The 115,343-nt window shown below is 56.1% G+C and carries 104 protein-coding genes and 2 pseudogenes (1 of these 106 running past the window's edge); 45 read left to right on the top strand and 61 right to left on the bottom strand.

Going from position 1 to position 115,343, the window contains the following annotated elements; genetic code table 11:
• Together hydN and ABLV17_RS09830 are read right to left on the bottom strand one after the other, a co-directional pair.
• Positions 1-125, bottom strand: partial view of an electron transport protein HydN gene (gene hydN, locus ABLV17_RS09835; RefSeq protein ID WP_015370036.1) — the beginning only. Its footprint begins 403 nt before the window's first position; 125 of the gene's 528 nt are visible here — the first part of the coding sequence; the start codon lies at positions 123-125; the stop codon falls past the left edge of the window.
• A 134-nt stretch (positions 126-259) separates the two neighbouring features.
• Positions 260-1,273 (bottom strand): LacI family DNA-binding transcriptional regulator, encoded by a 1,014-nt coding sequence (locus tag ABLV17_RS09830; protein ID WP_308958577.1) that lies wholly within the window; start codon positions 1,271-1,273, stop codon positions 260-262.
• Between the two features lie 267 nt (positions 1,274-1,540).
• On the opposite strand from ABLV17_RS09830, the gene ascF reads away from it, so the two are divergent.
• Entirely contained in the window at positions 1,541-2,977 is a 1,437-nt protein-coding gene (gene ascF / locus ABLV17_RS09825; RefSeq protein ID WP_308958578.1) for a PTS cellobiose/arbutin/salicin transporter subunit IIBC, read from the top strand.
• A gap of 25 nt (positions 2,978-3,002) precedes the next feature.
• Entirely contained in the window at positions 3,003-4,427 is a 1,425-nt protein-coding gene (locus ABLV17_RS09820) for a 6-phospho-beta-glucosidase (RefSeq protein ID WP_308958579.1), read from the top strand.
• A 104-nt stretch (positions 4,428-4,531) separates the two neighbouring features.
• Here the strand turns inward: ABLV17_RS09820 and hycI are convergent, their stop codons facing one another.
• From hycI to hycA, 9 genes are all read right to left on the bottom strand, one after another.
• Entirely contained in the window at positions 4,532-5,041 is a 510-nt protein-coding gene (gene hycI, locus ABLV17_RS09815; RefSeq protein ID WP_308958580.1) for a hydrogenase maturation peptidase HycI, read from the bottom strand.
• Positions 5,034-5,444 carry a formate hydrogenlyase maturation HycH family protein gene (locus tag ABLV17_RS09810; RefSeq protein WP_015370031.1) on the bottom strand — a complete coding sequence of 137 codons (411 nt, stop codon included), beginning with the start codon at positions 5,442-5,444 and terminating at the stop codon, positions 5,034-5,036. Before ABLV17_RS09810 ends, hycI begins: the two co-directional genes overlap by 8 nt.
• Positions 5,441-6,208: an NADH-quinone oxidoreductase subunit B family protein gene (locus ABLV17_RS09805; RefSeq protein ID WP_087858548.1), complete on the bottom strand. Its 768-nt coding sequence runs from the start codon at positions 6,206-6,208 to the stop codon at positions 5,441-5,443. The genes ABLV17_RS09810 and ABLV17_RS09805 overlap by 4 nt, the downstream gene beginning before the upstream one ends.
• On the bottom strand, positions 6,208-6,750 hold the full coding sequence (locus tag ABLV17_RS09800) for a formate hydrogenlyase complex iron-sulfur subunit (RefSeq protein ID WP_015370029.1): 543 nt from the start codon (positions 6,748-6,750) through the stop codon (positions 6,208-6,210). The genes ABLV17_RS09805 and ABLV17_RS09800 overlap by 1 nt, the downstream gene beginning before the upstream one ends.
• A gap of 9 nt (positions 6,751-6,759) precedes the next feature.
• Positions 6,760-8,469 (bottom strand): formate hydrogenlyase subunit HycE, encoded by a 1,710-nt coding sequence (gene hycE, locus ABLV17_RS09795; protein ID WP_015370028.1) that lies wholly within the window; start codon positions 8,467-8,469, stop codon positions 6,760-6,762.
• A 16-nt stretch (positions 8,470-8,485) separates the two neighbouring features.
• Positions 8,486-9,409: a respiratory chain complex I subunit 1 family protein gene (locus ABLV17_RS09790; protein WP_308958581.1), complete on the bottom strand. Its 924-nt coding sequence runs from the start codon at positions 9,407-9,409 to the stop codon at positions 8,486-8,488.
• A gap of 2 nt (positions 9,410-9,411) precedes the next feature.
• Positions 9,412-11,238, bottom strand: a complete 1,827-nt coding sequence (hycC, locus tag ABLV17_RS09785) for a formate hydrogenlyase subunit 3 (protein WP_308958582.1) — start codon at positions 11,236-11,238, stop codon at positions 9,412-9,414.
• Positions 11,235-11,843: a 4Fe-4S dicluster domain-containing protein gene (locus ABLV17_RS09780; protein WP_015370025.1), complete on the bottom strand. Its 609-nt coding sequence runs from the start codon at positions 11,841-11,843 to the stop codon at positions 11,235-11,237. The genes hycC and ABLV17_RS09780 overlap by 4 nt, the downstream gene beginning before the upstream one ends.
• An 82-nt stretch (positions 11,844-11,925) precedes the next feature.
• Positions 11,926-12,375, bottom strand: a complete 450-nt coding sequence (hycA, locus tag ABLV17_RS09775; RefSeq protein WP_015370024.1) for a formate hydrogenlyase regulator HycA — start codon at positions 12,373-12,375, stop codon at positions 11,926-11,928.
• A 212-nt stretch (positions 12,376-12,587) separates the two neighbouring features.
• On the opposite strand from hycA, the gene hypA reads away from it, so the two are divergent.
• The 10 genes from hypA to ABLV17_RS09725 all read left to right on the top strand — a co-directional run bounded on the left by hypA (position 12,588) and on the right by ABLV17_RS09725 (position 22,144).
• The gene (hypA, locus tag ABLV17_RS09770; RefSeq protein WP_015370023.1) at positions 12,588-12,932 is read left to right on the top strand and encodes a hydrogenase maturation nickel metallochaperone HypA; all 345 of its coding nucleotides are present in this window, start codon (positions 12,588-12,590) and stop codon (positions 12,930-12,932) included.
• 6 nt (positions 12,933-12,938) lie between these two features.
• Positions 12,939-13,811, top strand: a complete 873-nt coding sequence (hypB, locus tag ABLV17_RS09765) for a hydrogenase nickel incorporation protein HypB (protein ID WP_015370022.1) — start codon at positions 12,939-12,941, stop codon at positions 13,809-13,811.
• Entirely contained in the window at positions 13,802-14,074 is a 273-nt protein-coding gene (locus ABLV17_RS09760) for a HypC/HybG/HupF family hydrogenase formation chaperone (RefSeq protein WP_015703264.1), read from the top strand. The genes hypB and ABLV17_RS09760 overlap by 10 nt, the downstream gene beginning before the upstream one ends.
• Positions 14,074-15,195 carry a hydrogenase formation protein HypD gene (gene hypD, locus ABLV17_RS09755; RefSeq protein ID WP_230250362.1) on the top strand — a complete coding sequence of 374 codons (1,122 nt, stop codon included), beginning with the start codon at positions 14,074-14,076 and terminating at the stop codon, positions 15,193-15,195. The genes ABLV17_RS09760 and hypD overlap by 1 nt, the downstream gene beginning before the upstream one ends.
• The gene (gene hypE / locus ABLV17_RS09750) at positions 15,192-16,202 is read left to right on the top strand and encodes a hydrogenase expression/formation protein HypE (RefSeq protein ID WP_308958038.1); all 1,011 of its coding nucleotides are present in this window, start codon (positions 15,192-15,194) and stop codon (positions 16,200-16,202) included. The genes hypD and hypE overlap by 4 nt, the downstream gene beginning before the upstream one ends.
• Positions 16,203-16,340: 138 nt before the next feature.
• Positions 16,341-18,413: a formate hydrogenlyase transcriptional activator FlhA gene (gene flhA / locus ABLV17_RS09745; protein WP_087858555.1), complete on the top strand. Its 2,073-nt coding sequence runs from the start codon at positions 16,341-16,343 to the stop codon at positions 18,411-18,413.
• Between the two features lie 302 nt (positions 18,414-18,715).
• Positions 18,716-19,633, top strand: coding sequence for a metal ABC transporter substrate-binding protein (locus tag ABLV17_RS09740; protein ID WP_087858556.1), 918 nt, complete (start codon positions 18,716-18,718; stop codon positions 19,631-19,633).
• Complete coding sequence (locus ABLV17_RS09735; protein WP_047740375.1) at positions 19,630-20,451, top strand: manganese/iron ABC transporter ATP-binding protein; 822 nt, start codon at positions 19,630-19,632, stop codon at positions 20,449-20,451. Before ABLV17_RS09740 ends, ABLV17_RS09735 begins: the two co-directional genes overlap by 4 nt.
• On the top strand, positions 20,448-21,296 hold the full coding sequence (sitC, locus tag ABLV17_RS09730) for an iron/manganese ABC transporter permease subunit SitC (RefSeq protein WP_015370015.1): 849 nt from the start codon (positions 20,448-20,450) through the stop codon (positions 21,294-21,296). Before ABLV17_RS09735 ends, sitC begins: the two co-directional genes overlap by 4 nt.
• Positions 21,290-22,144: a metal ABC transporter permease gene (locus ABLV17_RS09725; RefSeq protein ID WP_308958037.1), complete on the top strand. Its 855-nt coding sequence runs from the start codon at positions 21,290-21,292 to the stop codon at positions 22,142-22,144. Before sitC ends, ABLV17_RS09725 begins: the two co-directional genes overlap by 7 nt.
• A 164-nt stretch (positions 22,145-22,308) precedes the next feature.
• On the opposite strand, the gene ABLV17_RS09720 is transcribed toward ABLV17_RS09725, so the two are convergent.
• The gene (locus ABLV17_RS09720; protein WP_015370013.1) at positions 22,309-22,650 is read right to left on the bottom strand and encodes a nitrous oxide-stimulated promoter family protein; all 342 of its coding nucleotides are present in this window, start codon (positions 22,648-22,650) and stop codon (positions 22,309-22,311) included.
• Between the two features lie 60 nt (positions 22,651-22,710).
• On the bottom strand, positions 22,711-23,598 hold the full coding sequence (locus ABLV17_RS09715) for a LysR family transcriptional regulator (RefSeq protein WP_015370012.1): 888 nt from the start codon (positions 23,596-23,598) through the stop codon (positions 22,711-22,713).
• Positions 23,599-23,780: 182 nt separating this feature from the next.
• Here ABLV17_RS09715 and ABLV17_RS09710 point away from each other — a divergent pair, with 182 nt between their 5' ends.
• Positions 23,781-24,722 (top strand): AEC family transporter, encoded by a 942-nt coding sequence (locus tag ABLV17_RS09710; RefSeq protein ID WP_308958036.1) that lies wholly within the window; start codon positions 23,781-23,783, stop codon positions 24,720-24,722.
• A gap of 35 nt (positions 24,723-24,757) precedes the next feature.
• The gene (locus ABLV17_RS09705; protein ID WP_308958035.1) at positions 24,758-26,467 is read left to right on the top strand and encodes a thiamine pyrophosphate-requiring protein; all 1,710 of its coding nucleotides are present in this window, start codon (positions 24,758-24,760) and stop codon (positions 26,465-26,467) included.
• Between the two features lie 15 nt (positions 26,468-26,482).
• Here ABLV17_RS09705 and ABLV17_RS09700 read toward each other — a convergent pair whose 3' ends face one another.
• Positions 26,483-26,776, bottom strand: coding sequence for a SelT/SelW/SelH family protein (locus tag ABLV17_RS09700; protein ID WP_308958034.1), 294 nt, complete (start codon positions 26,774-26,776; stop codon positions 26,483-26,485).
• A 323-nt stretch (positions 26,777-27,099) separates the two neighbouring features.
• Between ABLV17_RS09700 and ABLV17_RS09695 the strand changes: the two genes are divergently transcribed.
• The 10 genes and pseudogenes from ABLV17_RS09695 to mutS all read left to right on the top strand — a co-directional run bounded on the left by ABLV17_RS09695 (position 27,100) and on the right by mutS (position 37,724).
• The gene (locus tag ABLV17_RS09695; RefSeq protein WP_308958033.1) at positions 27,100-29,451 is read left to right on the top strand and encodes a TonB-dependent receptor; all 2,352 of its coding nucleotides are present in this window, start codon (positions 27,100-27,102) and stop codon (positions 29,449-29,451) included.
• 73 nt (positions 29,452-29,524) lie between these two features.
• Positions 29,525-30,556 (top strand): ChuX/HutX family heme-like substrate-binding protein, encoded by a 1,032-nt coding sequence (locus ABLV17_RS09690; protein WP_308958032.1) that lies wholly within the window; start codon positions 29,525-29,527, stop codon positions 30,554-30,556.
• Complete coding sequence (locus ABLV17_RS09685) at positions 30,553-31,371, top strand: hemin ABC transporter substrate-binding protein (RefSeq protein ID WP_308958031.1); 819 nt, start codon at positions 30,553-30,555, stop codon at positions 31,369-31,371. The genes ABLV17_RS09690 and ABLV17_RS09685 overlap by 4 nt, the downstream gene beginning before the upstream one ends.
• Positions 31,371-32,366 carry an iron ABC transporter permease gene (locus tag ABLV17_RS09680; RefSeq protein ID WP_308958030.1) on the top strand — a complete coding sequence of 332 codons (996 nt, stop codon included), beginning with the start codon at positions 31,371-31,373 and terminating at the stop codon, positions 32,364-32,366. Before ABLV17_RS09685 ends, ABLV17_RS09680 begins: the two co-directional genes overlap by 1 nt.
• Complete coding sequence (locus ABLV17_RS09675) at positions 32,359-33,138, top strand: heme ABC transporter ATP-binding protein (RefSeq protein WP_348854223.1); 780 nt, start codon at positions 32,359-32,361, stop codon at positions 33,136-33,138. Before ABLV17_RS09680 ends, ABLV17_RS09675 begins: the two co-directional genes overlap by 8 nt.
• 355 nt (positions 33,139-33,493) lie before the next feature.
• Complete coding sequence (locus ABLV17_RS09670) at positions 33,494-33,976, top strand: Hcp family type VI secretion system effector (RefSeq protein ID WP_047044296.1); 483 nt, start codon at positions 33,494-33,496, stop codon at positions 33,974-33,976.
• 11 nt (positions 33,977-33,987) lie between these two features.
• The gene (locus ABLV17_RS09665) at positions 33,988-34,437 is read left to right on the top strand and encodes an STM2901 family protein (RefSeq protein ID WP_113372921.1); all 450 of its coding nucleotides are present in this window, start codon (positions 33,988-33,990) and stop codon (positions 34,435-34,437) included.
• Positions 34,422-34,769: a DUF1493 family protein gene (locus ABLV17_RS09660; protein WP_088389772.1), complete on the top strand. Its 348-nt coding sequence runs from the start codon at positions 34,422-34,424 to the stop codon at positions 34,767-34,769. The genes ABLV17_RS09665 and ABLV17_RS09660 overlap by 16 nt, the downstream gene beginning before the upstream one ends.
• A gap of 105 nt (positions 34,770-34,874) precedes the next feature.
• Positions 34,875-34,982, top strand: a pseudogene (gene hmuV / locus ABLV17_RS09655) (hemin ABC transporter ATP-binding subunit); the annotation flags it as partial.
• Positions 34,983-35,162: 180 nt separating this feature from the next.
• Positions 35,163-37,724 carry a DNA mismatch repair protein MutS gene (gene mutS / locus ABLV17_RS09650; protein WP_308958028.1) on the top strand — a complete coding sequence of 854 codons (2,562 nt, stop codon included), beginning with the start codon at positions 35,163-35,165 and terminating at the stop codon, positions 37,722-37,724.
• A 56-nt stretch (positions 37,725-37,780) separates the two neighbouring features.
• Here the strand turns inward: mutS and ABLV17_RS09645 are convergent, their stop codons facing one another.
• The 9 genes from ABLV17_RS09645 to ABLV17_RS09605 form a co-directional block, all read right to left on the bottom strand.
• Positions 37,781-38,923 carry a type 1 fimbrial protein gene (locus ABLV17_RS09645; protein ID WP_213317181.1) on the bottom strand — a complete coding sequence of 381 codons (1,143 nt, stop codon included), beginning with the start codon at positions 38,921-38,923 and terminating at the stop codon, positions 37,781-37,783.
• Between the two features lie 21 nt (positions 38,924-38,944).
• Positions 38,945-39,496 (bottom strand): fimbrial protein, encoded by a 552-nt coding sequence (locus ABLV17_RS09640; protein ID WP_113372924.1) that lies wholly within the window; start codon positions 39,494-39,496, stop codon positions 38,945-38,947.
• 23 nt (positions 39,497-39,519) lie between these two features.
• Positions 39,520-40,071 (bottom strand): fimbrial protein, encoded by a 552-nt coding sequence (locus tag ABLV17_RS09635; protein WP_087858568.1) that lies wholly within the window; start codon positions 40,069-40,071, stop codon positions 39,520-39,522.
• Complete coding sequence (locus ABLV17_RS09630; protein WP_308958027.1) at positions 40,071-42,662, bottom strand: fimbria/pilus outer membrane usher protein; 2,592 nt, start codon at positions 42,660-42,662, stop codon at positions 40,071-40,073. The genes ABLV17_RS09635 and ABLV17_RS09630 overlap by 1 nt, the downstream gene beginning before the upstream one ends.
• Before the next feature lie 38 nt (positions 42,663-42,700).
• The gene (locus ABLV17_RS09625) at positions 42,701-43,387 is read right to left on the bottom strand and encodes a fimbria/pilus periplasmic chaperone (RefSeq protein ID WP_308958026.1); all 687 of its coding nucleotides are present in this window, start codon (positions 43,385-43,387) and stop codon (positions 42,701-42,703) included.
• Positions 43,388-43,431: 44 nt separating this feature from the next.
• Complete coding sequence (locus ABLV17_RS09620; RefSeq protein WP_015703287.1) at positions 43,432-43,968, bottom strand: hypothetical protein; 537 nt, start codon at positions 43,966-43,968, stop codon at positions 43,432-43,434.
• Positions 43,969-44,382: 414 nt separating this feature from the next.
• Positions 44,383-44,619, bottom strand: a complete 237-nt coding sequence (locus tag ABLV17_RS09615; protein ID WP_308958025.1) for a non-oxidative hydroxyarylic acid decarboxylases subunit D — start codon at positions 44,617-44,619, stop codon at positions 44,383-44,385.
• Between the two features lie 10 nt (positions 44,620-44,629).
• The gene (locus ABLV17_RS09610) at positions 44,630-46,057 is read right to left on the bottom strand and encodes a non-oxidative hydroxyarylic acid decarboxylases subunit C (protein WP_045361374.1); all 1,428 of its coding nucleotides are present in this window, start codon (positions 46,055-46,057) and stop codon (positions 44,630-44,632) included.
• Positions 46,058-46,059: 2 nt separating this feature from the next.
• Positions 46,060-46,650 (bottom strand): non-oxidative hydroxyarylic acid decarboxylases subunit B, encoded by a 591-nt coding sequence (locus ABLV17_RS09605; RefSeq protein ID WP_087858571.1) that lies wholly within the window; start codon positions 46,648-46,650, stop codon positions 46,060-46,062.
• Positions 46,651-46,823: 173 nt separating this feature from the next.
• Here ABLV17_RS09605 and ABLV17_RS09600 point away from each other — a divergent pair, with 173 nt between their 5' ends.
• Positions 46,824-47,243: a MarR family transcriptional regulator gene (locus ABLV17_RS09600; protein WP_087858572.1), complete on the top strand. Its 420-nt coding sequence runs from the start codon at positions 46,824-46,826 to the stop codon at positions 47,241-47,243.
• Here ABLV17_RS09600 and ABLV17_RS09595 read toward each other — a convergent pair.
• Positions 47,240-48,127, bottom strand: coding sequence for a LysR family transcriptional regulator (locus ABLV17_RS09595; protein WP_308958024.1), 888 nt, complete (start codon positions 48,125-48,127; stop codon positions 47,240-47,242). The two genes, ABLV17_RS09600 and ABLV17_RS09595, sit on opposite strands and share 4 nt — an antisense overlap.
• Before the next feature lie 122 nt (positions 48,128-48,249).
• On the opposite strand from ABLV17_RS09595, the gene ABLV17_RS09590 reads away from it, so the two are divergent.
• Positions 48,250-48,627: a DUF4440 domain-containing protein gene (locus tag ABLV17_RS09590; protein ID WP_308958023.1), complete on the top strand. Its 378-nt coding sequence runs from the start codon at positions 48,250-48,252 to the stop codon at positions 48,625-48,627.
• A 52-nt stretch (positions 48,628-48,679) separates the two neighbouring features.
• On the opposite strand, the gene rpoS is transcribed toward ABLV17_RS09590, so the two are convergent.
• From rpoS to cysG, 13 genes are all read right to left on the bottom strand, one after another.
• Positions 48,680-49,672, bottom strand: a complete 993-nt coding sequence (gene rpoS / locus ABLV17_RS09585; RefSeq protein ID WP_015703292.1) for an RNA polymerase sigma factor RpoS — start codon at positions 49,670-49,672, stop codon at positions 48,680-48,682.
• A gap of 157 nt (positions 49,673-49,829) precedes the next feature.
• Positions 49,830-50,972: a murein hydrolase activator NlpD gene (gene nlpD / locus ABLV17_RS09580; RefSeq protein WP_045361378.1), complete on the bottom strand. Its 1,143-nt coding sequence runs from the start codon at positions 50,970-50,972 to the stop codon at positions 49,830-49,832.
• Positions 50,973-51,096: 124 nt separating this feature from the next.
• On the bottom strand, positions 51,097-51,723 hold the full coding sequence (locus ABLV17_RS09575; RefSeq protein WP_087858575.1) for a protein-L-isoaspartate(D-aspartate) O-methyltransferase: 627 nt from the start codon (positions 51,721-51,723) through the stop codon (positions 51,097-51,099).
• On the bottom strand, positions 51,717-52,478 hold the full coding sequence (gene surE / locus ABLV17_RS09570) for a 5'/3'-nucleotidase SurE (protein ID WP_015369987.1): 762 nt from the start codon (positions 52,476-52,478) through the stop codon (positions 51,717-51,719). Before surE ends, ABLV17_RS09575 begins: the two co-directional genes overlap by 7 nt.
• Positions 52,459-53,508, bottom strand: coding sequence for a tRNA pseudouridine(13) synthase TruD (gene truD, locus ABLV17_RS09565; RefSeq protein ID WP_308958022.1), 1,050 nt, complete (start codon positions 53,506-53,508; stop codon positions 52,459-52,461). Before truD ends, surE begins: the two co-directional genes overlap by 20 nt.
• Positions 53,505-53,984 carry a 2-C-methyl-D-erythritol 2,4-cyclodiphosphate synthase gene (gene ispF, locus ABLV17_RS09560; RefSeq protein ID WP_308958021.1) on the bottom strand — a complete coding sequence of 160 codons (480 nt, stop codon included), beginning with the start codon at positions 53,982-53,984 and terminating at the stop codon, positions 53,505-53,507. Before ispF ends, truD begins: the two co-directional genes overlap by 4 nt.
• Complete coding sequence (gene ispD / locus ABLV17_RS09555) at positions 53,984-54,694, bottom strand: 2-C-methyl-D-erythritol 4-phosphate cytidylyltransferase (protein WP_047039060.1); 711 nt, start codon at positions 54,692-54,694, stop codon at positions 53,984-53,986. Before ispD ends, ispF begins: the two co-directional genes overlap by 1 nt.
• A 19-nt stretch (positions 54,695-54,713) precedes the next feature.
• Positions 54,714-55,025, bottom strand: coding sequence for a cell division protein FtsB (gene ftsB / locus ABLV17_RS09550; protein ID WP_015369983.1), 312 nt, complete (start codon positions 55,023-55,025; stop codon positions 54,714-54,716).
• A 138-nt stretch (positions 55,026-55,163) separates the two neighbouring features.
• Positions 55,164-55,490 carry a DUF3561 family protein gene (locus tag ABLV17_RS09545; protein ID WP_047044281.1) on the bottom strand — a complete coding sequence of 109 codons (327 nt, stop codon included), beginning with the start codon at positions 55,488-55,490 and terminating at the stop codon, positions 55,164-55,166.
• A 50-nt stretch (positions 55,491-55,540) separates the two neighbouring features.
• The gene (cysC, locus tag ABLV17_RS09540; protein ID WP_047044279.1) at positions 55,541-56,146 is read right to left on the bottom strand and encodes an adenylyl-sulfate kinase; all 606 of its coding nucleotides are present in this window, start codon (positions 56,144-56,146) and stop codon (positions 55,541-55,543) included.
• Entirely contained in the window at positions 56,146-57,573 is a 1,428-nt protein-coding gene (cysN, locus tag ABLV17_RS09535) for a sulfate adenylyltransferase subunit CysN (RefSeq protein ID WP_308958019.1), read from the bottom strand. The genes cysC and cysN overlap by 1 nt, the downstream gene beginning before the upstream one ends.
• 9 nt (positions 57,574-57,582) lie before the next feature.
• Entirely contained in the window at positions 57,583-58,491 is a 909-nt protein-coding gene (cysD, locus tag ABLV17_RS09530) for a sulfate adenylyltransferase subunit CysD (RefSeq protein ID WP_015369979.1), read from the bottom strand.
• A gap of 9 nt (positions 58,492-58,500) precedes the next feature.
• Entirely contained in the window at positions 58,501-59,907 is a 1,407-nt protein-coding gene (gene cysG, locus ABLV17_RS09525) for a siroheme synthase CysG (protein WP_162750123.1), read from the bottom strand.
• Between the two features lie 246 nt (positions 59,908-60,153).
• Between cysG and ABLV17_RS09520 the strand changes: the two genes are divergently transcribed.
• Both ABLV17_RS09520 and ABLV17_RS09515 read left to right on the top strand, forming a co-directional pair.
• Positions 60,154-61,209 (top strand): aminopeptidase, encoded by a 1,056-nt coding sequence (locus ABLV17_RS09520; RefSeq protein WP_308958018.1) that lies wholly within the window; start codon positions 60,154-60,156, stop codon positions 61,207-61,209.
• A gap of 133 nt (positions 61,210-61,342) precedes the next feature.
• Positions 61,343-63,385 (top strand): hypothetical protein, encoded by a 2,043-nt coding sequence (locus ABLV17_RS09515; RefSeq protein WP_308958017.1) that lies wholly within the window; start codon positions 61,343-61,345, stop codon positions 63,383-63,385.
• A 147-nt stretch (positions 63,386-63,532) separates the two neighbouring features.
• On the opposite strand, the pseudogene ABLV17_RS09510 reads toward ABLV17_RS09515, so the two are convergent.
• Positions 63,533-64,966 (bottom strand): annotated as a pseudogene (locus tag ABLV17_RS09510) (CRISPR-associated endonuclease Cas3''); the annotation flags it as partial.
• A 1,055-nt stretch (positions 64,967-66,021) separates the two neighbouring features.
• On the opposite strand from ABLV17_RS09510, the gene ABLV17_RS09505 reads away from it, so the two are divergent.
• From ABLV17_RS09505 to ABLV17_RS09475, 7 genes are read left to right on the top strand one after another with little or no spacing between them, the layout of a single operon-like run.
• On the top strand, positions 66,022-66,612 hold the full coding sequence (locus tag ABLV17_RS09505; RefSeq protein ID WP_047044252.1) for a common pilus major fimbrillin subunit EcpA: 591 nt from the start codon (positions 66,022-66,024) through the stop codon (positions 66,610-66,612).
• 58 nt (positions 66,613-66,670) lie between these two features.
• Positions 66,671-67,339, top strand: a complete 669-nt coding sequence (locus ABLV17_RS09500; protein WP_308958016.1) for a hypothetical protein — start codon at positions 66,671-66,673, stop codon at positions 67,337-67,339.
• 23 nt (positions 67,340-67,362) lie between these two features.
• Positions 67,363-69,900: a fimbrial biogenesis outer membrane usher protein gene (locus tag ABLV17_RS09495; RefSeq protein WP_113372941.1), complete on the top strand. Its 2,538-nt coding sequence runs from the start codon at positions 67,363-67,365 to the stop codon at positions 69,898-69,900.
• Positions 69,890-70,012, top strand: a complete 123-nt coding sequence (locus ABLV17_RS09490; protein WP_348854222.1) for a hypothetical protein — start codon at positions 69,890-69,892, stop codon at positions 70,010-70,012. The genes ABLV17_RS09495 and ABLV17_RS09490 overlap by 11 nt, the downstream gene beginning before the upstream one ends.
• The gene (locus ABLV17_RS09485; protein ID WP_271032873.1) at positions 69,981-70,685 is read left to right on the top strand and encodes a fimbria/pilus periplasmic chaperone; all 705 of its coding nucleotides are present in this window, start codon (positions 69,981-69,983) and stop codon (positions 70,683-70,685) included. The genes ABLV17_RS09490 and ABLV17_RS09485 overlap by 32 nt, the downstream gene beginning before the upstream one ends.
• 37 nt (positions 70,686-70,722) lie before the next feature.
• A complete protein-coding gene (locus tag ABLV17_RS09480) occupies positions 70,723-72,432 on the top strand; it encodes a hypothetical protein (protein WP_308958015.1) in 1,710 nt (569 codons plus the stop codon).
• A gap of 57 nt (positions 72,433-72,489) precedes the next feature.
• Positions 72,490-74,106 (top strand): hypothetical protein, encoded by a 1,617-nt coding sequence (locus tag ABLV17_RS09475; RefSeq protein ID WP_348854221.1) that lies wholly within the window; start codon positions 72,490-72,492, stop codon positions 74,104-74,106.
• 41 nt (positions 74,107-74,147) lie between these two features.
• On the opposite strand, the gene cysH is transcribed toward ABLV17_RS09475, so the two are convergent.
• The 3 genes from cysH to cysJ form a co-directional block, all read right to left on the bottom strand.
• Positions 74,148-74,882, bottom strand: coding sequence for a phosphoadenosine phosphosulfate reductase (gene cysH, locus ABLV17_RS09470; protein WP_087858589.1), 735 nt, complete (start codon positions 74,880-74,882; stop codon positions 74,148-74,150).
• 101 nt (positions 74,883-74,983) lie between these two features.
• Positions 74,984-76,696, bottom strand: coding sequence for an assimilatory sulfite reductase (NADPH) hemoprotein subunit (cysI, locus tag ABLV17_RS09465; RefSeq protein WP_087858591.1), 1,713 nt, complete (start codon positions 76,694-76,696; stop codon positions 74,984-74,986).
• A complete protein-coding gene (cysJ, locus tag ABLV17_RS09460) occupies positions 76,696-78,495 on the bottom strand; it encodes an NADPH-dependent assimilatory sulfite reductase flavoprotein subunit (protein WP_087858592.1) in 1,800 nt (599 codons plus the stop codon). Before cysJ ends, cysI begins: the two co-directional genes overlap by 1 nt.
• Positions 78,496-78,812: 317 nt before the next feature.
• On the opposite strand from cysJ, the gene queD reads away from it, so the two are divergent.
• A complete protein-coding gene (gene queD, locus ABLV17_RS09455; protein ID WP_015369973.1) occupies positions 78,813-79,178 on the top strand; it encodes a 6-carboxytetrahydropterin synthase QueD in 366 nt (121 codons plus the stop codon).
• 66 nt (positions 79,179-79,244) lie between these two features.
• Here queD and ABLV17_RS09450 read toward each other — a convergent pair whose 3' ends face one another.
• Both ABLV17_RS09450 and queE read right to left on the bottom strand, forming a co-directional pair.
• Entirely contained in the window at positions 79,245-80,033 is a 789-nt protein-coding gene (locus ABLV17_RS09450) for an SDR family oxidoreductase (protein WP_087858593.1), read from the bottom strand.
• Positions 80,034-80,223: 190 nt separating this feature from the next.
• On the bottom strand, positions 80,224-80,895 hold the full coding sequence (gene queE / locus ABLV17_RS09445; RefSeq protein WP_348854227.1) for a 7-carboxy-7-deazaguanine synthase QueE: 672 nt from the start codon (positions 80,893-80,895) through the stop codon (positions 80,224-80,226).
• A 514-nt stretch (positions 80,896-81,409) separates the two neighbouring features.
• Here queE and ABLV17_RS09440 point away from each other — a divergent pair.
• Positions 81,410-82,519, top strand: a complete 1,110-nt coding sequence (locus ABLV17_RS09440; RefSeq protein ID WP_087858594.1) for an SDR family oxidoreductase — start codon at positions 81,410-81,412, stop codon at positions 82,517-82,519.
• A gap of 67 nt (positions 82,520-82,586) precedes the next feature.
• Here the strand turns inward: ABLV17_RS09440 and eno are convergent, their stop codons facing one another.
• The 5 genes from eno to rlmD all read right to left on the bottom strand — a co-directional run bounded on the left by eno (position 82,587) and on the right by rlmD (position 90,449).
• Positions 82,587-83,885: a phosphopyruvate hydratase gene (gene eno, locus ABLV17_RS09435; protein ID WP_015369968.1), complete on the bottom strand. Its 1,299-nt coding sequence runs from the start codon at positions 83,883-83,885 to the stop codon at positions 82,587-82,589.
• An 80-nt stretch (positions 83,886-83,965) separates the two neighbouring features.
• On the bottom strand, positions 83,966-85,603 hold the full coding sequence (gene pyrG / locus ABLV17_RS09430; RefSeq protein WP_015703305.1) for a glutamine hydrolyzing CTP synthase: 1,638 nt from the start codon (positions 85,601-85,603) through the stop codon (positions 83,966-83,968).
• 279 nt (positions 85,604-85,882) lie between these two features.
• Positions 85,883-86,674, bottom strand: a complete 792-nt coding sequence (gene mazG / locus ABLV17_RS09425) for a nucleoside triphosphate pyrophosphohydrolase (RefSeq protein WP_348854220.1) — start codon at positions 86,672-86,674, stop codon at positions 85,883-85,885.
• 111 nt (positions 86,675-86,785) lie between these two features.
• Complete coding sequence (gene relA / locus ABLV17_RS09420) at positions 86,786-89,023, bottom strand: GTP diphosphokinase (protein ID WP_047078980.1); 2,238 nt, start codon at positions 89,021-89,023, stop codon at positions 86,786-86,788.
• A 121-nt stretch (positions 89,024-89,144) separates the two neighbouring features.
• Positions 89,145-90,449, bottom strand: a complete 1,305-nt coding sequence (gene rlmD / locus ABLV17_RS09415; RefSeq protein WP_087858595.1) for a 23S rRNA (uracil(1939)-C(5))-methyltransferase RlmD — start codon at positions 90,447-90,449, stop codon at positions 89,145-89,147.
• 110 nt (positions 90,450-90,559) lie between these two features.
• Here rlmD and barA point away from each other — a divergent pair, with 110 nt between their 5' ends.
• The gene (gene barA, locus ABLV17_RS09410; protein WP_213793481.1) at positions 90,560-93,310 is read left to right on the top strand and encodes a two-component sensor histidine kinase BarA; all 2,751 of its coding nucleotides are present in this window, start codon (positions 90,560-90,562) and stop codon (positions 93,308-93,310) included.
• A 138-nt stretch (positions 93,311-93,448) separates the two neighbouring features.
• Here barA and ABLV17_RS09405 read toward each other — a convergent pair whose 3' ends face one another.
• From ABLV17_RS09405 to syd, 8 genes are all read right to left on the bottom strand, one after another.
• Positions 93,449-94,588, bottom strand: coding sequence for a glycerate kinase (locus ABLV17_RS09405; RefSeq protein WP_087858597.1), 1,140 nt, complete (start codon positions 94,586-94,588; stop codon positions 93,449-93,451).
• A 66-nt stretch (positions 94,589-94,654) separates the two neighbouring features.
• A complete protein-coding gene (gene gudD, locus ABLV17_RS09400; RefSeq protein ID WP_308958012.1) occupies positions 94,655-95,995 on the bottom strand; it encodes a glucarate dehydratase in 1,341 nt (446 codons plus the stop codon).
• Between the two features lie 17 nt (positions 95,996-96,012).
• Complete coding sequence (locus ABLV17_RS09395) at positions 96,013-97,353, bottom strand: enolase C-terminal domain-like protein (protein WP_308958011.1); 1,341 nt, start codon at positions 97,351-97,353, stop codon at positions 96,013-96,015.
• Between the two features lie 2 nt (positions 97,354-97,355).
• Positions 97,356-98,708 carry an MFS transporter gene (locus tag ABLV17_RS09390; RefSeq protein ID WP_087858600.1) on the bottom strand — a complete coding sequence of 451 codons (1,353 nt, stop codon included), beginning with the start codon at positions 98,706-98,708 and terminating at the stop codon, positions 97,356-97,358.
• Positions 98,709-99,180: 472 nt separating this feature from the next.
• Positions 99,181-99,624, bottom strand: coding sequence for a flavodoxin (locus ABLV17_RS09385; protein ID WP_087858601.1), 444 nt, complete (start codon positions 99,622-99,624; stop codon positions 99,181-99,183).
• 5 nt (positions 99,625-99,629) lie between these two features.
• Positions 99,630-100,424 carry a tRNA pseudouridine(65) synthase TruC gene (gene truC / locus ABLV17_RS09380; protein ID WP_015703313.1) on the bottom strand — a complete coding sequence of 265 codons (795 nt, stop codon included), beginning with the start codon at positions 100,422-100,424 and terminating at the stop codon, positions 99,630-99,632.
• Positions 100,424-100,753 carry a YqcC family protein gene (locus ABLV17_RS09375; RefSeq protein ID WP_045388938.1) on the bottom strand — a complete coding sequence of 110 codons (330 nt, stop codon included), beginning with the start codon at positions 100,751-100,753 and terminating at the stop codon, positions 100,424-100,426. Before ABLV17_RS09375 ends, truC begins: the two co-directional genes overlap by 1 nt.
• A gap of 630 nt (positions 100,754-101,383) precedes the next feature.
• A complete protein-coding gene (gene syd / locus ABLV17_RS09370; RefSeq protein ID WP_032712431.1) occupies positions 101,384-101,929 on the bottom strand; it encodes a SecY-interacting protein in 546 nt (181 codons plus the stop codon).
• 68 nt (positions 101,930-101,997) lie between these two features.
• On the opposite strand from syd, the gene queF reads away from it, so the two are divergent.
• The 5 genes from queF (at position 101,998) to xni (ending at position 108,451) form a co-directional block, all read left to right on the top strand.
• Positions 101,998-102,843 carry an NADPH-dependent 7-cyano-7-deazaguanine reductase QueF gene (gene queF, locus ABLV17_RS09365; RefSeq protein WP_087858602.1) on the top strand — a complete coding sequence of 282 codons (846 nt, stop codon included), beginning with the start codon at positions 101,998-102,000 and terminating at the stop codon, positions 102,841-102,843.
• Positions 102,844-102,955: 112 nt separating this feature from the next.
• The gene (gene ppnN, locus ABLV17_RS09360) at positions 102,956-104,323 is read left to right on the top strand and encodes a nucleotide 5'-monophosphate nucleosidase PpnN (RefSeq protein WP_045397613.1); all 1,368 of its coding nucleotides are present in this window, start codon (positions 102,956-102,958) and stop codon (positions 104,321-104,323) included.
• A 493-nt stretch (positions 104,324-104,816) separates the two neighbouring features.
• A complete protein-coding gene (locus ABLV17_RS09355) occupies positions 104,817-106,106 on the top strand; it encodes an HAAAP family serine/threonine permease (protein ID WP_087858603.1) in 1,290 nt (429 codons plus the stop codon).
• Between the two features lie 66 nt (positions 106,107-106,172).
• Positions 106,173-107,540, top strand: a complete 1,368-nt coding sequence (locus ABLV17_RS09350) for an L-serine ammonia-lyase (RefSeq protein WP_213793485.1) — start codon at positions 106,173-106,175, stop codon at positions 107,538-107,540.
• 152 nt (positions 107,541-107,692) lie between these two features.
• On the top strand, positions 107,693-108,451 hold the full coding sequence (gene xni, locus ABLV17_RS09345; RefSeq protein ID WP_113372952.1) for a flap endonuclease Xni: 759 nt from the start codon (positions 107,693-107,695) through the stop codon (positions 108,449-108,451).
• Positions 108,452-108,494: 43 nt separating this feature from the next.
• Here the strand turns inward: xni and rlmM are convergent, their stop codons facing one another.
• The 3 genes from rlmM to gcvA are packed head-to-tail and all read right to left on the bottom strand — an operon-like array spanning position 108,495 to position 110,944.
• Positions 108,495-109,595, bottom strand: a complete 1,101-nt coding sequence (gene rlmM, locus ABLV17_RS09340) for a 23S rRNA (cytidine(2498)-2'-O)-methyltransferase RlmM (protein ID WP_015369947.1) — start codon at positions 109,593-109,595, stop codon at positions 108,495-108,497.
• Positions 109,588-109,983, bottom strand: a complete 396-nt coding sequence (locus ABLV17_RS09335) for a DUF423 domain-containing protein (protein ID WP_015369946.1) — start codon at positions 109,981-109,983, stop codon at positions 109,588-109,590. Before ABLV17_RS09335 ends, rlmM begins: the two co-directional genes overlap by 8 nt.
• A 43-nt stretch (positions 109,984-110,026) precedes the next feature.
• Positions 110,027-110,944 carry a glycine cleavage system transcriptional regulator GcvA gene (gcvA, locus tag ABLV17_RS09330; RefSeq protein ID WP_015369945.1) on the bottom strand — a complete coding sequence of 306 codons (918 nt, stop codon included), beginning with the start codon at positions 110,942-110,944 and terminating at the stop codon, positions 110,027-110,029.
• A 432-nt stretch (positions 110,945-111,376) separates the two neighbouring features.
• Between gcvA and csdA the strand changes: the two genes are divergently transcribed.
• Both csdA and csdE read left to right on the top strand, forming a co-directional pair.
• The gene (gene csdA / locus ABLV17_RS09325) at positions 111,377-112,582 is read left to right on the top strand and encodes a cysteine desulfurase CsdA (protein ID WP_308958938.1); all 1,206 of its coding nucleotides are present in this window, start codon (positions 111,377-111,379) and stop codon (positions 112,580-112,582) included.
• The gene (gene csdE / locus ABLV17_RS09320; RefSeq protein ID WP_087858607.1) at positions 112,582-113,013 is read left to right on the top strand and encodes a cysteine desulfurase sulfur acceptor subunit CsdE; all 432 of its coding nucleotides are present in this window, start codon (positions 112,582-112,584) and stop codon (positions 113,011-113,013) included. Before csdA ends, csdE begins: the two co-directional genes overlap by 1 nt.
• A gap of 77 nt (positions 113,014-113,090) precedes the next feature.
• On the opposite strand, the gene tcdA is transcribed toward csdE, so the two are convergent.
• Both tcdA and mltA read right to left on the bottom strand, forming a co-directional pair.
• Positions 113,091-113,900: a tRNA cyclic N6-threonylcarbamoyladenosine(37) synthase TcdA gene (gene tcdA / locus ABLV17_RS09315; RefSeq protein ID WP_348854219.1), complete on the bottom strand. Its 810-nt coding sequence runs from the start codon at positions 113,898-113,900 to the stop codon at positions 113,091-113,093.
• A 78-nt stretch (positions 113,901-113,978) separates the two neighbouring features.
• Entirely contained in the window at positions 113,979-115,076 is a 1,098-nt protein-coding gene (gene mltA, locus ABLV17_RS09310) for a murein transglycosylase A (protein WP_045377497.1), read from the bottom strand.
• Positions 115,077-115,343 lie beyond the last annotated feature (267 nt).

The following is a 115,343-nucleotide window of genomic DNA, read 5'->3' as shown; positions in this document are numbered from 1 at the left end:
GGCAGGAACGACTGCGGCGTCAGCGCGGCGCAATCCTGATTTTCCTGATGAGAGACCACGCAGGCCACTTCACAGGTGCGGCAGCCGATGCATTTGCTCGCATCGGCGATAATGAAACGGTTCATCCATTTCTCCAGCGGAAAGAAGTTAACGCGCCGGATTATGCATAATACGTTCCAACTTTTATTTCATTGAAATTTAAGGAAATTAAATTAACAGCAGCTGTCATCGTCACAACTGACGATGACAGCTGACGACATCAGACATGCGGGCCGCGCGCCAACGACTCGCGTTCAATCAGCTCGCCGGGGAAAGTTTGCTGATATTTAAATTCCCCGCCATCGAGCATAAAGATCAGCCTGTTGATGCTCTCTTTCATCATTTCGGTGACCGGAATTTTAACGCTGGAGAGCGAAGGGATCATATACGGCGCCAGCGCGATGTCATCGAAACCGATCACCGATACCTGCTGCGGCACCGCGATCCCCTGCTGGTACAGTTGCTTAATCGCGCCGATCGCCATGTCGTCATTACTGGCGACCAGCGCGCTGAAACTGACGCCGCGTTGGCAGAGCGCTTCGACAGCGGCAGCTCCGGTTTGTGGCGTCCAGCGCCCTTCGACGATCAGTTCTTGCCGCACGGGAAGCCCCAGGCCTGCCAGCGCGTCTTTATAACCAGAGAGACGCTCAACCCCGGTAGGCGAATCCAGCGAACCGGTGATAAACGCAATGTCACGATGCCCGCTGGCAATTAACTTTTCAACCGCCATCCGCGCCGAGGCTTTGTGATCGGACCATACGCAGTGGCTGGCGTGGCGGCGCAGGCGACGGTTCAGCACCACGATCGGCTGCTCATGATTGTCGATTATCTCATCCATCTCATCGACGCTAAGAAAGCGCGGATAGATGATGATCGCATCACAGCGCATATCGAGCAGATACTGAATCGCCTCACGCTCCTCTTGCGCGCTGTGTTTGCCATCGGCAAGGATCAGTTGCCGCCCCTGATCTTCCGTCAGCCGCGCCACGTGAAACAGCAGCTCGCTGAAATAAACGCCGTGATAAAGGGTGTTGGTTACCACCAGTCCGATAGTCTGGCTTTTTTTGGTCGCCAGATTACGCGCCAGCAGATTCGGCCGATAACCGCTTTCGGCAATTGCCTGAAACACCCGGTCTTTGGTTTCCTGGCTGACATAGCCGTTGCCCGACAGCACCCGCGACACGGTCGCCTTTGATACTCCCGCGCGCTTCGCAACCTCCAGCATCGTTGCCATGGGGTTCTTCCTGTAACTTAAGTTGCCTGCAGTGTACTGCACGTCTCGCCGTTTTTCAGCAGCCGACATCACCGGGATGCTTTCCAGCCGCTGCCTACAAAGCGATCAAAATCACAAATTTGCAAAGTGATTTTTTTAATTCTTGTATGACTCAATGAAACTCATCATGATTTTGTGGAACCGGTTTCCTATGCATATACCGCGCATAGCCGCCGTCAGGCGCTGGCGTGTAATCAGTACCCTATTGATAAAACAGGATAAAATCCGATGTCTAAAAATTATGCAGCCCTGGCGAACCAGATCCTGACGGCGCTCGGCGGCGCAGATAATGTCGTTGCCGTGACCCACTGCATGACCCGCCTGCGCTTCGTGGTGAAAGATAACCAACGCGTGGACGCCACGGCGCTGAAAGCGCTGCAAGGGGTACTTGGCGTCGTGCGTAGCGATAACCAATGTCAGGTGATCATCGGCAATACCGTCTCGCAGGCGTATCGCGAGGTGCTGAATCTGCTGCCCGGCGAGTTGCGCCCGGCGGAGCCGCAGGGGAAACCGCCGCTGACCTTAAAACGCGTCGGCGCCGGGATCCTTGATGCGCTGATCGGCACCATGTCGCCGCTGATCCCGGCGATTATCGGCGGATCGATGGTCAAACTGCTGGCGATGATCCTGGAGATGAGCGGCGCGTTGCCAAAAGGCTCTCCGACGCTGACCATTCTGACGCTTATCGGCGACGGCGCGTTCTTCTTCCTGCCGCTGATGGTTGCCGCTTCCGCGGCGGTAAAATTCAAAACCAATATGTCGCTGGCTATCGCTATCGCCGGGGTGCTGGTGCATCCGGGATTCATCGAATTAATGGCTAAAGCCGCGCAGGGAGAACACGTTGAGTTCGCCTTCATTCCGGTTACCGCGGTGAAATACACCTACACGGTGATCCCGGCGCTGGTGATGACCTGGTGCCTCTCTTATATCGAGCGCTGGGTCGATCGCATCACCCCGGCGGTGACGAAAAACTTCCTTAAACCGATGCTGATCGTGCTGATTGCCGCGCCGCTGGCGATCCTGCTGATTGGCCCGCTCGGCATCTGGATCGGCAGCGCGATCTCCGCGCTGGTGTACACGATCCATAGCTATCTCGGCTGGCTGTCGGTAGCGATCATGGGCGGACTCTGGCCGCTGCTGGTGATGACCGGGATGCACCGCGTCTTTACGCCAACCATCATTCAAACCATCGCCGAAACCGGCAAAGAGGGGATGGTGATGCCATCGGAAATCGGCGCCAACCTGTCGCTGGGCGGATCGTCGCTGGCGGTGGCGTGGAAAACCAAAAACCCGGAGCTGCGCCAGACCGCGCTAGCGGCGGCGGCATCGGCGATTCTGGCCGGGATTTCCGAACCGGCGCTGTACGGCGTGGCGGTACGTCTGAAACGCCCGCTGGTCGCCAGCTTAATCAGCGGCTTTATTTGCGGCGCGGTGGCGGGAATCGCCGGGCTGGCCAGCCATTCGATGGCGGCACCGGGGCTGTTCACCAGCGTCCAGTTTTTCGATCCGGCCAATCCGATGACTATCGTTTGGGTCTTTGGCGTGATGGCGCTGTCGGTGGTGCTCTCCTTTGTGCTGACGCTGCTGCTCGGTTTTGAAGATATCCCGGTAGAAAATGCCGCCGCCGACGCCAGACAGCGCCAGGGCGCGGCCACTCACGCCTGAACACTTTTTGAACGCGAGGTAACGCATGTCGAGTTTTCCACACGGATTTTTATGGGGCGGTGCTCTGGCCGCCAACCAGTCTGAAGGCGCTTATCTTGAGGGCGGCAAAGGGCTGACGACCGTTGATACTATTCCGCACGGCGCCCATCGCCTGGCGGTGAAGCTGGGCCAGGAGAAGCGCTTTACGCTTCGCGAAGATGAATTCTACCCAAGCCACGTGGCGATCGATTTTTACCATCGCTATAAAGAGGATATCGCCCTGATGGCGGAGATGGGGTTTAGCGTCTTCCGCACCTCTATCGCCTGGAGCCGACTGTTCCCGCGCGGCGATGAACAACAGCCAAACCCGGAAGGTATCGCCTTCTATCGTGCGATGTTTGAAGAGTGCAGAAAGTACGGGATCGAACCGCTGGTCACCCTGTGCCACTTTGATGTCCCGATGTATCTGGTGACGGAATATGGCTCATGGCGTAACCGGAAGATGGTCGATTTCTTCAGCCACTATGCGCGCACCTGTTTTGAAGCCTTTGACGGACTGGTGAAATACTGGCTCACCTTCAATGAAATCAACATTATGCTGCATAGTCCCTACTCCGGCGCCGGTCTGGTATTTGAGGAGGGAGAAAATCAGGAACAGGTGAAATACCAGGCCGCGCATCACGAGCTGGTGGCCAGCGCGCTGGCGACAAAAATAGCCCATCAGGTTAACCCGCAAAACCAGGTCGGCTGCATGCTGGCGGGCGGTAATTTCTACCCCTATTCCTGTAAGCCGGAAGATGTCTGGATGGCGCTGGAAAAAGATCGTGAAAACCTGTTCTTTATCGATGTGCAGGCACGCGGCGCGTATCCGGTGTGGGCCGCGCGGGTATTCCGCGAGAAAGGCGTCACTATTGCCAAACAGCCGGGCGACGACGAAATCCTCAAAAACACCGTTGATTTTGTCTCCTTTAGCTATTACGCCTCGCGCTGCGCGTCAGCGGAGATGAACGCCAGCAATACCAACGCCGCCAATATCGTCAAGTCGCTGAAGAATCCGTTCATTGCGGCCAGCGAATGGGGATGGGGCATCGATCCGCTCGGCCTGCGCATCACCATGAACATGATGTATGACCGCTATCAGAAACCGCTATTCCTCGTGGAAAACGGGCTCGGCGCGCGCGATGAAATTGACGCCAACGGCGAAATCAACGACGACTACCGCATTAGCTATCTGCGCGAGCATATCAAGGCGATGCGCGACGCCATCGATGACGGCATTCCGGTCATCGGCTATACCAGCTGGGGCTGTATCGATTTGGTCTCCGCCTCCACCGGCGAGATGAGCAAGCGCTACGGTTTCGTGTATGTCGATCGCGACGATGCCGGAAACGGCACGCTTGCGCGCAAGCGCAAGAAATCGTTCTGGTGGTATAAGAAGGTCATCGCCAGCAACGGGGCGGATCTGGAGTAGTCGGTATTGCCGGGTGGCGGCTTACGCCTTACCCGGCCTACGGTCCGTACGGCCTGCCGTTATTTTATTCACCACGCTGGCTGAAACTACCGGTATTGGTGTCCTCAAAATCGCTGAGACGTTCCCGGAAGGCCAGGGAACGCCTGCTCCTCGGCCGCTTCCAGCGCGGCAAAACCGCCCTGCCCCTGCCAGCCATCAAGCCGCGCGTATACCGTCGCGACGGCATCCTTAACAGGCTGAGTCATCGGGTAATAGAAACCGACTATATCGGGCTGAATGCCCACAAAAATCACCTCGCCAATATCCTCTTTTAACTGATCGATAAGATAGTTAAGCGGCATATTGTGGGTGGTCATCATAAACATGTCGGCGATATCGTCCGGGTCGACAATGCGAATTTCGCCAGGGTTGAGCCCCATATCGGTTGCATCGACGATCAGCAGCCGCGTCGGGCGCAGTTCGCGGATGGCGACGATATCGTTTTCCGGCGCGCTGCCGCCGTCAATCACCACCCAGCCGCCGACCGGATTGGCCGCGCACATTTCCGCCAGCAGCGGGCCTGCGCCGTCATCGCCCATCATGCTGTTGCCGACACACAGTAAAACGTCAGTCACGTAGTCTCCTCACCATCAGATAGATGGCGCTTTCCTGGTGAATATCGTGCAGCATGCTGAGCAGGGTTTTACTCCACGCCTGCTGCTGCGGGGTCTGCGCGGACTGCGCTTTATCAAAGGCATTAGCCAGCATCGCCACGTGATTACTGTCGATAACAATCTCGCCATACTTCGGCACGCCTTCCATTTTGCGCCGCGCGGCGCTGCCCGCCTCCAGCGTGCCAATCCACGCCAGATAGTCCTCCCACGGGCAGCTTAACGCCGCTTCCAGGCAGTCAATGACGCCGAGGTGGTGGCCAATCGCCAGGCTGTAATAGACCACCTGCTGCGCCTGATCCGGCGTCGCGTCGTTCTCATCAATAAATTTACGGCTCAGCTGACTGAACACCACCGTCTCGCTCATCGGATACGCGCCCCCTCGACCACCTGATTCAGGTGCGTGACGATCTCGGTCAGACGCGGATCTTTCTCCGCCTCCAGCCAGCGCAGTACCTGGTTATCGCCCTGCCCCAGTAGACGCATATAGTCGTCGGCAATCTGGCGACCATAGCGATAGCCGGCCAGACGGCGCGCTTCGCGATCGATACGCACCCGCAGCGGCTGCACCATGTTGGGATGCAGCAATTCGGTTGGCTGTTCGTCAAGCTCGCCCGGCAGGCGAGCGTGGATTTTTTGCTCCAGCAGACCAAGCGCCATCGCAAAACCGTACAGCGTGGCGGCAGGCGTCGGCGGACAACCCGGAATATAGACGTCGACCGGCACGATTTTGTCGGTGCCGCCCCATACGCAATACAGATCGTGGAAGATACCGCCGCTGTTGCCGCAGGCGCCGTAAGAGATGCAGATTTTCGGATCCGGCGCCGATTGCCAGGCGCGCAGCGCCGGCGAACGCATCGCGCGGGTCACCGCGCCGGTGAACAGCAGAATATCGGCATGGCGCGGCGACGGCACTACTTTAATTCCGAAGCGTTCGGCGTCGAAAAGCGGCGAAAGGGTGGCGAAAATCTCGATTTCACAGCCGTTACAGCCGCCGCAGTCGACGCGATAAACGTAGGCGGAACGTTTGATTTTTTTCAGCAGCGAGGCCTTCATGCTGGCGATGGATTCCTCCACCGTCATCGGCAGCGGAATGCCGTTTTCATCGCGCGGGCCTAATAAATTGCTCATCAGCTGGCCTCCCTCATGTGGCGAGTCAGTTCAATACGATCGGATGGCACCAGGCATTTCTGACGCTTGCATTCCGGGCAGGTCTCAAAGCTTTCACGGTGCAATTCGGCGCGGGTATCGCCGTTGTGCTTAAGCAGCGCGATAGCGTAGTCGATCTCTTTTTGTACCGCGAAAGGCCGTTCGCAGACCCGACAGTGGCAGATGGCAAAGCGCGATTGCTGGAGGAAATCCTCTTTTTTCCACACCGCCAGTTCATACTCCTGCGACAGCTTAATCGCCGCCGTCGGGCAAACTTCTTCACAGCGGCCGCAGAAAATGCAGCGCCCGAGGTTGAACTGCCACGCCAGCTGGTTAGTCGCCAGATCGGTCTCTACCGTCAGGGCGTTAGACGGACAAGCATTCACGCAGGCCGCGCAGCCGATGCACTGCTGCGGATTGTGTTCCGGTTTGCCGCGGAAGTTTTTATCCACCGGCATCGGCTCCAGCGGATAGGAGTGGGTCGCGGTGCCGGTCTTGATGACTTTTTTGATAAAGGTAAACATGGCGATTCCTTATTTCAGCGGCGAGTTTTTACGCTCGATGCTGTAGCGCTCCAGCTCTTTGTACGGCACCACTTTGCTCTTTTTCTTACGCACATCGACCACCGTCATGCGGTCGGTACAGGAGTAGCAAGGGTCGAGGCTGCCAATAATCAGCGGCGCGTCGGAGACGGTGTTGCCGCGCAGCATATAGCGCAGGGTCGGCCAGTTGGCGTAGGTCGCCGCACGGCAGCGCCAGCGGTACAGTTTTTGGTTGTCGCCGGTCATGCTCCAGTGGATATCGTCGCCGCGCGGCGCTTCCGAGAAGCCCAGCGCGAAGCGGTGCGGAATATAGGTGAAGCCATCCACCATCAGCGGGCCGCCGGGCAGATTGTCGAGACCGAAATCAATCATATTCAGCGCGGTATAAACTTCGTTGATACGCACCTTGAGGCGGGAAATCACGTCGCAGCCCTGCTCGCTGTGAACTTCCATCGGCAGCAGACCGTAACCAACGAACGGGTGATCGGCGCGAGTATCGCGGGCGTGGCCGCTGGCGCGGACCATCGGGCCGACGTTACTGAAGTCGCGGGCGATTTCTGGATCCAGACGGCCAATACCGACGGTGCGCTGTTCCATGTTCGGCGTGCTGAGCAACATATCCACCAGCTCCTGCACATCGCGGCGCATCTGCTGCGCCAGCTGGCGGGTCTGGATCATGTCCTCTTTCAGCAGATCGCGGCGAATCCCGCCGATCAGGTTCATACCGTAGGTTTTACGCGCGCCGGTGAGGATCTCCGCCATCTTCATTGAGGTTTCGCGCACGCGGAAGAACTGCATAAAGCCGGAGTCAAAGCCGGTGAAGTGGCATGCCAGACCAAGGTTCAGCAGGTGCGAGTGCAGGCGTTCCACTTCCAGCAGAATGGCGCGGATCATCTGCGCGCGCTCCGGCACCACGATGCCCATCGCGTTTTCCACCGAGGTGGTATAGGCGGTACTGTGGGCGAAGCCGCAGATGCCGCATACCCGGTCCGACAGGAACGTTACTTCGTTGTAGCCCATGCGGGTTTCCGCCAGCTTTTCCATGCCGCGATGGACATAGAACAGGCGGTAATCGGCGTCGATAATGTTCTCGCCGTCGACAAACAGACGGAAGTGTCCAGGCTCATCGGAGGTGACGTGCAGCGGGCCAATCGGCACCACGTTGTTTTTCTTACTGCCGAGCTCGTTAATGAACTCGTAGGTCTCCGCGTCGGTGGTCGGCGCCGGGCGCTGGCGGTAGTCCATGCTGTCTTTACGCAGCGGATAGAGTTCATCCGGCCAGTCGTCCGGCAGCACCAGGCGGCGCTCGTCCGGCAGGCCCACCGGCACCAGACCGTACATATCGCGTACTTCGCGCTCGCCCCATACCGCCGCCGGCACGCGCGGGGTCACCGACGGATATTCCGGTTTATTAGCATCGACTTCCACGCGCACGGTGATCCAGCACTTCGTGCCCTGCTCCATCGACAGCACATAGTAAACCGCATAGTGGCCGTTCAGCTTACGTTCGTCGTTGCCGAACAGTACCGACAGCCAGCCGCCCTGCTTGTAGTACAGGAACTCGACCACTTCCGGCAGGTAGTTAACCTTCACGGTGACGGTTAGCTGATCTTTGGTCTGCCAGGCTTCGTCCAGCACCACGCCAGGGAAGGCCTGGTGCAGCGCCGCAAGATAGTGTTGACCGATTTTTTCTTCAGACATGCTCAAATTCTCTTAATCACGCCACCAGCAAGGAGACGAAAGCTAAAAAGGCGAAACCAAACCCGGCCCAGGTGACGCGGGAAGTGGCACAGAAGCGCAGACGCGCCATGCTGTTTTCGAACAGCGCGATAATCAGCACTCCCACCACCAGCTTGACGATGGCGACCACCAGCGCCAGCAGCAGTCCCGGCGTGCTGAAGCTGGTCATCTGTCCCCACGGGATAAACACGCCGACGAACATCTGCAGTACCACTAGCTGTTTCAGGCTGATGCCCCACTTCAGCACCGCAAAACCGCTACCGCTATACTCGGAAAGCGGTCCTTCCTGCAGTTCCTGTTCGGCCTCGGCTAAATCGAACGGCAGTTTGCCCATTTCGATAAAGGTGGCGAAGGCGCAGGCGCACAGCGCCAGGATCAGCGGGATGCTGCGCGCGGCGGGCCAGTGGTAAATGGTGTCGGTAATCGCGCTAATATGGGTGGAACCGGCTACCTGCGCCGCGACCCACAGCCCAAGCAGCAGGATCGGTTCGACCAGCACGCCGAGCATCGCTTCACGGCTGCTGCCGATGGCGGTGAACGGACTGCCGGTATCCAGGCCGGAAATGGCGAAGAAGAAACGGGCGATGGCGAACAGGTAGATAAGCGTAATCAGGTCGCCCAGCCCCGGCAGCGGTGAATCTATGGTCACCACCGGCAGCGCGGCGGCGATGGTCAGCATCACGCCAACCATCACAAACGGCGTCAGGCGGAATACCCAGCCGGAAGCGTCCGGGCCCACGCTCTGGCGGCCCAGCAGTTTCAGGATATCCCGATACTCCTGCAGTACGCCCGGCCCGCGGCGGTTATGCAGGCGCGCGCGGGCAACGCGGGTCAGGCCGGACAGCAGCGGCGCGACGGCAAAAAGTACCAGCGCCTGTATTAATGCAACGAATAGGTTCACTCTCAGGCTCCTCGCGAAATCACAATCACCACCAGTACCGCCAGTTCGATCAGCGCCACGCCGCGCAGCAAGGCGGGCGCGGAGGCGTTCTGCCAGCCGGGCACCAGCCGTACCGGATTCAACCAGTGACGCAGCTTCAGCAGCGGCGCAAAGGCTTCTTTCACCGGCATGGCGAAGCCGTGGGCGGTGACCACCATTGCTTGTTCATGGTCGTAGCCGCAGACCCACGCCGCGCCGCGCGAGCGCGCCGGCAGGCGGTCGCCTTTGAAGAAGATCATCAGCAGGAACGGCAGCAGCGGACAGGCAATCAGCAGAATGGCGATCAGCGGCTGCGATACGACGCTAGTGGCCTGCGCTGGAACCGGAATGACGTGGCCGACCAGCGGCAACAGCCACGGCGCCGCCACGCCGCCGATGACGCAGGACGCGGCGGCCAGCACCACGCTTAAGGTCATCAGCCAGGGCGCGCAGGTGGCGTTTTCCGCCTCTTTACTGCGCGGCGCGCCGAGGAAGGTGACGCCGTAGACTTTGGCCATACACATCACCGCCAGCGCCCCGGTAATCGCCAGGCCAACCGCCAGCAGCGGCCCCAGCAGACGGCCGATAAACACCTCGCCGGTGCTCAGCTTGAAGAAGGATTGATAGATAACCCATTCGCCGGCAAAGCCGTTCAGCGGCGGCAGCGCGGCCATCGCCATCAGCCCCACCAGCATGGCGAGTGAAATCAGCGGCATTTTTTTACCGATGCCGCCCAGCTTCTCGATATCGCGATGGCCGGTACGGAACCACACCGCCCCCGCGCCAAGGAACAGCGTGGTTTTGAACAGGCTATGGTTGATCAGGTGGTACATGCCGCCGATAAAGCCCAGCACCATCAGCGCATTATTGCCGGTAGCAATACCGGTGACGAACGCGCCGAGGCCAAGCAGAATAATGCCGATGTTTTCCAGGGTGTGGTAAGCCAGCAGGCGCTGGATGTTATGTTCCATCAGCGCGTACAGCCCGCCGATAAAGGCGGTAATCATCCCCAACACCAGCAGCAGCACGCCCCACCACAGCGGTGGCACGCTACCGGCCAGCGACACGGTCAGGATACCGTACAGACCGACCTTCATCACCACCGTAGAAAACAGCGCGGCGGCCGGGGCACTGGCGCCCGCATGCGCCTGTGGCGCCCAGCCGTGCAGCGGGATTACCCCGGCGAGCAGGGCAAAACCGAGCAGACCCGGCAGCCACAGCGCCATGTTCTGCGGCGCGCCGGCGGCCAACTGGCTAATCGCCGCCAGATCGAGAGTGCCGTAGAACGACCACACCAGCCAGCAGGTCCACGCCAGCAGCAGGGTACCGAGACGCCCCAGCGCAAACCACAGTTTGCCGGACTGCGCGCAGCCGGTAAGGAACGCGGCGCACAGCGCCATGATTTCCGCCATCACCACCAGGCTGCCGAAGTTAGTCACCACCACCGCGCAGGTGGCGGCAGCCAGCAGCAGGTTAACCAGCAGGCCGTTGGATTTGACCTGCGGATGACGATGCCAGGAAATGTTAAACAGCGAAATCGGCAGCGCCGACAGGCCGATAGCCAACAGCCACAGAGCGTTAATCCCGCCCACCCGCATCGCCAGATGCAGATACTGCAGCATGCCGCCGTTGATCCGCTCCGGCGCGATCAGCGCCGAGAAGCCGGCGACGATTAACATCGCGCTGGCGACCGCGCCGCCGATCCCGGCAATCGCGCCGCTCAGCGGTTTACGCAAACTAAATAAAAACGCCAGCACCGCGCTGGCGGCATACCAGGCAACCGCCTGATTCACTAATGCAACCACGCTCATTTCACGCCCCCTTGTTGCGCCTGAAACAGCGACAAATCGCCGAGGTCGGTATTAAAGGTCAGTTCGCGCTTACGCTTGCTGGACTTAGCAATATCGCGAATATCCACTAGCACTAAGGCTTTGGTCGGACAGGTGCGCACGCAGGCCGGGCCCTGCTCATCAAAGTGGCAGAGGTCGCATTTCACGGCGATAGCGCGAACGCCCGGCACCCAGTCGAGCAGCGAGCTGACGCGAGCCGGAGCCGGCGGCGCGGCGGGCGCCATCGGCGTGTTAGCGTTGGCGGGAATATCCAACGGACGGCTGCCGGAGAATTCAATCGCGCCGAACGGGCAGGCGATGCCGCACAGTTTGCAGCTCACGCACAGGCTTTCATTCAGCTGTACCGCGCCGTCAACGCGAGTAATGGCGTTGACCGGGCACACCGCGGCGCAAGGCGCGTCTTCGCAGTGGTGGCACATCTGCGGCGCAGACTCTTTTTCATTACGCATGACCTGCAGGCGCGGCATACTTTGCAGGCCATACTGGCGGTGCGTCTCGGAACAGGCGGCTTCGCAGGTGCGGCAGCCAATACAGACGCTGGAATCAGCAATTACAAAACGGTTCACCGGGTCATCCTCGGGTGAAAGTCACTTTTGACGAAATCAGGCCGCGCAGGTGTCGGTTTCGACACTTGTCGACACTTCACAATTAATGGACCTGCGCCAGATGGCTTAAATCCACCGGCTGGTCGCGCTCCATGGCCTCATACAGACGGTCATAGACGGTGGCGATGATCGCCAGGTAGTGTTCCAGCACCGCTTCGCGGGAACGGTTACTGATGCGACCGTCAATCACCCCTTCCGCATCCAGCGTCGCTTGGGCGATCAGCCGTTTGTCATCGCCATTTTTGCTTTCTACGTAGTATTCGATGGTGTGGCTGTTAAAGCCTTCCGCCAGCGCGACATATACCTGAAAGTGGCCGAACAGCACGAAGCACAGCTCTTTGTCCGGCGCGCAGCTCATCGCGTGATGCAGACGCGCTTTCGACAGGGTGATGCCCTGAACCAGCGAGTTGCAGTAAGTGTGCCACTGCTCCTGATGCTGGCGGTGACGATCGGCGATGTAGTCCGCCTTTTCACTTAATTCCCAAATTGTCATCCCGGATCCTCCCGTTACATGAGATGCACCGGTTAAGCATTTTCCATGCCAAAATTTATTTATATGAATTTAAAGGAATTATTAAAAATACTGGCGCCATCGCGACATGTCGATGACAGCCATCCGTCGTCGTCATCGACAGTTCCCCCACCGTTTATGGTCTCCTGGCATCGTTATTGCATATAGCCGCCATAGTATTAACGGAGGCCAACATGCACGAAATCACGCTAAGCCAGCGGGCGCTGGAAATTATTGAGCAACAGGCGCGGCAAAACGGCGCGCGCCGGGTCACCGGCGTGTGGCTGAAGGTTGGCGCGTTTTCCTGCGTGGAGGCCAGCGCCCTCACCTTCTGTTTTGAACTGGTGTGCCGCGGCACGCTGGCGGAAGGCTGCGCGCTGCACATTGCCGAGCAACAGGCCGAATGCTGGTGTGAACGCTGTCAGCAGTATGTGCATCTTGTCTCTCAGCACGTCCGCCGCTGCCCGCACTGCGATAACGACCAGTTGCAGATCGTGGCGGATGATGGCTTACAGATTCAGCGTTTAGAATTGGAGTAAAAGATTATGTGTACGACATGCGGCTGCGGAGAAGGCAACCTTTATATCGAAGGCGATGAACATAACCCGCACTCGGCGTTTCGCAGCGCCCCCTTCGCCCCCGCCCCGCGCCAGACCATGACCATCACCGGCGTAAAAACCGATAACTTCTCCCCGACCCGCAGCGCGCAAGGCGATCTGCATTACGGCCACGGCGAAGCCGGTACCCACGCGCCGGGCCAGAGCCAGCGGCGGATGCTGGAAGTCGAAATCGACGTGCTGGATAAAAACAACCGCCTGGCGGCGCGCAACCGCGCGCGCTTCGCGGCGAATAACCAACTGGTGCTAAATCTGGTCTCCAGTCCCGGCTCCGGTAAAACCACCCTGCTCACCGAAACCCTGACCCGCCTGAAAGGCATCGTCGACTGCGCGGTCATTGAAGGCGATCAGCAGACGGTCAACGATGCCGCGCGCATCCGCGCCACCGGCACGCCGGCGATTCAGGTCAATACCGGCAAGGGCTGCCATCTCGATGCGCAAATGATTGCCGACGCCTCTGCGCGCCTGCCGGCTGGCGATAACGGCATTCTGTTTATCGAAAACGTCGGTAACCTGGTCTGCCCGGCCAGCTTCGACCTTGGCGAACGTCATAAAGTGGCGGTGCTGTCGGTTACCGAGGGAGAAGATAAACCGCTGAAGTATCCGCATATGTTTGCCGCCGCCAGCCTGATGCTGCTCAACAAAGTCGACCTGCTGCCGTACCTCAACTTTGACGTCGAGAAGTGCCTCGCCTGCGCGCGGGAAGTGAATCCGCATATCGAGATTATTTTGCTCTCCGCCACCAGCGGCGAAGGCATGGACCAGTGGCTTAACTGGCTGGAGACGCAGCGATGTGCATAGGCATTCCGGGGCAAATTCGCACGATTGACGGGGTGATGGCGAAGGTGGAAGTGTGCGGCATTCAGCGCGAAGTCGATCTGACGCTGGTCGGCGCCGTCGACGAGCAGGGCCAGCCGCGCATCGGTCAGTGGGTGCTGGTACACGTCGGGTTCGCCATGAGCGTGATTAACGAAGCCGAAGCGCGTGATACCCTCGAGGCGCTGCAAAACATGTTCGAGGTTGAACCGGACGTCGGCGCGCTGCTGTACGGCGAGGAGCGATAATGCGTTTTGTTGATGAATACCGCGCGCCGGAGCAGGTGCTGCAGCTGGTCGAACATCTGCAGCAGCGCGCCCGGCTGCTGGACTACAGTGAAGCCCGCCCGCTGCGGATGATGGAGGTCTGCGGCGGCCATACCCACGCCATCTTCAAATTCGGCCTCGACCAGCTATTACCGAACAATATTGAATTTATTCACGGCCCCGGCTGCCCGGTGTGCGTTCTGCCGATGGGCCGCATTGATGCGTGTATCGAGATAGCCAGCCGTCCGGGAGTTATTTTCTGCACCTTTGGCGATGCAATGCGCGTGCCGGGAAAAAACGGGTCGCTGCTGCAGGCGAAGAGTCGCGGCGCCGATGTGCGAATCGTTTACTCGCCGATGGACGCCCTGCGGCTGGCGCAGCAGAATCCGCAGCGCGAGGTGGTGTTTTTCGGTCTCGGTTTTGAAACCACCATGCCCGCCACCGCGCTGACGCTGCGTCAGGCCCGCGAGCGCAACGTCGGCAACTTCTACTTTTTCTGTCAGCACATCACCCTACTGCCAACGCTGCGCAGCCTGCTGGACCAGCCGGACAACGGTATCGATGCGTTTCTCGCCCCCGGCCACGTCAGTATGGTGATTGGCACCGACGCCTACGGTTTCATCACCAGCGACTATCATCGGCCATTAGTCGTTGCTGGATTTGAACCAGTTGATCTACTGCAAGGCGTGATCATGCTGGTTGAGCAGAAAATAGCGCAGCGCAGTCAGGTAGAGAATCAGTACCGTCGCGTGGTGCCGGATGCCGGTAACGCGCTGGCGCAGGCGGCAATCGCCGAGGTCTTTTGCCTGAGCGGCGATAGCGAATGGCGCGGCCTGGGGACGATCAACGATTCCGGCGTTTGCCTGACGCCAGATTATCAACGCTTTGACGCCGAGGCCCATTTCCGCCCGGCGCCTCAGCGCGTTTGCGACGACCCGCGCGCCCGCTGCGGTGAAGTGCTGACCGGGCGTTGTAAACCACACCAGTGCCCGCTGTTTGGCCGCGTCTGCAATCCACAGAGCGCCTTTGGCGCGCTGATGGTCTCCTCAGAGGGCGCCTGCGCCGCCTGGTATCAATATCGCAGTCAGGAAAATAAAGCATGAAAAGCATTCAGTTAGCTCACGGTAGCGGCGGTCAGGCGATGCAGCAACTCATTGGCGAGCTGTTTATGCAGGCCTTCGCCAACCCCTGGCTGGCCGAACAGGAAGATCAGGCGCGTTTAGATCTCGCCGGGCTTGCCGCCCAGGGCGATCGGCTGGCCTTCTCAACGGACAGCTACGTTATTGACCCACTGTTTTTCCCCGGCGGCGATATCGGCAAGCTGGCGGTCTGCGGCACCGCCAACGACGTGGCGGTCAGCGGCGCCGTGCCACGCTATCTCTCCTGCGGGTTTATCCTCGAAGAGGGGCTGGAGATGGCGACGCTGGAAGCGGTGGTGCGCAGCATGGCAACTACCGCTCAGCAGGCCGGGATTGCCATTGTGACCGGCGATACCAAAGTGGTGCCGCGCGGCGCAGCGGATAAATTATTCATCAATACCGCCGGTATTGGCGCCATCCCCGGCGATATTCACTGGGGAGCGCAGCAGATTAGCGCCGGCGATGTGCTGCTGGTCAGCGGCACGTTAGGCGATCACGGCGCCACCATTCTTAACCTGCGCGAACAGTTGGGGCTGGACGGCGCGTTATCCAGCGACTGCGCGGTGCTGACGCCGCTTATCCAGACCCTGCGCGAGATTCCGGGCATCAAAGCGCTACGCGACGCCACTCGCGGCGGCGTCAACGCGGTGGCGCACGAGTTCGCCGCTACCAGCGGCTGCGGTATCGAACTGCATGAAGCGAAGCTGCCGGTCAACGATACGGTACGAGGCGTCTGCGAACTGCTGGGCCTGGACGCGCTGAATTTCGCCAACGAAGGTAAACTGGTAATTGCCGTCGCCAGAGAAGCCGCGCCGCGCGTACTTGAGCATTTACGGTCTCACCCGCTCGGACAGAATGCCGCGATAATTGGCGACGTTGTCGAGCGCGCCGGCGTGAGCTCCGTAGGGTTATATGGCGTTAAACGGACTCTCGATCTTCCCCACGCCGAGCCGCTACCGAGAATTTGCTAACCACTGAACCGGCCCGGAGGGCGGAGGTCGCCTTATCAGGTCGACCTCAACGACGGCAACAATTGTTTTATTAACAGACTATTATTTGATTCATCTCTTTATTCTGCGCCGCGCTGCGGCGCTTTTTGGACTTAAGCAATGTCGTATACACCAATGGGCGATCTCGGGCAGCAGGGTCTGTTTGATATCACCCGTATTTTATTACAGCAGCCCGATCTGGCCGCGCTGAGCGAAACGCTAACCCGTCTGGTGCAGCAATCCTCGCTTGCCGACCGGGCGGCGATTATCTTGTGGAACCACGGCAACCATCGCGCCGCCAGGTACGCCTGCGACGACGCCGGACAGCCGGCAAGCTACGAAGATGAAACCGTACTGGCACATGGCCCGGTACGCCGCCTGCTGTCGCGCCCCGACGCGCTACATTGCGACAACGCGACCTTCGCCGAAACCTGGCCGCAGCTGGCCGCCAGCGGCATTTACCCGGAATTCGGCTACTACTGCCTGCTGCCGCTGGCGGCGGAAGGCCGCATCTTCGGCGGTTGTGAGTTCATCCGCGACGACAACCGGCCATGGAGCGAAAAAGAGTACCAGCGCCTGCATACTTTCGCGCAGATTGTCGCCGTCGTCACCGAGCAGATCCAAAACCGGGTCAGCAACAACGTCGATTACGACCTGCTGTGCCACGAGCGCGATAATTTCCGCATCCTGGTGGCCATTACCAACGCCGTCCTGTCGCGCCTCGATATTGACGAACTGGTCAGCGAGGTGGCGAAAGAGATCCACCGCTATTTCCGCATCGACGCCATCAGCGTGGTGCTGCGCAGCAACCGCAAAGGCAAGCTCAACATTTACTCCACCCACTATCTCGACGCCAGCCATCCGGTCCACGACCAAAGCGAAGTCGATGAAGCCGGCACGCTAACCGAGCGGGTGTTTAAGAGCAAAGAGATGCTGTTGCTCAATCTGCATGAGCACGACTCGTTGGCGCCGTATGAGAAAATGCTCTTCGAGATGTGGGATAACCAGATCCAGACCCTGTGCCTGTTACCGCTCATGTCCGGCAATACGCTGCTCGGGGTGCTGAAGCTGGCGCAGTGCGATGAGCAAGTGTTTACCACTACCAACCTTAAACTGCTGCGGCAAATCGCCGAACGCGTATCGATAGCTATCGATAACGCCCTCGCCTATCGCGAGATCCAGCGGCTGAAAGAACGGCTGGTAGATGAAAACCTGGCGCTCACCGAACAGCTCAATAATGTCGAAAGCGAGTTCGGCGAAATCATTGGTCGCAGCGAAGCGATGCACAGCGTGCTCAAGCAGGTGGAAATGGTAGCGCAGAGCGACAGTACGGTGCTGATCCTCGGTGAAACCGGCACCGGTAAGGAACTGATCGCTCGCGCTATTCATAACCTGAGTGGACGCAATGGCCGACGGATGGTGAAAATGAACTGCGCGGCGATGCCCGCTGGCCTGCTGGAAAGCGATCTGTTCGGCCACGAGCGCGGCGCTTTTACCGGCGCCAGCGCCCAGCGTATCGGCCGTTTCGAACTGGCGGACAAAAGCTCGCTGTTCCTCGATGAAGTCGGCGATATGCCGCTGGAGCTGCAGCCGAAGCTGCTGCGCGTTCTCCAGGAGCAGGAATTCGAACGCCTGGGCAGTAATAAACTGATTCAGACCGATGTACGGTTGATCGCCGCCACCAACCGCGATCTCAAACAGATGGTTATCGATCGTGAATTCCGCAGCGATCTTTACTATCGGCTCAATGTGTTCCCGATCCACCTGCCGCCGCTGCGCGAACGCCCGGATGATATTCCACTGCTGGTGAAAGCGTTCACCTTCAAAATCGCCCGCCGTCTGGGGCGCAACATCGACAGTATTCCGGCGGAGACACTGCGCACCCTTTCGCGCATGGATTGGCCGGGCAACGTGCGCGAGCTGGAAAACGTCGTCGAGCGCGCGGTGTTGTTAACCCGCGGTAACGTACTGCAACTGTCGCTGCCGGAAATGCATATTGAACAGGAGACGCTAGCGCCGGAAGTGCTGCCGGAGGAAGGCGAAGATGAATATCAGCTCATCGTCCGGGTATTGAAAGAGAGCAACGGCGTGGTGGCCGGGCCAAAAGGTGCCGCCCAGCGCCTGGGGCTCAAGCGCACGACGCTGCTGTCGCGCATGAAACGTTTAGGCATTAATAAGGATCGGTTAGTCTAGCCCGACGATATGTCTCTCATGGCGTAGGGATTTTCCCGGAGGCGGCGCATTGCGCCTTCTCCGGGCTACCAAATCGCACAGGATCGTAGGTCGGATAAGCGTAGCGCCATCCGACAAAATAACGCGGCGACTCATCGAATACCGGGCCGCCCCTGATTTAATCCCCTTCACAATCCTTCTCAACCTAATCATTACCTCAACATTTAAATAAGAATTATTTTCATTTATAAATAGCTTGTGCTATATAACATAGCAAAGGCTATAAACGATGATTAAATAATCGCAATACCGTGAGGGATCCTATGACGCATCTGCCGCCGTTCAAGCACCTGTTGTTCTCCGCCGCATTAGCGCTGCTTGCCATCGCCCCCGCTCAGGCGCAAGAAAAATTCAAAGTCATTACCACCTTCACCGTGATCGCCGATATGGCGCAGAACGTCGCCGGCGACGCCGCCGACGTCAGCTCAATCACCAAGCCGGGCGCGGAAATTCACGAATATCAGCCGACGCCGGGCGATATCAAACGCGCGCAGGGGGCGAAGCTTATTCTCGCCAACGGCCTCAACCTCGAACTGTGGTTCGCCCGTTTTTATCAGCACCTGAACGGCGTACCGGAAGTCGTGGTCAGTAACGGTATTCAGCCGATGGGCATCAGCGATGGCCCCTACAACGGCAAACCTAACCCGCACGCGTGGATGTCGGCGGATAATGCGCTGATCTACGTCGATAACATTCGCGATGCGCTGGTGAAATACGATCCCGTCAATGCCGACACCTATCGCCGCAACGCCGACGCCTACAAAGATAAAATCCGCCAGACCATGGCGCCGCTGAAGGCCGAACTGGCGAAACTGCCGGCGGACAAACGCTGGCTGGTTACCAGCGAAGGCGCATTCTCCTATCTGGCGCGCGATAACGGCCTGCAGGAGCGTTATCTGTGGCCGATTAACGCCGACCAGCAGGGCACGCCGCAGCAGGTGCGTAAAACCATCGACACCATGAAGAAGGAGCATATCCCGACCATCTTCAGTGAAAGCACCATCTCCGACAAACCGGCGCGACAGGTCGCCCGTGAAGCCGGCGCCCACTATGGCGGCGTGCTGTATGTTGACTCGCTAAGCGCCGCCGACGGCCCGGTGCCGACTTATCTTGACCTGCTGCGTGTCACCACCGAAACCATCGTCAAAGGGATCAACGATGGCCTGAGGAAACAGTCATGATTGCGCCGCAAGCGGGACTTATCGTCGACCAGGTCACGGTGACCTATCGCAACGGCCACACCGCCCTGCGCGATGCCTCGTTCAGCGTACCGCGCGGATCGATTGCCGCGCTGGTGGGGGTCAACGGCTCCGGTAAATCCACGTTGTTCAAAGCGCTGATGGGTTTCGTGCGCGTCGGCCACGGCGATATCGCCATTCTCGGCCAGCCGGTCAACCGCGCGCTACGGCAAAATCTTGTTGCCTACGTACCGCAATCGGAAGAGGTGGACTGGTCTTTTCCGGTGCTGGTGGAAGATGTAGTGATGATGGGCCGCTATGGTCATATGGGCTGGCTGCGGCGGGCGAAGCCCCGCGACCGGCAGATTGTCGATGCCGCGCTGGCCCGCGTAGGGATGAGCGAATACCGCAAAAGACAGATTGGCGAGCTCTCCGGCGGGCAGAAAAAGCGCGTGTTCCTCGCCCGCGCCATTGCTCAGGAAGGCAAAGTCATCCTGCTCGATGAGCCTTTTACCGGCGTCGATGTGCAGACCGAGGCGCGGATCATCACCCTGCTGCGAGAACTGCGCGACGAAGGCTGTACCATGCTGGTCTCTACCCATAACCTCGGTTCAGTCAGCGAATTTTGCGATTATACGGTGATGGTGAAAGGCACCGTGCTGGCCAGCGGCCCGACGGAAACCACCTTCACCGCCGAGAATCTGGAGCTGGCCTTCAGCGGCGTATTGCGTCACGTCACGCTCACCGGCGCGGAAGAGCGCATTATTACCGACGATGAGCGACCGTTTATCAGCCATCGCGCGGCGGGGGGGCAACGATGAGCTGGCTGCTGGAGCCGTTTGGCTATCAATACATGCTCAACGCGATGTGGGTCTCGGCATTAGTCGGCGGCGTCTGCGCCTTTCTCTCCTGCTACCTGATGCTCAAAGGCTGGTCGCTGATTGGCGACGCCCTCTCCCACTCGATCGTTCCCGGCGTCGCCGGCGCTTATATGCTCGGCCTGCCCTTTGCGCTCGGCGCGTTTCTCTCCGGCGGCCTGGCGGCAGGCAGCATGCTGTTTCTTAACCAGCGTTCGCGACTAAAAGAGGATGCCATCATCGGGCTGATTTTCTCCTCGTTTTTCGGCATCGGCCTGTTTATGGTGTCGCTGAATCCGACCTCGGTGAACATTCAGACCATTATTCTCGGCAATATCCTCGCCATCGCTCCGGAGGATATTATCCAACTGGCGGCGATTGGCTTTATTTCGATGGCGATCCTGTTGCTGAAGTGGAAAGACCTGATGGTCACCTTCTTCGACGAAAACCACGCCCGCTCGATTGGCCTTAACACCAGCGGCCTGAAGCTGCTGTTCTTCACTCTGTTGGCCGCCTGCACCGTGGCGGCGCTGCAAACCGTCGGCGCGTTTCTGGTCATCTGCCTGGTCGTGACGCCCGGCGCCACCGCCTGGCTGTTAACCGACCGCTTCCCGCGTCTGCTGGCCATTGCCGTCGCTATCGGCAGCCTGACCAGCTTCTTCGGCGCATGGCTGAGCTACTACCTTGATGGCGCCACCGGCGGCATCATCGTGGTGGCGCAGACGCTGCTGTTCTTAGCTACCTTTGTCTTCGCGCCGAAGCACGGCCTGCTGGCCAACCGCCGCCGCGCCAGGGAGGCCTCATGCTAACGATGCTCCTTGAACCATTACAGTTTCCGTTTATGGTCAACGCGATGCTAGTGGCGACGATCGTCGCCGTCCCCTGCGCGCTGCTGTCGGTATTTCTGGTGTTAAAAGGCTGGGCGCTGATGGGCGATGCCATGAGCCACGCGGTGTTTCCCGGCGTGGTGGTGGCCTACATTATTGGCATCCCCTTCGCCATCGGCGCGTTTATTGCCGGCTTATTTTGCGCCGTCGCCACCGGTTTTCTCGACGATAACAGCCGCATCAAGCGCGATACCATTATGGGGATCGTCTTTTCGGGGATGTTCGGCGCCGGGCTGGTGCTGTACGTGGCGATTCAATCCGAGGTCCATCTCGACCACATTCTGTTTGGCGATATGCTGGGGATATCCGCCAGCGATATCGGGCAAACGGCGGTGATTGCGCTGGCGATTGCGCTGATTATCGGGCTAAAGTGGCGCGATTTTTTACTGCACGCCTTTGATCCGAACCAGGCCAAAGCCAGCGGCCTGCGCTGCGGGCTGCTGCATTATGGTCTGCTGTGCATGATCGCGCTGACTATCGTCGCGACGTTAAAGTCGGTGGGGATTATTCTGTCGATTTCGCTGCTGATAGCGCCCGGCGCTATCGCTCTGCTGCTGACGCGGCGCTTTGTCAGCGCATTATTGCTGGCAACGGTAATCGCCGTGGGCTGTTCGCTGACGGGCGTCTGGCTGTCGTTTTATCTCGATAGCGCCCCGGCGCCAACCATCGTGGTGCTATTTACCGCGCTGTTCGTGCTGGCCTTTGTCGCCAGTACTATTCGTGACGCCCAAAAACAGAGGGCGTCAGCAACGATCTCCGATGGCGGTTAACGCCTTAGCGGGGCGACAAAAAACGCGAATGCCAGGAGCTGTAGCCCTGCTAAGCACAGCGCGAGCAGGGAGAATTGTCGGATGGCGCTACGCTTATCCGACCTACGATCCTTCAACCGCGATCCCGGTGGCGGCGAAGCGCAGCGCAAACCGTGGAAAGGCCGCTATTTTTTCGGCCGGTATTTTTCCGGCAGCTCCGGTACCGGCCGCCTGTCGTCAATCAGGTGACGAATGGTCAGAATCGGATGCCGCCAGAGCATCCGCGGCCCGGCCCAGCGCATGATCCGCTTCATCTCTTCCCGCTTCGCCGGCTGATAGCAGTGTACCGGACACTGTTTACAGGCCGGCTTCTCTTCGCCAAATACGCACTTATCCAGCCGCTTGTCGGCGTAAGCGTTAAGCGCCAGGTAATGTTCGCCATCGTTGCGCGCATCCGGGCAGCGGCGCTGATAAAGCCTGATCATATTGCCGATAGTCTTCTTTTCGCGATCGATGCGTTTGCCCATGTCACAGCCTCAAGCCAATAAGATGCATTTATTATACACTTTTGTATCTGTCAGGGCATCTCACTGCTTCAGATGCTGGATTAACTGCAGCGCGGCTCCGGATAACACGCCAAAATGGCTCCAGGCATAGAAATCTCTGACAAACACGCTGCCCTCCGCTTCCAGCGGTCGCAACAATCCAAGCTTCTCTTCCAGTCGATAGACGGGGGCAGGCATTGACGTTAAAAGATCGCTCTCAGCAATAAAGGATTTTATCGCCGCGGATGAAGCGCACTCGATAATGGGAACCGGACAGGGTAACTGATGCGAGCGAAAAATATCTTCAAGGATAAGCATCGGCGTGCTTAACGGCGGCGGCATGATCCACGGATAATCCAGCATCGCCGCCAGCGACAAACGTTTTTCTTTTTGCAGCGGATGGCCTGGCCTTGAAATGATACAAATACGGTCCTGCCAGTTAATTTTTCCACGCACTACGATTTTATCGTCGTGGGGTAAAGGCCCGCAGAGGGCGATGTCTATTTCATGCATCAGCAGCAACTTAAACAACTCTGAGTCAATGCGGTCGAATATTTTGATGTGTATCTGGGGATGGCGTTTATGAAAGGCGGCTAATTTATCAATAAAATGGCTGGTTAACAGACTGGATACGCAGCCGATTCTCAAAATCCCCTTGCCCGCCCCGCGAATCAGCGCCATTTCCTCTCTGGCTTTGTTCTCCGTGTTCAACATTGTCATGGCATAGGGTAAAAACGCGCTGCCGTACTCGCTTAACGCCATTCCATGCTTATGCCGTTCAAATAAGGTAGCATTCAGATCCTCCTCCAGGGTCAGCAACAATCGGCTTAGCCCGGATTGCGTAATCCCCATTTTCTCCGCTGCCAAAGTTAAATTCCCTTCGCTGGCGACGGTAAGAAAGGCTTGTATTTGTTTAATTTTCATAGCCATGACAATTACTCATTGAACGAATTATTTTTACATTTCCCTCACGCTTCTTTTTGCGTCAAGAATGCAGTAAGCAACGAAAAAAAGAATAGAGCAACAGCGGCGAATTTCCGGGGTGAACACTCTCAATATTTATAGTTCAACACCCTGCCCCTAACGATAATTTATAATGAGAATAAATCACTATGACACAGAACAACATCCTATTAATCCTCGGCGCTATTTTACCCGTTATCATTACCGTTCTCATTGGCTATATCAGCGGTAAACGCAAAGACTTTAACTGGCAGCAGGCTGGTGATATTAATAAAATTGTGATGCTGTATGCTTTACCGCTGAGCATTTTCAGTAATATGGTCATGACGCCGCGGCATATCGTGATGAGTATGGGCCCTGTCGCTATCGCTATTATCCTGGCGCTAATTCTGAGTTTCCTTATTCCCTTAGCTATCGCCCGTTATGTCTGTAAACGCTCCCTGGCGCTCAGTACGCTACAGGCTCTGGCCATCGGCTCGCCGGCCGTTCCCTTCATTGGCACCTCGGTACTGGCTTTTTTATTCGGCACCGTCAGCGCCTCATTAATTACTGTTTCCAGTATTACGCAAAATGTCTTCCAGCTCCCGCTGGTGATGATTCTGATGTCCATTGCAACGGGGGATAAAAGCCAGAATATCTCTTTTGCCACGCGGGTCATCAACGCCATCAAGCAGCCGGTGGTATGGTCGCCAGTTGTCGCGCTGATATTAGTATTAATGGATATTCATATTCCTGAAACCGTATCAATGTCGCTAGGTCTGTTGGGTAAGGCCTCCGGCGGACTGGCGCTCTTTGCCGCAGGCATCGTGCTCTATACTCGCAGCATTGTCATCACCTCCGCCACCATTATTACCGTTATCGCCCGTAATATTCTTGTGCCCGGTGCCTGCTACCTCATTTTGTTAAAAATGGGTTTCAGCATGGAGCAAATAAAACAAGTGGTATTAACGATGGCGATTCCTGTGGGCTCGATCGCCATTATTATTGCCATGCAATATAAGTCCGGCGAGCAAGAAATGGCCTCGACCATGGCGCTAAGTATTATTACTTCCATCATTACGATGGGCGCATTTATTTTCCTGACCTTTTAATCACGGCGATAACATCGCGTTAATCCGGAGAGAATATGACTTCTATCACTGTATCGGCCGCTGAATTATTACTGCACCGGCTTCAGGCCCTCGACGTGGCCTATATTTTTATTAATTCGGGTACCGATTATCCCCCGGTTATTGAAGCGTGGGCCAAAATGCGCGCCACGGGACAAAAGGTACCGGAGCTGGTGATATGTCCCCACGAAAACGCCGCCATCGGCATGGCCCACGGCTATTATCTCGGGAGCGGGAAAGTGCAGGCCGTCATGGTTCACACTAACGTAGGCCTGGCCAATGCCGCCTGCGGCGTCATCAATCTGGCCAACAGCAATATTCCGGTGCTGATTTTTGGCGGACGTACGCCGATTAGCGAGCATTCGCACTTTGGTTGTCGCAATACGCCGATTGGCTACGGCCAGGAGATGCGCGATCAGGCGGCGCTCATTCGCGAGTCGGTGAAATGGGACTTTGAATTACGCATTGCCGATCAGATCGGCGAGCATGTTGACAGAGCATGGGCGATAGCCCGTTCATTGCCAAAGGGGCCGGTGTATTTAAGCCTGCCGCGCGAGCCGCTATGCGAAACATTCACGATCGATGAACAAGCGCTTCATGCCGCACCAACTCAACAGCCGGTCCGCTATGCGCCAACGCGGGCGGATATTGCCAGCGCCGCCGATGCGATAGCCAATGCCAGACAGCCGGTCATCTTCGCCCAGCGCGGCGCGCGAACGTCCGGGGGCTTTGCGCGGCTCAATACCCTGGTTAAGGAGTGGGCCATTCCGGTGGTGGAATACTGGGGTACTGAAGTCACCCTTAGCAGCGACAATCCTATGCTGGCCGGCAGCGATCCCGAAGGCTGGCTTTCCGCCGCCGACGTCATCATCGTTATCGACTCACAGGCCCCGTGGATCATCGAAGAAAGCTGCTGCAACGACGGCTGTAAGCTTATCCAGATCGGCCCCGATCCGCTTTTTTCCCGCTACCCCGTCCGCGGTTATCGCGCCGATATCAATCTGGCCGGAGAAACCGACGAGGTATTCGAACTTTTACAAGAGGCGCTCCAGCCGCTTGTGGCAGCGAAGCAACAGCAGGTGGCTGAACGTGAAAAGCATGTGCTTAACCTGATTCAACACGCGAAGAGCCAACGGGAAGCCCTCCTCCACGCCGGTCAAAAAGGGGCGATTGGCAAACCCTGGCTGAGCTACTGTCTGGGTCAACTTGCCAATCAACATCAGGGGAAGATCGTCTCCGAACTGACAACAATGCCGCAGTTCGCCGGCCTGACTCAGGCGGACAGTTATTACCAGGAAGCGCTGGCGGGTGGTCTGGGTGAAGCGTTGCCCATCGCCTTAGGGCTGCAGCTCGCCCGGCGGGGCGAGCTAATCATCGCCGCCGTGGGCGACGGCTCCTATCTCTTTGCCAATCCGGCGGTATGTCATCACATCGCGGAAGTGATGAAGCTTCCCGTACTGGTGGTGGTTGGCAACAATGGCGGCTGGGGAGCGGTAGCGGGCGGCACCAAAGCGCTCTATCCCGACGGCTATGCCGCCAAAATGGAAGCTATTCCGGCCACCGCGTTTTCGTCGTCGCCAGATTTCGCCGCGCTCGCCGCCTCCAGCCGCGCGGCTGCGCTGACGGTTTCGCTGGCGGAAGATCTCCCCGGGGTACTGGAAGAGGCAGTCGCTATTATTCGCACTCGCCGACAAAGCGTACTGGTCAACGTTGAACTAGGACGTTAATCGCAACCAGCCGTTTTAGATCTGCTTCCCGGCATTATCCACGTGTCCCAACGCTTTTTCCGGGAAGCAGACGTCCCTCACCCGCCGTTTCAGTTCGGCCGCGTCCGGGAAACCGCCGTCCCGTTTGCGCTCCCAAATGAGCGCCTCATCGACGCTCACCGTAAAAATGCCGCCGGTACCGGGCACCAGCGTGACCGAAGCGATATCGGTACTAAAGGTATGCAGCAGCTCCTGGGCCATCCAGCTGGCGCGCAGCATCCAGTTGCATTGGGAACAATAGTGAATGGTAATCGCCGCTTTATGACTCATGTTGGCTTGCTCCCGTCCGAAGGAATGTAAACAAAATGCAGAATATACCCGTCATACTTCAAGTTGCATGTGCGTTGGCTTCCTCGCTCACCCCAGTCACTTACTTGAGTAAGCTCCTGGGGATTCTCTGCGTCGCCGCCTGCCTGCAACTCGAATTATTTAGGGTATAGGTAAATATTTTGTTGCAAACGATAATACCTATCATTACCATTCGCAATTACTAAATCAGGAATACCACTGTCCGCCAGGGAAAACACGGACCAACCTGCACTCTGGAAGTAACGCGTGAGCCGATACTAATAATTATCAAGGCGTGGCTACAAATGTACAAATCGACTCAATCAGCAGCATGGTGTAAGAAAAGCCTGCTGGCGACTTCTCTGCTCGCAGCAATCGCGCAGAATGCCGCTATCGCGGCCGTGACCCAGGATAACACGACGGATAGCGCGGAACAGATGGTGGTGACCGCCCCGGCCCCACAGCTGAAAGCCGGCAGCGAGCACTCGGTGAGCGCGCAGGAACTGCAGGACAAAGGCGCCAACGACTTCGGCTCAATCATGCGTTATGAACCCCTCATCAGCGCCACCGGCGCCAGCGGCGGTTCCGGCAATGGTAAAAGCGGTTTCGATCGCGGCGGCTATACCGGCTACAACATCCGCGGTCTTGAAAGCAACCGCGTCGGCATCGATGTTGACGGCATTGCCCAGCCGAACGCCACCGGCCGCGGCTACGTCGGCCGTTCCGGCCTCAACACCTTTGGCATTGGCCGCGATTATATCGATCCCTATATGTACGGCAGCGTGGATATTCAGTCCGGCGCCACCTCAACGGAGACCGCTAACAGCGCCATCGGCGGCAACGTCTCCTTCCGCCCGAAATCGGCGGATGACTATCTGCGCCCGGGCAAAACCAGCGCCTTTGGCTACCAGAGCGGCTACGACTCTTCCGACCGCAGTTGGCATAACGGCGTCACCGTCGCCGGCGGCGATGAAACGCTGCGCGGCATTTTCGTCTACAGCCGCCGCGATGGCCAGGAAACCGAGAACAACAGCGGCAGCGTCGACGCATACCCGGCAAACTGGCACTCTGACGCGTTTATGGCCTCCGGCATCTGGCAGCCGAACGATGAACATAAGTTCACCAGCACCTTCGACTACTATCACAAGACCAATCACAGCCACTTCGACTCATGGGACTCCAGCGGTAACAGCGTGATCGGTACCGCCAACCAAACCAACCAGACACGGCGCTGGGGGCTGAGTCTGAAAGATGACTGGACGCCGCTGAACGATTACATCGACAGCGTCTCGACCAAGGTGTATTACCAGCATACCGAGGCTCACGACTGGACCTGGATGCCGGATAGCGTCACCCGCAAAATGCAGACGGTCAATTCAGACTACGATACCGATACCTGGGGCCTGCAGACTATGCTCGCGAAAAGTATCGGCCGCCACGATCTGAGCGCCGGTTTTAACGCCAGCACGACCAAAACCCAGCGGCCATTTAGCCAGTCGCCGATCCCCAGCGTTTACAGCGAAATTATGCAGCCGGAAGCGGACAGCCGCAACTACACCCTCGGCGGCTACGTGCAGGATAAGATCAACTTCGATCTCGATAGCCACAACTTCGCGATTATTCCCGGCGTACGCGTGACGCATCAGTCCACTAAACCGGAAGATCTGTCCGATCTTAGCGCCAACAGCAGCGTGCTCACCGAATCGTCGGTGGCGAATCTGTATGGTAAAAACAGCGACACCCAGGTGCTGCCGTCACTGACGTTCCAGTACGACATTACGCCGCGGCTGATGACCTATCTGCAGTACCAGCGCGGCGCGCAGTTCCCGAATGCCAGCCAGCTGTATGGTTCGTGGAACCTGGGCTCCAGCTATGCCGGCAGCCAGCAGTACGCGCTAATCGGCAACAACGATCTGAAAACCGAGACCAGCGACAATATTGAATGGGGTATCAAGGGCGAAGTCACCGAAGGCATCACCGTGCGTACCGCGCTGTTCTACAACAGCTATAAGAACTTTATCGCCTATACGCGTTATTCGCGCGCCAACAATCCGGGCAAATTCACTAACGTCCCGTCGAATATTTACACCATTTATCAAGCGGAAAACCGCGATAAGGCCTATATCTACGGCGGCGAGATCAGCACTAAATTTAACTTCGGCACCTGGTTTGAGCAGGTGGATGGCCTGAGCGCCACCCTCGCCTGGGGCTATAGCGAAGGGAAATCGAAATCCAGCTACTACGGCGATAAATACGTCGACCTCGACAGCGTCGCGCCGATGAAAGCGATCGTCGGCGTGGCGTGGGACGATCCGGCTAAGCGCTACGGTACGGCGCTGACCGCCACCTTTGTTAAGGGCAAACAGGCCACTGCCACCAGCCGCGAGAGCTACAACAACACCGGCTCCGCCATCGCCGATTCCAGCACCGAATATATGCGCGTGCCGGGCTACGGCATGCTGGACTGGACCGCTTACTGGCAGGTGGCGAAGAACGTTCGCCTCAACGGCGGGGTTTACAACATTACCGACCGTAAATACTGGGACTACCTGAGCAGCCGCAACATCGAGACCAGTACCAATCAGGATGCCAACGATAAAGCGCTGGCTGTGATGCCCGGAAGGACCTGGCAACTGGGCGTGAATATCGATTTCTGATCGCCCGAATAATTACAAACCTGCCCCCCGGCCCGCGGGCCGGGGAAATTCATCGTAGAGAAGGATGTGAATTATGCAAAACGCACACGACGATCTGTGGCAGCGCTACCAGGCCACCAAAGCCCGCTCCACCGCCAAATATGCCCGCGACATCGCCGCAGAGATGGGAATTAGCGAAGCCGAATTAACCGCCGCGCGCGTCGGTCACGATGCCGTGCGTCTGCACGACGACGTACGGGCGATTATCGCCGCCCTGGAGAGCGTCGGCGAAACCAAATGCATCTGCCGCAACGAATACGCGGTGCACGAGCAGGTCGGCGAATTTACCCATCAGCACCTGAGCGGCCACGCCGGGCTGGTGCTCAACCCGCGGGCGCTCGACCTGCGCCTGTTCCTCAGCCAGTGGTCGAGCGTGTTCCACCTCAACGATAACGGCCGCCAGAGCATTCAGTTCTTCGACCCGCACGGCGACGCGCTGCTAAAGGTCTATGCCACCGGGAAAACCGATATGGCGGCATGGCAAACGCTGGTAGCCAAATTCAGCGAGACGGCGCCCGGCGCGCTGACGATTCGCCCGGCCGACCGCGTAAAGTACGCCGACTCCGCCGACGCCGCGGCGCTGGAAAACGAGTGGCGCGCGATGACCGATGTGCACCAGTTCTTCGGTCTGCTGCGTAAACACAATCTTTCCCGTCAGCAGGCCTTCCGCCTGGTGAGCGACGATCTGGCCTGCCGCATTGACAATAATGCGCTGCCGGGACTGCTGGAAACGGTGCGCCAGGACGGCAATGAAATCATGATCTTCGTCGGCAACCGCGGCTGCGTGCAGATCTTCACCGGCGCGCTGGAAAAGCTGGCGCCGATGCGCGGCTGGATCAACATCTTCAACAGCGCCTTTACCCTGCATCTGCGCGAAGACAGCGTGGATGAAATCTGGGTCACCCGTAAACCGACCTCCGATGGCCACGTCACCAGCGTCGAACTGTTTGCCAAAGACGGTACGCAAATCGCCCAGCTGTACGGCCAGCGCAGCGAAGGCCACCCGGAGCAAGAACAGTGGCGCGCGCAGGTGGCGCGTCTGTGCGCGGAAGGGCAGCCGGCATGAAACGTTGGTTAATACTGCTTGCCGCACTGCCGCTGTTCGCCAGCGCGGCCGCCGACAGGGTAATCTCCCTCGGCGGCGACGTCACCGAAATTGTCTATGCGCTGAACGCCGGGCAGCAGTTGGTGGCGAAGGACAGCACCAGCACCTGGCCTGCCGCCGCGCAGAAGCTGCCGGACATCGGCTATCTACGGCAGTTAAACGCCGAGGGGATCCTCTCCTTACGCCCGCAGCTGGTACTGGCCAGCGCGCAGGCGCAGCCGTCGCTGGTGCTGCAGAAAGTGCAGGACAGCAAGGTGACGGTCGTCAACGTGCCGGGCGGCGATAACCTTGCCGCCATCGATAACAAAATCGCCGTTATCGCCAAAGCATTAGGCAAAAAACCGGCGGGCGACGTACTGCGCCAGCAGGTCCAGCAGCAGATAGCCGCCCTTCCCACACAGCCTATCGCCAAACGGGTACTGTTTATCCTCAGCCACGGCGGGATGAATACCATGGTGGCCGGGCAGCACACCGCCGCCGATGGCGCGATCCGCGCCGCCGGGCTGCAAAACGCGATGCAGGGCTTTGACCACTATCGCGCGATGTCACAGGAAGGCGTGGCCGCAAGCCAGGCGGATCTGGTGGTGATTTCCGCCGATGGTCTCAAGGGGATGGGCGGCGAAAGCGGGTTATGGAAATTGCCCGGTCTGGCGCAAACGCCCGCTGGCCGCCATAAACAACTACTGGCGATCGACGATATGGCCCTGCTCGGCTTCGGCCCGCGTACGCCGCAGGCGCTCCTCGAACTGCGGAAAAAAGCGGAGCAGCTGCCCTGATGCGCCCTGCCCTCGTTCGCCATTTGCTGTTGATGGCGCTGCTGCTGGTCGTCTTGACGCTCTACGCCACCACCCTCGGCGCAATGCGATTGCCATTGATCAACCTGCTGCCCTCCGGCGATGAAATCCTGCGCCATATCTGGCTGACGATCCGTCTGCCGCGAGTGCTGCTGGCGCTGCTGGTCGGCGCCGCGCTGGCGCTGTCCGGCTGCGTGATGCAGGGGCTGTTTCGCAACCCGCTCGCCGACCCGGGGCTTCTGGGCATCAGCAGCGGCGCGGCGCTGGCGGTGGCCTGCTGGCTGGTGCTGCCGCTCAGCGTGCCGGCGCTGTTAGCCCTGTATATGCCGATGCTGGCGGCGTTTATCGGCAGCCTGGCGGTGATGGCAGTGATTTTTATCCTCAGCCGCGCAGGTGACGGTTCGCTGTCGCGGCTGCTGCTGGTGGGGATCGCCATCAACGCCTTATGCGGCGCGCTGGTCGGCGTGCTGGCCTGGCTAAGCAACGATGCTCAGCTACGTCAGCTGTCGCTGTGGGGGATGGGAAGCCTCGGCCAGGCCGAATGGCCGACGCTGCTGGTGGCGGCTAGCTTGATTATTCCGGCGTCAATAGCGGTGTGGTGGATGGCGTCACGCCTTAACCTGCTGCAACTCGGTGATGAAGAGGCGCACTACCTCGGCGTTAACGTGCGGGCGCTGCAACGGCTGCTGTTGTTATGTAGCGCGGTGCTGGTTGCCGCGGCGGTGGCGATAAGCGGCGTCATCGGTTTTATCGGCCTGGTGGTGCCGCATCTGATGCGACTGTGGCTGGGGGCGGACCACCGCGGTCTCATCCCCGGCTCGCTGCTGGCGGGCGCGATTCTGCTGCTGATTGCCGATACCCTGGCGCGCACCGTCGCCGCGCCGGCGGAGATGCCGGTAGGGCTGCTGACCAGCCTGTTGGGCGCGCCGTGGTTCCTGTGGTTGATATTTCGTCGGGAGAAACCAATCCATGGATAAAGACTATCGGGCGCAAGGGCTGTCGCTGCGGCTCGGCCAACGACAGGTGATTGACCAGGTTTCGCTGACGCTTCGCGGCGGCGAGATGACCGCGCTGATCGGCCCGAACGGCGCGGGAAAATCCACCCTGCTGCGGCTGCTAACCGGCTTCCTTACCCCGGACAGCGGCGAACGCATGATGGACGGCAAAGCGCTGGAGCGTTGGTCGCCGCAGGCGCTATCGCGCCGCCGGGCGGTGATGTTGCAGCGCACTCCACTCCAGGCCGACTGGACGGTGGAAACGGTTATCGCCATGGGGCGCTCGCCATGGGAAGCGACCGCCAGTCCGCAGACTCTGCGCGATATTATGGCGGAAACCGGCTGCGATCATTTGCGTGGCAGGCGCTATCCGTCGCTTTCCGGCGGCGAGCAGCAGCGGGTACAGCTGGCCCGCTGTCTCGCGCAGCTTTGGCAAAACGGCGCGCCGCAGGGCTGGCTGTTTCTGGACGAACCTACCTCGGCGCTGGACCTCTATTACCAGCAACATCTGTTACGCCTGCTCAAGCGTCTGACCGCTACCGGCCAGCTACATGTCTGCGTGGTGCTGCACGATCTCAACCTCGCCGCCCTGTGGGCCGACCAGATTCTGCTGCTACACCAGGGACAGGTGGTGGCGCAGGGCACGCCGCGTCAGGTTATCCAGCAGGATATCATTAGCCGCTGGTACGGCGCGGACGTGCGCCTCGGCCAGCATCCGGAAAAAGCGATTCCGCAGGTTTATCTGGCGCCCTGAACGTCACGCGCGGCCAGCTTAGCGATGGCCGCGCGTTCGAGAAGTGGAATCAGGATCGCTGCATCTACTTCGTCACTTTCCCTCAAATGCCTATCTCCGTTATCATGTCTTCCTCATGCGATAACGACGACAATAACAAAATCGCACTCCATTAAAAATCAGGGACCTGGATAACACCCTATGAGCACAATCGACAATTTAGACGCCCATACCCCGATGATGCAGCAGTACCATTTTTCAGTGATTAAATTGTTGAAACTGAGGAACAAAAAAACCACACATTGGTTATTTACTCACCTTCACTCAATAGATAAACTATTTACAGGGATTTATAAAAATATAAGGAAATAAGGACATGGCTATTCCCGGTAATATGTGGCTCTATGACGATGGCGGAGCACTAATCAAAGGTGGCTGTGATGTTGCAGACAGGGAGTTCAGTATAGAGTTTAAAGGGTTTCACCATAATCTCTCCATTCCCACTGATAATTCCACTGGCAAACCTACTGGCACTCGTCAGCATTCTCCAATGATCATCGTTAAAGAATTCGACTATTCCAGCCCATACCTATACAAAGCAGTTGCTACTGGTCAAAACCTGAAATCTGCCGAAATTAAATGGTACAAAATCAACGATTCTGGTCAGGAAGTGGAATACTTCAATATGCTACTTGAAGGAGTTCGAATCGTATCAATCTCCCCTACGATGGCTTCCCCAGAGGACAAGAACAACAACCATCTTGAATCTGTGGAGCTAAGATACGAGAAAATCACCTGGAAACATTGTGATGGAAACATAATTTTCACAGATGCCTGGAATGAACGACAAACAGCCTAACAGGTGATTGAATGGATACGACAGAAGAACTAAACGGAACCTACTTCTACCACGGACAATCGAACCTGTCAGCAGGTGAACTATTTGATGTGATTTTCCTTGAGCAATTTTGTGATGAACTTGAAATTGGCATTGAGTCAGGTGCTGCTATCCTCGCTGGGCAACCGTGGTTAAAAACCAGAACGAAACCGGGAGAGGCAATCAAAGGGACAAGTGTTATTTCCAGGTATGGGAGAATGCTTTTACGAAATGCACGAACTCCTTTTGGTATTAGAGTTCCAACACCAGTTGGTGTAAGAATGCGAAAAACAAATAATCTTGCCGCAGTCATAGCACGATATGTTCCGTGGTTAGGCTGGGTTGGTCTTGTGAATTCAATTTACCAAGTATCAAGGAAAACTCAGGCCAAATACAACCTCATAGCACGCCCTAAAGATCGTATACAATGGACATCCTTTTGATGGATACAATTCAACAAGAGGTATTAGCACTTTTCCGTGAAGAGATCCCCGGATATTTAGACAGCAATTGGAAAGAAATCCCTTTAGAACTTGATTCTGATTTATTTGAAGCTCCCGGTGATGACCTGCATGAAGCTTTGAATAAATTTGAAAAAAAATTTAATATAGATTTATCAGAAATTAAATGGTCGTATTATTTCCCTTGGGAAAATACTCCACTACTAACACGGTGGTTTAAATTAAAACGGGAAGATGTAGAACGAAATCGCAAACCTTTAACAATCAGAATGTTTTCGGAATCAGCGAAAGCTGGAAAGTGGCTTTATGACTGATATAAATATAACATATTAATCAGAGGTGGATATGTAAGCATCCCAGCTTCAGTTCCATGCACTTTTTGAGTGTTCCGGTTTTTCAGCCATCAGCCGGTACTCTTCCCGCATCAGGTTATCCAGCAGGAAATCATTAGCCGCTGGTACGGCGCGGACGTGCGCCTCGGCCAGCACCCGGAAAAAGCGATTCCACAGGTTTATCTGGCGCCCTGAACGTCACGCGCGGCCAGCTTAGGGAGGGCCGCACGTCTGAGAAGTGGAATCAGGATCGCTGCGTCCACTTCGTCACTTTCCCTCAAATGCCTATCTCCGTTATCATGTCTTCCTCATGCGATAACGACGACAATAACAAAATCGCACTCCATTAAAAATCAGGGACCTGGATAACACCCTATGAGCACAATCGACAATTTAGACGCCCATACCCCGATGATGCAGCAGTACCTGAAGCTGAAGGCTCAGCATCCGGAGATCCTGCTGTTTTACCGGATGGGCGACTTTTACGAGCTGTTTTATGACGACGCTAAACGCGCCTCGCAGCTGCTCGATATCTCGCTGACCAAACGCGGCGCTTCCGCGGGCGAACCGATTCCCATGGCCGGCATCCCCCACCACGCGGTGGAAAACTATCTGGCTAAACTGGTGAATCAGGGCGAGTCGGTCGCGATTTGCGAACAGATTGGCGATCCGGCTACCACCAAAGGGCCGGTAGAACGCAAAGTGGTACGCATCGTCACGCCGGGCACCATCAGCGATGAAGCGCTGCTGCAGGAGCGTCAGGACAACCTGCTGGCCGCCATCTGGCAGGACAGCAAGGGCTTCGGCTACGCGACGCTGGATATCAGCTCCGGGCGCTTTCGCCTGAGCGAACCGGCCGACCGCGAGACCATGGCGGCGGAACTACAACGTACCAATCCGGCGGAACTGCTGTATGCGGAAGATTTTGCCGAATCTTCACTGATTGAAGGCCGCCGCGGCCTGCGCCGTCGCCCGCTATGGGAGTTCGAAATCGACACCGCGCGCCAGCAGCTCAACCTGCAGTTCGGCACCCGCGATCTGGTGGGCTTCGGCGTTGAAAACGCCCCGCGCGGGCTGTGCGCCGCCGGCTGCCTGTTGCAGTACGTCAAAGATACCCAGCGCACCTCGCTGCCGCACATTCGTTCCATCACCATGGAACGCCAGCAGGACAGCATCATTATGGATGCCGCCACCCGTCGCAATCTGGAGATCACCCAGAATCTCGCCGGCGGCGTTGATAACACTCTTGCCTCGGTACTCGACTGCACGGTCACGCCGATGGGCAGCCGCATGCTCAAACGCTGGCTGCATATGCCGGTACGCGATACCGCGGTGCTGGTTGAACGCCAACAAACAATTGGCGCCTTACAAGAACGCTATACCGAGCTGCAGCCGGTGCTGCGTCAGGTCGGCGATCTCGAGCGTATTCTGGCGCGTCTGGCGCTGCGTACCGCCCGCCCGCGCGATTTAGCCCGTATGCGTCATGCCTTCCAGCAGTTGCCGCTGCTGCGCGAGCTGCTGGCCGACGTTGACTGTCAGCCGGTGCAACAGCTGCGCGAGAAAATGGGCGAGTTCGCCGAGCTACGCGAATTGCTGGAACGCGCGATCATCGACGCGCCGCCAGTGCTGGTGCGTGACGGCGGCGTTATCGCTCCGGGTTATAATGAAGAGCTGGATGAGTGGCGAGCGCTGGCCGATGGCGCGACCGATTATCTCGACAAACTGGAAATCCGCGAACGTGAGCGCCTGGGCCTTGATACCCTGAAGGTCGGCTACAATGCCGTTCACGGTTACTACATCCAGATCAGCCGCGGCCAGAGCCAGCATGCGCCGATTCACTACGTGCGCCGCCAGACGCTGAAAAACGCCGAGCGCTACATTATTCCGGAACTGAAGGAATACGAAGATAAGGTCCTGACTTCAAAAGGCAAGGCGCTGGCGCTGGAAAAACAGCTCTATGACGACCTGTTCGAAAAGCTGCTGCCGCATCTGGCCGACTTACAAATCAGCGCCAGCGCGCTGGCCGAGCTGGACGTACTGGTGAACCTCGCGGAACGCGCGGAAACCCTCAACTACTGCTGCCCGACCTTTATCGATAAACCCGGCATTCGCATTACCGAAGGCCGTCACCCGGTAGTGGAACAGGTACTGAAAGAGCCGTTTATCGCCAACCCGCTGCAGCTGGCGCCGCAGCGCCGCATGCTGATCATCACCGGGCCCAATATGGGCGGTAAAAGTACCTATATGCGCCAGACCGCGCTGATTGCGCTGCTGGCCTATATCGGCAGCTACGTGCCGGCGCAGAAGGTAGAAATTGGCCCGATCGACCGCATCTTTACCCGCGTCGGCGCGGCGGATGACCTGGCGAGCGGCCGTTCCACCTTCATGGTGGAGATGACCGAAACCGCCAATATTCTGCACAACGCCACCGAACACAGCCTGGTGCTGATGGACGAGATCGGCCGCGGTACGTCTACCTACGACGGTCTGTCGCTGGCGTGGGCCTGCGCGGAGAATCTGGCAAATAAGATCAAAGCGTTGACCCTGTTCGCTACCCACTACTTCGAGCTCACCCAGTTGCCGGAAAAAATGGAAGGCCTGGCCAACGTGCACCTCGATGCGCTGGAGCACGGCGATACCATCGCCTTTATGCACAGCGTGCAGGACGGCGCGGCCAGCAAGAGCTATGGCCTGGCGGTCGCCGCGCTGGCAGGGGTGCCGAAAGAAGTGATCAAACGCGCGCGACAGAAACTGCGCGAGCTGGAGAGCATTTCGCCAAATGCCGCCGCCACGCAGGTTGATGGTACGCAGATGTCGCTGCTCTCCGCGCCGGAAGAGACCTCACCGGCGCTGGAAGCGCTGGAGAATCTTGACCCGGATTCACTGAGCCCGCGTCAGGCGCTGGAGTGGATTTACCGCCTGAAAAGCCTGGTGTAATTAGCCGCTAAATTGCAAAAAGCCTGGCGTCATCGTCAGGCTTTTTGTTTTTAGCATCAGTTATATTGCAGGGTGATCGTCCCGGTGGCATTGGCGGTACCGGGGGTAATGGTTTCCCCTATTTTATGGTAGTTAGCCCGGAAGGTCAGAGTTTCATTGGCGGAAGCGCCGCCAGGGTTGGTCGCGTCAGCATAGGTACTAGCCGTGCCGGTATCACCGGAAAAGGGAGTAGCGCCATCAGCGTCGGTCCCCGCAGACCAGGTTGAAGTGTCGCTGCGCTTTGAGTAAAAGATCGGTACCGTCTGGCCTGCGCTCATCAACACATAGAATCCGCCATTGGGAAGTTTTCTTTCCAGCTGTACCCCCACCCCCGTCGCCGTACTCCCGTCGCCATTATCGGATAGCGCAATAGTTGAGTTATCGCCGGACACCGTCGCCGCATTCATGGTCATCGAGACATTGGTTCCCGGCTCGCAGGTCAGATTGACGTTTTTTTCCGGACCGGAATAGACGTAGCCGGTACTATCAAATGCCGACACTTCGACATCCCCCATTGGGAAGTTGAGACTCGCCACATCCGCCGTACAGCCCATCGCATGTACTTCAACCGTGGTGGTCGACAGCGTCAGCGTGGAGGCGATGTCGCCATCACTGCTATCAATACTCTGCGTTTCGCGATAGTCGACCCGCGCCAGCGGGCTCGGTACGTTAAACGTGCCGCTGGTTATCGGCCCGCCGGTGGCGATAATTTGCACCCGATAAGCGGAATTGTTGAGGGTGTGGTCGGAGCCCGCCCCGGCATCGTGTTCCTGCCAGCTGTTATCGATCGCCCGTTCGTCATCAAACGGACCCGCCTGATTAATGGTATAGACGCGAATACCGAGCCCGGTGGCGGTTGAGCCATTACTCAGCGGATAAACATTATCCTGCAGCGGGCTGGCAGTGGTTAACGCGCCGGCGTAGTGAAAGCCGACGTAATAGGTCCCCGCACAGTTCTTGATGGTTGTCGTGCCGCCGGACATATATCCGGAGTCATAAAGGATCTCGCCCGGCGCATAATTTTTACTGGAGACCAGTAGCTGCTGCGGCATCGCAACATAAGATTGCGATGGCGTGTCGTCGATACGATGACAAACCGCCTGGGCCGCCAGCGGAAACAGCCCCAACAATAACAGGGTGGCATATAAAAATTTTAACACGTTGTTTGCCTTAAATCGGGGTTAGTTATAGGTCACGTTCAACGTGACCGCGGAGCTGAATTTACCCGCCGTTGGGGCGCCATGAGGGGTGTACATGCGGGCAATAAATTTCAATGCGCCCGCGCCATTTTCAATGGGTACCGGATAACTCACCCCATTGGCCAGCGCCACGTGGATAGCTGGATAATCGAACAACTGCAATCCAACATCGGTAGCGCCATCGGCATCAGGCGTCACCTGATTGGCATAAATGACCGAGCCATAGGTCGGGTCTTCGGAATAGGGCGTGCCGGTGAAAGTAACGGTGGCCTGGCTGATTTCAGCAGTACAGCTGTCAAAACTGATGGTGACTGGAACGTTGCCGGTGTTACCGCCGGCAACAGAAAAGTCTCCTTTATAGTATTTCCCCAGATCTACGGTTTCAGGAGTGGTGACATTACAGGTCCCTGCGGCAATCCTGCCGTGAAAGGTAATATCACGTGTCTGCTGGAGATTATTATCCCGAGCCAGAGCTGGCATTGCGCTAACCAGCATCCCCGTTAAAAACAGAACAGCATATAAAAATTTTGACATCTCTCCTGCCTTTTATCAGGTAACTAGTTATAAACAACGTTCAGGGTGACGACGCTCTGGAACTCCCCGGTACCGGGGTTGTGGCCTGGGGTTGCCATTCTTGCGACAAAAATTATCTCACCGGCATGACTGTCTGACTCGAGAGTGACGTCATGACTCTGCCCGTTAGACATTTGCCAGTGATCCGCATCGGTTAATAATTCCAGTGCAACATCGGTTGCCCCGCCCCCCTCTGCCGTAATCCCGTTGGCAAAATAGAATGGCTGGGTTCCATCTACGGCACCGGTAAACGCTACCGTCGCTTTAGTCAGCGAGGGAGAACAGTTAGTGAAAGAGACGGTGAACGGGACATTGTCCGTGCTATCGCCCTCATTAATAAAATCCGTTGGCAGATAGGTTCCCAGTTCAACGGTCGCGGGATAGCTAACATTACAGCTGCCTGCCACAATATTCCCCGTGACGCTGAAGTTAATGACATCCTGTGTGTTGTACGCCAGCGCAGACGGCAGCCCGGCAACGAAGAGCAGGCCCGTCGCCGCCATGCGTCGGACGGTAGCAAAATGAAAGCGTGACATCAGTGAGCCCCCGGGACGGGATGACATATCCCGTTGATAAACAGAATATCGGCCTGCGACTTCGCACCCGCCAGTGAGTAGTCAACGGCACACTGTTTGTTCGCCCCGTCGCCCCACTTGACCATCAGTTGCCCTTTATCGGCGAGACCAACCAGGTACACTTCGCCACTGTCGCCGACGATGCTGCTGCGGGTGTCGTCCGAATCATCACTGGTTTGCGTGACTACCGCGCCGAACGGCACCGGCTTACCGTTGAAGATCAACGTCATCATCGCCTTCCGGCCAATCCAGGTGTTGTACTTCACGCGGACCACCGCGCCTTTGGTCGGCACCACGGTTTTGGCGACGTTATCAATGGCCGCAGTGGCATCGCTGGCCTCCACGGTATTGAGCGAAATCTGGTTACTGTGGTACGGACGCACGTACGGCACAATCGCATTACCAAAGTAGTCGGTATGGACGTTAGTCTGGCCATTGATCGGCACCCCGGAGACGCCCGGCGTTTCCACCAGCGCTACGCTGTCATTCAACTGACGGGCCAGGGTAATACCGCCGCTGTGAACCACCATTCCGCCGCGCAGGCTATAGTTCAGACGACGGCTGTAGTCGTCGTAGCTGTAACCGGCGGACACATCGGCATACGAGCTCTGGTAGCCGACGGTAACGTTGCCGTTGGTCGCTTCTGCATCGGCGTTATAGCCTTCCGATACCTGCCAGTTGAGCTGGTTTTGCTGCATTGCGGTGCCGGAAATACCGATGTTATGCGTGGTATCGCCGTGTTTGCTGCTGTTCATCGAGTAGTTAGCCGAAATCGACTGCGCCGCTTCACTATTGCTGAAGGCGCTAAACGGTATGCTGAAGTTAAGCGAGAAGACGTTATCGTCATCGTATTCATCAGAATCGTTGCCATAACCGCCATCAACGTTTTTCGTGTGCGCATAGTTCAGCGAGTACGATACCGGCCCCAGCGTGCTGCTGAAGCCGAGGTTCAGCGAGTCGGCGTGCTGGCTGTTCCAGTAGGAGGCGTCATACATGGTCAGGGATAACGTACCGAAAGGCAGCGTCTGCGAGATAGTCACGTCGAAACGGTTACGTTCGCGACCGTTATCGATGGCGCTGTTGCCCGGGTCCCAATCATTGAGGAAATCCTGGAACGACAGATAACCGCGGGTTGAGAATTTGTAGCCAGCCACCGCAATATCGGTGTTGGTCTGCTGCAGCGTCTTGCTGTAGCGCACGCGGTACGACTGGCCGCTATGGTGTTCCATCTGCCGTATATTGTCCGGCTGCGGGACATCCGCCCACGACTGTGAAATATCAAAAGAGAGCGCACCGGCGCTGCCGAGGTTAAAACCGGTACCGGCAATCAGGTTGGAGTATTTGTCTTCCGCCTGAATATAGCCGCCGTACAGCGTCACGCCTTTGCCGACGCCCCAGGCCGCCGATCCCTGGACAAAGTTAAAGTCTTCCGCCCGCGAATCCGAGCCGTCCTGGCGGGTTTTACCCGCCACCAGGCCATACTGCACCTGTCCTTCGCGCTGTAGCACCGGCAATGTGGCGTAAGGGACGATGAAGCTACTTTGCGAACCATCAGACTCCTTGATCACCACTTTCAGGTCGCCGGAGCTACCGGTCGGGTACATATCGCTGAATTCGAATGGCCCCGGCGGCACCGTAGCCTTATAGATGCTGTGTCCGTTCTGGTACACCGTGACCTCGGCGTTGCTGCGGGCGATACCGCGGATCACCGGCGCGAAGCCCTGCATGCTGTCCGGCTTCATATCATTATCGGAATACATCTGTACCCCGGTAAAACCCACGCTATCGAACACACCGCCGCGGGTGGTGCCCTGCCCGAGAACCAGTTGGCTTTTCAGAGATTTAATATCGCGGGAAGCGTAGGTGTACACCGAATCCCACTCACTTTCGGATTCAGAGTGGCTGTAGGTGGAATAGTTACGCAAACGCCACGCCCCCAGGTTCAGCCCCGGCTGTAGGCTGACGAACTGGTTGCTACTGTCCACGCCATTACGGTGGTGCAAATCCTGCTGACCAGAGACGCTGTAGTTAAGCAAACCGGCGGCAATACCTTCATCCCATCGCTCTGGCGAAACGTAGCCACGGGCGGTGTTGAGCAGGGCAACCTGCGGGATAGTGAGATCAAAGCGCTGATTCGCCAGATCCATTTTCTGTTCCAGACCCGGAATAGCCTGCAGGCTGGCGCACTCTCTGGCTTTGTCCTGTTCGCTAAAGTAGTTATCGACCCGCACATTCCAGGCTTTCAGCTCAGACACGCTCAGGCACGCTCCAACAACCTGCCCGGCGGTGGTGTTTTTGTCGTCCGACAGCTTGCGAAAGGAAATGGTTTTAGTATCCACCAGGCTACCGTTGATATAAATATCGACGTTATAGTCACCAGGCGGTACCTCATCTTTGGCAAACAGACTGAGATCCATCATTGGCCTCTCTGTACTATCCGTTTCCAAAAGACGAGGGTTAAAATGTTCCTGAGCATTGGTGCTGAAAGAACTGAAGGCAATACTGAGCCCCAGCCCTAAAGAAAGGACATAGGTATGCTTAACTTTTTCCATTATTACCCTGTATCCGTACGGGATACGTACCGTGCCGATTAATATGAAGAGACTTTGTCCTGACCTTTCACGCCGTAATCATTAATCAGCGACCAGGTCACTTTGCCGTGGGAGGGGATCTTCCCTTCGGAAATATTCAGCGTGGAGAACGGTGCGACAAAATATTGGCCGCTGAGCGCATGATTATTAATTTCTATGCGGGAGAAGTTCATATAAAACGGCGTCGGGTTATTGATCTGCACACCGCCGGCAGCCGGCTTCCATACCACTTTATTTGCACTGCTTTCCGGCGACTGGCTTTTGAGCGCAACCGGGCGATAGATCAGCTTAATTTTCGAATTGATGGCAATCTGCATGGTATTTTTGCCAGCAGAACTATCATCCGTAGCGGGAATACCTTTTACGTTTAGCCACAATAATGATTCGCGATCTTCCGCAACCGGCATCCCTGAACGAACAATACGGATCGACGCTTTTTTCCCGGCTTCGAGGCGAAACAGCGGCGGCGTAATAATCATAGTTTCTTTTTTCAGCGCGCTACCTTCGGCGGGACTGACCCAGGATTGCACAAGATTGGTAACTTTGTCCGAGTTTTCCACGGATAACGAGGCGGCCTGATGGGAGCCGTCAAAAATCACCCGCGTTCCGCCGGTAACGATACTGGCAGACGCATTCAGGCTGGCAACGGCGGCCACACAAAAAACAAAAGCTGCGATGGGTTTCATTATGCACTCACAAAAATATAAGGAGGGTTTCCCCTCCTTCAGGATTAGTTATAACGGACGTTATAGGTCACGACGGACTGAACCGTACCAGCAACAGCCTGATCAACAGCAATCATCGATGCGGTGTAGGTCTCGGTAGCAGAGCCAGAGTCCAGGGTAATAGGATCGTTGTCTGCATTGTTCTTCACGATGGTGCCATTAGAACCGCCTTGCTTCAGTTGAACGGCAACGTTTTGTGCAGCAGTGACACCAACCCCACTGGCAGTATTCGCGAAGTACGAGTCATCACCAGCCACCGGGTCAACCGGCGCAGAGAAGACAATATTGACATTGGACGCAGTCGGGCACTGGTCCAGATTAAAAACGAACTGTTTCGGCGCGCCGAGGTCACCTTTTGCTACCAAATCAGTTGCTGCCACGCTGCCCAGTTCAACGGTTGCATCCGGAGTACCGCCATCAACAGTGATATTGCAACCCGTCTCCAGCACTTCACCGTTAAAGGTAATGGTGTTAGATGCCATCGCTGCCGCGCTCATGCCAAAAGTCAGAACCAGAGCTGCGCCGATTTTAGTAAGTTTCATTCTTTAATATCCCAATAAAAATAATAAACATCGCAATTATTAACGCTGTCATCATGACAATCGAAAAGCATTATCACCAAACGCCCATTAAATAATGCACGTTCAGTGATAATGCTTATTAACTCGCTTCGACAAAAATGGGCGTTAATATGTATTTCTAAATACTCGTTCGAGTCCATATTTAGACTACAAGATATTTACAGATTGATTCAAACTGGATGTATTTAATTAAAAACTTACGGAGGGTTGACTGTTTGAAAAAACGACCAGGGAGAAGCAAAAATGAGTAATGATAGCTGACAAGATGTGAATTATAACCATTAATGATTACGTCATTAGTTATAATATAATTGAAAATACTTGTCACGCCCTTTAATTCTACATAAAAAGGCCCGGAATATCCGGGCCAGTCATTTAACGCTTATCTTCCGGTAATAGCGGCGGTACGTGCGGTACCTGCGGCGCCTCATCAATATCTTTCTGCGTCATGCGAAACGCTTGCGGATAATGTTCGCGGCTGGTACGACGCAGCGGTTCGGTATTACGCCAGGTATAGAGGCAGTGCTGGCACTGATAAACGATCCATACCCCTTTTACCGGCGACGTCGCCATCACTTCAATCTGTTCATCAGCGCAACGTGGACAAATCATCTTCTTCTCCTTATTTACGGTTGGCCAACATGGCGGTCAGTTTTTCAGCCCAGGCTTTGGTTTCCGGTAAATCCTGCACCGGCTGGCTGTAGTGACCGCGAAGGTCCGGCGCAACCGGGGTGGTGGCGTCGATAATCAGTTTGTCGGTGATCCCCGCCGGGCTGGAACCAGGGTCGAGCTCCAGTACCGACATGTTCGGCAACTGCACCAGGTCGCCCGCCGGGTTGACCTTCGAGGAGAGTGCCCACATCACCTGCGGCAGGTTGAACGGGTCGACATCTTCATCAACCATAATGACCATTTTCACGTAGCCGAGGCCATGCGGGGTAGTCATCGCCCGTAATCCCACCGCGCGGGCAAAACCGCCGTAGCGTTTTTTGGTGGAGATAATCGCCAGCAGGCCATGGGTGTACATGGCGTTGACCGCCTGCACTTCCGGGAACTCGGCTTTCAGCTGCTGGTACAGCGGCACGCAGGTCGCCGGGCCCATCAGATAGTCGATTTCGGTCCACGGCATTCCGAGATACAACGATTCAAAAATCGGTTTTGTGCGATAAGAGACTTTATCGATACGCACCACCGTCATATTGCGGCCGCCTGAGTAGTGGCCGGTGAACTCGCCGAACGGCCCTTCAATTTCACGCTTGCGCCCTTCAATCACCCCTTCAAGGATCACTTCCGAGCCCCAGGGTACGTCAAAGCCGGTCAGCGGTGCGGTGGCGATGGGATACGGACTTTCGCGCAGCGCGCCCGCCATCTCATATTCTGACTGGTCATATTTCAGCGGCGTGGCGCCCATCAGGGTAATAATCGGGTCGTTACCCAGAGTGATGGCAATGGGCAGATCCTCACCGCGCTCTTCCGCTTTATGCAGATGCAGCGCGATATCGTGCATCGGTACCGGCTGCAGGCCCAGCTTGCGCTTGCCTTTCACTTCCATCCGGTAAATGCCGACGTTCTGTTTACCGAAGTTGTCCGGGTCAAGCGGATCGCGAGAAACCACGCAGGCTTTGTCGAGATAGAAACCACCGTCGCCATCGTTCAGGCGGAACAACGGCAGAATATCGAACAGGTTGATATCGTCGCCATCAACGGTGTTTTCCGCCCACGCTGGATTAGCGCGACGCTCCGGCGTTACCGGGAATTTATCCCAGCGGCGAATAAATTCATCAATCTGTTTTTTCACCGGCGTGTTTGGCGGCAGCCCCAGCGAAATCGCGTGGTTTTGCCAGGAACCGATGGTGTTCATGGCGACACGGGCATCGGTAAAGCCGCGAATGTTATCGAACCACAGCGCTGGCGCGCCGTCGCCGATGCGCCCTGTGGCGTTAGCGGCAGCGGCGAGATCCGGCTCGGCATTCACCTCTTCGCTAATTTTTAGCAGTTGCCCCTGCTCATCCAGCGCCTGCAAAAAGCTGCGTAAATCATCAAAAGCCATGACTAATTCTCCTGTGATAAATTCTCGACCGCGCGCAGGCCGTTCCAGCGGCGCGCTTTGCGGTATTCGAGACCAAACTGATCCAACACCCGGGTCACGATATGGTTGGTGATATCCTCCACCGTTTCCGGGTGGTTGTAGTAGGCAGGCATCGGCGGCACCATCGCCACGCCCATGCGCGACAGCGCCAGCATGTTCTCCAGATGAATGGTGCTCAGCGGCATTTCACGCGGCACCAGAACCAGCTTGCGCCCCTCTTTCAGCACGACGTCGGCCGCGCGGCCGACTAACCCTTCCGCATAGCCTGCGCGGATACCTGCCAGCGTTTTCATGCTGCACGGGATAACAATCATGCCGTCGGTACGAAACGATCCTGATGAGATGGTCGCGGCCTGATCCGCCGGGCTATGGCAGAAGTCCGCCAGCGCGGCGACTTCACGAGCGCTATAGGGCGTTTCCAGCTCAATAGTGGTTTTTGCCCATTTCGACATCACCAGGTGCGTTTCTACATCCGGCATTTCGTTCAGCGCTTGCAATAGCGCGACGCCCAACGGCGCGCCGGTCGCCCCGGTCATCCCAATAATCAGTTTCATTCACTACCTCATACATTGTTCGTATACGAACCTTTGTATTAAAACTACGCTCATTTTTACGGGATCTCAATATCGTTCGCATACGATCCGCATCAATAATCAAAAAAATGAGATGTGAAAAGAAGCCGTAAATGCGGCTATCATAAAGGTGATATTTTTGTGACGGAGTGTTCATGGAGTTACGTAACGAGGCGTTCCACCTTCTGCGCCAGCTTTTTCAACAGCACACCGCGCGCTGGCAACATGAATTACCGGAACTGACCAAGCCGCAATACGCGGTGATGCGCTCGGTCGCCGAACATCCTGGTATCGAGCAGGTGACGCTTATCGAAGCGGCCGTCAGCACGAAAGCGACGCTGGCGGAGATGCTAAGCCGGATGGAAAAACGCGGGCTGGTGCGCCGCGAACACGATCCGACAGATAAACGTCGCCGCTTTGTCTATCTGACGAATGAAGGACAGGCGCTGCTCGCAAATTCCATGCCGCAGGGCAACCGTGTCGATGAAGAGTTTTTGAGCCGCCTTAACGAAGAGGAACGCGCGCAGTTTTCCCGGCTGGTGCTGAAAATGATGGAAAGTAAAACCGCGGATTAAGCGGTTCGCTCGCGCAGAAAATCGATAAATGCCCGGACCTTGGTTGGCACATGCTGCGCGTCCGGGTAGACGGCGTATACCCCCTGAGAGGGAAAAATATACTCCGGCAATACCCGCACTAGCTCCTGCCGCGCGATGGCTTCAGCCACCAGCCACTCTGGGAGCAGCGCCACCCCGCTTCCCGCCAGCGCAAAGCCCATTAACGCTTGTGCGCTATCGGCTGAGATCCGCGGTGGTTGCGTAATTTCAAAAGCGATCGATTGCCCTTCGACGGTCAGGAGCTGCCAGCGTAGCGGGGTCGCTAAGCGCTCGTTAACAATCCACTCCGCCTGCGCCAGGTCGGCAAGCGTGCGCAGCGGATGTTTATCCAGCAAAACCGGCGAGGCCACGGGCACGATGGCGAAACGCGAAATCCGAGCCGCGTGATAGCGTGAATCGGCCAGGGTACCGAGGCGGATCGCGACATCAAACCGTTCAGAGATCAAATCCGCGTGATACGACGATGAGACGTGGCGCACCCGCAGCGCCGGATGTCGACGAGCGAATTCCGCCAGCGCCGGGATGATCACCTGCGCGCCATATTCCGGGGTGGTAGTGATCCGCAGTTCACCACTTAACCCGGTGTGGCTGGCGCGCACCTCGTCCTGTAAATTCTCCGCGGCTTTCAGCAGCCCAACGCCGCGCTGGTAAAACACCGCCCCGGCTTCGGTGAGCGTTAACCGGCGCGTCGAACGCAGAAGCAACGTCACCCCCAGCTCACTCTCAAGCTGGCGAACGTTAAAACTGACCACCGCTTTGGTCTGCCCAAGCGCCGTCGCCGCGGCGGTAAAGCTCCCGGCATCAACAACGGCGACAAACATGGTAACGCGCTGCAGGTTTAGCATTTGAATAGGGCTTATTGTCAAAATTTTTTAGACAGTATATCCCTGAAAAGCGCGTTTATCCGCCCCTGAGGCGCGGTTTACAGTAATCGCCTGCATTGCCTGCAGCTTAACCTGGAGTAAACATGAACCCATGGATCCAAGAAGTTATCGACGCCCACGTAATCATTGAACAATGGTTGGGCCGGAAAGAAGGTAGCGCGCAAGCGCTAATGAGCCGCTTTGCGCAAGAATTTACAATGGTCCCTATCAGCGGCGTAAAGATGGATTACCCAACGGTAAGCGGCTTTTTCCATAGCGCTGGCGGCAGTCGCCCGGGATTAAGTATCGTGGTTGATAATGCGCAGGTGTTGAGCGAATGGCATGACGGCGGCGCGGTGCTGTACCGCGAAAGCCAGACCCTGCCGGAACAAGGCGAAGTCGTGCGCTGGTCGACGGCGATATTTCAACGCATTGAGGGAAAAATCCTCTGGCGTCACCTGCAGGAAACCCGTATCGGTTAATACAAAGGAAAAGGCCCAATCGCTGGATTGGGCCTTTTTGAGAGAAAACGATTTATTCGCGGAATAGCGCTTCGATGTTTAGCCCCTGTCCCTGCAGGATCTCCCGCAGGCGGCGCAGGCCTTCCACCTGAATCTGACGCACGCGTTCGCGGGTCAGGCCGATTTCACGACCCACATCTTCAAGCGTTGCGGCTTCATATCCCAGCAGCCCGAAACGACGAGCCAGTACTTCGCGCTGTTTGGCGTTCAGTTCGAACAGCCATTTGACGATGCTTTGTTTCATATCATCGTCCTGCGTGGTGTCTTCCGGGCCGTTGTCTTTTTCATCGGCCAGAATATCCAGCAGCGCTTTTTCTGAATCACCGCCCAGCGGGGTATCCACTGAGGTAATGCGCTCGTTCAGACGCAGCATACGGCTAACGTCATCAACCGGTTTATCCAGCTGTTCGGCTATCTCTTCGGCGCTTGGCTCGTGGTCCAGCTTATGCGACAACTCGCGCGCGGTACGCAGATAAACGTTCAGCTCTTTCACAATATGGATAGGCAAACGAATGGTACGGGTTTGGTTCATAATCGCCCGTTCAATCGTTTGACGGATCCACCAGGTGGCGTAGGTTGAAAAACGGAACCCACGCTCCGGGTCAAACTTCTCAACTGCGCGGATCAGGCCGAGGTTACCTTCTTCAATCAGATCCAGCAGCGCCAGACCACGATTGCTGTAACGACGAGCAATCTTCACCACCAGACGCAGGTTACTTTCAATCATGCGACGGCGTGAAGCAACATCTCCACGTAGTGCGCGACGGGCGAAATAGACTTCCTCTTCGGCCGTCAGCAGCGGGGAATAACCAATCTCACCAAGATACAGCTGTGTCGCATCGAGAACGCGTTGGGTGGCGCCTTGCGACAGCAGCTCTTCCTCAGCCAGATCGCTATCACTGGGTTCCTCTTCTACTAAGGCTTTCTCGTCGAAAACCTCCATTCCGTTCTCATCAAATTCCGCGTCTTCATTTAAATCATGAACTTTCAGCGTATTCTGACTCATAAAGGTGGCTCCTACCCGTGATCCCTGAGCAAAGCACCTTCCGCGACCCATCACTAAACGACGCCGGAGTTATCCTCTTTATACCTCCACTGAAGGAGGCATATCGCGACCGCCCTGGCGCCTTTCATGGTGTTACGCTTATCCGTACTTTGCCAAATTATCGCTGCGGTAAGTACTGCAGCGGGTTGACGGATTTCCCCTTGTAACGAATTTCAAAATGTAATCTTGTTGAGCTGGTTCCGGTGCTACCCATGGTAGCGATTTTCTGCCCCGCTTTGACTTCCTGTTGCTCCCGAACCAGCATGGTATCGTTATGAGCGTAGGCACTCAGGTAATCATCGTTGTGTTTGATGATAATAAGATTACCGTAACCGCGCAGTGCGTTACCGGCATAGACGACGCGCCCATCGGCGGTCGCGACAATAGCCTGTCCTTTACTGCCTGCAATGTCGATACCTTTATTGCCGCCTTCCGCGCCGCTAAAGTTCTCGATAACCTTGCCATCAGTCGGCCAGCGCCATGATGAGATCGGCGAACTGGTAGACGTACTGCTTGCAGTCGGTTGGGTTGTGCTAACGGTTGATGGCGCCGTAACCGGAGCGACCGTTGTTGTGGTCGTTGCTGGTTTATTATTCGGCAACATCTTAGTAGCACTCTGTTCACCTGAAGATTCAGAATACGTAATAGTCGGTTGTGACGCAACCACTGCGGTGGATTTTTGTGCAGAAGTTGTGGTGGCCGTCGCACCGCCGCTTGCCTGCGCGCTAGCCTGAGATACCGGGTTTTCGCCGGTGATCGGCTGGCCTGCGGAGTTGCCGACCTGCAGCACCTGGCCCACGTTCAGCGCGTACGGCGCCGGGACGTTGTTGCGTTCCGCAAGGTCGCGGAAATCGTTGCCGGTGACCCACGCGATATAGAACAGGGTATCGCCGCGCTTAACGGTATAGGTACTGCCGCCGGTATAGCTACCTTTCGGAATATCGCCATATTTACGGTTGTAAACAATCTTACCGTTCACCGTCTGCACCGGTTGTTGAGCCATCGGCTGAACCTGAGTCGGCTGGGTCTGAATTGGCTGGGTCTGCATCGGTTGAATCGGCTGAGCCGGAGGAACTTGCTGCGCGCCGGAGGATGGCGGTGTAATCAGCATCCCGGAATTGGTGCTGGAGGACGCAGCGCCGCTTGCCGAATTCACCGGCGCAGGCGGATTATTGGTATTTGTACACCCGGCCAGCCAGAGTGAAACCAGTGACAACGCCGCAATACGGCTTACGGTAAATTTTGGGCTTCCCGCGCTCATTTATCCCCCAGGAATATGTTAACTGCCAATATCTTGCTTACCGGGCAGCGCCCGGCCAGGACACTGAAAAATGTGTCCACCCTACGCCTAAACTTAGGCAAAAAAAACCTGGAATAATCCGGGTTCAGGCCAGTTCCCCTCTGACGAGCGGAACAAAGCGAACGGCCTCGACGGTATCGATGAAAAATTCGCCGCCGCGGCGACGGATCCGCTTCAGGTACTGATGTTCTTCACCGACCGGCAAAACCAGCACGCCGCCTTCATCAAGCTGCGCCATCAGCGCGGCCGGAATTTCCGGCGGCGCGGCGGTGACGATAATCGCGTCAAAAGGCGCGCGAGCCTGCCAACCCTGCCATCCATCGCCATGACGGGTTGAAACATTATGTAAATCAAGTTGTTTAAGACGCCGACGCGCCTGCCACTGCAGGCTCTTAATCCGCTCAACCGAGCAGACGTGGTGCACGAGGTGCGCCAGGATCGCCGTCTGATAGCCGGAGCCGGTGCCGATTTCCAGCACTTTTGAGTCCGGCGTCAGTTCCAGAAGCTCCGTCATCCGCGCCACCATATAGGGCTGCGAGATGGTTTGCCCCTGGCCAATCGGCAGCGCGGTGTTTTCCCACGCCTTATGTTCAAAGGCTTCATCAACGAATTTCTCGCGCGGAACCTGCGCGATTGCCTCGAGGACTCGCTCATCGACGATGCCCTGAGTACGTAGCTGATTCAACAAACTTTCAACACGTTTACTTACCATTGCGTATCAACCCCGACGCGTTCTAACCAATCGGTTACCACCTCATGTGCCTGATGAGCGGTTAAATCGACATGCAATGGCGTGACGGAAACATAGCCTTCATCCACCGCCGCAAAATCGGTTCCCGGCCCGGCATCGCGCTTATCGCCCGGCGGGCCGATCCAGTACAGCGTATTGCCGCGCGGATCTTTTTGCGGAATGACCTGGTCGGCCGGATGCCGGTTGCCGCAGCGGGTCACGCGAATGCCTTTGATTTGCTCGAGGGGAAGATCCGGCACGTTGATGTTGAGGATCCTCCCGGTACGCAGCGGCTCGCGGCTTAACGCGCGCAAAATGGTGCACGTCACTGCCGCCGCGGTATCGTAATGTTGATAGCCGTTCAGCGAAACGGCAAGGGCGGGAAAACCAAGATGGCGGCCTTCCATCGCCGCCGCGACGGTACCGGAATAGATAACGTCATCGCCAAGATTGGGGCCCGCGTTGATTCCTGAGACCACAATATCCGGGCGCGGACGCATCAGCGCGTTAACGCCAAGATAAACGCAGTCGGTCGGCGTGCCCATCTGGACGGCGATATCGCCATTTTCAAAGGTGAACGTGCGTAGAGAAGATTCCAGCGTGAGCGAATTTGAGGCGCCGCTGCGATTACGATCGGGTGCAACAACCTGGACCTCGGCAAATTCGCGTAAGGCCTTCGCCAGGGTTTGGATCCCCGGCGCGTGGATACCGTCATCGTTACTCAGCAATATTCGCATAGTCACCCGTTGTATTGATAAGTTCCCTTACCACGCTGGTGGCAAAACTTCCCGCTGGCAGCCAGAAGCGCAGTTCAACAGTGACATCATCCCACCAGTTCCAGCACAATTGCTGCGGATACAGCAGCATCGCCCGGCGCGCGGCTTCGACTTTTTCGCGCGCCAGCAGCGCCTGTAGCGACGTTTCTTCGGCTATCGCGGCTTGCTCGGCGGCCAGCGCGTCGCGTTGGCTGCCCCAGTCGCCGCAGCCCGGCAGCGCAGCGGTAATCATCAGCTCGCGGTTATCGACCCGCGCCTGCAATTCCGCCAACTCTTCGGTGGTTGCCACAAACCAGCTTCCGCGCCCCGCTAATTGTAGCGCATCGCCATCAACAACCTGATTAAATTCCGTTTTTTTTAATCTAATTGCAACTTGCTGATTAAACAACGCGCTGCGTGCCGCCGACAACCAAAAACTGCGTTTATTGCGATCGCGCACCGGCTCGCCGCTCTCGGCCCAGCGCAATGCGCCCTGCAGGTTACTGCCGCCGATACCAAAGCGTTGCGCGCCGAAATAGTTCGGCACGCCGGCGGCGGCTATCGCCTGCAAGCGCTTTTCGACATCGTCGCGATCGCTGATTTCCCGCAGGATCAGCGTGAACTGGTTGCCCTTCAGCGCGCCTAAACGCAGCTTACGCTTATGGCGGGCATACTCCAGCACCTGGCAGCCTTCGAGCTGAAATTTGCTCAGATCCGGCATCTCTTTGCCCGGCACGCGGGCGCACAGCCACTGTTCGGTGACCGCGTGCTTATCTTTTTGCCCGGCAAAGCTCACTTCGCGCGCATGGATTTTAAGGAATTTCGCCAGCGCGTCGGCAACGAAACGGGTGTTGCAGCCATTTTTCAGAATCCGCACCAGCACATGTTCGCCTTCGCCATCAGGGGCGAAACCGAGGTCTTCGACCACCAGAAAGTCTTCCGGATTAGCCTTCAGCCGCCCCTGGCTGAGCGGCTTGCCGTGCAGGTATGTTAAGTCATCAAAGGCGATCATTGCGCAGCCTTACGCAGCAGCGCCACCGCTTCACAGGCGATGCCTTCGCCACGGCCGGTGAAGCCAAGCTTCTCGGTGGTGGTCGCTTTCACATTGACGTCGTCCATATGGCAGCCAAGATCTTCGGCGATAAACACGCGCATCTGCGGGATATGTGGCAGCATTTTTGGCGCCTGGGCGATGATGGTGACGTCAACGTTGCCAAGGGTATATCCCTTAGTCTGAATCCGCCGCCACGCTTCACGCAGCAGTTCCCGGCTATCCGCGCCTTTAAAGGCCGGATCGGTATCCGGGAACAGTTTACCGATGTCGCCGAGCGCCGCGGCGCCTAGCAGCGCGTCGGTCAGCGCATGTAGCGCGACGTCGCCATCGGAATGGGCGAGCAGCCCTTTCTCATAAGGAATACGTACCCCGCCAATAATAATTGGCCCTTCACCGCCAAAAGCGTGTACGTCAAAACCATGTCCAATTCGCATTAAGCCTTCTCCTGGTGTCGGGAACGGGTAAGGTAAAATTCGGCCAGCGCCAGATCTTCCGGGCGCGTTACTTTAATATTATCAGCTCGTCCGGCGACCAATTCGGGATGGAAGCCACAGTACTCCAGCGCCGACGCTTCGTCGGTGATGGTCGCGCCTTCATCCAGCGCGCGCGTCAGGCAGTCAAATAGCAGTTCACGCGGGAAAAATTGCGGCGTCAGCGCATGCCATAAATCATTGCGTTCAACGGTATGGGCGATCGCGGTTTTGCCCGGTTCGGCACGCTTCATGGTATCGCGCACCGGCGCCGCCAGTATGCCGCCGACGCGGCTGGTTGCGCTCAGCGCCAGCAGTCGCGAGAGATCGTCCTGATGCAGGCACGGCCGCGCGGCATCATGAACCAGCACCCATTGCGCATCCGCTAACGCTTTCAGCCCCGCCAGTACCGAATCGGCACGCTCGGCGCCGCCGTCAACGACGGTGACCTGCGGATGGTGGGCTAAGGGAAGTTGACTAAAGCGGATATCGCCGGGGCTAACGGCGATGACCACTCGCTGAACGCGCTCGTTCGCCAGCAGCGCGGCGACCGAATGTTCGAGAATCGTTTTGTTACCGATTGAGAGATATTGTTTCGGGCACTCCGTTTGCATACGGCGGCCAAAACCGGCTGCCGGCACCACGGCGCAAACGCCCGGAAAAGTGGCTGCCATATTGTCATCCTGGGCTTGTTTATCGATTATTCTGCGCAGAACCCTGATTGCGTTTTGATGCATCCGGCACCAGACGATAGAACGTTTCGCCCGGGCGGGTCATGCTGAGTTCATTGCGCGCGCGTTCCTCGATCGCCTCCTGACCGCCGTTGAGATCGTCAATTTCGGCGAAAAGCTGATCGTTGCGCGCTTTTAATTTGGCGTTAGTGGCCTGCTGAGCGGAGACATCGTCATTAACCCGGCTATAGTCGTGCAAACCATTTTTGCCAAACCACAGCGAGTACTGTAGCCAGACCAGCAAAGCTAATAATAGCAGCGTTAATTTACCCATCCTGCCCCCTGAAAAACGGCATCATCATCCCATAACTCGCCGGAGTACTCTACCCTGGCGCGCGGACGATGCCACGTAACGCGGGGACTGTACCACATTTTTGCGATGGATACCCAGGCTTGATTCATCCCAAAAAGGCTATCCCAACAGCCAGAGGAACAGCAGACCAAACATCAGCCCGACGGTTAAAATCGTCGCGCAAACGCTGTAAATCAGCTTGCCGTCCAGTAATGAATGTAGCGCAATACCGACCACCACGGCGACCGGCATAATGGCAAGGAAGAAAGGCCAGGTATAGAGGAAGAAAAAGAGCGTATTACCGCCATACATGAGGAAGGGAATACCCAGCGCCAGCAGCCATGAAATAAAGCCCACGGCGGCGCCCGACAAAGACCAGGTGGTCTCGTCGCCGGCCGCCGGAGGCGGTTCTGAACGAATAATACTGAGGTTCTGGGTATTGCGCATATCGAATCCTGTTGACCGGGCGACCGGCACCCCTCGATGCCGTTGCCTTTTCAGGATCTGATAATATCGCTCTGTCGAAGCAGGTCTAATAGTTGGTGCACCAAATTTGTTACCAATTGTTCACCATCCAGATGAATTTCAGCGTTCTCCGGGGATTCATAGACCGAATCAATACCGGTAAAATTACGCAGCTCCCCTGCCCGCGCCTTCTTGTACAGTCCTTTCGGATCCCGCGTCTCACAAGTGGCCAGAGGAGTATCGACAAACACTTCGATAAAGCGTCCTTCCCCCAAACGCTCGCGCACCATCTGCCGTTCCGCTCGATGCGGAGATATAAACGCCGTCAATACAACCAGCCCGGCATCGACCATCAGCTTAGCCACTTCACCGACGCGGCGAATGTTCTCTTTGCGATCGTCGTCACTGAATCCCAGATCGCTACACAGCCCGTGGCGCACATTATCGCCGTCAAGCAAATAGGTGCTCACGCCAAGCTCGTGCAGCGCCTCTTCCAGCGCCCCGGCGACGGTGGATTTACCCGACCCCGAGAGGCCGGTAAACCACAGCACCACGCCGCGATGGCCATGATGCTGTTCGCGCTGCTCGCGGGTGACAGGATGCGCATGCCAGACGACGTTTTCGTCATGCCGGGCCATTACTTACCTCCCAGCAGATCGCGCGCGTCCCAGTGCGGGAAGTGTTTACGAATCAATTGATTCAGTTCCAGCTCAAAGGCGCTGTACTGTGACGTCGGAGCCTGCGCCTGCAGGTGCGGTTCGTTGACCATTCCCGCGCCCACCGTCACGTTGCTCAGGCGATCGATAAAGATAAGCCCGCCGGTCACCGGATTGTCCTGATACGGATCGAGCACCAGCGGCTCGTCAAAGGTCAGCTCCACCAGCCCGATGCCGTTCAGCGGCAGGGTTTCGACTTCACGCTGGGTCAGATTATTGATGTCCACCTGATAGCGGATAGCGTCAACGCGGGCGCGGGTTTTCTTGCCAGCCACTTTAATGTCATAGCTCTGGCCCGGCGACAGCGCCTGTTCCGCCATCCACACGACGTCGATGCTGGCGCTTTGTACCGCAGGTAACGAGGCGGCGGCGTCAACCAGCAAATCGCCGCGGCTGATGTCGATTTCATCTTTCAGGACGATAGTGATCGCTTCCCCCGCTCCGGCCTGCGGCAGGTCGCCGTCAAAGGTGACAATACGCGCCACGTTCGACTCCACGCCCGACGGCAATACTTTCAGGCGCTGGCCAACGGTGACCGTACCGGAAGCGACGGTGCCGGAGAAGCCGCGGAAATCCAGGTTCGGACGGTTCACGTACTGCACCGGGAAGCGCAGCGGCTGGCTTTCAACCTCGCGCTGAATGTCAACGGTTTCCAGTACTTCCAGCAGCGTCGGGCCGCTGTACCACGGCATTTTATCGCTCTGGGTGGCGACGTTATCCCCTTCCAGCGCCGACAGCGGCACGAAACGGATATCAAGCTTGCCCGGCAGCTGTTCGGCGAAAGTCAGATAATCTTCACGAATTTCATTGAAGCGCGCTTCGCTGAACTCGACGAGATCCATTTTGTTCACCGCGACCACCAGGTGCTTAATCCCCAATAGTGTGGAGATAAAACTATGGCGGCGAGTCTGGTCGAGCACGCCTTTGCGGGCGTCAATCAGCAGGATCGCCAGATCGCAGGTGGACGCGCCGGTCGCCATATTACGGGTGTACTGCTCATGGCCCGGCGTGTCGGCAATGATAAATTTGCGTTTCTCAGTCGAGAAGTAGCGATAGGCGACATCAATGGTGATGCCCTGCTCGCGCTCGGCCTGCAGGCCATCCACCAGCAGCGCCAGATCCAGTTTCTCGCCCTGAGTACCGTGACGCTTGCTGTCATTGTGCAGGGAAGAGAGCTGATCTTCATAAATCTGGCGCGTATCGTGCAGCAGGCGGCCAATCAAGGTACTTTTGCCGTCATCGACGCTGCCGCAGGTCAGAAAACGCAGCAGGCTTTTGTGCTGTTGCGCGTGCAGGTAAGCTTCTACGCCGCCTTCATTAGCAATTTGTTGTGCAATCGTAGTGTTCATGGCGGCTCCTTAGAAATACCCCTGACGTTTTTTCAGCTCCATGGAGCCTGCCTGGTCGCGGTCAATGACGCGCCCCTGACGTTCGCTGGTGGTGGATACCAGCATCTCTTCAATAATTTCCGGCAGCGTTTGCGCGTTGGACTCTACCGCGCCGGTCAGCGGCCAGCAGCCGAGGGTACGGAAGCGCACCATCTGCTTTTTGATCATCTCGCCCGGCTGCAGATCGATACGGTCGTCATCGATCATCATCAGCATGCCGTCGCGCTCCAGTACTGGCCGCTCTGCCGCCAGATACAGCGGAACGATTTCAATATTTTCCAGGTAGATGTACTGCCAGATATCCAGCTCGGTCCAGTTAGAGAGCGGGAAGACGCGAATGCTTTCGCCTTTGTTAATCTGGCCGTTGTAGTTGTGCCACAGCTCCGGACGCTGATTTTTCGGGTCCCAGCGGTGGAAGCGGTCGCGGAAGGAATAGATACGCTCTTTAGCGCGGGACTTCTCTTCGTCGCGGCGCGCGCCGCCGAACGCGGCATCAAAGCCGTATTTGTTCAGCGCCTGCTTCAGGCCTTCGGTTTTCATGATATCGGTATGCTTGGCGCTGCCGTGAACAAACGGGTTGATGCCCATCGCCACCCCTTCCGGGTTTTTATGCACCAACAGCTCACAGCCGTAGGCTTTGGCGGTACGGTCACGGAATTCATACATCTCACGGAATTTCCAACCGGTATCGACGTGCAGCAGCGGGAACGGCAGGGTTCCCGGATAAAACGCTTTGCGCGCCAGATGCAGCATTACGCTGGAATCTTTACCGATGGAGTACATCATCACCGGGTTAGAGAATTCGGCGGCCACCTCACGAATGATATGGATGCTTTCCGCCTCCAGTTGCCGCAGGTGAGTGAGTCGTTTTTGGTCCATAACCGTTCCTTAAGCCAGATTTACCACCGAAGAGTTAAACCCCTCGCTAGATGTTGTGTGTTGAAACCAGGCGAGCTGCTGATGCAGCTGTACCACTTCGCCCACCACCAGTAGCGCGGGCATTGGGGCATCTTTCGCCAGATGTTCGAGCTGTTGTAACGTGCCGGTCAGCGTCTGCTGATCCTCGCGGGTGCCGCGGGAAATCACCGCCACCGGAGTATTCGCGTCGCGGCCATGGGCGATCAGCTGAGCGCTGATGTCCGCCGCTTTCATGGTGCCCATGTAAATCGCCAGCGTTTGTTGGCTCTTCGCCAGCAGCGCCCAGTCAAACGGCGCGCTGTCAGATTTATAGTGACCGGTGACAAAGACAGCGCTTTGCGCGTAATCGCGATGGGTCAGCGGGATGCCGGCATAGGCCGTCGCGCCCGCCGCGGCGGTAACGCCTGGCACCACCTGGAACGGGATCCCGGCGGCGGCGGCGGCCTGTAGCTCTTCAGCGCCGCGCCCGAAGATAAACGGGTCGCCGCCCTTCAGGCGCACCACCGTTTTCCCCGCTTTGGCGGCCTCCACCAGCATCTGATTCGTTTCGTGCTGCGGTACGGAGTGCTCGCCCGCGCGCTTGCCAACGCAGATCATTTCGGCATCGCGGCGCACCAGTTCGCGCACGCTCTCGGTCACCAGGTGGTCATAAAACACCACGTCCGCCTGCTGAATCGCCTGCAGGCCGCGTAGCGTCAGCAGCCCGGCATCCCCCGGACCGGCGCCCACCAGAATAATTTCACCCACGCTGCGTTCCGGCCTGTCGAGTTCATCCTGCAGCGCCCGTTCCGCCGCCGCATGGTTACCGGCCACCATCAGGCTGGCGAAGCGCCCGGTGAAAACGCGCTCCCAGAAGCGACGACGCGCTTCGGTGGTAGTCAGACGGGTTTTCAGATGATGGCGCCAGTAGCTCGCCGTTTCGGCCAGCCGTCCAAGATTGGTGGGTAGTAGCGCTTCGATTTTTTCACGCAGAATGCGCGACAGCACCGGCGCCTTGCCGCTGGAGGAGATAGCCACCAGCAGCGGCGATCTGTCGACAATAGAAGGAAAGACGAATGAGCACAGTTGCTGGTCATCCACCACGTTCACCAAGCGGTAGCGCGCGTTAGCCGCGGCGAACACCCGCTGGTTGAGTTCACGATCGTCGGTGGCGGCAATGACCAGAAATACGTCGTCCACCAGCTGTTCATCAAAGGCGGTTGCCCGCCAGCTGATTTGCTGACGTTCAACCTGTTCAGCGAGCTCTGGCGACAGGACGGCGGCGACCACTTGTACCTTCGCCTGCGCCCGCAGCAAGAATTTAATCTTGCGGACGGCAATTTCACCGCCGCCGATAACCAGCACGGGTCTCTCTTTCAACTCGGCAAACAGGGGCAAGTAATCCACGGCGCAACAACTCTCTTACATTCAGCAATAGAGGGACTATAGGGGGCGGCTTTGAGCAAATGAAATTACGAAATGGAATGAGTTGTGACGCAAAAGAATAACGAGCTGGAAATCTAAATATCAAAAAGTGCTTAACACGCGAGTTTTCCGCTATTTAAGAGCAAATGAAATTGTTTAAGCGGCGTCACAGTTTCATACTAACGCGGTCGAAATGTTTCGCTCGTGTAAGGACCCATTATGTTTTCCGCGATGTGCCGTCGTCTGCTTCCGCTGACGCTTGGCGCAGGTTTTGTCTTCTCCGCCGCCCCGGCATTCAGCGCTCTGGGCGACACCGCAAATACTCAGGCCCGCCATATTGCCACCGTCTTCCCCGGAAGAATGACCGGTACGCCGGCCGAGATGCTTTCAGCCGATTATCTTCGCCAGCAGTTTGCCCAGATGGGTTATCAAAGCGACGTGCGTAACTTTAATACCCGCTACATCTATACCGACAGCAACCAACGCAAGAACTGGCACAACGCCACCGGCAGCACGGTTATCGCCGCGCATGAAGGCCAGTCTCGTCAGCAAATTATCATTATGGCGCACCTCGATACCTATGCGCCGCAGAGCGATAAAGACGTAGAAAACAACCTCGGCGGCCTGACGCTGCAGGGGATCGACGATAACGCGATGGGGCTCGGGGTGCTGCTGGAACTGGCGGAACATTTAAAGAACGTCCCCACCCGTTACGGCATTCGCTTTATCGCCACCAGCGGCGAGGAAGAAGGCCGCCTGGGCGCGCAAAATTTGCTGAAACGCATGAGCGAGGCGGAAAAGAAAAACACGCTGCTGGTGATTAATCTCGACAACCTGGTGGTCGGCGATAAGCTCTATTTCAATAGCGGGCGCAGTACGCCGGCGTCGGTACGCAAGTTGACCCGCGATCGCGCGCTGGCTATCGCCCGGAGTCACGGCATCGCCGCGTTCACCAATCCCGGGCTGAATCCGGAGTTCCCGAAAGGTACCGGCTGCTGTAACGACGCCAGCGTTTTTGACAGCGCCGGGATCCCGGTGCTCTCCGTGGAAGCGACCAACTGGTCGCTCGGTAAGAAAGATGGCTATCAGCAGCGCAGTAAAACCCGCAGCTTCCCGCAGGGTACCAGCTGGCATGACGTACAAATGGATAACCAACAATATATCGACAAAGCGCTGCCGGGAAGGATCGAGCACCGCGGGCGCGATGTCGTAAAAGTGATGCTGCCACTGGTGAAAGAGCTGGCGAAGGCAGGCGCGCCTCATTCAGGAAAGTAGTCTCTCGTTTTTCGGATTGCGAGAATAGCGTCGCCCATTAACAATAATGTCTCTACTTAAGACGTTATGTCGTTTTAGCCAACATTAAGCGACGGCCTGGCAGGATGCCAGGCTTCTTAGCAAGGAATGCAACATGCCTTTACGCAAATTGTCTCTGGCTGTATTTCTGATCGCCGCGCTTGGTGCAGCCAGCGGCCACGCCTGCGAATCTCCATTGTCGGAATGCCCGGACTATTTTTTTCTGACTAACCGCGAGGCCCGCCTGCTCGAATTGCCGCAGGGCAACTTTGCCTTTGTCAGCAGCCACCTGTTACCGCCCGACCCGCTCCTGCCGCAATGGCGCGACACCGCCAATGATAAGCTCGCCACTTCCGCTCAGGCCGTCCAGCTGAAAGCGATCCTCGATAGCGGCTCAGTAAAGGCCGCCGAGAAGATGACCGCGAACCTTCCCGCCGCCCAGCGCCTGTACGCGCTCGGTGCCGTTGCGTATGACGGCGATCGTGAACTAGCACGTGAATATTTCCGCCAGCTGCTTGCGCTGCCAGCGGAGCGGCAAGGCGAATGGGGATTGAAAGCGCTTTTTGCGCTGGGGCAGGATTTAATACATGAGAATCCACTAGCCAGCTTAAGCGATCTGGAAGCCTTGCCCGACACTAGAGATATTGAGGTTAGCCGTTCTGAATCAGCAGAGGCCTTTGCTCTCTTTCAGCAAATTATCGATGCTGTACGTAACGGCCAGGACGATCCGCAGTTACTTTCCCTGGCTAGTCTAGGGCAACAGGCCCGTATCGCGAGCGAAAGCGAAACGGACGCCTTTATCGATGAAGCCCATTTTTATGCCCGGCTGGCAGCGCAGGGATCGCTCTCCAGCAGCGTACGGCTATATCAAGTTGCCGAAAATATAAGCCATCCGGAAAATGAAGTTTTTCTGCAAAAGCATATTGCTGACCCGCTTATCCGGCAGTTGCTTATTGCCCATTTGAACGCCACTCCTGTTGATGCTTCAGCCAATGACGGCATCTTTCAGATTGGCGCTTACTACCCTAAAGTGGTGGCAGCGCTGTTAAAAACGGCCAATGATGATTTGCCTTCGGATGTTCATCTTATCGCCCTGGCCTACCGTTACGGGCAATATTCTACGGTTACGCAGCTATTACAACATGCGGAAGAGAATATGCTGACATCATGGCTGCGGGCTAAAATGGCATTGCGTGAAGGTGATGTAAAAAAAGCGACAGTCTGGTACGAAAAAGCGGCCAGCTCACTTCCCGTGGAAGGAGAGAATTGGGTAAACCCATTCTTCAATATGGCAATCGAGGAGTACTCATATGAGATTCCGAGTGAGCGAATTAGCGCCGAGCGAGCATTACTGGCGTTAAAAAATAATAACTACCCTCAAGCGATGGAGCTGATGTATCGCCCAACATACTACTGGCGAGGCCCGTTCTGGATTGGCGAGCGGCTACTCACCATAGAAGAGTTAACGGCATTTGTAGACAAATATTTTCCGCCATCAGACTCGCCACAAACGCAAAATCCACAGCGCGATAAGGAAGATACATACGGTATCGAATTTCGCACCCTCCTCGCCCATCGCCTGATGCGCGATGGCCAGTATCAAAAAGCCTTACCCTATTTTGATAATCAGCAGGACCGCCAGCTTGCACAGTCATTTGTTGATACGCTTCCCGAAAGCGGCTCTAAAATCGACCAAGCCGAGGGCTGGTGGCAGGCTGCGGTCATTCTACGCGAGCATGGCGACAACCTGATGAGCTATTTTTTGGAGCCTGACCAAAAGTATTTAAGTGACGCAAATACGTACCTGTCCTGCGCAGACGCCATAAACAATATCTCTGGAGTAAATTCATGGGTTGGTAGCGAGGAGCAATATCGCATACAGCAATCAGGAACCAAACCGTTTAACCATGTGGAGCATTATCGCTGGAGGGCGGCAAAATTTGCTGAAAAAGCAGCCAGTTTGCTTCCGCGTAAATCTCAGGCCTATGCCGCCATACTTTGCAATGCCAGCAGCTGGGTCTCGAGCGACCAACAATCGGTTAAGCGGCTGTACCAGCTTTACGTGAAAAACGGGGCGCCATTCCCCTGGGCTGAGAAATTTGGCAGGCAGTGCCCATCACCGGATTTCTCTGAGCGAAAGGTTAGTGGGAAAAGCTAAAGAGTCGAGAATAAAACGGGAATGAGAAGTGGCGATCGTAACCTAAAACAAAACTAGGGTTTATCCCCGCTGACGCGGGGAACACCAACCCGATCGGCGTCAGCTTGCCCATGGTGCCGGTTTATCCCCGCTGACGCGGGGAACACGTTGCGATAGCGTAGCGGAAAGCAGAATGACGCAATTGCCACTGCGCGCCTGTTGTTCAATCAGGCTTTCCAGGATCCGCGACATATAAGCATCGTAGGCGTGGATCTCGTCGGCCAGCAGCACTTTATTGTCAAGCCCCAGCAACCGCAGATTATTATGTTTAAAAGGCATCACCGCCATCATGGCCTGGTCGAGCGTACCGACGCCCACCTCCGCCAGCAGCGCTTTTTTATTGCTATCGGCAAACCATGCGGCGCAGCCCTGGCTAAAAGGTTGAGCATCATCGGGCTCTTCCGAACCGGAGAAATCGCCGGACCAGATGGTCTGATTAAAGCTATCCATCAAGCCGCGTGCGCTGTGCGCCAGCATCAGGCTTGGAAGCGCGCCGGGTTGATAGAGCGCCAGCCACGATTGAGCTAAACGCTCAAACATGGCATTGGCCGTAGCCATGGTCGGCAGACCGAAAAACAGCCCCTGCGCCTTCCCGGCAGACATCAAACGGTGGGTCAGGATTAACGCCGCCTCCGTTTTACCTGCGCCGGTAACATCCTCAAGGATAAACAACTGCGGCCCCGGTTGACTGATATCCAGATCCAGTACCGCCTGCTGAAGCGGCGTAGGGTGCTGAATAAAAGGAAATAACGCGTCTATTCCCCTAAATGGCGCAACCGCCGCTGCAGGCGGAAAAACGTGCATCGCCTGTTCTGCCTGCGAGTATGCCTTCCGCCAGTAAACTTCCAGCGGCATGCGTTGGGAAACTCGCGGGAAAAAGCGGGTCGAGGAGCCCGTCCAGTCGGCCAGCACGACCGCGGCGGAAACAAACCACGACAGCTGGTTGAACTGTTCAATACCTTCATCGTCATCCCAGCACGGCGGAATATTAACGCGCGGAAACAGTGCCTTAATGGCCAACAGAAAGTCGTGCGCCGCTTCAATATCAGTGGGAAGAAAATTATCCAGATCGCGCATCCCCACCGGTGGACGCCCATGGTGTCCGGTGGTTAACGGCATCCACATTGCAATAACGCGTTTAAGCTTTCGCGTAGGAAGCCGGGAGTTAGGGAATAGTTCAGGGCATTCGCTTAGACAGGTGTTCCATAACCAGTAACCCAGCGTTGAATGCGGTATTGTTTCATAGTCCCGACGGCTTTCGACGGCCGCGGCAAGATTGTCATTGGTATAGAGTTGCTGGAAGGAACGGGCAAACTTTCCACAGTCATGCCAGCATAATAACCAGGCAAAGAATTGAGCGGCAGCCTCAATATCGATGAGGCCCAAACGGCGAAAATAATCCGCGAGGCCATAAATGTTATTCTTTACCATCCAGTAGCCCATCGCGGCTACATCCAAAGAATGCCAGCATAGCAGGTGATAATCGTCGCCTCCGCCAGCATCTCCCCGTCGGGTTTTCCCCCAGTGCTTATAAATTGACACGGCATATCCAGTGGTATAATAAAAATCGAATATGCAATTTACTCTTTTAAACCATTTAAAAGATGACCTCCCTCAATATAATTACTTATTATTCACACACATAAACAGCCATATAACATTCATAAAACCAATCAAACAACCGCATCAACACAAATATCATAACCAGGAAAACAGACATTCTTATGAAAAATGATATGAATCAGTCTAAACATCAAACAATGAAACCTCATTAATACAAAGATGATGTTATAGAAAAACATCGTCTCTAAATTCACAAAACTCAACAATTCAAACTTCAAAATTATAAATTAACATTTAGCAATATCACTTACAAAAGCATTCACTCGAATTATTACTGACAATAAAAATCACCCGCCATCTTCGCCATCAACATATCCATAATAACTAGCATGAGTTAAACACATTCTTCAAAAAAATGAGAGCAACGCAAAGAAAACCATTCGACGTACTAAAGTGAATTTAGGAAAAACGAACAATATGTAAAATCAAAAAACGAACAAACACACGCATTCATTTGAAATAAAAAGAAATTTAACAACCTATAAAAAGAATAAAATTGAAGTTAATAAATAGAAATTCATATACCCCATCCCCTAACCATAACCGTGCATGATTACATCACAATATTGATGAAGACACCACATTGACTTGTTCATGTTAAGCGAATACATTTTATCTCATCGACAACACGCTATCTCAAAAAATAATAAGACTTAATCTATTAAGCATATAATTGATAACGTGATATTGCAGGTGTTTATAAAACTAATGGGTGCGATAAAATTAATACATATATTCATGTAACATAATTCATATACGCCAGTCGCAGGCAACCCCATTACTTAAAAGACCAATTAATAAAAGCTCGTTGATTTGATTATAGAAATTTAAAAACCTCTGGGATAAAGAACCATATAAAACATAGTCAGGATGGTTCTTTGAGTAATTAACTAAACCATTTGTATTACCGCGTATTAATGACTAATGCGTAATCTAGGGCTCCGGCCCTTAATTTTAAATCAGGATGAATTGTTATGAATAAAAAGGTTCTTGCTATAGCTCTGGTCGCTGCATTTGCAGGTATGGGTGTGGCTCAGGCAGCAACAAGCGTCACCGCACAGTCCGTTGCCACCTGGTCCGCAACCGCGAAAAAAGATACCACCAGCAAACTGGTTGTAACTCCGCTGGGAAGCCTGACTTTCCAGTATGCTGACGGCATCAAAGGCTTTAACACTCAGAAAGGTCTGTATGACGTCACCGTTGAAGGCGACACCACTGCAACTGGCTTCAAACTGACCTCCCGTCTGCTGACCAACACCCTGACTCAGCTGGATACTTCCGGTTCCACCCTGAGCGTGGGCATCGATTATAACGGCACCGCCATTGATAAGGCTTCCGATACCGTGATGATCGATACCGCGAACAACATTCTGGGCGGTAACCTGAGCGCCCTGTCCAACGGTTATAATACCGCGGGCCGTACCAGCGCACAGGATAGCTTCACCTTCTCCATCAATGGCGGCACCTCCGACGGTAAGACTGCTGTAACTGATTACAGCACCCTGCCGGAAGGTATCTGGAGCGGCGACGTTAGCGTGCAGTTCGACGCAACCTGGACCAGCTGATTTTTTTATATTGCATCAAGCAGGGGTCGCTCCCCTGCTTTTTCATGGATGAAATCATATGAAATATCGTCTTCTGGCAGTCTGTCTGTTTTTAAGCGGGATCGCTCCCGCCAGTGCGCTGGACGTGGGGGATATTTCCTCTTTTATGAACAGCGGCAGCAGTACGCTAAGTAAAGAAGTTAAGAATACGACCGATAGCGGTCGCCTGATTACTATTCAGCTTGAACGCCTCTCCTCCCCGCTGGAAGATGGCCGCGTGATCCCAATGTCATCGCGAGATGAAGTGCTACAAACTCCCGCCAGCCTGCTGATGCCGGCAAAGAGCAGCGAACAAATCCGCTTTTTCTATAAAGGCCCTGCCGATGACCAGGAGCGATATTACCGCATCGTCTGGTTCGATCAGGCCCTGGGCGACGCGCAAAAAACCGGCGCCCGGCGCAATGCGGTAGCCACGGCTTCCGCCCGCATCGGCACCATTCTGGTCGTCGCCCCGCGCAAGGTGAACTTCCGCTATCAGTATAACAACGGCTTAATCACCAATACCGGTAACGCCACGTTGCGCATCCTGGCCTACGGCCCCTGCCTGAAGGCCGCCGACGGTAAGGAATGCAAAGAGAGCTATTTCCTGATGCCGGGCAAAGACCGCCGCTTCACCCGCGTAAATGTCGCAGATAAAAAAGGGCGAGTCGCGCTGTGGCAGGGCGAGCAGTTTGTACCGGTAAAATAGATTAATAACCATGGGATAGGGATATGTCCTCATTATGGAATCGTCATGGACGTCGTGTATTAATCACGTCCGGAATTGTCGTGTTTTCGTCTCCCTGTTTCGTTATGGCTGACGCAGAAAAAATATCGCAGATTGGCGGCGTTATTATTCCCCAAACGTTTCGCGTGGCGCTGCAAGACGGCATGAGCCTGCCGCTGTTTATTCACCTCGAAGGCAATAGTGGAACGCAGGACGACCAGCGCATCGGTAGCGCTTTTATCTGGCTGGATAACGGTAAGGTGCGCCTACGACAAATCCGTCTGGAAGATAAAGAGCAAAACGCCACCGTCAGCGATCAGATCAGGCAAACGCTGACGCAAATGGCGGATGAACCCTTTAACAAATCGCTGAGCATCCCGCTTTCCGCCGACGCTAAGCTTCAGTTCGACCTGCGCCGGCTACTGCTGCAGTTGGTGGTTAAAAAAGGGGCGCTTGGCACCGTGCTGCGCTCGCGTAGCGAAGATATCGGCCAGTCCAGCGTGGAAGGCCTGAGCAGTAGCCTCACCTACAACCTCGGGGTCTACAACAACCAGATGAGCAGCGGCGGCGACAGCACCTCCAGCTATCTGTCATTGAACAACGTTATCGCATTGCGCGAACACCATCTGGTACTGGACGGTTCGATATACGGCGCCGGGACCAGCAATCAGAATCAGCAGTTGTATAAAGCAATGTACGAGCGAGATTTCGCTGGCCACCGTTTTGCCGGCGGTATGCTCGACACCTGGAATTTACAGTCGCTCGGCCCAATGACCGCCATTTCCGCGGGTAAAATATATGGCGCCTCCTGGGGGAACCAGGCCAGCTCTACGGTATTTGATAACAGTCAGTCGGTCACCCCGATAGTCGCCTTTTTATCCGCCGCCGGTGAAGTACACCTGAAGCGCGATGGACGACTGCTCAGCGTGCAGAACTTCGCGATGGGTAACCACGAAGTCGATACCCGCGGGCTGCCCTACGGGATCTACGATATTGAAGTTGAAGTCATCATTAACGGCCGCTCGGTCAGCAAACGCACGCAGCGAGTCAACAAATTGTTCTCCCGCGGGCGCGGCGCGGGCGCGCCGCTGGCCTGGCAGGTATGGGGCGGCAGCTTCCATATGGACCGCTGGTCGCAAAGCGGCAGAAAAACACAAGAGGCGAAAGATACCTGGCTGGCTGGCGTGTCTTCCTCCGGCGCTATCAGCACCCTCAGCTGGTCCGCGACCGGTTATGGCTACGACACCAGCGCGGTGGCCGAAGCGCGCTTTACCCTGCCGCTAACCAACGCCATTAACGTCAATTTGCAAAATATGGCGGCCAGCGACGGCTCATGGAGCACCATCAGCAGCGTAAGCGCTACGCTGCCGGGCGGTTTCAGCTCCGTATGGGTTAACCAGGAGAAAACCTCGATTGGCGACACGCTGCGCCGTAGCGATGCCGATAACCGGGCCATTGGCGGCTCGTTAAACCTTGGTTCGCTGTGGTCAAAACTGGGTACTTTCAGCATCAGCTACAACGACGACCGAGAAAACAACAGCCACTACTACACCGCTGATTACTATCAGACTATCTATAGCGGGTCATTCGGCTCTCTGGGTCTGCGCGCCGGGATCCAGCGCTTTAACAACTCGGGAAGCAGCAGTAATAGCGGCAGCGATACCGGGAAATATATCGCCCTTGACCTGTCGCTGCCGCTCGGCAACTGGCTCAGCGCCGGTATGTCGCACCAGAACGGCTATTCAACGGCTAACCTCTCCGCGCGTAAGCGCTTTAAAGAAGGCCCAATTCGTACCATCGGCGCCAATATGTCGCGGGCGGTTTCCGGCAATACCGGCGATGACAAAACCCTCAGCGGCGGCGCCTATGCGCAGTTCGAAACCCGCTATGCCAACGGCACGCTGAACGTCAACAGCGGCGCCGATGGCTATGTGAATACCAACCTGAGCGCCAGCGGCAGCGTCGGCTGGCAGGGAAAACATATCGCCGCCAGCGGCCGCACCGACGGCAACGCCGGGGTAATTTTCCATACTGGTCTGGAGGATGACGGTCAGTTGAGCGCCAAGGTTAATGGCCGCATCGTGCAGCTCTCCGGCAATCGCAACTATCTGCCGCTGTCGCCGTACAACCGTTATGAAGTGGAACTGCAGAACAGCAAAAACTCGCTGGACAGCTACGACATCGTCAGCGGACGTAAAAGCCGCCTGACGCTCTATCCGGGCAACGTGGCGGTGCTGGAGCCGGAAGTGAAGCAGATGGTCACGGTGTCCGGGCGCATCCGCGCCGAGGACGGCAGCCTGCTGGCGAATGCCCACATCAGCAACCATATCGGGCGTACCCGCACCGACGATAACGGCGAGTTTGTGATGGATGTTGATAAAAAATTCCCGGTCATCGACTTCAACTACGGCAAAGGACAGAGCTGCGAAGTGGCGCTGGATCTGAACCAGGCGCGCGGCGCGGTATGGGTTGGCGACGTGGTGTGCAGCGGCCTGCAGAGCTATGCGGGCGTGCAGGGGAAGGAAGATGGTCATGAAAGCTAACGGGTTGTTAGGGTTAATTTCGCAGAACACGCTGGATAACAGCGTGTGGTACGGCGACGTAAGCGTCTCAGGAGAAATTCATGTACAAACGACGTGGCGCGACAGTAATTAGCCGCCTGCGGGCGGCAATTTGCATGCTGGCGCTGGGTCTGCCGCTGGCCGCGCAGGCGATGTCGGTCGGTAATCTGACCTTCTCCCTCTCCCCGGAGGCGGCGTTTGCCGCCAAGCGGGTGCTGAACAACAACAAAAGCGCGCGCCTGTACCAGGTGTCGGTGAGCGCCATCGACCGCCCCGGCGGCAAAGAGGTGCGCTCCCGCCCGGCGGACGGCGAGCTGCTGTTCGCCCCGCGGCAAATAACCCTGCAGGCCGGAGAAGGCGAATATTTCAAATTTTACTACCACGGCCCGAAGGATAACCGCGAACGTTATTACCGGGTCATGTTCCGCGAAGTTCCCTCCTTTAACCACGTGGCGCGTAAGGCATCGGGTGCCGGCGTCAGCATGGAGCCGGTTGTGGTAATGGACACTATCCTGGTGGTGCGCCCGCGCGAAGCGAACTTCAAATGGACCCTCGACCGGGCGAGTGGCACCCTCAGCAATACCGGCAATACCTGGTTCAAGCTGCTGATTAAGCCGGGATGCAACACCACGGAAGAAGAAGGGGACGCCTGGTATCTGCGCCCTGGCGATGTCGTCCGCCAGCAGGGGCTGCGCCAGCCGGGCAACCACTATATCGTCTATAACGAAAAATTTATCAAAATAACCGACGACTGCCCGCTGAAGTGAAATACCGGCGCGGTGATCGACATGGCAGGAGGCCAGTATGAAAATTAAAGGATTAGCAGGGTTAATGGCGCTGGTCGCGGCGCTGTACGTAGCGCAGGCGGGGGCGGCGACGAAAGTCACCAAAGGCGACATGTCCGGGAGCTTCGCGTTTATCGAAGACCAGATCGATAATACCTACTTTGTTACGAATATAGGTTCATCAGCACTGCCCATGATGTCCGGGGCCAACCGCTGGGTTGATCTTTCGTGGTGGGATAATGTACGAGATTACATGTATCAGAATACTCCTGGGTATATTTCAACACAAAATATAAGGATTTATCATGCTGGGATAAATAGTATGGCCGATTTATGGCTTGAAAACGCGCCGGTATCTTATGCGTTAACCGGGATCCCTTGCTCGTATATAGATAATATGTGCACCAGTGCCACAGGCAGGAATCCTGTTATTGTGACAACGGACACATCCGTAACCGATGCCCAGGGGGTGTACGGTCTCCTGCTTCCCTTTACCGGGATGGAGTATTTGAGCGGCAGTATCTCAGATGCTTTTTTTCAATATCTGCTTCAGATGGGCGCCGGCAGCAGCTTCTCAATGACCCTCAATGAATGCCTGACCGCCCAAACGGGTAGCAGTACATACGATGCAAGTACCGGCGCCCGCTGTAAAGACCAGAGTGATGCGACCTGGTACGCCACACGTCTCACTTATACCAAAGGCGTGCACCTGAGGTTACTTAACTCCGGCGCCCTTGATGAAGTCTACATCAACAGCGATGGCGTCCCGACCCCCGGTGAAGGCAATACTAACTGCAGAGTGCAAAATATTGGTAGCCTCTCCGGCCTCGCCTGCAGGATGGTGAACTACAGCTTCAACGGAACGGGTGGCTCCGCAATACGCGTTTACCCGGTGCTGAACAACTCCGCGTTGGTCTCGGCTGTTAAATCAGAGGATATGCAGTTCAGTCTGGACGGCAGTGCATGGAAACAGACATCGTTAACCCGCAACGCGAGCTCCGCCGCCAACTACTACCTTCTTGATGAGATGGCCTCCTCCAGCGCCATTTATGTGTTCTTTTCGGACAACTTCTTTAAACAGATGGTGGCATCCGGTCTCAGCGATACTAATAGCCAGGATATAATGTATTTTCGCCTCTACAACGATCGCGCATCCACTTTCTCACCAGATGCCGACCAGGCATATGAATTTTACACCTCCAATTCACTGGAGATAAAACCGCGCGAATTCAGCATCAATATCTCCTCTGAAGACTACAGCGACGCCCCAACGCGCGAAGGCTACGTTGGCCGTGATGAACCCTCGCTCGACTTTAACTATATCGTCACCACCAGCGGTAAGACCGCCGCCGACGAGGTGCTGATTAAAGCCACCGGCCCGACGCAGCAAATTAACGGCCGCGCCTACTGTATCTTCAGCGCCGACGACAGCACCATCAAGGTTCCCTTCCCGGCCACGCTCTCCTTCACCAAACAGGATGGCAGCATCAAGACCTATGACGCGGGCTGCGACGGCAGCTGGCGCGATATGACCGACGCGCTGTGGCTCACTTCGGCATGGACCGATATCTCCGGCGAACCCGGCGTCATGGATAAAGCCACGGTGAAATTTTCGATTCCCATGAATGATGATATTTCGCAGAAAACGCTGGATAACAACGAGTGGTACGGCGACGTCAGCGCCTCAGGAGAAATTCACGTGCAGGCCACGTGGCGCGATATTAATTAACCTCCGGGCTGATTCAGACCTGGAATCACGCTAAAAATTGGTAAACTGAGAATTACCATGAAAATAAACCACTGGGGCATTTTGGGGCTGGCCGGCGCGTTATTTCACGTCGCGCCATCGGCTATGGCTGATACGCAGCAAACGACGTTATTCGTTGAAAATAATATCGACAGTAGCTTTTTTATTACTTACACCGGTAGCGAAGTTGTTATTTCCGGCTCCAACCGCTGGGGCAGCATGCGTTTGCGCTCGGCAGGATATCAAACTTCCCTCGGATATATTTCAGACAACCAATATTTTGCTACACAAACCGAGGGAGATTTATGGCTGGATAACCCGCCAATTTCCTATCTGATGGCAGGACAAAGTTGTGATTCATATGGGCCGTCAGCCAGAAGCGGTTGTGATGAAAGCACCTCGACCCTACCCGGAGCTGTTGTGGAGAAGAACGGTATTTACGGTGCCAAAGTGGATACAAACCTCAGAGGGACCTTATCAGAGGCTTTTTACCAGTATATGCAGCAAATGCCAACCGGCAGCAGCTTTTCAATGGTGATGTATACCTGTGCGACAAGCACAACCTACGACCCGACGAGCACCTGGCGCTGTTCCCGGGTAGCCCCTTTCTATAGCTCTGGCACTGTAACTATTACTAAAAGCGCTCACCTTACGCTTATTAACACCAATTCTGTTGATGAAGTCTTTATCAATAGCGATGGCGTACCCACGCCCGCCGAAGGAAATACCAACTGCAAATTGCAAACCGTAGGCGCCCATTCAGGATTGGCCTGCAAGATGGTCTCTTATAGTCTGGACGGCGGTGGCGGGGCGCAAAGCGTTCTGGTTTATCCGATGATCCTTAATAGTGCGCTGGCGGCGATGGTTCCTTCGCAGGGATCGTATGATATGCAGTTTAGTCTTGACGGCAGTACGTGGAAACCGGTGAGCAATTCGAGCGTACAAAGCTACACACTAGGGGAACTGACGTCGTCCAGCGCGATTTATTTCTTTTTTTCCGAAAGATTATTTAAAAAAATGGTGGAGTCAGGCATTACTGACACCGATAGCAAAGATTTGTTGAATTTACGCATCGAAAGGCCGAACGGCACTCCCACAATCAGTAGGATGTATGAATTTACCACGTCTAATTCACTGTTAATTAAGCCGCGCGATTTCAGTATTAGCATTACCGCTAAAGACTATAGCGACGCCCCTTCGCTTGCTGGTTACGTTGGCGAGGACGAACCCTCATTAGATTTTAACTACATTGTCACTACTACCGGTAAAACCGCCGCCGATGAGGTACTGATTAAAGCCACCGGCCCGACGCAGCAAATTAACGGCCGCACCTACTGTATCTTCAGCGCCGACGACGGCAGCATTAAAGTGCCCTTCCCGGCTACGCTTTCCTTCAGCAAACAGGATGGCAGCATCAAGACCTATGACGCGGGCTGCGACGGCAGCTGGCGCGATATGACCGATGCGCTATGGATAACCTCGGCGTGGACCGATATCTCCGGCGAGGCAGGGACGATGGACAAAGCTACGGTGAAATTTTCTATTCCGATGAACGATGAAATTTCGCTGAAAACGCTGGATAACAATGAGTGGTACGGTGATGTCAGCGCCTCCGGAGAGATCTACGTTCAGGCCACGTGGCGCGATATAAATTAAGCCTTTGGCGGCTTTCGCCGCCAAAGGCTGCCACATAACACTTAGCCTTCGTGCAATCCGCACTCGCGCTTGAGGCCAAAGAAGCGGGTCTCTTCTTCCGCCATACCGGGCTCCCATTTACGGGTGGTGTGAGTGTCACCGACGGACAAATACCCCTGCTCCCAGAGCGGGTGGTATTTCAGGCCGTGCTTTTGCAGATACTGATAAACCGTCCGGTTATCCCAGTCGATAATCGGCAGCAGCTTAAAGACGCCGCGCTGGATAGCCAGTACCGGTAAATGCGCCCGGCTGCCGGACTGCTCGCGGCGCAGGCCCGCGAACCAGGTGCGGGTATTGAGCTCCTTCAGCGCCCGGTTCATCGGCTCAACTTTGTTGATTTCATTGTACTTCTCAATGCCTTCAACGCCCTGCTCCCACAGTTTGCCGTAACGCGCTTCCTGCCAGGCGGCGCTTTCCGTCGCCCGGTAGACTTTAAGGTTCAGGTTGAGCTTCTCGGTTAATTCATCAATAAACTGATAGGTTTCCGGGAACAGATAGCCGGTATCGGTCAGGATCACCGGAATGTCCGGGCGCAGCTGATTCACCAGATGCAGGCTGACCGCCGCCTGAATACCAAAGCTTGAAGAGAGCGCATAGTCGCCGGGCAGGTTTTCCAGCGCCCATGCCACGCGTTCTTCGGCGCTGAGTTTTTCCAGCTGAGTGTTAACTTCCGCCAGCGCCATGACGCGTTCTACTTTCGCTAGCTCATTCAGCGCGTTTAGATCGAGTTTGGACATAGATTCCTCACTGTGTGCCTTGCCTGATGGCGCTTCGCTTATCAGGCCTACGCGAACGGTAGGCCTGATAAGGCATTCATGCCGCTATCCGGCAATTCAGGTTATTCCCAGAAATCACGCGCCGGGTCGAGCACCGGGCGAATGATGCCCGCACGCACCGTAAAGTCGCCGAAGCCTTCACCCGCTTCGCGCTCTTTCGCCCAGCGCCCAACCAGCTCATCGAGCGAGGCCAGGATCTCCGGCTCGGTGATATTTTCGCGATACATCCGTGGGATGCGCGTCCCGCTGCGGTTGCCGCCGATATGCAGGTTATAGCGGCCAGGCGCTTTACCCACCAGGCCAACTTCCGCCAGCATCGCGCGGCCGCAGCCGTTCGGGCAACCCGTGACGCGGGTTACAATATGCTCATCACCGACGCCGTGCTGACTCATCACCTCTTCGACCTTGTCGATAAATGACGGCAGGAAACGTTCAGCTTCGGCCATCGCTAACGGACAGGTCGGGAACGACACGCAGGCCATTGAGTTCTCACGCTGCGCCGTGACGGCATTCATCAGGCCATGATCGCGCGCCAGTTTCTCAATCCGCGCTTTCTGATCTTCCGGTACGCTGGCGATGATCAGGTTCTGGTTGGCGGTGATGCGGAATTCACCTTTGTGAATCTTCGCGATCTCCAGCAGGCCAGTTTTCAGCGGGCGGCCCGGATAATCCAGAATACGACCGTTCTCAATAAACAGCGTCAGGTGCCAGTTATTATCGATACCCTTAACCCAGCCGATGCGGTCGCCGCGGCCGGTAAACTCGTACGGACGAATCGGTTCGAATTTGATCCCGGCACGACGCTCAACTTCCGCCTTGAAGGTCTCCACGCCGACGCGCTCAAGGGTATATTTGGTTTTCGCGTTTTTACGATCGGTACGATTACCCCAGTCGCGCTGGGTGGTCACGACCGCTTCCGCCACCGCCAGGGTGTGCTCCAGCGGCAGATAGCCGAACTCGCTGGCGGTACGCGCATAGGTTTTCTTATTACCGTGCTCGATAGACAACCCGCCGCCCACCAGCAGGTTAAAGCCGACCAGCTTACCGTTTTCCGCAATCGCCACGAAGTTCATGTCATTGGCGTGCAGATCGATATCGTTCTGCGGCGGGATCACCACCGTCGTTTTGAATTTACGCGGCAGATAGGTCTGGCCGAGGATCGGTTCCTCGTCGGTAGTGGCGACCTTTTCCTGATCCAACCAGATCTCAGCATAGGCGCGGGTACGCGGTAACAGATGCTCGGAGATCTTCTTCGCCCACTCGTAGGCTTCGGCGTGCAGCTGCGACTCAAACGGGTTCGAGGTGCACAGCACGTTGCGGTTCATGTCGTTGGCGGTCGCCAGCGCGTCCAGCCCAACAGAGTGCAGCATCTGATGCACCGGCTTCACATTCTTCTTCAGAATACCGTGGAACTGGAAGGTCTGACGGTTAGTGAGGCGAATACTGCCGTAGATGGTGTTATCCGCGGCGAATTTATCAATCGCCTGCCACTGTTTGGTGGTGATAACGCCGCCCGGCAGACGGCAGCGCAGCAGCATCGCGTGGCGCGGCTCCAGTTTCTGCGCCGCGCGTTCCGCGCGAATATCGCGGTCGTCCTGCTGGTACATGCCGTGAAAGCGGATGAGCAGGAAGTTGTCGCCTTTAAAACCGCCGGTCAGGCCGTCATTTAAATCTTCCGCAATGGTGCCGCGCAGGTAGTTGCTCTCGATCTTCATACGCTCGGCGTCGGAGAGTTTACCTTCGACCACCAGCGGGCCTGGATGTTTTTCGCTCATTAGTAGACATCTCGCTGATAACGGCGCTCAACGCGCAGCTCACTTAAAAATTCGTCCGCCGCTTCGGCGTCCATCGCGCCGTATTCGGCAATCACTTCCAGTAACGCCTGCTCGACGTCTTTCGCCATTCGATTGGCATCGCCGCAGACATAAATATGGGCGCCGTCGTTAATCCAACGCCACACTTCAGCCCCCTGCTCGCGCAGTTTGTCCTGTACATAGACTTTTTGTTGTTGATCGCGAGACCAGGCCAGGTCGATTCGGCTCAGCACGCCCTCTTTGACGTAGCTCTGCCATTCCACCTGATAAAGGAAATCTTCCGTGAAGTGCGGATTGCCGAAGAACAACCAGTTCTTCCCTTCCGCCCCTTCCGCTGCGCGCTGCTGCATAAAGGCGCGGAACGGCGCGATACCGGTTCCAGGGCCAATCATGATAACCGGCGTTTGCGGGTTAGCAGGCAGACGGAAGTTGTCATTGTGTTCGATAAAGATGCGCACTTCGCCATCTTCTTCCACGCGGTCAGCGAGGAAGCTGGACGCGCCGCCGGCGCGAGCACGGCCTTCAATGTCATACCGCACGACGCCAACGGTCACGTGGACTTCGTTTTCCGCTTCCGCCTGCGAAGAAGCAATCGAGTAGAGGCGCGGCGTTAGCGGGCGCAGCAGGCCGATTAAGGCTTCGGCATCCAACTGTGCCGGCGAGAAGCGCACCATATCGACGATAGGCGTCGTCGCGGCGTAGTGCTGCAACTGCGCTTTATCGCCGACCAGCGGCAGCAGCGTTTCGCTGCGGGTCAGGGTGGCATAGTTCTCAACAATATTGGCGGTATTGACCGTCAGCTCAAAATGCCACTCCAGCGCTTGCGCCAGCGGCAGCGTTTTGCCTTCTACCGTGACCGGTTCATCACCCTTAAGCCACAGCAGCTCCACCAGCTCTTTGACCAGCACCGGATCGTTCTGATACCACACGCCTAGCGCATCTCCCGGCTGATAACGCAGGCCGGAATCACCCAGATCGATCTCGATATGACGGACGTCTTTTTCCGAATCGCGACCGGTTATTTTCTGATTCACAGCAAGCGTCGCCGTCAGCGGCGCTTCTTTGGTATACGGACTGGTATGAATTTCATTCACTGCGCCGCTGGTCGCAAGCTGGGCCGGCGCTGCCGTCGGCGCACGCGCTTTCAGCACATCCACTACGCGAGCGCGCCATTCCGCCGCCGCGGCTTGATATTCAACGTCGGCGTCAACGCGATCGAGCAGGCGTTCGCCGCCCAGTTCGGCCAGTTTGCTATCGAAATCTTTGCCGGACTGGCAGAAAAACTCATAGGAGGTATCGCCGAGACCAAACACCGCGAAGGCGGTGCCATCGAGCTTCGGCGCTTTCTTTGAAAACAGGAACTTATGCAATGCGACGGCTTCTTCCGGCGGCTCACCTTCACCCTGAGTCGACGTCACCACGACCAGCAGTTTTTCACCGGCGATTTGTTTGAATTTATAGTCGCCAGCGTTCACCAGTTTCACGTTCAGCTGCGCGGCCTGTAAATCGTCGCGCAGCGCTTCGGCAACCCGACGCGCGTTGCCGGTCTGCGAAGCGGAAATCAGGGTGATGGCCGGCGCTTCTACCGCCTGAACGGGCGCGCTTACCGCGGCGCCGGGCTGCTGATTCAGCATGCCCCAGAAGTAGCCGGACACCCAAGCCAGTTGGGTTGGCGTAAAGTCAGTCGTGGCCGCCTGTAGGCGCGCCAGTTGCTCCGGGTTTAGCGGCAGCAGATTGGAAGGTGGGGCCTGTGTCGTCATGCGTCGTTATGTTCCAGTAAGCAAAGCTGTTATTCACGCCCTGTCAGCGCGACAAAAACAGAAGAGATTGTAAGGTTAACGGCGGGCATACTAACAATTAAAGAAGGGATGGAAATATCAAATAACCAAATGGACTAACCTGTTTTAGTTATAGTTATTAACAACAAAAGCGATTAGTTAACCAATTGAAAAACAATAGATTAAATCATCAAAACACCACAAAAACGGCGATTTTGCGTTCAGGGCCGTTTTAGTTAATGCTAAAAAATGTACTTTCCGGTACCCTACGGCGGTTTTTTTCGTCCTGTTGAGAGTTAATGATGTCCACCACGCTGTTTAAAGATTTCACCTTCGAAGCCGCCCACCACCTGCCGCACGTACCGAAAGGCCACAAATGCGGTCGCCTGCATGGTCACTCTTTTATGGTGCGTCTGGAGATTACTGGTGAAGTCGATCCCCATACCGGGTGGATCATGGATTTCGCCGAGCTGAAAGCCGCGTTTAAACCGACCTACGATCGTTTAGACCACTATTACCTGAACGATATCCCAGGACTGGAGAACCCAACCAGCGAAGTGCTGGCCAAATGGATTTGGGATCAAATGAAACCGCTGGTTCCTCTGCTGAGCGCGGTAATGGTAAAAGAGACCTGCACCGCAGGCTGCGTCTATCGCGGCGAGTAATTCCCTGCCTTATCCGCCATCGGGCTGCTGCCATGGCGGTTTTCTATTTCATCAACACCGTGTGAATCAGCGCACCAGATAGCCGCCATCCACCGCCAGAATATGACCGTTAACGTAATCCGAGGCCCGGCTGGCGAGGAAAACAACGGCGCCCATTAAATCCTGCGCTTCTCCCCAACGGCCTGCGGGTATATGCGCCAACACGCGTCTGTTTTCCTTTGGGATACTGCGGGTGATAGCGGTCATGGCGGTTTCATAATAGCCCGGCGCGATGCCGTTAACCTGAATATTATGCGGGCCCAGCTCATCGCAGTAGGCTTTGGTTAAGCCAGCCAGCGCATGCTTGGTGGCGGCATAGGCCGGCGACCAGCTGCCGCCGAGATAAGAAAACACCGAGCAGATATTAATAATCTTACCGCTTCGCCGCGGAACCATAATTTTCGCGGCTTCGTGGCTAAGCTCAAACGCTGCCGTCAGGTTAGTCTCGATCATCGGATCCCAGTCTGTGCGACCAAAGCGCAGCACCTTATTCAACTGGCAAATACCGGCATTATTCACCAAAACATCAACGGTACCGAAACGCTCGCAGCAGGCGGCGATAATACGCTGTGGCATACCGCCATCGGTGATATCCGCCAGCATGAATTCCATCTCAACGCCCTGCTGTTCGATAAGTTCTCGGGTTTGAGCGTGTTCTTCGCGCAGAGCAGGAATAAACAGATTCGCGCCGGCGGTCGCCAGGGCGACGGCAAAGGCCTGCCCCAGGCCGCTATTGCCGCCGGTAACGATAGCGGTTTTCCCTTTGAGCGAGAAGAAGTCCATAGAGAAGGCCGTGGGTGGATCAATTAGCTGCATGGTTAACTCGTTCCTTAAGTCAACGTATCAGCCGCCCGCCTCAGGCGGCTGAATTAACGCGCCAATGATAGCATTGCTGTCATTGGCGCGTATCTCAACACCATGCTGAAGTCGAGGGTTAAGATGAATTCATATATGAAGAAGAGAGCTGCCGGGCGGTGAGCACCCTACCCGGCAAAGAAAGCGGGGGTCAGGCGATGTTCAGATATTTATGCGTCTGCATGGATAACCGCCAGTTTCGGGCGATACAGGTCTCAATGCACAGCCGCGTGGCGTCTTCCTTTTGGCTAATCGGCTGTAATGCAATAATTCGCGGCTTTTCATCAGCCAGCGTTTCCAGCAGCTCATCAAGCGCTTCGATATCACGCACGCGGCCAACCGGATGCTTGATTTCATCAGCACGCTGCAGCGCCTGCGACAGCACATCGTAGCCGCCGCGCATGTTCACTTTTGGCGAAACCGTGACCCAGGTATTGTGGCTGCAGCGGACTTCATGCGTGCCGCTGGTTTCAATCTGACAGCTGAAACCATTTTGCTCAAGCAACTCTGTCAACGGCGTGAGATCGTGAATACAGGGCTCGCCGCCGGTAATCACGACATGTCGGGCGGTCCATCCCTGACGGCCAATGATCGCCAGCAGATCGTCGCTGGTCGCCGGGCCCCATTTATCGCTCTCTTTGGTTTTAGCGAGGATACTAAATAGAGACACTTCCCGATCGGCCAGCATATCCCAGGTATGTTTGGTATCGCACCAGGCGCAACCAACCGGGCATCCCTGCAAACGAATAAAAATGGCAGGCACGCCGGTAAAGTAACCCTCGCCTTGCAAGGTCTGGAACATCTCGTTAATCGGGTACTGCATAGTCATCTCTGTTCAGGTGGTAAAAAGGTATTATCGCAGATTCAGGCGCTCAGGTCTTGTCCTCAGCTGCGCTTACCAGAGCCCATTGTCAACCGGGTGCAAGCCCTCTTTTTATATTAGTTAGCAAACTATGAAATAAGCACAAAATGTATTTACGATACATTGAGTATTATTTTAGCATGCATCGCGTCCAGTCATTAAGCCGCGCATTGATAACTTTCTTGCGACGTATCTTCTCGCGGATAAAGATGTAACAAAGAATGTTTTTCATGACCGTAACGGTCGTTATTTATTGCTGCTCAAACGAATAAAAAGAAACTATTAATCAAAGATGTACAAACCGATACATGAAACAATGAATCTTTTATCTACGCTCAGGGTCAAATTCAATTCACTTGATTTCCATTGCTTAAAATAAGCTTAAGAAACCGATTATTGCCGCCTGTTTTTATTTAATCTCCGTTTAATTTTCCGCGCCTAGAATCCAGTCGACCAACCATGAGAGACTGCATTCATGAATACATTATTAATTACAGGCGTTACCGGATTTCTGGGCGGAGCGGTATTAGAGAATATCCTTAATAATGAAAATGGGATTAATCTACTGCTCCTGGTGCGAGCCAATAACGATGAAGCGGCTCTGACCCGGGTGAAGGAAAACCTGCGTAAATTCAATATTGCAGAGGAGAAGCTGGCCGCATTAACCACCCGGCAGATCCTGCTCGGCGATTTGTCATCCCCGGAGGCATTTCTGGACGACCCCCGTCTGGAGCGGGTTACTCACGTTATCAACAGCGCTGCCGTTGCCTCATTTGGCAATAACCCGCTCATCTGGAAAGTAAATGTCGAAGGAACGTTCAAATTTGCTCAACGAATGTCCCGCGTGGCAGGACTAAAGCGTTTTCTCCACGTCGGGACCGCGATGTCCTGTACCCCGGAGCCAGATTCACTGGTCGCAGAAAGCGCTGAATTCCGCGAGCACGCCGAGCATCTGGTGGAGTATACGCACTCCAAATCGACCATTGAGCGCCTGATGCAGGAGCAGTGTCCGACGTTGCCGTTAATTATCGCCCGCCCTTCTATCGTCGTTGGTCATACTCATCACGGCTGCCAGCCCTCCAGCAGCATTTTTTGGGTGTTCAGCATGGGGCTGATGCTGCAAAAATTCCTTTGTTCAATGGAAGACCGCGTTGACGTCATCCCGGTCGACTACTGTGCCGACGCGCTGCTGATGTTATTACAACGCCCGCTGGCGCGCGGTGAAGTGGTGCATATCTCCGCCGGTGAAGAGAATAGCGTCAAGTTTGCGGAAATCGATCGCGCGATGGCCTCGGCGCTGGAGCAAGCCCCGGTAGGCGACCGATACGCGCAGGTCAGCTATGAGACGCTGGTAAAAATGCGCCGCGAGTTGAAGGATATTTTTGGCCCGTGCAACGAGCGCTTAATGCTTAAAGCGATGCGCCTGTATGGCGCCTTTGCGACGCTTAACGTCCGCTTCAGCAATGATAAACTGCTCAGCATGGGCATGCCCAAACCGCCGCGTTTCACCGATTATATCGACCGCTGCGTACAAACCACCCGCGGGCTTTCTATCCCGCAGCAAATGGCCGTCGATTTTAAGTAAACACGATGCGCAGGTAAAAAAAATGCCAGTCCGCAGACTGGCATTTTTATTTCACAAAAAGTCAGGATTACGCCTGGCCTTTGATCTCTTTACGACCGTTGTACGGCGCTTTTTCACCCAGAGCTTCTTCGATACGAATCAGCTGGTTGTATTTAGCAACGCGGTCAGAACGGCTCATAGAACCAGTTTTGATCTGGCCTGCAGCGGTACCAACAGCCAGGTCAGCGATGGTAGCGTCTTCAGTTTCGCCAGAACGGTGAGAGATGACAGCGGTGTAGCCAGCGTCTTTCGCCATCTTGATTGCAGCCAGAGTTTCGGTCAGAGAACCGATCTGGTTGAATTTGATCAGGATGGAGTTAGCGATGCCTTTTTCGATGCCTTCTTTCAGGATCTTGGTGTTGGTTACGAACAGATCGTCACCAACCAGCTGGATTTTGTCGCCCAGTACTTTGGTCTGGTATGCGAAACCGTCCCAGTCAGACTCGTCCAGACCATCTTCGATGGACACGATCGGGTACTGTTTGGTCAGTTCTTCCAGGAAGTGGGTGAATTCTTCAGAGGTGAAAGCTTTGTTGCCTTCGCCAGCCAGAACGTATTTACCGTCTTTGTAGAATTCAGAAGCTGCGCAGTCCATCGCCAGAGTGATGTCTTTGCCCAGTTCGTAGCCTGCTGCTTTAACCGCTTCAGCGATAACAGCCAGCGCTTCAGCGTTGGAACCCAGGTTCGGCGCGTAGCCGCCTTCGTCACCAACTGCAGTGTTCATGCCTTTGGACTTCAGAACTTTCGCCAGGTGATGGAACACTTCAGAACCCATACGTACGGCTTCTTTCAGAGTCGGCGCGCCAACCGGCTGAATCATGAATTCCTGGATGTCGACGTTGTTGTCAGCGTGCTCACCGCCGTTGATGATGTTCATCATCGGAACCGGCATAGAATATTTGCCCGGAGTGCCGTTCAGTTCAGCAATGTGTTCGAACAGCGGCTGGCCTTTAGAAGCAGCAGCTGCTTTGGCGTTCGCCAGGGATACCGCCAGGATTGCGTTCGCACCGAAGTTGGATTTGTTTTCAGTACCGTCCAGGTCGATCATGATCTTATCGATGCCAGCTTGATCTTTAGCATCTTTACCCAGGACTGCCTGAGCGATCGGGCCGTTTACCGCAGCAACAGCTTTGGTTACGCCTTTACCCAGGAAACGGGATTTGTCGCCATCGCGCAGTTCCAGCGCTTCGCGGGAACCAGTAGAAGCACCTGACGGAGCAGCTGCCATACCGACGAAACCACCTTCCAGGTGTACTTCGGCTTCAACAGTCGGGTTACCACGGGAGTCGATGATTTCACGACCGATGACTTTAACGATTTTGGACATTAGGTTTTCCTCAGTACAAGTTAAACTAAAACTCCAGACAAACAATGCACCCAATTGGGTGCATTGCCGTTCTAACTCTTTTACTTCGCCTGACGCTTCTGGTACTCGCTCGCGGCTTTCACAAAGCCTGCAAACAGCGGGTGGCCGTCACGCGGCGTCGAAGTAAACTCCGGGTGGAACTGGCAGGCCACAAACCACGGATGGTTCGGCACTTCGATGATCTCGACCAACTGATCATCCCCGGAACGGCCCGCAACGCGCAGGCCGGCAGCTTCAATCGGTTTCAACAACATGTTGTTGACTTCGTAGCGGTGACGATGGCGCTCGGTGATTGTCGGCTCACCGTACAGCTGGCGAACCAGAGAATCATCACCCAGCTGGCACTGCTGCGCGCCAAGGCGCATGGTGCCGCCGAGGTCGCTCTTCTCGGAACGCACCTCAACGTTGCCTTCTTCGTCACGCCATTCGGTAATCAGCGCCACCACCGGGTACTTACAGTCTGGCACAAATTCCGTAGAGTTGGCGTTTTCCATGCCCGCTACGTTGCGCGCGAACTCAATCAGCGCAACCTGCATACCCAGGCAGATGCCCAGATATGGAATATTGTTCTCACGCGCATAGCGCGCGGTGGCGATCTTGCCTTCAACGCCGCGGTAGCCGAAGCCGCCCGGGATGAGGATCGCGTCCAAATCTTTGAGGATTTCGACGCCGCGCGTTTCAACATCCTGCGAATCAATAAGCTTGATGTTGACGGTCACGCGGTTTTTCAGACCACCGTGTTTCAGCGCTTCAATCACCGATTTGTAGGCATCCGGCAGTTCAATGTACTTACCGACCATACCAATGGTGACTTCGCCTGCCGGGTTAGCTTCTTCATAGATTACCTGTTCCCATTCGGCCAGGTTTGCTTCCGGACAAGTTAAGCTGAATCGTTTACAAATATAATCGTCCAGACCCTGAGATTTCAACAGGCCTGGAATTTTATAAATGGAATCGACGTCTTTCAGAGAAATCACAGCCTTTTCCGGGACGTTACAGAACAATGCAATTTTTGCACGTTCGTTGGCCGGAACCGCGCGATCGGAGCGGCAAATCAGGATATCAGGCTGGATACCGATGGAGAGCAGCTCTTTTACAGAGTGCTGAGTCGGTTTAGTTTTGACTTCACCCGCCGCCGCCATGTATGGCACCAGGGTCAAGTGCATGAACAGGGTATGCTCACGGCCGATTTCTACCGCCATCTGGCGAATAGCTTCGAGGAACGGCAGGGATTCGATATCGCCTACGGTACCGCCGATTTCAACCAGCACCACGTCATGGCCTTCGCCGCCAGCCAGTACGCGCTCTTTGATGGCGTTGGTGATGTGCGGGATAACCTGTACGGTTGCGCCGAGATAGTCGCCACGGCGCTCTTTACGCAGAACGTCGGAGTAGATACGACCGGTAGTGAAGTTGTTGCGGCGAGTCATCTTGGTACGGATGAAACGCTCGTAGTGACCCAGGTCCAGATCGGTTTCAGCGCCGTCTTCAGTAACGAACACTTCCCCGTGCTGGATTGGGCTCATGGTGCCCGGATCGACGTTGATGTACGGATCCAGTTTCATGATAGTTACGTTGAGCCCACGGGCTTCAAGAATGGCTGCCAGGGAAGCTGCGGCAATGCCTTTACCCAGAGAGGATACGACCCCGCCGGTCACAAAAATATAGTTCGTTGTCATGCTGAACCTGAGAAGTTAGGGTAAAACGATGGAATAACCAGGACGGGAAAGTAGTATACCCGAACATGCGTGACGCCACAAACTTTCATTCTCCCCTCCTCTTCTTTCTACCAGCCGCACCTGCGTTGCGACTCGAACAACTCGAAGAGGCAGGCTACATGGTGTTTCAACAACATAACGGAATGAGAAAATAGCCGCTTTTGGCGAAATGTTTTTGACGTAAATCAAGCGCTTGTTATTTATAAAATCACACAAATAGCGCTTGATCACGAAAACTCGTTAGAGATCAGTTTCCTGGCGTTTTACTTCCTGCCACACTTCTTCCATGGTTTCGAGGTCAACGCCGGTCATTTCCAGGCCTCTGGCGGCGACAATACGCTCAACTTCGCGAAAGCGGCGCTCAAATTTGAGGTTCGCTTTCTGCAATGCGACCTCGGCTTTTACCCCTAAATGGCGGGATAAATTCACCGTGGCGAACAGCAGGTCGCCCACTTCTTCCTCGAGTTTAGCTTCATCAACCACCGCCTGCTGCGCTTCATGCATGACTTCATCTATCTCTTCATGCACTTTATCGAGCACCGGGCCAAGCGAGGTCCAGTCAAAGCCCACCGCCGAGCAGCGACGCTGAATTTTATGCGCGCGCATCAGCGCCGGCAGGCTATGCGGAATATCATCCAGCGCCGAGTGTTGCGCCTTTTCCGCTCTCTCCGCGTTCTTGATCTGCTCCCAGCGCGCCAGCACTTCCGCACTGTTCCCTGCTGAAGCATCGCCAAAGATATGCGGATGACGACGTTCCAGTTTGTCGCTGATGGCGGCGCAGATATCGTTGAAATCAAAACGCCCTTCTTCCTGCGCCATCTGCGCATAGAACACCACCTGGAATAACAGATCGCCAAGCTCGCCGCGCAGATCGTCAAAATCTTCGCGCGCAATGGCGTCCAGCACTTCATAGGTCTCTTCAAGGGTGTAAGGGGCAATCGTGGCAAAGGTCTGTTCTTTATCCCACGGGCAGCCGTTTTCCGGGTCGCGCAGGCGGCGCATGATGCCGAGCAAGCGGTCAATTTGAGTCATGTGACAATCCTGGAAATTTAAAAAAAGGTAGGCCGGATAAGGCATTGATACCTTATCCGACGTTACGAAATTGCCGGATGGCGGCTTCGCCTTATCCGGACTACGGACGAATTAACCGCCGTGCAGACGACGCGCGTCGATGACATCCGGCACCTGGTTCAGCTTGCCGAGCACCCGGCCCAACACCTGCAGGTTGTAGATTTCAATGGTCATATCGATGGTCGCCAGCTGCTGTTTGGTGTCGCTGCGGCTGGCCACGCCCAGCACGTTCACCTTCTCGTTGGCAAGAATAGTGGTAATGTCGCGCAGCAGGCCGCTGCGGTCGTTGGCGACCACGCGCACCACCAGCGAATATCCCGCCGAATAGCTCTCGCCCCATACCGCATCAACGATACGTTCCGGCGCGTGAGACTGCAGCTCAGCCAGCTGATCGCAGTCGGCGCGGTGCACCGAGATCCCGCGCCCCTGGGTGATGAAGCCGACGATTTCGTCACCGGGAATCGGCTGGCAGCAGCGGGCGATGTGATGCATCAGATTGCCAACGCCCTCAACCACCACCCGGCCATTGTCTTTGCTGCGGTTCTGCGGGGTATAGGTTTTCTGCTGCAGCTGCTTCAGCGCGGCCGCATCCTGCTCAGCGGCGCTCGGTTTGTTGAACTGCGCCTGCAGGAAGTTGACCATCTGATTAAGGCGAATGTCCCCGCCGCCGATAGCCGCCAGCAGTTCATCCAGTTCATTAAAGTTGTAGCGCGGCAGCAGATGTTTCTCGGCATCCTTCAGGCTGATGCCCAGATGCTCGAGCTCATCGTCAAGGATCTGCCGCCCGGCGAGAATGTTCTTGTCGCGATCCTGTTTACGGAACCAGGCGTGAATTTTTGAGCGCCCGCGGCTGGTGGTTACATAGCCGAGGTTCGGGTTCAGCCAGTCGCGGCTTGGGTTCGGTTGCTTCTGGGTGATTATCTCAATCTGATCGCCCATCTGCAGCTGATAGGTGAACGGCACAATGCGTCCGCCGATTTTGGCGCCGATGCAGCGGTGCCCGACATCGCTATGGATATGGTAGGCAAAGTCGAGCGGAGTTGAGCCCGCCGGCAGGTCAACCACGTCACCCTTCGGCGTAAACACATAGACCCGGTCGTCAAAGACCTGGCTGCGCACTTCGTCGAGCATTTCGCCGGAGTCGGCCATCTCTTCCTGCCAGGCGATCAGCTTACGCAGCCAGGCGATACGGTCTTCATGGCCGCGACCGCCGCTCGCCCCGGCGCTGGCGCCCTCTTTATACTTCCAGTGCGCCGCCACGCCGAGCTCGGCGTCTTCATGCATCTGTTTGGTGCGAATTTGGATCTCGACCGTTTTCCCGCCTGGCCCGAGCACCACGGTATGAATAGACTGGTAGCCGTTCGGCTTCGGGTTGGCGACGTAATCATCAAATTCGTCAGGCAGATGACGATAGTGAGTATGCACGATCCCCAGCGCCGCGTAGCAATCCTGTAAACGTTCGGCGACGATACGAACCGCGCGCACGTCAAACAGCTCATCAAAAGCAAGATGCTTTTTCTGCATTTTGCGCCAGATGCTATAGATATGCTTCGGACGCCCGTACACCTCAGCTTTTACGCCTTCGGTTTTCATTTCTGAACGCAGATGGCCGACAAACTCATCGATGTAATGTTCGCGGTCGATACGGCGTTCGTGCAGCAACTTAGCAATGCGCTTGTATTCGGCTGGATGCAGATAACGGAAGCAATAGTCTTCCAGCTCCCACTTCAGTTGACCTATTCCTAAGCGGTTCGCCAGCGGCGCATAGATATTGGTACACTCTTTTGCGGCCAGTACGCGCTCATCTTCGGGTTCATCTTTTACCTCACGCAGGTGAGCGATACGTTCCGCAAGCTTGATGACCACGCAGCGGAAATCATCGACCATCGCCAGCAGCATGCGGCGAATATTGTCGACCTGTTCTGAGGAGACGGTATCGGTGTGGGTGGCTTTGAGCTGGCGAATCGCCGCCATATCACGCACGCCGTGAATCAGGGTAACGACGGATTTGCCGACGCTCTCTTGCAGGACCTCTTCGCTGACAACATTGCCGTCCGCCAGCGGAAACAGTAAAGCGGCCCGCAAGGTATCGATATCCATATTGAGCATGGAGAGAATTTCTACCATCTCCACGCCACGCCATAACAGGAGATCTGCCTGCGGGTGTCCCTGCGTTGTTACGCGACAATAATCCCAGGTCTCGGCTAAGCGCTCACACGACTGCTGGCTGGAAATCCCCAGACTCGCGATCCATTTCTTCGGGTCAAACTCACCAGCTTTATTAAGATGTGCACTTCTTACCGCAACCATTGTCCTCTCCTTAAGGGACTCAGCCTACCGAAGTCAGCAAGCCATATTTTAAACCCGTCATCCTTCAGTCCACACCGCCATCAGGCATCTTCACTGTCGCCTCGATGCGGGCTGAACAATTTTATGTAAGCTCGCGTTCAAACAATACTATCGATTCCAGGTGCCCGGTGTGCGGGAACATGTCCAGCATCGCCAGACGTTGAATGCGATATCCCGCCTGAAGCAACGCTTCGCTATCGCGCGCCAGCGTCGCCGGATTACATGAAACATAGACCACCCGCCGCGGAGCCAGCTTGATAATATGCGCCATCACGCCCGGGGCACCGGCTCTTGCCGGGTCGAGCAGAATTTTATCAAAGCCATGCTTCGCCCAGGCCTGCCGGGTGACATCCTCTTCCAGGTTTTCATGAAAGAAAGTCACGTTCTGCAACCCATTGAGGGCGGCATTTTCTCGCCCCTTCGCCACCAGCGCGGGCACGCCTTCGACGCCCACCACGCTCGCCGCCGCTTTGGCCAACGGCAGGGTGAAATTGCCCATACCGCAAAACAGATCCAGAACGCGGTCCTGCGGCTGAATATCTAACCAGGCCAGCGCCGTACGCACCATCTTCTGGTTTACGCCATCGTTGACCTGGATAAAATCGCGCGGACTGAACACTAAGCGTAGTCCGTCTGACGTGTACCAGGGTTCATCGCCGCGAATATGTTCAAGTATCTCGCTTTGCGGCGCGAGGTACAGGGATAGACCGTGAGTTTGCGAAAAACGTTCCAGTTTTTCTTTATCCGCCGCCGTTAGCGCGGCGGTATGGCGTAAAACCATCAGCGGTCCATTATCCGCCTGCACCAGTTCAACGTGGCCAAGTTGACGTTGTGATTGCAGGCTGGTTAAACACTCGCGCACCGCGGGTAACAACGCCTCAAGTTGGGGCACCAAAACGGGGCACTGCACCACATCGATGATTTCGCTGGAATTGGCCTTGCGAAAACCCATCTGCAGTTGTTGGGTCTTTGGCTGATAATTCAAGCTCAAACGCGCCCGACGACGGTAGCCCCAGGGTTCAGCGGCTATAATGTCGTCAACGTCACGTTTCATCAGGCGGGAGAGCGCGGCGCGCTTGCTTTGCTGCTGTAGTTCAATGCTCGCATGTTGCTGCTGACATCCGCCGCAGACGCCGAAATGCGGACAGCGCGGCGCGACGCGCTGTGGACTGTCGTTCAGGCGGCGTTTAACCTGAGCGCGGGCATACTGTTTTTTATCCTCTACCAGCACGACTTCCGCCTGCTCTTGCGGCAACAGGCCGGGGACAAACAGCGCCTTACCCTGATGACGGGCTACGCCCTGGCCAAAGGGATCAAGGTCATTTACCGTCACGGTTATGATCTGGCGCGTCGTCACACGCCGTTTTGCAGAGTAGAATTGCGCCATCGTAGAGGATTATCTCAAAAATATACTGACTCTATACATGAAATCATTCGGGCTACCAATGCAGAAGCCGTCTGAAGGTTGATATGTATATTCTCCCATAATGGAACCGCATGACCAACTACAGCCTACGTGCTCGCATGATGATTCTTATTCTGGCGCCGACCGTTTTGATTGGTTTGCTGCTCAGTATTTTCTTCGTCGCCCACCGCTATAACGACCTGCAGCGGCAGCTGGAAGATGCCGGCGCCAGTATTATTGAACCGCTGGCGGTATCCAGCGAATACGGTATGAATTTGCAAAATCGCGAGGCGATCGGCCAACTTATCAGCGTGCTTCACCGCCGCCATTCCGATATTGTGCGGGCCATTTCCATTTATGATGCTAAAAACCGGCTGTTCGTTACCTCTAACTTCCAGCTCGATCCGCGAGAAATACAGCTCCCGCGCGGCGCGCCCTTCCCTCGCCGCCTGAGCGTCACCCGCCACGGCGACATCATGGTGCTGCGCACGCCTATTGTGTCAGAAAGCTATCTGCCCGATGAGTCGCCGGAAAGCGATGCTAAAATGCCGGGCAACATGCTTGGCTATGTGGCGCTGGAGCTCGACCTTAAATCTGTGCGCCTGCAGCAGTACAAAGAGATATTTATCTCAAGCGTCATGATGCTGTTTTGTATCGGCATTGCGCTGATTTTCGGCTGGCGCCTGATGCGCGACGTGACCGGGCCGATTCGTAATATGGTCAACACCGTTGACCGCATCCGCCGCGGCCAGTTGGATAGCCGCGTTGAAGGTTTTATGCTCGGCGAGTTGGATATGTTGAAAAACGGCATTAACTCGATGGCGATGTCGCTTGCGGCATACCACGAGGAGATGCAGCACAATGTCGATCAGGCGACTTCGGATCTGCGCGAAACGCTGGAGCAGATGGAGATTCAGAACGTCGAGCTGGATCTGGCGAAAAAGCGCGCCCAGGAGGCCGCGCGCATCAAGTCCGAGTTCCTTGCCAATATGTCGCACGAGCTACGAACCCCGCTTAACGGCGTCATTGGCTTTACCCGCCTGACGCTGAAAACCGATCTCAACGCTACCCAGCGCGACCACCTGACCACCATCGAACGTTCGGCGAATAATCTGCTGGCCATCATCAATGACGTGCTGGATTTCTCCAAGCTCGAAGCGGGCAAGCTGATTCTGGAAAGCATTCCTTTCCTGCTGCGCAATACCCTGGATGAAGTGGTGACCTTGCTGGCGCACTCGGCGCACGATAAAGGGCTTGAGCTCACCCTCAACATCAAAAATGATGTCCCGGATAATGTGATTGGCGATCCGCTGCGCCTGCAGCAGGTGATCACCAATCTGGTGGGTAACGCGATTAAATTCACCGAGCACGGCAACATTGATGTGCTGGTTGAACAGCGGGCGATAAGCAATTCGCGAGTACAAATTGAAGTACAGATCCATGATACCGGTATCGGCATTCCGGAACGCGATCAGTCGCGGTTGTTCCAGGCCTTCCGCCAGGCCGATGCCAGTATCTCGCGCCGCCACGGCGGCACCGGCCTGGGGCTGGTTATCACCCAGCGTCTGGTCAAAGAGATGGGCGGCGATATCTCATTCCATAGTCAGCCGAACCGCGGTTCCACCTTCTGGTTCCATATCAGTCTTGACCTGAATCCGAACGCCATTACTGACGGTTTCGATACCCATTGCCTGGCGGGCAAGAAGCTGGCCTACATTGAAGCCAATGCTACCGCCGCGCAAAGCACGATGGAACTGCTGGCGACCACGCCGCTGGAAGTGGTCTACAGCCCGACGCTATCAGCGCTGCCGGATGCGCACTACGATATTTTACTGGCCGGTATTCCGGTCTCGATGCGCGATCTCAGCAACCAGCGGGATAAGCTGGTCCGCGCCTGCTCGCTATCCGATACCCTGGTGCTGGGGCTACCTTGCCACGCGCAGGTTAGCGCCGAAGAGCTGAAAAGAAACGGTGTTACCGCCTGCCTGCTTAAACCATTGACCTCCACGCGGCTTTTCCCGGTGCTGATGGCCTCTTGCCGCGCGCAGCCGCCGGTGCCACAGCCCTATATCGATAGCGATAAGCTGGCGATGACGGTAATGGCGGTGGATGATAACCCGGCCAACCTCAAGCTTATTGGCGCGCTGCTGGACGATCTGGTGCAGCATGTCATTCTGTGCGATAGCGGCCAGGATGCCGTAGAGCAGGCCAAACAGTCGCAGTTGGATCTCATTCTGATGGATATTCAAATGCCGGATATGGACGGTATTCGCGCCTGCGAATTGATCCGCCAGCTCCCGCATCAGCAGCAGACTCCAGTGATCGCGGTGACCGCTCATGCCCTTGAGGGGCAACGCGAGAAACTGCTGGCCGCCGGGATGAACGATTATCTGGCGAAGCCGATTGAAGAAGATAAGCTCAGCACCCTGCTGTTGCGCTATCAGCCCGGCATGCACGTCGCCGCCCCGCAAATCGCTGAACCGGTGGAGCCGGTTATCGATCATAACGTCACGCTCAACTGGCAGCTGGCGCTGCGTCAGGCGGCCATGAAACCAGACCTCGCTCGGGAGATGCTGCAGATGCTGCTCGCCTTTATGCCGGAGGTGCGCAATAAAGTTGAAGAACAGCTGGTTGGCGAGACGCCGGAAGGCCTGCTGGATTTAATCCATAAGCTGCACGGTAGCTGCAGCTACAGCGGCGTACCGCGGCTGAAAAAACTGTGCCATACCCTTGAAAGCCAGTTGCGCGCCGGTACCGCGCCGGAAGAGCTGGAGCCGGAACTGCTGGAACTGTTAGACGAGATGGATAACGTCGCCCGCGAAGCGTGCAAGATGGGAGTGTGATTCGGTGTTCCGGATCACGGCGCCACGGTCCGGTACTTGGTTGGTAGCCCCGGTAAGCGTAAGCGCCACCGGGGAGGGTTCCCGGATCGCGGCGCTACGCGCCTTATCCGGGCTACAAATACCACTGCGCCGGCCGGGTTACCGCTTACCGCCCATCTGCAATACCGCGGCCACGTTACGTGCCGTCATCCGCACGTTGGCGGCGGCGTTCGCCAGCGCCTCTTCCAGGGTACAGACGGTATACAACACGCTAAAGACCGCATCCAAACCATGCTGATGCACGACGCCAACATCGGCGGTCAGGCTGCCGGCAATCCCAATCACCGGCACGTTGAAGCGTTTCGCGACCTTCGCCACTCCCACCGGTACCTTGCCGTGAATGGTCTGGCTATCGATACGCCCTTCACCGGTAATCACCAAATCGGCATCAGCCACTAGCTCTGCCAACCCCAGCGCGTCGGTCACAATCTCAATTCCCGGGCGCAGGTTGGCACCGCAAAACGCATACAACGCCGCCCCCATACCACCCGCCGCGCCGCCCCCTTCCAGGCTCAGCACGTCGATATCCAAATCGCGGGCGATAATCTGCGCAAAGTGTTGCAGGCCGTGGTCAAGACGCTCAATCATCGCCGCCGTCGCCCCTTTTTGCGGGCCAAACACCGCGCTTGCCCCCTGCGGGCCGGTTAACGGGTTGGTGACGTCGCAGGCGACATCAATCCGGCAATCCGCCAATCTCGGATCCAACTCGCTAAGATCGATCCGCGCCAGCGTCTCCAGCGCGCCGCCGCCAGGGGCAATTTGCTGTTGCCCAGCGGTCAACAATTTCGCCCCCAGCGCCTGTGCCATACCGGCGCCGCCGTCATTGGTCGCGCTACCGCCGATACCAATAATAATCTGCGAAACCCCTGCATCCAACGCGTGACGAATCAGCTCGCCGGTTCCCCAGGAGGTGGTCAGTAGCGGATTACGTCGCGTGGGTGGCACGCTTTCCAGTCCGCTGGCCGCCGCCATTTCGATATAGGCGCAGCGCATATCGCCGGACAGGCCATAAAAGGCTTCGACCGGTTCGCCAAGCGGCCCGGTAACGCTGACCTGTACGATATGCCCTTGCGTCGCGGCAACCATCGCCTCAACGGTACCCTCACCGCCGTCGGCAACCGGGACTTTAACGTACTCCGCATGGGGATAAATCTCGCGAAACCCCGTTTCTATCGCGGTAGCGACATCCAGCGCACTCAGGCTCTCTTTGTAAGAATCCGGCGCGATCACTATCTTCATAAGTGTCCTTAATATGAATAACCCCGGCGACCGGCAGTTGCCGACCCCAACAGGGTCGGCGTTATCTTAGCGAACCATGCAAGGACGTTTGTTATCAAAGGTCCAGTTCGGGATTAAATATTGCATCGCCATGGCGTCATCACGAGCGCCCAGGCCATGTTTCTTATATAGCTCATTAGCCTGCATCACGCGGTCCATATCCAGCTCAACCCCCAAACCTGGCGCCGTCGGCACTTGCACCATACCGCCTTTGATTTCAAACGGTTGTTTGGTCAGACGCTGGTTGCCCTCCTGCCAGATCCAGTGGGTATCGATAGCGGTAATTTTACCCGGCGCCGCCGCAGCCACATGGGTAAACATCGCCAACGACACGTCAAAGTGGTTATTGGAGTGCGAACCCCAGGTCAGGCCAAATTCATGGCACATTTGCGCCACGCGCACCGAGCCCTGCATGGTCCAGAAGTGCGGATCCGCCAGCGGAATATCCACCGATTGTAACGACAGCGTATGGCCCATCTGCCGCCAGTCGGTGGCGATCATGTTGGTCGCGGTCGGCAGCCCGGTCGCCCGACGGAATTCGGCCATCACTTCGCGGCCGGAGAAGCCTTGTTCAGCGCCGCAAGGATCTTCCGCATAGGCCAGCACGCCTTTCAGTTGTTTACCTATCTGGATGGCTTCACCAAGCAACCAGGCGCCGTTCGGGTCGAGGGTCACGCGCGCATCAGGGAAACGCTTCGCCAGCGCGCTGATCGCTTCGGCTTCTTCAAAACCGGCCAACACCCCGCCCTTCAGTTTAAAATCATTGAAGCCATATTTTTCGTAAGCGGCCTCCGCCAGACGAACCACCGCCTCCGGCGTCATCGCCTCTTCATGACGAATACGGTACCAGTCGCACTGTTCATCCGGCTGGCTTTGATAATCCAGCGGTGTCGCGTGGCGGTTACCGACAAAGAACAGGTAGCCCAGCATTTCGACTTCGCTCCGCTGCTGACCGTCGCCAAGCAGAGAAGCAACGTTCACGCCCAGATGCTGGCCCAGCAGATCCAGCAGCGCCGCTTCAATCCCGGTCACCACGTGAATGGTGGTGCGCAGATCGAAAGTTTGCAGGCCGCGGCCGCCGGCATCACGGTCGGCAAACTGGTTACGCACGGCGTTCAGCACATTTTTGTACTCGCCCAGCGTCTTACCCACCACCAGCGGCGCGGCATCTTCCAGGGTCTGGCGGATCTTTTCGCCGCCGGGGATTTCGCCAACGCCAGTATGCCCGGAGTTATCTTTGATGATAACGATATTACGGGTGAAGTACGGCGCGTGCGCGCCGCTGAGGTTCATCAGCATGCTGTCATGCCCGGCAACCGGGATTACCTGCATGGCAGTCACAATTGGCGTTGAAGATGATGTAGTCATAGCGTAATCCTTTTTAATTAATGACGGCCGAAAACGGGGCGTTTACGGTCGAATGTCCAACCGGGAATCAGGTACTGCATCGGGCTTGCATCGTTACGCGCGCCGCCTGGCAGCGCCTTATAGGCCTCATGAGCTTTATGCACCTGTTCCCAGTCCAGCTCCACGCCGAGTCCCGGCGCGTCTGGCACGGCGATTTTGCCGTTGATAATCTGCAGCGGATTTTGCGTCAGACGCGAATCGCCCTCCTGCCAAATCCAATGGGTATCGATTGCGGTCGGATTGCCCGGCGCCGCGGCGCCGACGTGGGTAAACATCGCCAGCGAGATATCAAAGTGGTTGTTCGAGTGACAGCCCCAGGTCAGCCCCCAGTCATCGCACAACTGCGCCACCCGCACCGCGCCGGAGAGCGTCCAGAAGTGCGGGTCCGCCAGCGGAATATCGACGGCGTTGAGCATGACCGCATGCCCCATCTCGCGCCAGTTGGTGGCTATCATGTTGGTCGCCACCGGCAGCCCGGTGGCGCGACGGAACTCGGCCATCACTTCCCGGCCGGAAAAGCCCTGTTCCGCGCCGCACGGATCTTCGGCATAGGTCAGGACATCCTGCAGACCTTTACACAGCGTAATCGCTTCATCCAGCAGCCAGGCGCCGTTCGGATCGACGGTAATGCGCGCGTCAGGGAAGCGTTTTTTCAACGCGCGGGCGGTATCAATCTCCTGCTCGCCAGGTAACACGCCGCCTTTTAGCTTAAAGTCTTTAAAACCGTAGCGATCCTGCGCCGCCTCCGCCAGTCGCACCACCGCGTCGCTATTCAGCGCCTGCTGGTGACGAAGACGGTACCATTCGTGGTCGCCCGGCGTCCGCGCAAGATAGCCCAGATCGGTTTTTTCGCGGTCACCGATATAGAACAGGTAGCCCAGCACGGTCACCGCATCACGCTGTTTGCCCGGCCCCAATAGTTCGCAGACCGGGACATTCAACACCTTGCCAAGCAGGTCGAGCAGCGCGGCTTCCAGCGCCGCCACCGCATTGACTTTCAATTCGAAGGTCCATGCCCCTTTGCCGAAGGTGTCGAAATCCGCCGCCTGATTGCCTTTATGTACCTGCTGTACGACGCGGTTGAGGCGAGCGACCTCCTGTCCAACCACCTGGGGGATGGCATCGACCAACGTCTGGTAGATGACTTCGCCGCCGGGCGCTTCGCCGACGCCGGTATGCCCGGCGTTATCGGTTAACACCACTATGTTGCGGGTAAACCAGGCGTTATGCGCGCCGCCGATGTTCATCAGCATGCTGTCGTGCCCGGCGACAGGAATCACCTTCATTTCGGTAACGATTGGGCTGGATTGGGTATTCATGATTAACGCCCCGCAACCGGTTTAAGTTCGATACGTTTGATATCGCCAACCAGCACCAGGTAGCTGAGTACCGCCACCAGAGCGTGGATACCGACGTAAATCAGCGCGCCGTTGAAAGAGCCGGTGGTGCCGACGATATAGCCGATAGCGATAGGGGTGACGATGCCGGAAATATTGCCGAACATGTTGAACAGACCGCCTGAGAGGCCGCTAATCTCTTTCGGCGCGGTGTCCGCCATTACCGCCCAACCCAGCGCGCCAATGCCTTTACCGAAGAAGGCCATCGCCATAAAGCCGATGATCATCCATTCCACGTTGACGTAGTTACACATCAGCATGGTCATGGACAACAGCATACCCAGTACGATCGGCGTTTTACGCGCGATATTCAGCGAGCCGGTACGGCGCATCAACCAGTCGGAAATAATCCCGCCCAACACGCCGCCGACAAAGCCGCACACCGCCGGGATTGAGGCGACAAAGCCCGCTTTGAGGATCGACATGCCGCGCGCCTGCACCAGATAAACCGGGAACCAGGTGATAAAGAAGTAGGTTAACGCGTTGATGCAGTACTGGCCGATATAGATCCCGACCATCATTCGCGAGCCGATCAGTTGCTTGATTTGGCCCATTTTGACGTTAAAGGGCACCTTCTGCGCACTGCTCTTTTGATCCATATTGATCAACGCGCCGCCTTCGGCGATGTAGTCCAGCTCTTTCTGGTTAACGCCTGGGTGGTTATTGGGATCGTGGATCACTTTCAGCCACACGAAGCTAATGACAATACCCAATCCGCCCATAAAGAAGAATACGTGCGACCAACCCACTTCATGGGTCAACCAACCCATAATCGGCGCGAAAATAACGGTGGCAAAATACTGCGCGGAGTTAAAAATCGATACCGCCGTCCCTCTCTCCTGCGCCGGGAACCAGGCGGCCACAATGCGGCTATTGCCAGGGAACGAGGGCGATTCGGCAAGGCCGACGAGGAAGCGCAGGGTAAACAGCGCGATGATAATGCCAAAACCGCTAAAGATATCGACGAAGCCCTGCAGCAGGGTAAACACGGACCAGATAAAGATGGACCAGAAATAGACGCGTTTAGAACCAAAGCGGTCAAGCAGCCAGCCGCCTGGGATCTGTCCGATCACATAGGCCCATGAAAACGCGGAGAAAACATAACCCATGCCAACAGGATCGAGGCCGATATCCCTGGCCATTTCAGAACCGGCAATCGACAACGTCGCGCGGTCGCCATAGTTAAAGGATGTGACGATAAACAGCATCACCACTATCCAATAGCGAGCATTGGTGCGCTTTTCAGCGGCGCTCGCAGCCTGACTTAATGAACTCATTGTTGTACTCCTGAATCATAGCGTTTAGCTACGTTCATTCTGAACAGCACAACCTGTAGGGTAATCAGAATGACGTGTTAGTGTTTTTTTCGTTATATCTGGCGTACTGCTTTTGTCACTGGCAGGAAAAGTATAAAAAGAGGCGTCGGCGGGCTCACCGTGCATATACACAGCTTTAGCGGGTGATACTGCGTTAGTTTGTGGCGTATGCCTAAGGTTGTGGGGAGTAGTTCACGGAAATGGAAAACCGTCACCCGCTGATGGGTCGATGAACGACATTACCTTCAGAGTGTGAATCGGCTCTCTTGACGCCGGGGAAACGCAAAGAAAAAAGCCATAACGATGAAGTGGTTATCAGGCAGATGCCCGAAGCCGGGCGCGATGGAGAACGTTAAGATAACCCTGACCGTTTATCCGGCCACTGGCGGCTTAAGCGCGCCCTCTACGTAGGGAGAGGGCGTACTTAACATGATTACTCGAGCAGTTTAGCCCACGCTTCTACCCAAGGGTTGGAAACGCTTTCTGGTTCCGGGTCTTCGCTGGCGTCGATGGTGAGCATCTCGCCAATACGACGCGCGCCCTGCTCCTGCAGCAGCGCATCAAAGGTTTTACCGCCGCCGCAGAAGTTAGCGTAGGTGCTATCGCCAAGCGCGATAATGCCGTAGCGCAGATGCGGCTGATACATATCTTTAATGCCTTCATACAGCGGAACGATGCTGTCCGGCAGATCGCCCTGCCCGGTGGTCGAGGTCACGACCAGCACGTATTTGCCGGTATAGGATTCCCAGTCTTTCACTTCCGGGTCCTCAAATACCGTCGCTTTATGCCCCAGCCCGCTCAGAATGGCTTCCGCCTCCTCGGCGACCAACAGCGAGTTTCCATACATCGTGCCGACAAAAATTCCGACTTCTGCCATAGTGATTATCTCCCTGGATTATCCGCGATACTCTCATCCTGACCGCTGTCGTCGGCAAACTCAACCCTTTCATTTAACGGGAGAAGCCCGCGCCAGCCAAACTGCGACAGCGCGCGCATCCAGACATCATCCAGACCCGCGCGAATCGTCAGCGGCTCGCCGGTAAACGGATGCGTTAATGACAGCTGACTGGCATGCAGCATCAGGCGATTACAGCCGAAATGTTCAGCGGCGCTGCGGTTTTGCCGTAGATCGCCATGTTTGCTGTCACCGAGGATCGGATGGCGCAGATGGGCCAAATGGCGACGCAGCTGATGTTTACGCCCGGTTTTCGGCTCCAGCTCCACCAGCCCGTAGCGGGTGGTCGGGTAACGGCCGGTGGCGACCGGCATTTCTACCGTCGCCAGTCCGCGATAATGGGTCACCGCCGGCTGCGGGCCTTTATCTTCACGAGCGAATTTATCGGCGATTTTATCCAGCTCTTCTACAAGCGGATAATCCAGTACCGCCTCTTCAGTCAACCAGCCGCGAACGATGGCGTGATAGCGTTTTTGCATCTGGTGTTGTTCAAACTGCTGCGCCAGCAGCCTGCCCGCCTCGCTCGACAACCCCATCAGCAGCACGCCGGAAGTCGGCCGGTCCAGGCGATGAGCGGTGAAGACGTGCTGGCCGATTTGATCGCGCACGGTCTGCATCACTACCACTTTCTCGTCGCGATCCAGCCAGCTGCGGTGCACCAGCCAGCCGGAAGGCTTATTCACCGCCACCAGCCACTGGTCCTGATAAATAATCTCCAGCATCAGGCGTTTTCGTCCGCGAATAATGCATCCAGCAGCAGTAGTTCAGCCACGATAGCTTCGCGCGCCGGATGAGCTTTATCCAGCGCCATCTCGTAGTAGGGCGCGACGGCAAAGTTCTGCGGCAGCGGCATACCGCTGGCAATCAGTTGATGCATACGCGGGATCAGCACCCACTGTAGCCATTCCAGCGGCTCGAGCGTGTCCAGGCAAAACGGCTGCTCGCTGGCGAAAGCGCGGCTATCCGGCGCCTGTTCCTGCCAGTGGTTTGTTTCGCGCAGCAGCGCTTCAATGGCGTGCAGGCGATCGCGCACGCTAGCGTGAAGGGTCATGGGGAAACCTCGATGAATTGTAAACCGGGCGCAGGATAGCAAATCCGCGAGAGAAATAAAAAAAGGGAGCACTGTATAAACAGTGCTCCCGGTTCGTTTTGCAGCATTCCAGCTACATTGGTGCTCCCTGCTCGTCCTTGAAAACTTTTCCTGAGGTCTCCTGACCAAGTTCATCCATAAACTAGCGCATCCTGCTTTCACACCACCCCGATGTGAAATAACTTATCCCTAAGTGTGTCCAGATCTTCCTGATCCACCGTTCATCCTGAGCGGCTCTCGTTCTCCATCCTGGAGGTGTCCTTTACGCGTTCCTGCGTTATCCTTGCCTCATCCTGAAGCCTGTCCTTGCAACGCCATCCTGGCGGGTCCTGTAGAAGAGCCATCATCCTGATGTTCTCTTCATTTGCGACTTCCTGTCGACGTACATAGGATCACTGATTCCGCCTCTTCTTACAAGACTTACTACGACAATCTCTTAAGATTAGTGGCCAAACTAAAAGACCACATAATTACCAAATCATTTTATAACAATAAGTTAGATGTAATCACTACGTAAAAAATTGCTGAAAATGATGACGATCTCTTACAGGTCTTGTAAGAGATCTCTCACAAACCACCAGGGTAAATGGATTACAGAAGGGGCTCAAGCTGATTCAGGAAACTCGCAAGCGAGTGAGAAAGGGTCTCTCTTTTTCGGGTTCCGAGCGTCTCTTTAATGACTTCGCCGCTCAGGTTGCAGACCGAAATAACCTCCAGTTCGCTATCCAGCGTGGCGATAAACAGCGTCGGCGATAGCTTGAGGCGTTTTTGCACCACCAGGTGACCAATAAGGTTTTCCTGCACTCGCTGGAAATCATCCGGGCTCCAGGCCTGCAGCAAAGTAAGGTTCTGTGCCGCGAAGCGGGCGTGCATATCGCCAGCGAACTGAGTGGTATAATAACTATGAATTGGCTGTTGTACCACAATCTCCAGCGCTCGTTCAACTCCATCGAGATGGTGTTCTAACGTAAACGGCTGCGGCTGCCAGAAAACGGCATCGTCTTCACTGGCGCTAATACAGGGAGATGGGATGCCATAAAGGTCTTCGCTGCGCGGCAGGCTGGCATAACGCTGCTGCCAGGCATCGCAGTAACGTTGGGTAAATGATTGCAGCGCTTCTATGGTCTGATGATCCACCGGTTTCTCTCTTCACGTTAGACAGGATACACTTGGCATATAGTGTACCCGCTTTACTATGGTGAAACATGTCTTCTTACGATAATCATCAGGCGCTGGCCGGCCTGACGCTCGGTAAATCAACGGATTACCGCGATACCTATGACGCTTCGTTGCTGCAGGGCGTGCCGCGCAGCCTGAACCGCGACCCGCTCGGCCTGCACGCTGATAATCTACCGTTCCACGGCGCCGATATCTGGACGCTGTACGAGCTGTCGTGGCTGAACGCCAAAGGCCTGCCGCAGGTCGCCGTCGGCTACGTGGAGCTGAGCGATACCACCGTCAATCTGGTGGAATCGAAAAGCTTTAAACTGTACCTGAACAGCTTCAACCAGACCCGCTTCGCCGACTGGGAGGAAGTCCAGGCGACGTTGACCCGCGATCTCAGCGCCTGCGCCCAGGGCGAGGTCAAGGTTTCGCTGTACCGACTCGATGAGCTGGAAGGGCAACCGGTCGCCCATCTGCATGGCGCCTGCATCGACGATCAGGATATCGAGATTGATAACTATCAGTTCAGCGCCGACTACCTGCAGGATGCTGCCAGCGGCAAAGTCGTCGAAGAGACGCTGGTCAGCCATCTGCTGAAATCGAATTGTCTGATCACCCACCAGCCGGACTGGGGCTCGGTACAGATTCAGTATCGCGGGCCGAAAATCGATCGCGAAAAACTGCTGCGCTATCTGGTGTCGTTCCGCCACCACAATGAGTTCCATGAACAGTGCGTCGAACGCATCTTTAATGATGTACTGCGTTTCTGCCGCCCGGAATCGCTTTCCGTGTACGCTCGCTACACCCGCCGCGGCGGCCTGGATATCAATCCGTGGCGCAGCAACGGTGAATTCGTGCCGGCAACCGGCCGTCTGGCGCGGCAATAAGCGAAATTTTTCACACTTTGCGTGCGTTAACGCGTACGCAAGGTTGTGGAAAGACTACGGCCAGGGCTATTGTAATCACAGGAAGACGATAATCGTCCTGTAAGGAGTTCACTTGATTACACACGTTAGCCCGCTTGGTTCAATGGATATGCTGTCACAGCTGGAAGTGGATATGCTTAAACGCACCGCCAGTAGTGACCTGTATCAACTCTTTCGCAACTGCTCGCTTGCTGTGCTCAACTCGGGGAGCCTGACCGATAACAGCAAGGAGCTACTGTCTCGTTTTGAAAACTTCGATATTAACGTGCTGCGCCGCGAACGCGGCGTGAAGCTGGAACTGATCAACCCGCCGGAAGACGCTTTCGTCGATGGCCGTATTATCCGTTCCCTGCAGGCCAACCTGTTTGCCGTGCTGCGCGATATCCTGTTCGTCTACGGGCAGATCCACAACACCGTCCGCTTCCCGAATCTCGATCTCGAAAGCTCAATTCACATCACCAACCTGGTGTTCTCTATTCTGCGCAACGCCCGCGCGCTGCACGTCGGCGAAGCGCCGAATATGATTGTCTGCTGGGGCGGCCACTCTATTAATGAAAATGAGTACCTGTACGCGCGCCGCGTCGGTACCCAGCTTGGCCTGCGCGAACTGAACATCTGCACCGGCTGCGGGCCAGGCGCCATGGAAGCGCCAATGAAAGGCGCCGCCGTCGGCCACGCCCAGCAGCGCTATAAAGACAGCCGCTTTATCGGCATGACCGAACCTTCCATTATCGCCGCTGAGCCGCCAAACCCGCTGGTCAACGAACTGATCATCATGCCGGATATCGAAAAGCGTCTCGAAGCGTTCGTACGCATCGCCCACGGTATTATCATCTTCCCGGGCGGCGTGGGTACTGCGGAAGAGCTGCTTTATCTGCTGGGCATCCTGATGCATCCGGATAACAAATCACAGGTGCTGCCGCTTATCCTCACCGGGCCGAAAGAGAGCGCCGACTACTTCCGCGTGCTGGACGAGTTCATCGTTCATACCCTCGGCGAATCGGCTCGCCGCCACTACCGCATTATTATCGACGATGCCGCGGAAGTGGCGCGCCAGATGAAAAAAGCGATGCCATTGGTCAAAGAGAGCCGCCGCGAAACCGATGACGCCTATAGCTTCAACTGGTCGATTCGTATTTCGCCGGACCTGCAGATGCCGTTTGAGCCAACGCACGACAATATGGCTAATCTCAAACTTTATCCGGACCAACCGGTGGAAGTGCTGGCCGCCGACCTGCGTCGCGCCTTCTCCGGTATTGTCGCCGGCAACGTGAAAGAAGTCGGTATTCAGGCCATCGAGAAATATGGCCCTTACAAGCTGCATGGCGATCCGGAAATGATGCGCCGCATGGACGATCTGCTGCAGGGCTTCGTTGCCCAGCACCGCATGAAGCTTCCGGGCGGCAGCGCCTACATTCCGTGCTACGAAATCTGCTCCTGATAACGTGATACCTCTCCCGGGCGGCGGTCGATACCCTGCCCGGGTACTCCCGCCCGCAATTTCCAGTTAATTAATTTTTCTAATTAATGATTCGTAGAGTTTCCACATAGCCAATCGTTTGCGTTTCCAAAAAGAGCAATAAAATTCACCATAAAAATAACATTATGGCGAAAAAACGTCGTTTACATCACTTTTTTGCAGCAAAAACCTCGTTATTTGGTAACAGAGCTTTTATCTCATGTGCTGCAAATGATAGCCTTCGCGCCACATTTATCTGGCTGATCACCATAAACAGACTGTTGGGCTAAAAACGTTCAGATTTAAAGTGGATTATTGCATTTGGGATCCCGATCACTGATGTATTTTCCATATAAATGTATCTTGCCGCCCAATTGTTACGGAGAAAATTTCTAAAAAACCGTAAAGCAACGAATTTCATATTATTTAATCGTTTTTATTTACTAGATTTTGTTGATTCCTCCAGGAGATACAGATGGAAACCACACAAACCAGCACTATCGTTTCGGGTGAAACCCGCAGCGGATGGCGCAAAACGGATACCATGTGGATGCTGGGCCTGTACGGCACGGCGATCGGCGCGGGCGTTTTGTTCCTGCCAATCAACGCCGGCGTCGGCGGTATGATCCCACTGATTATCATGGCTATTCTGGCCTTCCCGATGACCTTCTTCGCACACCGCGGTATGACCCGCTTCGTGCTTTCCGGTAAAAACCCGGGTGAAGACATCACCGAAGTGGTTGAAGAACACTTTGGCGTGGGTGCAGGTAAGCTGATTACTCTGCTCTACTTCTTCGCAATTTATCCGATTCTGCTGGTTTACAGCGTGGCTATCACCAACACCGTCGAAAGCTTCATGGCGCACCAGCTGCACATGACGCCGCCGCCGCGCGCCATTCTGTCCCTGATCCTGATTGTCGGCATGATGACCATCGTTCGTTTCGGCGAGCAGATGATCGTTAAAGCAATGAGCATCCTGGTATTCCCGTTCGTTATCGCGCTGATGATCCTGGCGCTGTATCTGATCCCACAGTGGAACGGCGCGGCGCTGGAAACCCTGTCGCTGAGCAGCGCGACAACAACCGGTAACGGTCTGCTGATGACCCTGTGGCTGGCGATCCCGGTGATGGTCTTCTCCTTTAACCACTCGCCGATCATCTCCTCCTTCGCGGTCGCGAAGCGTGAAGAGTACGGCGAAGGCGCTGAGAAGAAATGCTCCAGCATCCTGGCGCGCGCTCACATCATGATGGTGCTGACCGTTATGTTCTTCGTCTTCAGCTGCGTACTGAGCCTGTCTCCGGCAGACCTGGCGGCGGCGAAAGAGCAGAACATCTCGATTCTGTCTTACCTGGCGAACCACTTTAATGCACCGGTTATCGCCTGGATGGCGCCGATCATCGCGATGATCGCTATCACCAAATCCTTCCTCGGCCACTATCTGGGCGCTCGTGAAGGTTTCAACGGCATGGTGATTAAGTCTCTGCGCGGCAAAGGCAAAACCATCGAAATCAACAAACTGAACAAGCTGACCGCGCTGTTTATGCTGGTCACCACCTGGATTGTGGCCACGCTGAACCCGAGCATCCTCGGCATGATTGAGACCCTGGGCGGCCCGATTATCGCGATGATCCTGTTCCTGATGCCGATGTACGCTATCCAGAAAGTTCCGGCCATGCGCAAATACAGCGGCCACATCAGCAACGTCTTCGTTGTGATTATGGGCCTGATTGCCATCTCCGCGATTTTCTACTCTCTGTTCAGCTAATTCTCTTAAGACCTCCCCTCGCGCCGCTTAACGGCGGCGCGCTTTCCGACAGTACTGGAATACATCATGATCAGCGTATTCGATATTTTCAAAATCGGCATTGGCCCATCCAGCTCCCATACCGTTGGACCGATGAAAGCGGGCAAACAATTTACTGACGACCTGATTGCGCGCGGCCTGCTGGCTGACGTCAGCAAAGTCGTCGTTGACGTTTACGGCTCCCTGTCCCTGACCGGTAAAGGCCACCATACCGATATCGCCATTATCATGGGGCTGGCCGGCAATCTGCCGGATACCGTCGACATCGACGCGATCCCGGGCTTTATCCAGGACGTTAACACCCACGGCCGCCTGCTGCTGGCGAACGGCCAGCACGAAGTCGCGTTCCCTGTCGACCAGTGCATGAATTTCCATGCCGACAACCTGTCTCTGCATGAGAACGGCATGCGCATTACCGCGCTGGGCGGCGACAAGGTACTCTACAGCCAGACCTACTACTCCATCGGCGGCGGCTTTATCGTCGATGAAGAGCACTTCGGCCTGACCACCGAAGCGCCGGTTGCCGTGCCTTATCCGTACAAAAACGCCGCCGACCTACAGAAACACTGCAATGAAACCGGCCTGTCGCTCTCCGGGCTGATGATGCAGAACGAGCTGGCGCTGCACAGCAAAGAAGAGCTGGAACAGCACTTCGCCGCGGTGTGGGAAGTGATGAGCGCCGGTATCGAGCGCGGTATCACCACGGAAGGCGTGCTGCCGGGCAAACTGCGCGTTCCGCGCCGCGCCGCCGCGTTGCGCCGCATGCTGGTGAGCCAAGACAATACCAACAGCGACCCGATGGCGGTCGTGGACTGGATCAACATGTTCGCGCTGGCGGTAAACGAAGAGAACGCCGCCGGTGGCCGCGTTGTCACCGCGCCAACTAACGGCGCGTGCGGTATCGTTCCGGCGGTACTGGCCTACTACGACAAGTTTATCCGTAAGGTGAACGCTAACTCTCTGGCCCGCTATATGCTGGTCGCCAGCGCCATTGGCTCGCTGTATAAGATGAATGCCTCTATCTCCGGTGCCGAAGTCGGTTGCCAGGGCGAAGTCGGCGTGGCCTGCTCGATGGCCGCGGCCGGTCTGGCGGAGCTGCTGGGCGCTAGCCCGGCTCAGGTGTGCATCGCCGCGGAAATCGGTATGGAGCATAACCTCGGCCTGACCTGCGACCCGGTTGCCGGCCAGGTGCAGGTACCGTGCATCGAGCGTAACGCCATCGCGGCGGTCAAAGCGGTTAACGCCGCGCGCATGGCCCTGCGCCGTACCAGCGAACCGCGCGTGTGCCTCGATAAGGTTATCGAGACGATGTATGAAACGGGCAAAGATATGAACGCCAAGTACCGCGAAACCTCTCGCGGCGGCCTGGCGATGAAAATCGTCGCCTGCGATTAACGCCTCTGGCCCGGCACGCTTCGGTATGTCGGGCCAACTCTCCTCCCGCCCTGGCTCATTCTGCGAGCCTGCTTCCCGAACTTCGCTCTACCAATAGCCTCGTCTTGCCACCGATGTTACCCTTACAGCCTTAGAACAAAGGGAGGTATCTTGTGGCTGTTCATCTGTTAATTGTCGACGCGCTCAACCTGATCCGCCGTATTCATGCGGTACAGGGTTCACCCTGCGCGGATACCTGCCTGCACGCCCTGGAACAGCTTATCGTCCACAGCCAGCCGACGCACGCCGTGGCGGTGTTCGACGATGAAGACCGCGCCCACGGCTGGCGCCATCAGCGGCTGCCGGAATATAAAGCCGGGCGCGCGCCGATGCCGGAAACGCTGGAGGCGGAAATGCCGGCGCTGCGGGCGGCCTTCGAACAGCGCGGTATCCGCTGCTGGGCGCTGCCCGGCAGCGAAGCGGACGACCTGGCGGCCACGCTCGCCGTTAAAGTTGCCCAGGCCGGGCATCAGGCGACTATTGTCTCGACCGATAAAGGCTACTGTCAGCTGCTGTCGCCGACCATCCGCATCCGCGACTATTTCCAGAAACGCTGGCTGGATGCGCCGTTTATCGCCAATGAATTCGGCGTGACGCCGGAGCAACTGCCGGACTACTGGGGTCTGGCGGGGATTAGCAGTTCGAAAGTACCGGGCGTTGCCGGAATTGGGCCGAAAAGCGCGGCGCAGCTGTTAACGGATTATCAGGATTTAGAAGGCATCTACGCGCGGCTTGCGAATGTGCCGGAGAAGTGGCGTAAGAAACTTGAAGAGCATAAAGAGATGGCGTTTACCTGCCGGGAAATCGCCCGCCTGCAAACGGATTTACAGCTCGATGGCAACCTGCAACAGCTGCGTTTGCCATCCGCGTGATCCCCGGCCGCGCTGATGCGTGGCCGGGGCTGCTGAGCGCTAATTAGCGCTCGTCGCGGCGGCCGCCGACCGCCGCCCACAGGCGACGCACGTGTACGGTCACTTCTTCACGGTCGTGATACAGCTGACGGGCCTGAATCTGCGCGTTAATACCGTGCTCATCAAGCTGCGCCTGAATATAGGCCAGGTTTTGCGACACCTCTTCATAGCGCTTTTTCATCGGCAGCTTGAGGTTAAAAATGGTCTCGCGACACCAGCCGTTCACCAGCCACTGCGCCATTAACGCCGCCACCTTCGCCGGTTTCTCAACCATGTCGCACACCATCCACGAGATGTTGTTGCGGTTCGGACGATAGCGGAAGCCATCTTCACGCAGCCAGGTCACCTGTCCGGTATCCATCAGGCTCTGCGCCATCGGGCCGTTATCGACCGAAGAGACCCACATGTTGCGCTTCACCAGCTGATAGGTCCAGCCGCCCGGGCAGGCGCCGAGATCCACCGCGTACATGCCATTCGCCAGACGCTCGTCCCACTCATCCGCCGGAATGAAGACGTGAAATGCCTCTTCCAGCTTCAGCGTCGAACGGCTCGGCGCATCGGAAGGGAACTTCAGGCGCGGGATCCCCATATAAAACGGCGAGTTGTTATTGCTAAAGGAGTAGCCGGTATAGCAACAGCCGGGTGCGATAAAGAACACGTGCACCACCGGACGCTTCGGCGTTTCATAGTTAGTCAGCACGCCGGCTTCACGCAGCGCCGCGCGCAGTGGCACCGTGAACTTGCGGCAGAACTTCATCAGCTCCTTGCTTTCGTTGGTATCCGCAACCTCAACGCGCAGATCGCCGCCCTTTTCCACCACGCCCTGCAGCATGCCGACGATCGGCGTGATGCGGTCTTCCGGCGGCAGGTCGCGCAGCAGTTCGCCAACGACGAACATCTGGCGCGCGAAAATCAGCGAGCTAAACGGCAAATCGCGCACCAGCTTCTCGCCATCGCCCTGCTGATAGCACTCAAAAATCACATAGCCGGAGTCGTCTTTGACCCGGGCAAAACCAAATACCTCAAGGCGGGCTGCCTTATCGGTAATTTCTGCTGCGCACTCTTTCTCAAACCCGGGGCGACAATAGAGGACAACCTTATTCATGAACAACGCCCTTACGTTTCAGACGAATTGCACCAATTAACATTAATACCCAACCGGCAAGGAAGCAGACGCCGCCTACCGGGGTAACGAACGCCCACAGGCGTAAATGCGACAGCGCCAGGCAATATAAGCTGCCGCTGAACAACACGGTTCCCAGCGCCAAAAACACGCTGCTCCAGTAAAACCAGATGCTTATCCGCCGCTGCATGGCGACAGACAGGCCTAAAATCGCCAGCGTATGAAACGCCTGATACTCAAGGCCGGTGTGGATCCAGGCCATTTCGGCCGCACCCAGCGATTTACTTAATACGTGTGCGCCAAAGGCGCCCAGAGCCACAAAGATAAAGCCGCTGATGGCGGCAAAAATCAGCATAAAACGGCTGGTCATGTTGATACCCTACAAAGTCAGTTAACGCCTGGTCATCAGGCCGTTATTGTTCGTAACGAAAGCGGAATTTTTCTTGTTCGCTCGCCGCCTTCGCTAAAATCCACTGGCGGAAAGCGGCTATTTTACCCAGTTCAGCCTGACTGTCATGACAAACAAGGTAAAACGCGTTCTTACTGACCAGAACATCATTAAACGGGCAGACCAAACGGCCTGCTTCAATTTCGGACTGGGCCATAACGTTATTGGCCAGTGCGACGCCTTGTCCATGGATTGCCGCCTGCAGCACCATCGCGCTGTGGCTGAATATCGGTCCCTGTTGCACATTGATATGATTTAGACCCAGTTGCCGGGTATAAGTTTGCCAGTCGCGGCGAGAGGCATCATGTAACAGCGTATGTTGCGCCAGATCGGCAGGCGTTTTCAACGCTTTGTCACCGGTTAACAACAACGGCGAACAAACCGGCAGTAAATATTCGGCGTACAGTTTTTCAACACGTAGCCCCGGCCAGTTGCCGCGGCCATAGAAAATCGCCACGTCGACGTCGTCGGCCAGTTTGTCTTCCTGACGGTCCACCGCCTGGATCCGCACATCGATCCCCGGATAAGCTGAGTTAAAGCTTGAGAGTCGCGGCACCAGCCACTGAATGGCGAAACTGGGCAATAAACTAACAGTTAGCGCCCCTTTCGCGCTGCGCGCCTGCAGTTTACGCGTCGCTTCGGTGAGCTGCGAAAAAATCTCTTTAATATCCTGAAAATAGCTTTGCCCCTCTTCCGTTAACAGCAGCGAGCGATTGCGTCGACGAAACAGCTTCAGGCCCAGAAAGTCCTCTAGTGACTTGATTTGGTGACTTACTGCGGCCTGCGTCACAAAAAGCTCATCGGCTGCGCGAGTGAAGCTCAGATGACGTGCGGCTGCATCAAAAACACGTAATGCATTCAGAGGTGGTAATCGCTTCGACATGGTTATTCTGACTGAGATGTTAACGAGTTTTAACAAATAGGAAACAACAGTTAACCTATTAGTTTTTTTTATCTGAGCCATTATAAATTGTCCGTTGAGGTTCTACCAGCAAATACCTATAGTGGCGGCACTTCCTGAGCCGGAACGAAAAGCTTTTTTTGGAATGCGTGTTCCAACAAGCTTTTGGCTTACGGTTGTGATGTTGTGTTGTTGTGTTTGCAATTGGTCTGGGTTTGCAGACCATGGTAGCAAGGCTACCTTTTCACTTCCTGTACATTTACCCTGTCTGTCCATAGTGATTTAATGTAGCACCGCAATGCGCGGTGCTTTTTTTTGCCGAAAAATCACCGTTCTCCCCGCCTCCTCGCTATCACCAGCCTTGCCCTAATGGGGAATTTGCGCGACGATCGTGATATCGATATGAGGAATTCCATGAACGCATTCAATCCCGCCCATTTCCGCGCCCAGTTTCCAGCCCTGGCGGATGCCGGCGTCTACCTGGATAGCGCGGCGACGGCGCTAAAACCGCTGGCCGTGATCGATGCCAGCGACCAGTTTTATCGCCTGAGCGCCGGCAACGTCCACCGCAGCCAGTTTGCCGCCGCCCAGCATCTTACCGAGCGCTACGAGGCGGCGCGCGAACGCGTCGCCAACTGGCTTAACGCGCCTTCCGGCAAAGATATCGTCTGGACCCGCGGCACCACCGAAGCCATCAATATGGTCGCGCAGAGTTACGTGCGCCCGCGCCTGCATCCTGGCGATGAGATAATCGTCAGCGAAGCCGAACACCACGCCAACCTGGTACCGTGGCTGATGGTTGCCGAACAAACCGGCGCGCGGGTGGTCAAGCTGCCGCTGGGCGCCGATCGTCTGCCGGATATCGCGCAACTCCCTTCGCTTATCTCTTCACGCAGCCGGGTGCTGGCGATTGGCCAGATGTCTAACGTCACCGGCGGCTGCCCCGACCTGCAGCGTGCCATTGCTCTCGCCCATCAGGCGGGAATGATAGTGATGGTTGACGGCGCGCAGGGCGCGGTGCACTTCCCGGCTGACGTGCAGGCGCTGGATATCGATTTTTATGCCTTCTCCGCCCACAAGCTGTATGGCCCAACGGGTATTGGCGCGCTGTATGGCAAAAGCGACCTGCTGGCGGAAATGTCGCCATGGCTCGGCGGCGGCAAAATGATTACTGAAGTCTCATTCGATGGTTTTAAACCCCAGCCCGCCCCCTGGCGGCTTGAAGCCGGGACGCCCAACGTCGCCGGCGTTATCGGCCTCAGCGCCGCGCTGGAATGGCTGCAGGAAATCGATCTTGCACAGGCGGAAAACTGGAGCCGTAGCCTGGCGACGCTTGCGGAAGACGAGCTGGCAAAGCGGCCCGGTTTTCGTTCATTCCGCTGTCAGGATTCGAGCCTGCTGGCCTTTGATTTCAAGGGTGTACACCATAGCGATATGGTTACGCTGCTGGCGGAGTCCGGCATTGCGCTACGCGCCGGGCAACATTGCGCGCAGCCGCTACTGGCGGCATTAGGCGTCAGCGGTACGCTGCGCGCCTCATTCGCGCCGTACAATACGCAAGATGATGTCTATGCGCTGGTACACGCTATCGACCGCGCGCTGGAAATACTGGTGGATTAATGATGACTTCCCAACCTTTAAGCGCCGCGCTCAGCGAAGCGACGCTGCGCCAGACCTTCGCCCCGCTGACTCAGTGGGAAGATAAGTACCGCCAGTTGATTTTAGTGGGTAAGAAACTGCCGCCATTAACGGACGCCCAGCGGACGCAGGCGAAAGAGATTGCGGGCTGCGAAAACCGCGTCTGGCTGGGGTATCAGGTTGATGCCGAGGGCAAGATGCGCTTCTTTGGCGATAGCGAAGGGCGTATCGTGCGCGGCCTACTGGCGGTGCTGTTAGCCGCCTGCGACGGAAAAAGCGCCGCTGAGATTTTAGCAAAAGATCCGTTGGCGCTATTCGATGAGCTGGGTTTGCGCGGGCAGCTTAGCGCTTCACGCAGTCAGGGGCTGCAGGCGCTAAGCGACGCGGTGCTCGCCGCCGCCCGCGAGAACTAATTCAAACGCCGTCTCCCCGGCTTGCGCTACGCTGAGCCGGGCTACGGTTCTGCGCCGTCCGGAAAACGTCCCTCAGGCTATTCCCCCTGACGCTGCGCTTTTGCCAACATCTTCTTCAACGCATGGGATACGGCGACAAAACCAAAGGTCGCCGTCACCATGGTCGCCGCGCCAAAACCGGAGGCGCAATCCATCCGCTTCGGCCCTTCCGCCGTGCTTTTCATTGCACATACGCTGCCGTCAGCCTGCGGGTAGACCAACGCTTCGGTCGAGAAGACGCAATCGATGCCCAGCTTTCCTTTACTATTCTTCACTACGCCGAACTGGCTTTTCAGACGCTCACGCAGTTTCGCCGCCAGCGGATCCTGAATTGTTTTCGCCAAATCGGCGACCTGGATCTGCGTCGGATCAATTTGCCCGCCGGCTCCGCCGGTCGTGACCAATGGGACTTTATAACGCCGGCACCAGGCGATCAGCGCCGCTTTTGGCCTGATGCTATCGATAGCATCGATAACATAGCTAAAGCCCGTTCCCAGGTATTCCGCTACGTTCTCCGGCGTGATGAAAACATCGATAACCGTAACCCGGCACTCCGGGTTAATGAGACGTATACGCTCGGCCATCACTTCCGCTTTCGCCAGCCCAACGTTGCCGCCAAGGGCGTGGATTTGGCGATTGGTATTGGTGACGCAGACATCATCCATATCAATCAGCGTAATCGCGCCAATCCCGGTTCGCGCCAGCGCTTCCGCCGCCCATGAACCGACGCCGCCGATCCCGACCACGCAAACATGCGCCTCGGCAAAACACTGCAGCGCCTTTTCGCCATATAAACGCGCCGTGCCGCCAAACCGCTGGCGCCAGGCATCGCTGATTACTACAGACATAAAACCTCAGAATAAAGTGGAGACCCCGGACCGGCGCGTTGCGCGGATCCGGGTTAGAAACATACGGACGTTTAAACGTTAACCGCTAAAGACGCTACCGGCGCCTGGCGCGTTTTTCAGTACCCACACGCGGCCATAGTGGTTATACCAACCGGCGCGATGACCCGCATCCGGGCCGATGCCCTGGTAGATATCGAAGTGCTGGCCTTTAATCGCCCCGCCGACATCCAGCGCCACCATCAGGCGTAGCTCGTATTGACCGTTAAACTTACCGTTATTATCCAGCAGAGGCACCTCGGCCAGCAAGGTGGTTCCCGGCGGAATAATCGAACGGTCAGAGGCGACCGACGCGCGGCCAATCAACGGTACCGCGCTCGCTCCTTTCACCGGCGCGTAGGACTGCGGTTTAAAGAAGACGAAAGAGGGGTTCTGTTCCAGCAGCTCGCGGACTTCCGCTTCGCTATGCTTTTCGCCCCATTCACGGATCGCCTGCATCGACATATCTTCCCGCTTCACTTCGCCGCGGTCGATAAGCACTTTACCAATGCTACGGTAAGGCCAGCCGTTTTTCCCGGCGTAGCTGAAGAAATTAAGCGGCGAACCGTCGCCAAAGTCGATATAGCCGCTGCCCTGAACGTCCATGATGAAGTTATCCATCAGCGAGTTGCTGTAGGCCAGCACGTAGTTATCGCTTAGCGCTCCGGCATAAATGCTGGCGCGGGAAGGCAGTTTGCCGTTTTTCGGCGGCATACGGTAAATAGGATACTGGAACTCGCCCTGGCGAGTGTGGCGGGCCTGCACGACCGGGGTGTAGTAGCCGGTAAACTGCACGTTGCCGTAGTTATCGGCCCCCTGCATCTGCCAGGCATCAATACCAAACTGGCGTAACGTGCGGGTATCGCCGCCGGAACGCAGCCACTCCTGAATCGCGTTATAAACGCTGCTCTGGCTATTATAGAGACGCGGAGAGGCGCTACGAATCTGACCAACCTGCTGAGAGAAGTCACCGGCGTTAATCGGCGCGCCGACCGCATCAGGTTGGTTTACCAATGAAAACGGCTGGGTAAACTTGCCATCACTATATTGCTGACCGCGATCGGTCGGTTTCGAGGAACAGGCGGCGAGCATCGCCAGCATTGCCCCCGTCGCTACATATTTTGCCCAACGTCCTTTCATGGTATCTCTTCTTTATTGCTGCTAAGCCTTAGTGCGTGATGAAGATAACAAACCCATGCGGCTAATGAAATGCGCGAAAGCGCGCCGCAGCCCAAATTGTGTAAAAATCCGCCCGTCACTGTCTATTTCGCCGCCACTCCTTACAAAATTGACGATTTCTACGAAAAAAGGTTGCATCAGAACGCTAGCGGAGTATAGTGCGCTTCCACGGACGCGGGGTGGAGCAGCCTGGTAGCTCGTCGGGCTCATAACCCGAAGGTCGTCGGT

This window comes from Klebsiella sp. CN_Kp091 (assembly GCF_040065095.1).
Classification (GTDB): domain Bacteria; phylum Pseudomonadota; class Gammaproteobacteria; order Enterobacterales; family Enterobacteriaceae; genus Klebsiella; species Klebsiella aerogenes.
The sequence above is the reverse complement of the archived record's forward strand: the minus strand, read 5'-3'. Positions and strand labels throughout refer to the sequence as shown.

What these genes read in the sequence shown, in the direction of transcription:
- ABLV17_RS09830 (WP_308958577.1), bottom strand. Translation starts at nt 1,273, where the DNA reads ATGGCAACGATGCTGGAGGTTGCGAAGCGCGCGGGAGTATCAAAGGCG.
- ascF (WP_308958578.1), top strand. Translation starts at nt 1,541, where the DNA reads ATGTCTAAAAATTATGCAGCCCTGGCGAACCAGATCCTGACGGCGCTC.
- ABLV17_RS09820 (WP_308958579.1), top strand. Translation starts at nt 3,003, where the DNA reads ATGTCGAGTTTTCCACACGGATTTTTATGGGGCGGTGCTCTGGCCGCC.
- ABLV17_RS09810 (WP_015370031.1), bottom strand. Translation starts at nt 5,444, where the DNA reads ATGAGCGAGACGGTGGTGTTCAGTCAGCTGAGCCGTAAATTTATTGAT.
- ABLV17_RS09805 (WP_087858548.1), bottom strand. Translation starts at nt 6,208, where the DNA reads ATGAGCAATTTATTAGGCCCGCGCGATGAAAACGGCATTCCGCTGCCG.
- ABLV17_RS09800 (WP_015370029.1), bottom strand. Translation starts at nt 6,750, where the DNA reads ATGTTTACCTTTATCAAAAAAGTCATCAAGACCGGCACCGCGACCCAC.
- hycE (WP_015370028.1), bottom strand. Translation starts at nt 8,469, where the DNA reads ATGTCTGAAGAAAAAATCGGTCAACACTATCTTGCGGCGCTGCACCAG.
- hycC (WP_308958582.1), bottom strand. Translation starts at nt 11,238, where the DNA reads ATGAGCGTGGTTGCATTAGTGAATCAGGCGGTTGCCTGGTATGCCGCC.
- hycA (WP_015370024.1), bottom strand. Translation starts at nt 12,375, where the DNA reads ATGACAATTTGGGAATTAAGTGAAAAGGCGGACTACATCGCCGATCGT.
- hypA (WP_015370023.1), top strand. Translation starts at nt 12,588, where the DNA reads ATGCACGAAATCACGCTAAGCCAGCGGGCGCTGGAAATTATTGAGCAA.
- hypB (WP_015370022.1), top strand. Translation starts at nt 12,939, where the DNA reads ATGTGTACGACATGCGGCTGCGGAGAAGGCAACCTTTATATCGAAGGC.
- ABLV17_RS09760 (WP_015703264.1), top strand. Translation starts at nt 13,802, where the DNA reads ATGTGCATAGGCATTCCGGGGCAAATTCGCACGATTGACGGGGTGATG.
- hypD (WP_230250362.1), top strand. Translation starts at nt 14,074, where the DNA reads ATGCGTTTTGTTGATGAATACCGCGCGCCGGAGCAGGTGCTGCAGCTG.
- hypE (WP_308958038.1), top strand. Translation starts at nt 15,192, where the DNA reads ATGAAAAGCATTCAGTTAGCTCACGGTAGCGGCGGTCAGGCGATGCAG.
- flhA (WP_087858555.1), top strand. Translation starts at nt 16,341, where the DNA reads ATGTCGTATACACCAATGGGCGATCTCGGGCAGCAGGGTCTGTTTGAT.
- ABLV17_RS09740 (WP_087858556.1), top strand. Translation starts at nt 18,716, where the DNA reads ATGACGCATCTGCCGCCGTTCAAGCACCTGTTGTTCTCCGCCGCATTA.
- ABLV17_RS09735 (WP_047740375.1), top strand. Translation starts at nt 19,630, where the DNA reads ATGATTGCGCCGCAAGCGGGACTTATCGTCGACCAGGTCACGGTGACC.
- sitC (WP_015370015.1), top strand. Translation starts at nt 20,448, where the DNA reads ATGAGCTGGCTGCTGGAGCCGTTTGGCTATCAATACATGCTCAACGCG.
- ABLV17_RS09725 (WP_308958037.1), top strand. Translation starts at nt 21,290, where the DNA reads ATGCTAACGATGCTCCTTGAACCATTACAGTTTCCGTTTATGGTCAAC.
- ABLV17_RS09720 (WP_015370013.1), bottom strand. Translation starts at nt 22,650, where the DNA reads ATGGGCAAACGCATCGATCGCGAAAAGAAGACTATCGGCAATATGATC.
- ABLV17_RS09715 (WP_015370012.1), bottom strand. Translation starts at nt 23,598, where the DNA reads ATGGCTATGAAAATTAAACAAATACAAGCCTTTCTTACCGTCGCCAGC.
- ABLV17_RS09710 (WP_308958036.1), top strand. Translation starts at nt 23,781, where the DNA reads ATGACACAGAACAACATCCTATTAATCCTCGGCGCTATTTTACCCGTT.
- ABLV17_RS09705 (WP_308958035.1), top strand. Translation starts at nt 24,758, where the DNA reads ATGACTTCTATCACTGTATCGGCCGCTGAATTATTACTGCACCGGCTT.
- ABLV17_RS09700 (WP_308958034.1), bottom strand. Translation starts at nt 26,776, where the DNA reads ATGAGTCATAAAGCGGCGATTACCATTCACTATTGTTCCCAATGCAAC.
- ABLV17_RS09695 (WP_308958033.1), top strand. Translation starts at nt 27,100, where the DNA reads ATGTACAAATCGACTCAATCAGCAGCATGGTGTAAGAAAAGCCTGCTG.
- ABLV17_RS09690 (WP_308958032.1), top strand. Translation starts at nt 29,525, where the DNA reads ATGCAAAACGCACACGACGATCTGTGGCAGCGCTACCAGGCCACCAAA.
- ABLV17_RS09685 (WP_308958031.1), top strand. Translation starts at nt 30,553, where the DNA reads ATGAAACGTTGGTTAATACTGCTTGCCGCACTGCCGCTGTTCGCCAGC.
- ABLV17_RS09680 (WP_308958030.1), top strand. Translation starts at nt 31,371, where the DNA reads ATGCGCCCTGCCCTCGTTCGCCATTTGCTGTTGATGGCGCTGCTGCTG.
- ABLV17_RS09675 (WP_348854223.1), top strand. Translation starts at nt 32,359, where the DNA reads ATGGATAAAGACTATCGGGCGCAAGGGCTGTCGCTGCGGCTCGGCCAA.
- ABLV17_RS09670 (WP_047044296.1), top strand. Translation starts at nt 33,494, where the DNA reads ATGGCTATTCCCGGTAATATGTGGCTCTATGACGATGGCGGAGCACTA.
- ABLV17_RS09665 (WP_113372921.1), top strand. Translation starts at nt 33,988, where the DNA reads ATGGATACGACAGAAGAACTAAACGGAACCTACTTCTACCACGGACAA.
- ABLV17_RS09660 (WP_088389772.1), top strand. Translation starts at nt 34,422, where the DNA reads ATGGACATCCTTTTGATGGATACAATTCAACAAGAGGTATTAGCACTT.
- mutS (WP_308958028.1), top strand. Translation starts at nt 35,163, where the DNA reads ATGAGCACAATCGACAATTTAGACGCCCATACCCCGATGATGCAGCAG.
- ABLV17_RS09640 (WP_113372924.1), bottom strand. Translation starts at nt 39,496, where the DNA reads ATGTCAAAATTTTTATATGCTGTTCTGTTTTTAACGGGGATGCTGGTT.
- ABLV17_RS09635 (WP_087858568.1), bottom strand. Translation starts at nt 40,071, where the DNA reads ATGTCACGCTTTCATTTTGCTACCGTCCGACGCATGGCGGCGACGGGC.
- ABLV17_RS09630 (WP_308958027.1), bottom strand. Translation starts at nt 42,662, where the DNA reads ATGGAAAAAGTTAAGCATACCTATGTCCTTTCTTTAGGGCTGGGGCTC.
- ABLV17_RS09625 (WP_308958026.1), bottom strand. Translation starts at nt 43,387, where the DNA reads ATGAAACCCATCGCAGCTTTTGTTTTTTGTGTGGCCGCCGTTGCCAGC.
- ABLV17_RS09620 (WP_015703287.1), bottom strand. Translation starts at nt 43,968, where the DNA reads ATGAAACTTACTAAAATCGGCGCAGCTCTGGTTCTGACTTTTGGCATG.
- ABLV17_RS09615 (WP_308958025.1), bottom strand. Translation starts at nt 44,619, where the DNA reads ATGATTTGTCCACGTTGCGCTGATGAACAGATTGAAGTGATGGCGACG.
- ABLV17_RS09610 (WP_045361374.1), bottom strand. Translation starts at nt 46,057, where the DNA reads ATGGCTTTTGATGATTTACGCAGCTTTTTGCAGGCGCTGGATGAGCAG.
- ABLV17_RS09605 (WP_087858571.1), bottom strand. Translation starts at nt 46,650, where the DNA reads ATGAAACTGATTATTGGGATGACCGGGGCGACCGGCGCGCCGTTGGGC.
- ABLV17_RS09600 (WP_087858572.1), top strand. Translation starts at nt 46,824, where the DNA reads ATGGAGTTACGTAACGAGGCGTTCCACCTTCTGCGCCAGCTTTTTCAA.
- ABLV17_RS09595 (WP_308958024.1), bottom strand. Translation starts at nt 48,127, where the DNA reads ATGCTAAACCTGCAGCGCGTTACCATGTTTGTCGCCGTTGTTGATGCC.
- ABLV17_RS09590 (WP_308958023.1), top strand. Translation starts at nt 48,250, where the DNA reads ATGAACCCATGGATCCAAGAAGTTATCGACGCCCACGTAATCATTGAA.
- rpoS (WP_015703292.1), bottom strand. Translation starts at nt 49,672, where the DNA reads ATGAGTCAGAATACGCTGAAAGTTCATGATTTAAATGAAGACGCGGAA.
- nlpD (WP_045361378.1), bottom strand. Translation starts at nt 50,972, where the DNA reads ATGAGCGCGGGAAGCCCAAAATTTACCGTAAGCCGTATTGCGGCGTTG.
- ABLV17_RS09575 (WP_087858575.1), bottom strand. Translation starts at nt 51,723, where the DNA reads ATGGTAAGTAAACGTGTTGAAAGTTTGTTGAATCAGCTACGTACTCAG.
- surE (WP_015369987.1), bottom strand. Translation starts at nt 52,478, where the DNA reads ATGCGAATATTGCTGAGTAACGATGACGGTATCCACGCGCCGGGGATC.
- truD (WP_308958022.1), bottom strand. Translation starts at nt 53,508, where the DNA reads ATGATCGCCTTTGATGACTTAACATACCTGCACGGCAAGCCGCTCAGC.
- ispF (WP_308958021.1), bottom strand. Translation starts at nt 53,984, where the DNA reads ATGCGAATTGGACATGGTTTTGACGTACACGCTTTTGGCGGTGAAGGG.
- ispD (WP_047039060.1), bottom strand. Translation starts at nt 54,694, where the DNA reads ATGGCAGCCACTTTTCCGGGCGTTTGCGCCGTGGTGCCGGCAGCCGGT.
- ftsB (WP_015369983.1), bottom strand. Translation starts at nt 55,025, where the DNA reads ATGGGTAAATTAACGCTGCTATTATTAGCTTTGCTGGTCTGGCTACAG.
- ABLV17_RS09545 (WP_047044281.1), bottom strand. Translation starts at nt 55,490, where the DNA reads ATGCGCAATACCCAGAACCTCAGTATTATTCGTTCAGAACCGCCTCCG.
- cysC (WP_047044279.1), bottom strand. Translation starts at nt 56,146, where the DNA reads ATGGCCCGGCATGACGAAAACGTCGTCTGGCATGCGCATCCTGTCACC.
- cysN (WP_308958019.1), bottom strand. Translation starts at nt 57,573, where the DNA reads ATGAACACTACGATTGCACAACAAATTGCTAATGAAGGCGGCGTAGAA.
- cysD (WP_015369979.1), bottom strand. Translation starts at nt 58,491, where the DNA reads ATGGACCAAAAACGACTCACTCACCTGCGGCAACTGGAGGCGGAAAGC.
- ABLV17_RS09520 (WP_308958018.1), top strand. Translation starts at nt 60,154, where the DNA reads ATGTTTTCCGCGATGTGCCGTCGTCTGCTTCCGCTGACGCTTGGCGCA.
- ABLV17_RS09515 (WP_308958017.1), top strand. Translation starts at nt 61,343, where the DNA reads ATGCCTTTACGCAAATTGTCTCTGGCTGTATTTCTGATCGCCGCGCTT.
- ABLV17_RS09505 (WP_047044252.1), top strand. Translation starts at nt 66,022, where the DNA reads ATGAATAAAAAGGTTCTTGCTATAGCTCTGGTCGCTGCATTTGCAGGT.
- ABLV17_RS09500 (WP_308958016.1), top strand. Translation starts at nt 66,671, where the DNA reads ATGAAATATCGTCTTCTGGCAGTCTGTCTGTTTTTAAGCGGGATCGCT.
- ABLV17_RS09495 (WP_113372941.1), top strand. Translation starts at nt 67,363, where the DNA reads ATGTCCTCATTATGGAATCGTCATGGACGTCGTGTATTAATCACGTCC.
- ABLV17_RS09490 (WP_348854222.1), top strand. Translation starts at nt 69,890, where the DNA reads ATGAAAGCTAACGGGTTGTTAGGGTTAATTTCGCAGAACACGCTGGAT.
- ABLV17_RS09485 (WP_271032873.1), top strand. Translation starts at nt 69,981, where the DNA reads ATGTACAAACGACGTGGCGCGACAGTAATTAGCCGCCTGCGGGCGGCA.
- ABLV17_RS09480 (WP_308958015.1), top strand. Translation starts at nt 70,723, where the DNA reads ATGAAAATTAAAGGATTAGCAGGGTTAATGGCGCTGGTCGCGGCGCTG.
- ABLV17_RS09475 (WP_348854221.1), top strand. Translation starts at nt 72,490, where the DNA reads ATGAAAATAAACCACTGGGGCATTTTGGGGCTGGCCGGCGCGTTATTT.
- cysH (WP_087858589.1), bottom strand. Translation starts at nt 74,882, where the DNA reads ATGTCCAAACTCGATCTAAACGCGCTGAATGAGCTAGCGAAAGTAGAA.
- cysI (WP_087858591.1), bottom strand. Translation starts at nt 76,696, where the DNA reads ATGAGCGAAAAACATCCAGGCCCGCTGGTGGTCGAAGGTAAACTCTCC.
- cysJ (WP_087858592.1), bottom strand. Translation starts at nt 78,495, where the DNA reads ATGACGACACAGGCCCCACCTTCCAATCTGCTGCCGCTAAACCCGGAG.
- queD (WP_015369973.1), top strand. Translation starts at nt 78,813, where the DNA reads ATGATGTCCACCACGCTGTTTAAAGATTTCACCTTCGAAGCCGCCCAC.
- ABLV17_RS09450 (WP_087858593.1), bottom strand. Translation starts at nt 80,033, where the DNA reads ATGCAGCTAATTGATCCACCCACGGCCTTCTCTATGGACTTCTTCTCG.
- queE (WP_348854227.1), bottom strand. Translation starts at nt 80,895, where the DNA reads ATGCAGTACCCGATTAACGAGATGTTCCAGACCTTGCAAGGCGAGGGT.
- ABLV17_RS09440 (WP_087858594.1), top strand. Translation starts at nt 81,410, where the DNA reads ATGAATACATTATTAATTACAGGCGTTACCGGATTTCTGGGCGGAGCG.
- eno (WP_015369968.1), bottom strand. Translation starts at nt 83,885, where the DNA reads ATGTCCAAAATCGTTAAAGTCATCGGTCGTGAAATCATCGACTCCCGT.
- pyrG (WP_015703305.1), bottom strand. Translation starts at nt 85,603, where the DNA reads ATGACAACGAACTATATTTTTGTGACCGGCGGGGTCGTATCCTCTCTG.
- mazG (WP_348854220.1), bottom strand. Translation starts at nt 86,674, where the DNA reads ATGACTCAAATTGACCGCTTGCTCGGCATCATGCGCCGCCTGCGCGAC.
- relA (WP_047078980.1), bottom strand. Translation starts at nt 89,023, where the DNA reads ATGGTTGCGGTAAGAAGTGCACATCTTAATAAAGCTGGTGAGTTTGAC.
- rlmD (WP_087858595.1), bottom strand. Translation starts at nt 90,449, where the DNA reads ATGGCGCAATTCTACTCTGCAAAACGGCGTGTGACGACGCGCCAGATC.
- barA (WP_213793481.1), top strand. Translation starts at nt 90,560, where the DNA reads ATGACCAACTACAGCCTACGTGCTCGCATGATGATTCTTATTCTGGCG.
- ABLV17_RS09405 (WP_087858597.1), bottom strand. Translation starts at nt 94,588, where the DNA reads ATGAAGATAGTGATCGCGCCGGATTCTTACAAAGAGAGCCTGAGTGCG.
- gudD (WP_308958012.1), bottom strand. Translation starts at nt 95,995, where the DNA reads ATGACTACATCATCTTCAACGCCAATTGTGACTGCCATGCAGGTAATC.
- ABLV17_RS09395 (WP_308958011.1), bottom strand. Translation starts at nt 97,353, where the DNA reads ATGAATACCCAATCCAGCCCAATCGTTACCGAAATGAAGGTGATTCCT.
- ABLV17_RS09390 (WP_087858600.1), bottom strand. Translation starts at nt 98,708, where the DNA reads ATGAGTTCATTAAGTCAGGCTGCGAGCGCCGCTGAAAAGCGCACCAAT.
- ABLV17_RS09385 (WP_087858601.1), bottom strand. Translation starts at nt 99,624, where the DNA reads ATGGCAGAAGTCGGAATTTTTGTCGGCACGATGTATGGAAACTCGCTG.
- truC (WP_015703313.1), bottom strand. Translation starts at nt 100,424, where the DNA reads ATGCTGGAGATTATTTATCAGGACCAGTGGCTGGTGGCGGTGAATAAG.
- ABLV17_RS09375 (WP_045388938.1), bottom strand. Translation starts at nt 100,753, where the DNA reads ATGACCCTTCACGCTAGCGTGCGCGATCGCCTGCACGCCATTGAAGCG.
- queF (WP_087858602.1), top strand. Translation starts at nt 101,998, where the DNA reads ATGTCTTCTTACGATAATCATCAGGCGCTGGCCGGCCTGACGCTCGGT.
- ABLV17_RS09355 (WP_087858603.1), top strand. Translation starts at nt 104,817, where the DNA reads ATGGAAACCACACAAACCAGCACTATCGTTTCGGGTGAAACCCGCAGC.
- ABLV17_RS09350 (WP_213793485.1), top strand. Translation starts at nt 106,173, where the DNA reads ATGATCAGCGTATTCGATATTTTCAAAATCGGCATTGGCCCATCCAGC.
- rlmM (WP_015369947.1), bottom strand. Translation starts at nt 109,595, where the DNA reads ATGAATAAGGTTGTCCTCTATTGTCGCCCCGGGTTTGAGAAAGAGTGC.
- ABLV17_RS09335 (WP_015369946.1), bottom strand. Translation starts at nt 109,983, where the DNA reads ATGACCAGCCGTTTTATGCTGATTTTTGCCGCCATCAGCGGCTTTATC.
- gcvA (WP_015369945.1), bottom strand. Translation starts at nt 110,944, where the DNA reads ATGTCGAAGCGATTACCACCTCTGAATGCATTACGTGTTTTTGATGCA.
- csdA (WP_308958938.1), top strand. Translation starts at nt 111,377, where the DNA reads ATGAACGCATTCAATCCCGCCCATTTCCGCGCCCAGTTTCCAGCCCTG.
- csdE (WP_087858607.1), top strand. Translation starts at nt 112,582, where the DNA reads ATGATGACTTCCCAACCTTTAAGCGCCGCGCTCAGCGAAGCGACGCTG.
- tcdA (WP_348854219.1), bottom strand. Translation starts at nt 113,900, where the DNA reads ATGTCTGTAGTAATCAGCGATGCCTGGCGCCAGCGGTTTGGCGGCACG.
- mltA (WP_045377497.1), bottom strand. Translation starts at nt 115,076, where the DNA reads ATGAAAGGACGTTGGGCAAAATATGTAGCGACGGGGGCAATGCTGGCG.